This window comes from Arenibacter flavimaris (assembly GCF_030291335.1).
GTDB lineage: Bacteria > Bacteroidota > Bacteroidia > Flavobacteriales > Flavobacteriaceae > Arenibacter.
The window spans coordinates 173015-288357 of record NZ_JASWIM010000001.1 but is presented as its reverse complement, the minus strand read 5'-3'; the positions used below and the strand labels follow the sequence as shown (position 1 = coordinate 288357).

The following is a 115343-nucleotide window of genomic DNA, read 5'->3' as shown; positions in this document are numbered from 1 at the left end:
GATATTGGTTGTAAGAACACATTGTTTCAAATCCCCTTTGCCAACGATAGCCAATTTCGCAATCATTTTATGGAACTGGCCGCACTTGATCCGGAAATGATCATGTTACAGGATTGGGATGCTACTGGATATGGTCTATCGGATGAACTTATAGTTGATTTATTTGAAAAAGTGGCTGCATTCAAATGTTTAAAAATCGAAACCGTTCCGGCCGGCCCAAAATATTCACGTATTTTAAAGCTGACCCAAGGCAAATTGAACCTCAGTGGAGGTTGGGCCGTTACCCAAATGATGGAAGGGCTGCAAAGGGGCGTACACGCCTTTATGCCAACAGGGATGCATTTTATTTACACCACCATATATCGACTATTTGAAGAAGGGAGGATGGTTGAGGCAGAAGCCCTGTTCGAGAAAATAGTACCCGTATTGGCGTTTTCCAATCAACATTTAGACATCTCCATACATTTTTTTAAGCGATTATTGTATCGCCAAGGAATTTATAACACCCCCAAGGTCCGTAGGCCTATTATGCCCTTTGATGCCTTGCATCAAAAATTGGCAGACAGACACATAGACAGGATACTACAGCTTGAAAACGAATTAAAGGAGGAGAGGTCCAATGGAATCTGAGGTTGCAATGGTCAATATATTATCTATTTTAAATAATATAGTTGTGGTACGCCCTTGCCTTTTAAATTTACTTTGCCCTAACTAAAGAAAATATATGGCATTAGAATTAAAGGGGATTATCCCCCCAATGGTCACCCCTCTAACCGCAGACGGTGGTCTGGATGAAAAAGGATTGGAAAAACTGATTGAACATCTCATTATAGGTGGCGTACACGGAATTTTCCTTTTAGGCACCAATGGGGAAGCCCCAAGTCTTAGCTATGCATTGCGAAAGGAGCTTATTACAAAAGCTTGTAAGTTTATAAATGGAAGGGTTCCCGTACTAGTCGGGATAACCGATACCTCCTTTAACGGTTCATTGGACATGGCAGCCCATTCCAAAGAAGCCGGTGCAGATGCCGTAGTGGTTGCCCCTCCATATTATCTTCCAATTTCCCAAGAGGAAATGACAGACTATTTGGAGCGCTTAATTCCACAATTGCCCTTACCGGTAATGATGTACAATATGCCTAGCTGTACCAAACTACACCTTTCCCTGGAGACCGTAATAAAAGCCAAGGAATTAGGCGCCATAGGCATAAAGGACAGTTCAGGGGATATGTCCTATTTCTATTCGCTAATTGAAGCGTTTAAAGAGTCTCCGGAATTCTCCATTATTGTGGGAACCGAAATGTTTTTACCAGAGACCATGTTGTATGGTGGACATGGGGCAGTTGCCGGTGGAGCAAATTTCTTGCCAGAATTATTTGTTGATCTTTACAACGCCTCGGTGGCAAATAATATAGAAGATATTAAAATATTGCGTAGCAAGGTTGCCTTTGTAAACAATACAATTTATTGCGTTGGCAAAAATGCCTCCAGAATAACAAAGGGTATCAAATGTGCCTTATCCGTAATGGAAATTTGTGAGGACCATATGGCATTACCTTTGCGAAAATTTGAAAATACGGAACGGGAAAGGGTAAAACAATTTTTAGACCAGTTCGAAGGTTCAAAAGTCATTTAAATATAACCATGGATAAAAAACTAAATTGGGGTATTTTGGGCACTGCCCATATTGCTACGGAACATGTAATTCCAGCTATGCTCAACTGCCTACATGGTAATGTTAACGCTATTGCCTCAAGAAATTTGGACAAGGCAAAGAATATATCCCAGCAATTTAATATTCCGAAATTTTATGGTTCCTACGAGGAATTACTGGCCGATAAGGAAGTAGAAGCTGTCTATATACCGCTTCCCAACCATCTTCACGTAGCATGGGCCATAAAGGCCTTGGAAGCGGACAAACATGTTTTGGTTGAAAAACCGGTAGGACTATCCAGTAAGGAAGCCGAAAAGTTGTTGATGGCCTCCCAAAAATATCCCCATTTAAAAGTGATGGAAGCCTTTATGTACAGGCATCACCCTCAATGGATCAAGGCCAAGGAATTGGTAGACCAGAAAGTAATTGGAAATATCAAAACCATTCAATCTTCCTTCTCATTTTATGAAGATGATCCCAACAGTATTGTAAATAAAAAAGATTTTGGTGGTGGAAGTTTAATGGATATAGGCTGCTATCCTATTTCCCTCTCCCGGTTTTTATTCAATTCGGAACCTAAAAGTATTTCCGCTGTCATAGAATATCACCCAGATTTTAAAGTGGATATTTTGGCCTCAGGAATATTGGAGTTTGAAACCGGAACTTCGGTGTTCTTCAGCTCAACACAATTAGCGGACAATCAACAGGCACAAATTTTTGGGACCAAAGGAAACATAAAATTTGAATTGCCCTTCAACCCACCTATAGATAGACATGCAAAAATATGGGTCACTATAGACGATGAGTGCCAAACCTTAGAGTTTGATATCTGTAATCAATACACCATACAGGCAGATCTTTTTGCCATGGCCATAAAAAATAATACCCATGTACCTACACCTCTGGAGGATGCCGTAAAAAACATGATCGTTATTGAAAAATTGGAGGAAAGTAATTTAAAGGGACAACGTATACAACTGTAATTATCCTGTTATCCCTTTATATACTATTTCAATAATTCCTTTAAAGTCCAGTAGCTTTTCCTATCCGGGTTTTTAGCTCGGATATCCCTAACCTCATTTTCATGGACCATGGTAGTATCGTTCATGGATCGGATGTAAGTAGCCACATGACCAATCCATTCATCATCATTGGAGCCCATGGGCAACATAATACCATACTCCTTTCCGTCTATTGGTCCGGTAAGTCCATTTAGTAGGATTTTCACAAGCACTTCCTTATCGCCCATAACCCGTGGGGAACCAATTAATGAAGGTGCGATCAAGGAATTTTCTCCATTGGGAACCCCTTTTAAATCTGGGCCATGACAGGTAACACAGGTCTGTTTGTAAATATCATAACCGTCCAAAGCCCTCCATTTATGACCATTGCTTTTATTGGCCAGCCTATGCTTTAATTGTTGCAAATCTGAATCCTTTGCCTTTAAGCCCAGTTCAACGGAAGCTGCTACCAGATCATTGTCCCCATATTGTTCCGAGATGGAGGCTAAAAGGTCCGAGCTTTCTTCACTTTTGGAATAACGTAGACTCAGTACCAATTGATTTACCACATTAATATCAGTATCGTTTTGCAATTTCACCAAGGCCTGTATGATATCCTGATCTTCCTTCTTTAAAAATTCCTCACTTAACCTTATGGCTGTAATACGAACCCTGGGATCTTCATCATTTAGCTTTTCTTGAAGTAGTGATTTATCCACAACGCCTAGACCCTCCAAGGTCCAAAGGGCATGAACTCTTTCACGGGCATAATCCTTTTCCCCAAAGTTATCTGTCCAAAAAGACTCATTGTCGATGGCAATTTCCTTGAGTTTAGGAACAATTCCCATATCCCCTTTTAAGATGATCAGTTTTTGGACCGTATTCCTGTACCAACCGTTGGGGTGTCCCAAATAATCCACGAGTTCCTTGGCCGACTTATCCAAAAGGTTGGGTTTTCCTCCCGGTTTAATCTCTTCATGGACTATACGATATATCCTACCTCTACCAATATTCTTGTCCAAACCTTTACGGAGAATAACCGGTCTTAAATGACTTCCTTCCCTGGTCCAATTACCCTCCTGGATTATACCCCGGTACATATCCACGATATAAAGACTTCCATCTGGTCCTGTTTTTGCCTGCACAGGTCTAAAGTTCAAATCCGTGGACGCCAGAAACTCGGCCTCATCATAGGCATTGTACAGCACTTTTTTTCCATTCTCATTTTTTATTTTCGCCCTACGTATCAATCGGCCCACAGGTTCCGGAATAAAAAGGTCCCCATAGGTGGATGGGGGCAATTTATCGCCCCTAAATATCTCTTGTCCGGCTACCCCGGTAAATTTATTCAGGGTACCATCTGCCTTTAATCTTAATTCCGCACCTCCCTGCACATCAGGGGTACCAACTATAGGCCAGGGTTCCATAAAACCTTCCGAGATCTGTCCTTCCAGATCTACTTCCCCATATATTGCAGGAACTTGAAAACCATAGGCCGCGGTTTCCCCTCCGGCAGATGAATAATACATATTGCCTAAATCGTCCTGGGTTAGTCCCCATTGTCCGCTGGAACCATCTATCAGGGAATCTACTTGTATTCCATCCTTATTAAACCTAAACCGTAAAGGATTGTAGGTGGTATATACCCAATTATCCAAGTTCCAAATTAGACCACTCTGTTGGTGCTCCAGGTTACCACCCCTCCTTTTCGGATTTTCATAAATCCTAATCTTTTCATCGGCCACACCATCGTTATCGGTATCCCTATAACTCCATAGGTCGTAGGAATAGGTTTCATTCACAATAAGTCGGTCATCCAAGGGCAGAATCATCCTAGGAAGTAGAAGGCTATCAATAAACACGGTACTCTTGTCCATTTTTCCATCCCCATCCAAATCTACCAAGAGTTTAATCTGACTAAGAGGTTCGTCTTCCCCTACTGCATCCACATTTTGCATATAGGTCTCCATTTGCGCTACATACATCTTGCCATTGCCGTCCCATGCTATGGCAACCGGCTCGTTGACCATGGGTTCACTTGCAACCAATTCTATTTTGTATCCTTCGGGCAAATAAAACTTTTTAAGACTTTCTTCGGGAGAAAGAAAATCCGACGGTGCTTCCCTTACAATTTCCGGTTTTTCATAAATTTTATCCTTGTATTCCTTTTTTCCACAACTTGCAATGACCAGTAGAAGCAGGGCCATCTTTAATCTACTTATAATCAACATATTAATGTTTTGGTATTTCGGTTTGGTCAAATTTAACTTTTAATATGCATTAATTACCGTCTTTTGGAGGTCTTTTATGCCAATAAGAAGCGAGAATAGAACCCGTTATGTTCATCAAAGGTCCAAAAACGGCCGGTGCCAGACCCATAGTGGCTATCTTGCCCAATGAATTGGCTATCCCCGAGGCGAGGCCACCGTTCTGCATCCCGACCTCCAAGGCAATGGTACGGGCATCCTGTTCATTTAATCGCAATAAACGGGCATACCAATAGCCCAGCATGTATCCAAATAAGTTGTGGACAAGTACCAACAACATAAGTATTCCTCCAATATCCAATAGACTATCCCTTCCGGCTGCCGTTATAACAACAATTATTAGACCAATGCCCAACATAGAAATTACCGGCAACGCCTTGTCCATCCATTTTGCCCTATCTCCTCTCAAACGGTTAAAGAGCAGACCAACGCCCAGGGGTAAAATAATCATCTTTACAATACTCCACATCATATCCAATACATCAATCTCTATAAATTCCCCAGCCAAAAACTTCATAAGGATTGGTGTTACAAAGGGTGCAAGGATCGTGGAGATGGAAGTAATGGTAATGGAAAGTGCCAGATTGGCCTTCGCCAAATAAGCCATAACATTGGATGCCACCCCGCTCGGAGAACATCCTATCAGCACAATTCCTGCCGCAATCTCTGGCGGAAAATTGCTATACTTAGCCAGAACAAAGCCCATGATGGGCATTATGCCCAACTGTGCCGTGACCCCGACCACAACCCCTTTGGGCGACTTGATAACTTCCGCGAAATCGCCAAGTTTCATGGAAGTTCCCATGCCGAACATTATCAGTTGTATCAAGGGAATGATCAATGCGGTAAGTTTAAAATCGCCAATCTGTAAAAAGTACTGGGGGTAATATAGCGCCAAGGCTACCCCCGCAAATATGGAGGCTGTAAAAACATAACTGTTTAGGGACTTATAGCCACTGAATCCAAAAGCCAAAAGGGCAAAAAAGACCATTATCAGAAGTCCGGCCTGTTCAATATTCTTGGTAAAGATCATGCCCATAATTACCAACAGCAATATGGCGGCCACGCCAAGACAAATGGAGTAAACATTCAATTTTTTCAAAATAGTTTGGTTTAGGTTATTTTGGTTTTAGTTGGGCAATTTATAGGCCTGTCTGGCCAAAAGTCTGAGCTTGCCGTCCTTCCCTTTTTGGTATACCTGCATATTCCCGATACGTACGTCCACTGCTTCCCCGGCATTAGTGCCCTTGGCCAAAAAAATGTGTCTAACAATTGCTGTATTCCCTGAAATATGGATCGTTTGGTCATCAGCTTCCAAAGACAAAAAATTGAAGGGGCCGTTCACCAAATCATCTATAAACTCGTCTTTGTCCTGAACATGTCCGCTCGAATGTCCATAGGTAAGTTCCTCTGCACAAAGAGTTTCCATGAGTTCCGTGGTGGGATTTACCATAACATTATTGAAAGCTGCCACTACCTCTTGAACTTCATCGATTGTAGGTGGATCTTGCGCTACCAGGGTAGTATTTGTGGAAGTTTCAGACTGGCTATGATCTGTATTTTGCTTACACCCTATCAATATGAACAGGACTAACAAAACACTGACCCATCTGCTTTTTATTTTGAAATCATCTTTTTGATCCTTAATTTTCATTAGTTCCTGTTATTCAACTACCATGTTCTTTTGCTTAAAAGCGTATCCAAAGTCTCTTTGGACATCTTTATCAGTTCCGGATGCATGTCCAACCAAACCATAAATTCCTTTTTTAACGGTTCGGTCCACTGACTGTCTATTTCTCCCGTAGAATATTTCTTGGTCTTTACCATTTCAAAACCAAACTGATCCTTAAGCGCTACAAACTCTGCAGTGCCCACTACTTTTTCGGCCAAATGTGGAGGAATAAAAAGCACCCCTTCCCGTTTGGCAAGTACAAGATCTCCGGGTAACACCATTACTTGGCCTATCCGTATTGGGGTGTTGAGCCCCATTAGTACTTCTTCCTCCAGAAAGGACGGGTGAAAATCCCTTACAAAGGCATTAAATCCTTTTATCTTGCTTATACTTTCCAGATCCCTTGCACTGCCATTAAAAACTACCCCGTTCCCGGATTTACTGTAAATAGAAGTGGCCAGGGTGGCTCCCATGAGGGTGCCGGCATCGATCTTGCCGAAACTATCCGCCACATATACGTCCCCCGTAGTGAGCACCTCAATGGGCCAAGAATTGGTATTGCCCTTCCTGCCCTGCGAATTTATGCCCCTTGCTTTGATGTTGCTCTCCACATCAGGCCGACTGGGCATAAACAATGCCGTAAGAGCCCTCCCCACAACAGGAACGTCCTGATGTACCATTTTCCAATTGCCTTCAAATTGATTCTTATATCCTTCATTTTCAAGGACCGTCCAAGCATCATCGATGCCAATTTTTTTTGCACGTTCCAACAGATCGTCCGGAACTTTTGGTCGCCCATCATCAAACCTTTCCCCTTTCCATTCGGAAGTTAAAAAAATAAGTTCCTCCTTGGGAATCGTCTGTCCCAATACATTGAAAGTGGATAAAATTGAGAAAAGAAATAGTACGATTATATTAAACTTCATTGTGCAAAAGGGTTTATAAGATGTTGATCGGTTATCTAGTCCAAAGCGGCTATACAGTCCATTTCCACCAGCGAATTCCCGGGAACGCCCCCATAAGTAGCTACAGTAGTCCTTACGGGAGGGTTAGGACCAAAACGGCCCCTGAACACTTCGTTCATACCTTTGTAATCCGCCAAATCGGCCAAATAAACATTTACCTTGAGCACCTTTTCCATAGAGGAACCATGCCTTTTCAACTCCTTCTCCAGCTCTTGCAAAACAATTTCGGTATGTGCCTTGATCTCGTAAGGTTCCACATGAGCCCCCTTTCCTGCAATATAAAGGGTATTCCCATGTTTCACACCCCCTGAAAATAATGGAATATCCTGGTCCATGACAATGTCTCCTACAACTTCTTTTTTGGGTTTTGACCCACCGTCCATTGCCTTGGCAGCGGCACCTATACCAAACACGGCCGCCAACCCCATTCCTAGTTTCTTAAATGATGCCCTTCTTGTTGTTTTATTTTCCATACCCATTGAATTATGTTTAATTGTATTATGTAAAAAAATTGATTGGGCCCTAACACCCTAAAACCTATAAATCCCTGTCTTTGAACCTGCTATTGTTCACATTATGAATATATGAAATATTCTCCATCTTGAAATATTCTCCCGTATTATTGTTTTATGGGCTGTTTGGTTTTACAGTTGCCAAGTACTACTTAGAACACAACAATACATTGGTACCATATTCTTGGGGTTGGATATATACAACTACTATTTCATTACAAATTCCCTTCCAGGATGTTCCGTTTCAAAGGTTTCAAAATTACCGTTGTCCTGCAGCGTTACAAAGGCCTTAGTGCCATCATTACCTCCAAAGGCTATATTGGACGGGGTTTTTCCCTTTAAATCTATTTCCTTTAGCATTTTACCATCGGGCGAAACTATCACTACAGTACCCTTACCATGACGGGTGATATAAAGGTTTCCCTTAATATCGGTACGCATGCCGTCCATTCCAAAATCTTCAAATTTAATAAGCAGACGTTTATTGCTTATTTCCCCACTTGGGGAGAGGTCATATGCCCAAACATTACGCTGAACGGATTCGTTTACATAAAGTATTTTATTGTCCGGGCTAACCTCTATGCCATTGGTTGTTCCCATATCCCCTTCCAGCAGGGTCACAGTTCCATCGGGATCTATTTTCCATATTTGCCCCTTTGAATTTTTCCAGTCGGGATCACTAGCAAAAAGTATATCGTTGTCCATAATTGCAATATCATTGGGCTGGTTCATGGCATCATTATGGGCAAAAACAGTAATCTCTTTGGTCCCCATGTCCACCTTTAGGATATTGTGTTTGGTATAATCCGCGATAAACATTTGGCCCTTGCTGTTAAAACGAATTCCATTCCCAATACTGCCTTCGGGAAGCTCAACAAATAGAGAGGCTTTACCATTGGGATCTACCTGTCCTATGGTTCCCGTACTTTCAAAATTAACGGCATATAAGATTCCATTGGCATCCACTGCAGGGCCTTCTATTCCCGACGGAAATAGGGAGGGTTTGGTAAATTCGCTACTTTGGTACAATTTCCGTTTTTGCTCAACAGCAATATCCCCGGATACCTTTTTTACAGGGTTTTCCCGTTTTTCTTTACACCCTAAAAGGAACAATACCAAACAAAAGGCGACTAGTTGACATTTTATTAAAGAACTTAACTTATTATTCATTTTCATGTGGACAAAGGATGACTGTTATTAATTAATTATTCCCGGACACCAAATCCTCCTTCATATGGATATAGTGCTGATGTAGCGACAAACTTTGGTCATCCAACGACGGGAAAGCCAGGCCAACGATGACCATGGGAAATTTTACTTTTAAATATACATATTAAAGTAACAAAGCGAAAGTGGAATTTTTCATTGGGCAAAATCCATTCCGAAAAACCTAACATATAGATACTGCTTGCTTACCAAGCAGACCCTCTTTAAGAACAGGATCAGAATGCGAATCACAAAAAATCCGTTCAAAACTGGTATGCCAATAAAAAACGTTAAAAAATAGTCAATGACCTCAACCCAAAACTATGGACATCGGAAGGAAACCGCTTATAGCATTCAAATATTATAATGGGCAGTTTTTTGCCACTGCATAGACAATCCCCTATGCCTAAATAACAAAGGATCTGATTCATGTAAAATTTATTTTTCCGGGCTTAGTCGATATACAAAAAATCTTATGCCAACTTCCAAGTTATATCAATGTAAATTTTACGAAATTATAGGCTCTACAATAGTTTTAATAACACCTAGGGAAAGCATTGATCATAAGCATATGTATTATGCCCTGCATACCGTGCTAGGTTAGGGAACCTAGCCCCTAGAACGTATTTCCCTCCTCATAAAAACTACATATGAAAGCAGAAAACAAAGTAGCGTAAGCGCCAATAATCCCGTAAACTGTGGCCAAACCAACAAAATACTCTGCCCCAACGGCAGGGAACTGGGAATGGCCCCTTGCAACTGCTCCATGCTTAGTGGTCCCAAACTACGTACGGAGGGCACTAAAATGGCGGAGGTAATCCCATCAAAAAGCTCATTGGGCATAAGCTGTACCAAATAAAATTTCAATTTTTCATAAAAGTAAATAGCTCTGGGAGAAGCAAATTTTGATGGTTCATAGGCCTTTATGATTATGTTGGCGATCAGAGGATAAAAAATGGTAAAAAACAACCATACCGCTATGCCCAATAATGCGGAAGTGGCAGATTGTTTAAAACGGACCGAAAACAATATGGCAAGGTTCAACCAAAAGGAGACATAGACAATACTTAGAACGGTATACACCATTATCCGCATAAATTCTTCCGCAGTGGGCGGTATTCCTATGGCTATAAGCCCTGCACCCAAAACTAGAAAACTCAATGTAAAAAACATCACACTGATTACAATAATACCAGCAAGGAATTTAGCATTAAGTATACTATCCCTAGGGACAGGCTGGGCCATAACCCTGCTCAAGGTTCCCCTGTGCTGTTCCGAACTAATGGCATCGAAGCCCAAACTTATTCCGAACAAAGGACCAAGGAATCCCACAAATCCAAAAAAAGGCGGCAGGGTACCATTTGACTTTGTAAATAAGTTCAGGAAAAAAAAGTTATTTCCTGAGCTATCAACAGCAATGGCCTTCATACCATCGGCCAAAGTGGCAAATAATGTACCCATACAAGCCAATGAAATAATGACAAACAGAATTATAAAACGCCAGTTCCTAAAATGGTCGGAAATTTCCTTTTGCACCATCGCTTTAAAAGGTGCCCAAGGAAAGGTGCCCTTATCAGTTTTCGCGTCCTCCCCCGTAAAGACAAAGGAATGCAGCTGCCTGGCCCAATCGCGAAGTTTTAATTCCTTTAATTTTAATATCCCCGTTCTTAAAACTTTATTTTTCATGTGTTGTTGTCTTCTTGAAAATATTGATGATAAATATCGTCCAAACCATATTCCTTTTTGCTCAGAAAATTAAGGCCGTATCCCGATTGCACCACCATTCTGGACAATTCAGCGCTTACATCCTTATGTGATTCCACTACAAAGCGACTATCCTTCATTTCTACATGTACTACTTCCGGTATCGAGTTCATTTTTTGGACCAACTCCTTTAATGACAGTGTAGAATTGTCTTCCTGTCCTACAGTGGATACCACCCCCTCTAGGGTAAAGGCATTTTTGGAAAACAACTGTTGGGCCAAGGAACTTATCTTCCCCTCAGCCAACATTTTACCTTTAACGAATATCCCAACCCGATCACATACCTGTTGAATTTGATGCAAATGATGGGAAGAGAACAAAACCGTGATTCCTTTTTTTCTGCTAAGGCGGACAATAAGTTGAAGAAACTTTTTTACACCTTCCGGGTCCAAGCCCAGGGTTGGCTCGTCCAAAATAATAACTTCCGGATTTTTTATAAGTACATCTGCCAGGCCAAGGCGTTGACGCATTCCACGGGAATAACTGGCTACCTTATTATGCATATCATCGTCCAAGCCCACCTCTGCCAATATGTCCAAGGCAGCCTTCTTGGCCCCTTCTTCCGGGATGTCGTTTAAGCGAGCAATATACATAAGGTTCTGTAAGCCGGAATAATCATTGTAAAAACCAACATCTTCCGGTAAGTACCCTACCTTTTTCTTCACTTCAAGCGGATACCTGCTACTATCTATTCCACATACCTTTACACTCCCGGAATCTACCTCGGTCAGTCCAAGGATCATAAGAATTGTTGTTGATTTCCCCGCACCGTTGGGTCCCAATAGCCCAAAAATTTCACCCTTATCTATAGTCAGGTTTAAATTGTCCACCGCTATACGCCCACCGTACTTTTTGGTCAATCCCTTTATCTCTATACTCTTTTCCTCCATTACCTCCTGCCGTATTTTCTAAACAGATAATAAATTCCCCCTAAGGTTCCCAAGATGATAAGGATTCCAAGCCAACCCCACAATAAGGGCGTCTTTACCTGGATCCTAATGGAAGCTGTAGATGAGGCCTCTGGGGTCTTGGCCGTAATTTTGGGAAGGTAGTCGCCTGGAATAGCTTTATCGGCCGACTTAATAATGGCCTGCACCTTTGTACTGGCACCGGCCTCAATAACGGGAACCGTATCCGGTTCAATAGAAATCTCCCAATCTTTAGGTTTTGAAGAGCTAAAGTTGACATTTCTCAATTCGCTAGATCCGGTATTTCTCAGCAACAATTCCAATTTCTTTTCCCTTCCCGCGGTAATATTGGTACTCAATAGTCCTGTTGGCGTGGTGAGCTCCAAATCATAGGATCCTTTAATCACCACTTCCAATTCCAAGTCCGCTGTGCTATACTTGTTGGTAGCTTTTACCGGAATTTTAAAAGATCCGGATTTTACTTGTGGGGAAGGCTGAACATCAACAGTAATGTTGGTGGTTTTGCCCGCTTCGATCTCCACCGCTGTAGCCTGCCTGCCATTGGGCTTAAACGCTACGTTCCAACCCCGTGGAGGCAGTGCCAACAAAGAATACAACTGCTTTTCACCTGTATGATTCTTTAATTTTGTGGAAAAGTTGAAGTTGGATTTTGAATGCCCTTCCATATTGATCTGGTCCGAGCTAAATTCTGTCTTAAAACTTCCCTCTTCCGATACGTTTACCACAATGGGCAACACATCATAATTCTTGGCGACGAGCCTAATATTATATTTTCCCTTTTCAACCTTCAAGGGTACATTTAGGGTCAGGGATACTGTTTTTTTCTCTCCGGGCAGCACTGCTATCCTCTTAATGGAGTAACCCCCGGCCATTAAGGTAGAATTCCAACCGTCTGGTAGCCCGTCCACGTCAATTTCCACATCCTTCAATTGACCTCCATAATTCTTGACCTCAATGGAATAGTCAATGGATTCTCCCGGGGGTACGGTAATGTGGGTATAGGGGGTATACAGTATTATGCCATTGCTGGCCACGGCGCCCTGACTATAAAAGAATAACAAGGCAAACAAAAAGAATACGCTTTTTAAATAAGGGTTATTGGATTTCATAAAAAATGGTTTATAATTTATAAAAGGTTAAAAAGTTTAGACCATCCAATGGCCGGTACGTTAAATTATTCATCTTTATCGGGTTGAAAATATTCCCTGTCCACGAAAAGGCGTTTAAACAGTCCTACGGAATCGCTCTCCACAAAAACCTCTGGATGTTGGGAAGAATTAAGGACGAATTTATTTTCTTCCGGCTGGGCATAGGCCCTAAGTACTACCTCCTCCATAGATTGGCCCTTAATAGTGAGGGTATGTAGGGATTTATCCGTTGGGTTAAAACCATCCACAAACTGTGAACTCCTCTGACTCCCCAAAGAATTGAGATATTGGGATACTTTTGATGCATCGGGTTCAGAACCGGAAATAGACCAAAGGGAATCTACTTTTTTGAGCACAAAGCCTGGCCGATCTTCGTTTTCAAATTCCAATTCCATTACCTGATCCTTATCTACTTTGAGGAATTGTGGATTTCTCCAACTGTTGAAAGGGCTACTAAACGTATTGGGAAGTCCTATGTCCAATGCATAGGTTTGGGGATCTTCATTTACCCGGAAATAAGTAGACCCGGATGGTGCACCCCTACCATATGATGTGGTTGCAGCTAGACCATAGGATGTTTTACCAAAATACAGTACTGTTGTTGCTCCACTGCCTTTCTCCTCGATGACCACTTTTCTCGCCAAAGAATCCCCAAGTTCATAGGTTGCCCACTTGTCCTTGGTTTTGGCCACCAGGCGTTGGGCCTCCAAACCTAACAATTGCCCCAATGCCGATCGTAATTTGGAAGGGTCGGCCTTAGACACAATCCCGCCTTGTGCCGCTTCCCATTGACCAGAGGACCTGTCCAGAATAATGGGCTCTTGCTTTTCTTTGGCAGGAGGATATATCGTAATTTTCCCTATCCGGGAAGAATCCAATTTTACGATTTCGGGATCAAAACTAGTACTGCTGTTCTTTTTAAAATAATTGGTAGACAGGTATAATAGTACCAATATGACCAATACGGCGATCAAAAAAGTATTTTTCTTCATGGTTTATCGTTTATGGTGTGTTGCTATCATTCGTAATTTTCTTCCATTCTACGGATGCGCTTATTTTTATTTATCTGCATGCGCACCATACCGTAAACCAACACCAGAAGAATGGGCAATAGGAAGTTGGCGTATTTCAATGTTGTTTTGGTACCCTCCTCCAATTTGGCTATTGGTCTATAGTGTATTCCCTTGGTCCTAAGTTCTATCAAACCGGTATCATCGCTCAACCAATCAATGGCATTTACCATCAGGTTAACATTGTCGCCCTGTACAGGTTGTTGTCCGGCACTGATCGGGAAATCCCCATCGGCCACTACAAAAATTCTGGATCTGTTGCCGTTGGGGTGCCTTTGTTCCAAAACACCTGCAATAACCTGATGTGCCGAAGTAAAATCGCTTTCCGTCCACTCCTTCTGAATGTCGAAAAACTGCGGGGCCTGCTTACGGGCCGACGTTTCGGAAGAAAAAGCCAATGGGGTAAAAGTGGTCAAGGAATCTTTGGGCGTAAAATTTAGGGAACTGGCAAACTGCATCACTACGGCTTCTAAGCCTTTGGTTACCGGATGGTCCGCAAATTTACTTATGATTGGGGCATATGGAAAGGCCACATTGGAGGTGAAATTAAAAAACCCTTGACGCTGTTGTACGGAAATAGTGGCACATTGTGCATCGATTACGAAATCCTCCCGGATTTCCAACCCCTTTTTCCCCAACCATTTTTCCACCCCGGTAATTATGCCGCTACCGTAAGAGCTATTCAGGTCTCCCTCTACCCGGTTCAGGGCAACAAATAGGTTGCCACCATTTTCCAAGAAGCTGTCCAGTTGCCCTAGGGTGGCTTCCGCGATGGTATCGGTAGGACGCACCAAGGCCAAAGTCTTTATTCCTTCCGGAACGGGTAGGCTATCGTTGACTTGGGCCGCCCTAAAATTGTACAATACATCCAGCGCCGATTTCACCTGTGATAGCTCTGCAATGGATGGCTGTCCATGTCCTTGCATAAGGCCCACCTCTGGTTTATGGGTTACCGCCAACTTTTTTATGGAAGAGGACAATAGGTATTCCATAGGTGCTCCCGGTTGCATGAACGGTATAATTTCCTTCCGATCCTGTAGTTGGAAAACAGCCCCTAAAAATGCCTTTTGCTGTTTCATCTGATCCTTTTCGCGAACGTTGATCATCACCGGGTTGATCCCCGCTTCCATGGCTTCGCGTTCCAAGTCCTCACTTTCATTGGGATTGATAAAGGTATAGACCAAATTGTCATCGGAATGTCTGGCATACTCAATTAAATATTCTTCAAAATCGTTCTTGGTCTTTGCTATGTGCGGTGGAAGATTCTCGGAAAAATAGGCCTTCACCGTAATGGGATCCTCCAGGGATTCCATTATATTTTCGGTGGCCTCACTTAAGGTATATTGGTTGTCTTCGGTAAGGTCTAGCCGAAAAAAGTACTGTTCCGACACCAAATTGGCAAACACCAAAATTCCGACAATCAATAGAATGGTAATGTTCGTCTTTTTCATCTGATATACAAGCGTTTAAGATATATGTCTTTTGGATAGGAACCATTCTCCTAGGTATAGTCCCAAGACTGTTATGGATAGGAAATAAACCAGGTCCTTGGAGTCGATGACCCCCCTGGAAATGGATTCAAAATGCGATTGAAGGTCCAGGGCATCAAAGATGCGCCCCATATTACCCGTAAAGTTCTGGGCCAGTACCCCAAAAATTATCTGAAAAAACAACCCTATAAACAGGGCGGTCATGAATGCAACGATCTGGTTCGTTGTAATGCTACTGGCAAAAATGCCTATGGCCGTATAAGCAAGGCTTAGAAGTAAAAGGCCTAGATATCCACATAGGGTACCGCCATTGTCCAAATTACCAATATTGGCAACGGTAAGCACATAAGGCAAGGTGGCCAGCAGCGCAATGCAGACCAAAAGGATAGATCCCAAAAACTTGCCCAGTATAAGTTGGCGGTCCGAAACCGATTTGGTGAGCAGCAGTTCCAAAGTACCGGTCTTACGCTCCTCGGCCAACATTTTCATGGTAATGGCCGGAATAAAGAAAAAGAGGCTCCAAGAGGCAATATTAAAAAATACCCTAAGATTGGCTTGGCCCACCAAAAAGATATCGTTGCCATATAGCCAGGTAAAGAAACCACTGAATCCCAAAAAAAGGCCCAGAATTATATAAGCGATGAGCGAATCGAAAAAAGTGGCCAGTTCCCGCTTTGCAATAGTAAAAATTGTATGCATATTTAATTTACCGTTAAGTTTCTAAAAATGTCCTCTAGTTTGGTTTCCAAGGGGGTCAGTTCCGTCAACACCCATTTGTGCTCCACGCAAAGCTGAAAGATGTTTCGCTTGGAAGAGGTATTGGCCATACTTTGGACTTCAAAAAGGTTTGTGTCCTGCTGTATCAAATCTACCTCCCGCACCGTATCCAAGGCGTTCAAGGCTTTTAAAATAGTCTGTGCGTCCCCATCCTCGATGCGCAGCTTCAGCACTTCATTGCCCTGGGCTTGTTTTCTAAGGGTTTCTGGCGTTCCATTGGCTACAATACTGCCTCTATTGATGATAAGTATTCTATCGCAGGTGGCCTCCACCTCCGGTAGAATATGAGTGCTGAGAATAACCGTCTTTTCCTTCCCCAGGTCGCGGATCAGTTTTCTGATCTCTATAATCTGGTTGGGGTCGAGGCCTGTGGTAGGCTCGTCCAGCACCAATATCTCCGGGTCATGGATCATGGCCTGGGCCAAACCTACGCGCTGCCTGTACCCTTTGGACAATTCCCCTATCTTTTTATGCTTTTCCCGATTTAGGCCGCAAATCCCGATCATCTCCCTGATCCTGGAACCGATCTTGGCCTTCTCCACCCCCTGAAGCGAAGCACAGAACTCCAAGTAATCCATAACGGGCATATCCAAATACAGAGGATTGTTTTCCGGTAGATAACCAATGTGCTGCTTAAAAGCACCATCGGTATCCCTTACACTTTTACCACCTATTCTGATATCGCCTTTTTCAATGCCGATATACCCTGTAAGCATTTTCATGGTAGTGGATTTCCCGGCCCCGTTGGGCCCAAGAAATCCCAGTACCTCCCCGGTCTTAACATCAAAGCTGATGTTGTTTACCGCCGTTTGGGGGCCATACGTTTTGGTCAGTTTTTCAATTTGTATATCCATATACGATACATCACTATTTAATTTGGTTAAACAACAATTTAAAGTCGTACGGAGGCATGGGCCCTTTATATCCCAAGACGGCCCATAAACCCTTAATGCCGTATAGTTGAGGTTATTTGATTGGGCATTCTAGATGGTTCCAAATACCTGAAACCACGTCCTGTTACTTGCCGCTCACTAAGACGAATTTGCAGGGAACCGTTTTGAAAACGAACGGAATTTATATGCCTGTACTTTTTGTGGGGCAACCTAATCTGAAAATCCATATCCTTTTTATGGGCCTCATGGGACGTGGAACCGTTGGCATGCCCATACGGACCTGTGGATTGTTTTATTTTTAGATGTAGAATCCCATTTTGTATCCGTAAGTAATGGTTGCCCTTTTTCAGAAAACTTGCCGAAATCAGGATATTGACCCCAGTTTGGTCCATATTCATTCGGAATTTCTTGAATTTCAACGGAGGTAGGGAATTTAGTCTTTGTCGATAATTTTTTTTCTTAATTGTCTTTATTGCTTCCATAACTATTTTTTTAAATTATACTTTATTGTTAATAAGTACCCGTCTAAAGAAACAGAACGAAAAATGATTTTTTAAACTTTAAAAAGAATTCCCAATTAGCCTATATGGGCTAAAAGGTATTCGGAGCGGTCTCCATGGGAAACCAGGGCCACTATGCCCTCATCTGTAAAACTTGTATTCAAAAAGCCCATTCCCCAAAGGAAAAATAGGGAGTAGATATTGGAACAACATTCCCGATGGGAACGTTTCCAAAAGATGCCAACTTTTTGTGTAATTTGACAATAGATTTTTGGTTGTTCTTTCAATTGACCAAACAGAAAACGTAGGCGAAAAATCCTCATCTCGTTTAATAAATTGCATGATATTGCTATTTCAAATTTTGAATAAAAATAAAAATTCGAAGAAAATACTAAAAGTTAAAAAATGTGAAAATATAGATTTGCCACCATTTTCAATCCTTCCAGGGTATTCCAGAATAGAGGTTTCTTCGAATTCCTATACCGATATTCATTCTTCCAATTTCAGGAGATAACAACAAAAGGGAGCGGTTAAGGCTTACATTCATTTATCCCACCAAAAAGAACCCATCATAGAGAAATCCTACAGGTCAACTGCTTCTTTCAATTTTTTCCTAATTTCAAAAATCAGGCAATTTTTCTCTCTTTTGAAAAACTATTTTCCGCTGGAGTATATGGGAAGGGTTTCCTGAAAAGCCTCAAGTTTTTTCAATGGTTCCTATAGCTTCCCCGGATTTTCTACAGAGATATCGTTCTACTCCTCCCAATCCAAATCAATACTAAATGGTTCTGTCATTAATCAGTTTGCCCTTTTTCCGCTCATATCGATCAATATTGAAGGGAATTGGGTTTTCGCAGTATTCCGTTTGGATTAGACCTACGATTTGATCCAAATGGGCAGCTCCCAATTCTCTTTAACATAAGCCTGGGGTTTCCCGGCAGTTGTTCTTCCGGCCTCAATGATCTTTATTATTTTCTTGCTAAGTCTTTTCACCACATCGGGATGTTCAAAATAGAGGTTGGTGGTTTCACCCTCATCTTCCTCCATATTATAAAGTTCAAATACAGCCTCACCAACTTTGGGTTGAATAAATCTAGGTTCCAAGGATCCTCCTGAACCAAGTAGCATGTTCAATTTCCATTTTCCATCCCGAATGGCAAAGTCGCCCGTTACGGAATGATGGATTACTGGCCCTCTAACTTTTTCATTATACGTCTCCCCTTTTAAAATCGGCAACAGGCTATAACTATCCTCACCTGCATTCTCCGGCAGATTTACACCAATGATATCGGCAATAGTAGCCAAATAATCGGTCTGGCACACTGGCACACCTACCTTTATCCCTGCTTTGATTACATTGGGCCAACGCATTAGGAAAGGTACGCGATGACCACCTTCATAAATGTCGCGTTTTCCGCCCTTAAAATTTAGGCTACTAAAGTGGTCATAGTCATCCCGTTGAATAACGTAATTGGTTTCCGCGCCATTATCCGAAGAAAAGATAACCAAAGTATTGTCTTCAATACCATTGCTTTTTAAGGCTGACAATACTTGTCCAACCCTAAAATCCGTTTCCTCCATAAAATCTCCATAATTACCACAGTTACTACGACCTTGAAAATCGGGGTGGGTACTGTGTGGTAAATGTGGACTGGTCAATGGCAGATATAAAAAGAAAGGCTTCCCGTTTTTTGCCTCCTTGGAGGATTCGTCAATATACTCCACGGCCTTGTTGGCCAGAGTTTCAAGTACCAACTCATCATTGAAGGATGGTGCTACCTCTACCCAGCCCTTACCTCCCTCTTTTTCATAAGGGGGCGTCATTCTGTAGGCTGCCGGTTTTATCCGGTTCCCGTAAGACCTTGGCTTATCATCATCTTTCTTTTTAGTCCATAACACCGGGGGATCCAAAACCCTGTCATTTTCCAAATAGGTAAGAATACCGTAATTCATGGAAGCGGGAATCCCGAAAAAATAATCAAACCCCTTATCAATGGGTCCATCCGTGAAGGGTTCCGACCAATCACGATCCTTGCCCAAACTGCCTTGAAATTCCATCTGTAGATGCCACTTTCCTATCATAGCGGTCTTATATCCATTATCCCTTAATAAGGAGGCAATGGTCATCCTATCCTTTTCTATCAAACAAGGGCCGTCAGCACCAAGAACGCCTTTTTTTAGAGATGTCCTCCAACTGTATCGCCCTGTTAACAAGGAATATCTGGAGGGGGTACAGACCGCATCACTACTATGTCCGTCTGTAAAAACAATTCCCCCATTGGCCAATTTATCCATATTGGGAGTTCTAAATTTAGCATTAGGGTTAAGTGCCCCCACATCACCATAACCTTGGTCATCGGTGTAAATGATGATTATATTTGGATTCTGTAAATTTTGTGACCAAGTTGGTATTGAAAACAATAGCAATAAAACACTAAGGATCTGTTTGAATAAATGCATACTCTCTATTAAATTAAATTTTATAAAATCTATTTGTCACGAATACGCTGACGAATTTTTCGCAATAATAACCTCGACATTGGAGATACCGAACCGTCCTCATACGTTTCAAGATTTATGGAAAGGGGATATTGGTTTTTTTTGCGCAAAAAGCCACTCCAGCAATCCAGGAGTGGTATGCACCCTGTTCCAAATATCATGGCCCGCGGAATACTCGGTGTACTTGGGACTTCCCCCAGCAGCCCTAACAGCCTTGATCACGTCCCTTGTCAAGTGTACAGGAACAGTTTTGTCATTTTCACCATGAAATGCCCAAATAGGTACATTGACCATATTACCGGCCATATCCGCATCACCTCCCCCGCAGATGGGTATGGCCGCTGCAAACAGGTCTGGTCGGGAACCAATAAAATGCCAGGTACCATAACCTCCAAGGGAAACCCCCATAACGTAGCGGCGCTTTTCGTCTATATTATACTCCTCCTCCAAGGACTCCATAGCCTCAAAAATTAGCCCAGCAATGCCCTGATGCTCTGGAAGCACCCTAAAACTAGAGTTCTTGGGACATTGGGGCACTAAAATAAAAGCCGGATATTTTTCCCTGTTTTCAGGGGTCGATAATAGCTTGGACGGATCGGCTACGTCCAATTGAATTAGATTGTCGCTCCCCATTCCACCCCCATGATGCAGGTTTACCACTAAGGAGTACTCCTTATTACCATCGTAATCCTTGGGTACAAGTATAGGTGGAATTTTGAACTAGTAGCATTTCATTCCAATGAAATTTTAGGTAAATTCATAGTCGTTAAATTTGCTTGGACACATTCCTGTACGCTGGGTAAAAGAAGAAGTGAAATGTTGCAGCGAGGAGAAACCACAGGTATAAGCAATATTGGTAAGAGACATACCATTTGCCTCCGTAATAAGTTTAATGGCCTTCTCTATTTTCAGATTGATTATAAAGCTGTTTGGGGGATATCCGGTAAGGCGCTTAACCTTATAGGTAAATTTAGTTTTACCCATACCAAAATGATGGGCAAGGTCTTCAATTATCCACTTTTTGTTTAGATCATCCATTACCTTTTGTATCAGCTGTGATATAAAATTATCATCTTCCTCAATTTTCTGACTTCTTAGGGACAAATGACGATGCAGGTCAATTAGCAGGTTCTCAACAATATTTCCAACCATAATTGTATATCCTTCCTTTTGGGTGGAAAGCTCAGCGTTAAGGGCCTCGAAATATTTCCTAAAGTCCTTTGCCTTGTGAAGAACAACGTTGTGTTCGTCCGCTATCAACTTACCTAGGCTTTTCTGAAAACTCTTTGACAATTTTGTCCATGAGCCCAAATTCAATTGTTTGTCCGGACTAAACTCCAAAGGTTTTATGATAAGCCAATTGAAGTGTCCAATAACCATTTTTCCAGTAGGACTACCATTCCAATGCCAAGGTGCCGTAATCGATAAATCGTCAGGTAATAGTTCAATATTGTTTCTCTCTACTACCCAATCGTATTTTCCACTTGTTACATAATGTATTTCGATACCATCGTTCAAATGGGGTTTCATATTTTCATCCATTTGAACCTTGGTGAATCTCATGCTTCCAAATTGATTTATATATGGAATATTTTTTAATGGGCCAGGATTGGCCTTGTGCCACCAAACTCCAAAATTTCCAGTTTTACTTTTGGTATTCACTGTCCTTTGCAATTCTGTTTTTTCCATAATGAGTACGTTTGAAATCGCATGCCTTGAGTTACCAAACTCATTGCCAAAGCTAAAAATAGTCAAAAAAATGTTTATAGAATCGACCAATGTTTAAAAATACAACCTTTATTTTGCTGAGTTCGTAATTTTAGCCATATGTTTAAACCGTAACACTTACATCATGTAATTGTCTGCGGAAAGCCGTCACGAATCGGTAAAAAATAATAACCAATTAACCAAATAACAAACTAGATGAAAATGAAATTCCTTTACAGTCTTTTCATGGGCACAGTGCTTGCCATCCAATCGATTTCGGCCGCACACCCTAAATTCGATCTCAAAGAATCGGTTTTTGAACAAGGATTTACCGTTACTGGTACAATTGTGGACGAAACCGGAGTTCCCCTCCCTGGAGCAAGTATTATTGAAAAAGGTAGCACCAACGGAGTAACCTCCGATTTTAACGGCAACTTTTCTATTACCATTTTGGATAAAAATGCAATTTTAGCAATTTCCTATATTGGCTTCGACAGTAAGGAAGTGCCACTTAATGGGCAAAGTACCATAAACGTAGTACTTCAAGAAAATGCTACCGGATTGGACGAGGTAGTGCTCATTGGTTATGGCGGAGTTAAGGCAAGTGATGCAACTGGAGCGGTTTCCTCTATTAAGGCAGAAGACTTTAATGGGGGGGTAATTTCCTCCCCGGAACAATTAATTCAAGGTAAATCGGCCGGTGTGCAAATTACCAGTAGTAGTGGTGAACCCGGCAGCGGTATAAATATACGGGTAAGGGGTACAGGTTCTATAAGAAGTGGTAACCAACCTTTATTCGTTATAGATGGGGTTCCCATTTCAGGGGACAATATATCTGATGGAGGAAACGTACCAGGTACCGGGGGCACGGCTCCAAAAAACCCTTTGAATTTTATGAATCCGAATGATATTGCGAGTATCGATATTTTGAAAGATGCCTCGGCTACGGCCATATATGGATCTAGGGGTGCAAACGGAGTTGTAATAATAACCACGAAAAAGGGAAGTGGAAAAGGTAGTTTGAACTATGCCTATTCGATCGGAATGAGTGAAATTACCAAGAAATATGATGTGGGAAATGCACAAGAATTTTTAACCGGTTATTCATTGGTAGGTGGTTCGGATCCAAATATTGATCAAGGTGCCGAAACCGATTGGCAAGATGAAATCTTAAGAACGGCCATATCACAGAACCATGAATTGTCCTATGGTGGAGGCAACCAATCTGGCAACTATCGTTTTTCTTTTAGTCATTCGGATCAGCAAGGCATAATTAAAGAAAATGGCCTTGAAAGAATGACAGGAAGGTTTAATGGCAATAAAAAGATTTTGAACGATCGCTTGGAAATATCCACACAGCTGACTATTTCCAACATTCATGACGATAATGTGCCAATAACCGATAGTGCAGATCACCAAGGAGACTTATTGGCGGGTGCTTTGAAAACCAATCCGACCAGACCGGTTTATAATCCCGATGGCACCCTTTATCAACCTTCCCGGGACAATCCAAATCCTGTTGCTTTTCTTGAATTATCCAGAGATTTCTCCAATACTTTAAAGTTCTTGGGAAGTTTTAGTGCGGATGCAGAATTATTTGAGTGGCTTTCATTCAAAACCGTATATGGTATCGATAGGTCCATGTCCACAAGAAAGTCGGCCTTTTCAAGTGAATTGGTGGCTGCCGTTGTCAATGCGGAGGAAGATAATGGTAGAGCTGCGATAAATAGTATTGAAATAGACAACCTATTATGGGAAAACTACTTTACGGTAAAACATGATTTTAAAGATATAGGTCTTGACCTTAATGCAGTATTGGGATATTCCTATCAGAAGTTTCAATCATCCGGAAATTCAATGACCGCTGCAGATTTCAGGGTAACAGATCTAGATTTAATGCTTAACAATATGACAGCTGCAAATTTAACCGCGGTTTCCAACACTTTCAAAACGATTGACGAACTTCAATCCTATTTCACAAGAATTAATTTAACATATAAACAAAAATACTACCTTACTTCTACAGTAAGAATTGATGGGTCCACAAGATTTGGTAGCGATTATGCCTATGGTACTTTTCCTTCCCTAGCTTTTAAATGGAAACTTTCACAAGAGGATTTTATCCCGGATTTTTTCTCAAATCTGAGCCTAAGGGCAGGATGGGGAAATACTGGAAACCAAGATATTGCCCATGACCTTTACACAAGGCGACAAAGGTATGGTTCCCCTTCGTTTAATGTTCAAGACGGAGTAGTTATCCCTGGCGGCTTGGCCACAGTAACTTTTGAGAACCAAGGTCTTAAATGGGAGGAGACCCAACAAACAAGCATTGGTTTGGAATTTGGATTTCTGGACAACCGCCTGAGAGGGAGTATTGATTATTACAATAAGACCACAACGGATATGCTTGTCCAGTTGAGTGCTGCCGAACCGGCCCCTCAAGCATTTGTTTGGAGAAATCTCGACGCCGATGTTATAAATAAGGGAATTGAATTTGATTTGACCTATGACGCTATCCAGAATGATGATTTTGGTTGGACCATTGCCGGTAACGCCTCCTTTAACGAAAATACCGTTGAAAACTTTGATTTTGGATTTTTAGAGACCGGCAGCATTAAAGGTCAAGGTTTATCAGGGATAAATGTAGAAAGAATCCAGAACGGACATCCGCTCTATGCCTTTTACCTACCAAGTTTTGAAGGCTTCGACTCAGATGGCAATGCTATTTATGGAGATACCGGTTTCACGGGTGATAAACCCTTACCCACTGCCACGGCGGCCCTGACAAATACTTTGCGTTATAAAAACTTTGACCTTAACATCTTTTTTGCCGGACAATTTGGACATTCTATTTATAGCAATACAGCCAATAGTTTCTTTCATGCCCCGGCCGTATCAAGTGGTAGAAACGCCCCTCTGGAAGTACTTACTGGTGAAGAACGAAATACTAGTTCCGTAAATGTCTCTACAAGATACTTGGAAAAGGCCGATTTTGTCCGATTACAGGATGTTACCTTAGGTTATAAAGTTAATATCAATGAGAATTCTCCGTTCTCGGCCGTAAGATTATCGCTCACCGGACAGAATTTATTCGTAATTACCGGTTATAGCGGACAAGATCCTGAAGTAAATACAAACAGAAGCGATAACGGGGTGCCATCTGCGGGCATCGACTATACTTCTTATCCCAGAGCCAGGACCTTTCTTTTAGGTGTTAATGTAAGTTTCTAACCCAAACAAAAATTGTATGAAAATTCTAAATATAAAAACAGGATTATTTTTAAGCACATCTATAGTGGCCAGTATCTTTTTTATTGGCTGTACCAATCTAGAGATTGATAATGTTGATTCCATTATACCCGAAGAGGAAGGTGGCAATCCTACAGAAATATTAAATGCCCTATATAGGAGCTTTGCCGGAAACTACAATACCTATGAGCAATCTAGCGGTTTGCAGAATATGCCATCCGATTTGATGATTACTCCCATAAGAACCACTGGCGACTGGGCAAATGGCGGTAGGTTTATTCAAATTCACACACATGAATGGACTCCAAACCAAGAAGACCTAAATTCGGTTTGGTCACGCCTGAACCGAAATATTTTCAACGCCTCTGAAGTAATTTTTTATGGCGGTTCCAACCTTCAGGTAGCGGAAGCAAAATTTCTTAGGGCTTTCGCCATGTGGCAATTGTTAGACTTTTTTGGAGTGGTGCCCGTAAGACAGGTTGATGAACCCGTTACCATTGACCCAAAAGTTTATACAAGAAAAGAAGCCTTGCAATTCGTAATCCAAGACTTGAACGAAGCTGTTGCCGATTTGCCAAGTTTGGGACCATCAAATCACGACTTCGCAACTAAAGAAGCCGTATATGCGTTGCAGGCACGAATTGCTTTAAACAAAGCGGTCTATGAGTCTGAAGGACCTGGTACTTTTTCGTTCAATGTTGAAGATATGAACAACGTAATAGCCAATGCCGATAAAATTATAAACTCAGGTTATGCACTGGACGATGATTACTTTGTCAATTGGCGTGGAGAGGGTACGGAGAATATTTTCGTTTCAATAGATAATATGTCAAAATTGTGGCAACCCTATTTGTCATCTAACCAAGGTGGCTGGAACGGGTTTTCCATTACCCCTGAATTGTACGATTTATATGAGTCGGATGATGATAGATTGGGTAAAGGTCCTGGTACCAGTGGATATGTATTCAATGAGGCAGACTTTGACCCCGCGGATGAGTCGGTTCTAATTCCTCAGGGTATTTTAGTTGGAAAACAGTACAAAAAAAATGGAGAAGAACTATCAGGGATCGATTACCAGAAAAATGTAAAGTTGCTTGGAGCAGACCCCAACGAAGGCTTTAAAATGATGAAAAATTCCCCTGATGCGGACACCAAGTTTGTTTTTCTGCGTCTAGGCGATGTTGTCTTAATGAAAGCAGAAGCTATCTTAAGGGGAGGGTCCAGTAGCGATTCGGCTTTGGATATTATCAACGAATTAAGGGATAAGCGAAATGCCACGCCACTAGTATCGATAACTTTAGATGATATTTTAGCTGAAAGGGGACGTGAAATGCAATGGGATGCCATTAGAAGAACAGACCAAATACGTTTTGGTACGTTCCTAAGCGGGACTTGGACCGAGAAAAAAGCTGTGTCCGAAGACTATAGATGGGTGTATCCAATTCCAGCTTTGCAAGTTGCGCTTAATCCAAATTTAGAGCAAAACCCTGGATATCCGGATAATTAAACAGTCTATTTGGTTTTAGTTGGAGGGGATGCCCTAATAAAGTTGTATGCCCTCCTTTTACAAGAAAAGCGTAAAACACTAATGGATTATTAAAAATCCACACTTAGTTTTCCGCTTGTAACGACTAGTAAAATTGAATGATTGCTATGATAATTAGATCAAATAAAAATTTAGTTCTTTACCTTTTGGTGCCAAGCATATTATTAATCAATGCCTGCAGTGGCCCTAATCAAGGTGCAACCACTTTACTTGAACTGATTGATGCGAACGAAACGGGCATTTTCTTTTCAAACGATATAAAAGAAGGGTATAGCGATCACGATAATGTTCTTACTTATACTAATTTTTATAATGGTGGTGGAGTGGCAGTTGGTGATATTGATAACGATGGACTTATTGATATCTATTTAAGTTCGAATCAAAAATCTGGCAAATTATATTTAAATCAAGGGAATTTTAAATTTAAGGACATCACCAATGGCTCAGGATTGGATTCTATTCCAGGTTGGAAAACGGGTGTTACCATGGTTGATATAAATCAAGATGGATTTTTAGATATCTACCTATGCCGATCGGGAAGGTTGCAACCGCAACTTAGAACCAACCTTTTATATGTAAACAATGGTGACCATACATTTACAGAGAAAGCCAAGGAATATGGATTAAATGATAGTGCCAACTCCATTCAGTCCTCATTTTTTGATTACGATCAGGATGGTGACCTTGATATGTACTTGCTTAATCATGCAGTGGACCCCGTTAGGGAACTTTCCAAACCAATAGCTGCGTATGAAAACGATACTGACACTGCGGACAAGCTGTATAGAAATGATGATGGATATTATACAGAGATAGGAGCATCCCTAGGCATCGATCAGTCCGTGTTGGGAGATGGCCTTGGTATTGCTGTTGGTGATTTGAGCAATAATGGAATACCCGATATTTACGTATGCAACGATTTTTTGGGTCGCGATTTTTTATATCGAAATTTGGGCGACGGCAAGTTAAAAGAAGATGCATTACAAGCCATGAACCATATCTCCTCCTCTTCAATGGGCGTGGATATGGCTGATATAGACAATGACGGGTGGCAAGACCTTTTTGTGGTAGATATGAAATCTTCAACCAATTTTGGTAGCAAAACGAATATGGCCTCCATGAACCCAAAAGCCTTTGAAGTATTGACCAGGGTAGGAGGACATTATCAGTACATGCGCAATACACTTCAGCTCAACAATGGCAACGGAACCTTTTCGGATATTGCACCAATGGCAGGTTTGTCAAGTACCGATTGGAGTTGGGCACCCCTATTTGTTGATCTCGATAATGATGGATATAAGGACTTATTTGTAACCAACGGTATAAGAAAAAATACAAACAATAAGGATTACGACAACTATAGAAAGGAAAGGATTCAAACTGAAATGAATAAAATTCAGCCAGACATACCAACCTTGGTCAAGGAAATCCTTGGCTTCATACCACCGGAAATAGCGGTAAACCCAGTTTATAAAAATACCAATGGTCTTCATTTTGAAAAGATGAACGACCTGTGGGGCGTACAGTTACCCTCCTATTCCAATGGGGCCGCCTATGCCGATTTGGACAATGACGGCGATATGGATTTAATTGTCAATAATATTGACGAGGTGGCTCATATTTACAAAAATAATGCTTCTAAATTGACCGATAATCGATATTTAACGGTCCAATTGAAAGGCAAACACCAAAATTTAAATGCTATTGGTGCAAAAGTAATGCTACAATCGGCTGACGGTAAACAATTCTTGGAGCAACAGGTTACTCGTGGCTATCAATCGAGTATTGATCACAATCTACATTTTGGACTGGGCAAAAATGCCAAAATAGATCTTTTACAGGTGAATTGGCCAGATGGCAAAATATCAGAACTAAGGAACCTTGAATCAGACCAGTTGGTAGTTTTGGATTACCAAGATGCAATAATGCCCACTCCCAAACAAACAACAGATAACAATACTATCTTTTTTGATAGAACTGTGGAAAGCGGAATAGTACATGAGCATATGGAAAACGGATTTGATGATTTTGAAAGAGAAGTTCTTCTACCGCACAAAATGTCCACTTTTGGACCCGCCCTAGCCGTAGGTGATATTAATAATGATGGATTACAAGATTTCTTTATAGGCGGTGCCAAGGGTTATGAAGGGGCCATATATCTTCAAAACAACGATGAGACCTTTAGCAAGTTGTACCAAAAAGCAATGGTTGATGACAAATTTCAAGAGGATATAGATGCCCTTTTTTTTGATGCCGACAACGATGGCGACCAAGATCTCTATGTGGTAAGTGGTGGCAATGAAATGCCCATAGGCGATATGTATTACCAAGATCGGTTGTATCTCAATGACGGGAAGGGCCAGTTAAGTAGGTCAAAAACGGCATTGCCCATTATGACTTCCAGTGGAGGTGTCGTAAAAGCCAATGATTTTGATAAAGATGGCGATTTGGACCTATTTGTTGGAGGCCGTTTGCTACCAGGGCAATATCCACGGTCTGGCCGTAGTTACTTGCTCGAAAATGTAAATGGTAATTTTAAGGATATAACATCTACCCATGGACCTGAGCTGGAATATCCAGGTATGGTTACAGACGCTTTGTGGTCCGATCAGAATAATGACGGAACGCAGGATTTGATTCTCGTAGGAGAATGGATGCCTATTACTGTATTTCAGAACAAGGCGGGCAAACTTGTTAAAGTAGAAGGTGACCCAATTCTGGAAAAAAGTAATGGTTGGTGGTTTTCCATTTCAGAGGCCGATATAAACAATGATGGGGTATTGGACTATGTTTTGGGCAACCTAGGGGAAAATTATAAATACAAAGCAAAGCCAAGGGCTCCATTCAATCTATATTCCAGTGATTTCGATAACAATGGGGAGCTTGACATAGTGCTAAGTTTTTATCAAAATGATACACTTTTCCCTTTAAGGGGCAAGGAATGTTCTACCCAGCAAATACCTTCCTTAAAGAAAAAATTCAAAGATTACACTTCCTTTGCCACGGCGACCTTAGAAGACGTATACGATAGACAATCGTTGGAGAAAGCAACACATTACCTTGCCCATACATTTTCAAACAGTATTCTTATAAACAAAAGTGATGGTTTTGAACTTAAAAAAATGCCCTTGGAGGCTCAGGTGTCTTCAGTTTTTGGCTCCCTTTATGACGACTTTGATGGAGATGGATTAAATGACCTGGTTATAGCAGGAAACCTATTTAATTCCGAAGTGGAAACTCCGCGCAATGATGCAGGAACTGGCTTGTTTTTGAAAGGAGATGGATCTGGGAATTTCGAACCCATAAAGAATTATACTTCAGGATTACATATTCCCGGTGATGTAAAAAAAATGAAATCGATTATCATAGGAAAAAACAAAAACCCCAAGAAAGGCCTTTTGATAGCTGCTAACAATGATTTTGTTCGATTATTGGGCGTTGCTCAATAATCCCAATGCCTGCTGTAAATAAAAAAATAGGAATAGGAACATTTAAAATGTAAGAAATGAAAAACACTCTTTTATTGACTTTATTACTGATTTCCGTTGTTTTCACAGTGCGATCACAACAGGAAATACACGTAAATCCGTCAGTTACCGATAAGGGTGATGGTTCCCTTGAAAAACCTTTTAAAACACTGCAGCAAGGAGTTGATGCCGTGACCAAAATCAGTAAAAAGATGAAGTCTGATATAATAGTGTATCTACATAACGGTACCCATCGAATTTCGGATCCAATCCTTTTGACTGAAAAACATTCAGGGAAAAATGGATTCAACGTTATTTTCAGGGCTTATAAGAATACCACACCCCTATTAAGCGGGGGAACCAAGGTGACGGGCTGGGAAAAAGTAGATGGAAATTTATATAAAGCCCCTTTAGATCGCACAACCAAATTACGCTCCCTTTTTGTTAACGGAGTACGTATGCGAATGGCCGGAACAGAGGTTCCACTTCCTGGCTTAGGTGATTGGGGAACTTTTGGGATAACCGGAAATGAGGATTGGACCTTTGGTTCCGGATTGGGCATAGACGGTATAAAATTTGCTTCCTCCGCCGTGGGCAACTATAATAATCCCGATGACATTGAACTTGTACAATTTAATATATGGACAGAGAAAATACTCTGTGCAAGGGAAATAGAAAAATTTGGAGATACCACGGTAATCAAATTACAACAACCATATGGAGCCATTGCCACTAATATGGCCTGGGCCGGAAAAATCAACTATAAAAAGAATTTTATCATCAGAAATGCCATGGAGTTATTGGATAACCCTGGGGAATTTTACTTTGACAAGACTTCCAAAACACTATACTATTACAACTCTGGCGAAGACATGTCAAAAGTTGAGGTAATTGCACCGACATCGGAAGGGCTAATAAAAATAAAAGGGTCTTCTACAAAATCTAAAGCCAAAAATATTAGGTTCGAAGGAATTACCTTTTCGCATGACGACTGGCCATTGATGACGGTTGCAGGTTCCCATGGTTTTGCTGGAATCCAAAGTCTAGGGTTGGCCGTAAAATATGTTCCCGGAGGCAACTGGCATCCTACCGAATACAATAGCACCGACGTGCCCACTGGGGCCGTGGAAATTAAAAATGCCGAGCATATCGGATTCTTTCGAAATAGATTTGAAAATATTGGTTCTGCCATAGCCATTAACCTGGTCAACGATGTGAAAAACAGTGAAGTGATAGGGAACTACTTTAATAATATGTTGGGAAATGCTGTTAACATTGGTCATCCACAACATTATAAGATAGGGGATGGAGACCTCTATGGGCCAGGGATAGAGGGACTTTGTGAAAAGATTTCAGTTTCCAATAATTACATCAGAAACGTTAGTCTAGATTTTAGGCAGGTGGAGAGCATTACCTCATTTTTCGTTTCTAATGTGAACATTGAGCATAATGACATTGCCTTTACCCCATATGGCGCCATTACTTGTGGTTGGTGGTGGGGCAATGCAGAAATTCCTCCCTCTACCGTTGCCGGAAACAATCACATAAGGTTCAATAAAGCTGGAAACACGCATCAGGTATTGGACGATGGAGGCATTATTTATGTACTAGGGGAACAACCAAATTCGACCATTGAAGGCAATTACATTTTCAACGGGCCCCGCAGTATTTACCCTGATGATGGATCTGCCTATTGGACCATTACCCGAAACGTGGTGGGCAATCCTAGCTACAAATGGATGTGGTTGCATCTTTGGACAAAAAGGTGCCATGACATTATTGCCCGGCAGAACTATGTAAAAAATAATTTGCTAATGAATAATGGTACCAATAATATCATTGAAGCCACCCACTCCTTTAGAGAAGATGATTTCTCGGGAGAAGCATTGGAGATTATCAATAATTCAGGCATTGAGAAGGAATTTGCAGATATTATTCCAATTACGGAACCTGAAAGAATCTACATTCACCCTAAAGAATTTAAAGAGAGGGATATATTTCATTGATACAAAAATTATTCCCAATATTCAATCTTATACTCTGATTATAGAGATCGGAAATGACAAAATCGGTCACAGTACAAATATGCGCCAAAGCTAAAGTTTAAACTTATAAGAAAAAATTAGTATAACAGAAAAGAAAAGTACACAACTGTCTATTTTCTAGTTAATTACCAAAATCCCATATGAAAAAACATATTGTTAAAATAAAATTGCTTTTATCCGCCTATTTAATCATATGGTCAATGTCCCTTTTTGGTGCACATGAAAAAAACAAACCTTCCCAAATATATTTACAAAACACCGTGGGTTCCATATTTAAAGATCAGAACATTATAAACAATATACAGAAGAATGCCGCCAAATTTTCTGCTATCGAATTAATGGGTCGCTCCTTCGATATCGAAAAAATTCAATTTATTATAAATAAGACCGGTACCAATAAGGTAGAAGTTTACAAATGGAAAAAACATTGGGTAATATATGGCCAAATTAGTAATGTGGAAGATCTAAAAGCACAGTTGTTCCAGGCCTATCCAAAAGCTCGATTAAAAGTTTATGAAACTCCTTTCTACAGTTTCATGAAATCTAAAAACTGTCCGGACACTGTGTTGGCCACGGAATGGGAGCATATTCTACTCACTGCACAATTGGTGCAGGATCCTATATTACAAGAAGAATATATGAAGTACCACAGCACACAATTTGAAAAATGGCCAGAAGTAGCCAATGGTTTTTGTAATGCCGATTTTCAACAACTTCTGGTATTTAGAAATGGAAAACAATTGCTTTTGGCAATCAGTATTCCCAAGGGAAAAAACCTGGAAGAATTGAACCCCAAAACAAGTGAGAATAATCCAAGGATGGACGAATGGAATGCGTTGATGGCTAAATATCAGACAGGGATTAAAGGTACCAAACGTAACGAAACATGGGTGTTTTTCAATAAAATAACCGAAAAGCAAGAAGAGCGCTTATAAGAGCTAAACCCTTTCAAGATATATAATGCATCCGAATATTATGAATAGAACTGATTTTCATCTTTATGATTTCTTGGATTTCGATCCAACAAACGGGAGTTCCGATAATGCTCAAAGACTATGGAGGGCAGAGCGACCTGTACATATTGAACAATCAGGAACGGACATTGTCTTAACACTTCCATTTAGGCTTCAAAAGCCAATAATGGAAATGGAACCGGAAATGAACGTAAGCCTCAAAAACCACAAACTGATTCTCAGATGCTATAATAGCGGTATTTTAAGAATGGGGCTCGATTTTGGAGAAGGTGTATTTTTGAATTCCCCAATGCTGTATTTTGACGATTCAGTCACAGCTTCCTCTTTGAAATACGAAGTGTTAACAGATCGTTGGATAATACGCGATAGTCAAGATAGGGTTAGAGCTGTGATTTTGCTACAGGATCCCGAAATAGATCATTGGAGCGACCTACTTCCACCACCCCAAAATAGTTTTCAGATTCTTTTTTATCCAGATGGTGAAACGAAAATTGAACTTAGTGCCTTTGATCAGTTCTTTCCAGGTAGAATGGATGCGTTGGGTCTTGCTCTAATAGAGAAACAGGAACGTCCCGAAAAGGTAGTATTCTCTGTTCAGGCTGCGGCCGATGAAAAGTTTACCGGTACAGGGGAGCGCTTCCGGAAATTGGATCTTGCCGGACAAACCATTGAATTAAGAAATCGGGATGGACAAGGTGTGAACAATAGAAGAGCCTACAAAAATGTCCCCTTTTACCTTTCCAGTAAGGGTTACGGCTTATTCATGCACACCTCTTCCCATACTAAACTTTCGGTTGCCGACTTCTCCAGTAGATCGGTAATAGGTTGTATAAAGTCAGACACCTTAGATCTTTTCCTAATGGCCGACAAAAGTCCCGAACGAATTTTATATCAATATCGTTGTCTTACAGGCTTTCCTAGTCTGCCTCCGCTATGGAGCTTTGGTGTATGGATGAGCCGGATGACTTATTTTTCAGAGGAAGAGGTAACCAGTATAACAGATCGATTAAGGACCGAAGATTATCCCTGTGATGTAATACATCTAGATACGGGATGGTTCAAAACCGACTGGCTTTGCGAATGGAAATTCAATCAAGAACGTTTTCCAAATCCAAAAAGATTCGTTAAAAATCTTGCAGATAAGGGGTTCAAGTTAAGCCTGTGGCAAATGCCCTACATCGGTGCCGAAGCCGAACAGTTCAAGGAAGCCAAGGATAATCTATTTATGGCCGTCATGCCAAAGTCCGAGCGACAGAGTGGTTCCAATTTCAGCACATTGGATTATGCTGGCACTATCGATTTCACCAATCCCGAAGCAGTTGAATGGTACAAAAATCTATTGAGAGACCTCTTGAAATTAGGGGTTGCATGCATAAAGACTGATTTTGGGGAAGAAATCCACATGGAAGCAAAGTATAAGGGGCTGTCCTCAGAGAATTTGGTCAATCTTTACGCTCTTTTGTATCAAAGGGCTGCTTTTGAAGTAACAGAAGAAATGACAGGCGAGGCCCTAATTTGGGCCAGAGCAGGTTGGGCGGGTTGCCAGCGCTATCCTATACACTGGGGTGGTGATGCTGCAGCCTCATGGGACGGTATGGCCGGGTCTTTGAAGGGGGGGCTCCATCTTGGACTTTCAGGATTTGGTTTTTGGAGCCATGATGTGCCAGGTTTTCATGGGGTGCCCAACTTCATGAACTCTATAGTGCCGGACGACTTATATTTACGATGGACACAATTTGGTGTTTTTACCTCCCATATAAGATATCATGGCACCTCTAAACGCGAACCATACCACTACCCAAATATCGCGGGCGCCATTAAGAAATGGTGGAAATTGAGATATGCCTTAATACCCTATATATGGGAACAAAGCAAAAAAACAACCTCGACCGGATTTCCAGTTTTGCGGGCCCTGACCTTACACCATCCACAGGATAAAATGTGTTGGCATATAGATGACCAATACTATTTTGGAGACAGTTTCCTGGTCGCCCCGGTTATGGCATCCAGCAACCAGAGGGATATTTACTTACCCGATGGGGATTGGGTCAATTTTTTCACTGGTGAAAACAAAACAGGTCCGTGTTGGTTAAAAGATATCCAAATTCCCTTGGAAGAAATGCCGGTATGGGTCAAAAAGGGGACAGTACTACCATGGTATCCATTCTCCATAGCCCACACTGGGGAAATGGATATGGCCAAGTCCATTAAGATTACCATAAATGATGGTTTTAATGGGATATGGGACATTTGGAATCCTGAAATTCGGAAATAAGTAAAGTAGCATAAATTAAATAATCAAACATTAAATCAATTATTAAAATTCAAAAAAATGAAAACAATATTATCAGAGGAACAATTAAAAAATTACAAGGAAGATGGGTTCTGTATCTTAAAGAATATAATTCCTCAGGCACTAATTGAACGTTTGCGAAAAGATTGCCAAAAATTCATGCTCGAAAAAGATGAAGAAATGGGACGCAAGGGGGTTGAAATGGATGAGATAAACCACAAAGGTAGGCGATATTTCATCGCCCTTCGGTATAAGGAAAGTCAGGCCATGCAAGACCTCATATTTAGTGAGACATTAGAGGAAATTACAAGAAAAATATTAGGTGATAATGTATATCTCTTCTTGGAGCAATTTGTAGTTAAGGGTGCGGACAAGAGAACTAGATTCTCCTGGCACCAAGATTCAGGCTACCTTGATTTCGACCATTGTCAATACCTTTCCATTTGGTGTCCCTTAGACGATGTAACCGAAGAGAATGGTACGGTATACCTGTTACCATACAAAGACGCTGGAGTTAAAGACCGTATAGATCATAAACTCGATACGGAAACGAACGACAAAGTAGGTTACTTTGGGGATAATCCAGGGGTGCCGGCCATTCTAAATGCAGGAGATGTGGCACTATTTTCAAGCACTTGTTTTCATAAAAGCGGTCCAAACCGTACCAACAAGGCAAGACGGGTTTTGTTGCTACAATATTCTCCCGAACCTATTTTAAAGAAAGACGGATCACCCTTATATTGGGCAGAACCTTTTGTGGAAGATGGTGAAAGAAATAAGGAATTATCGGTTTAATTTATTGGCAGGGTACAATTTTTAAATCTTTCGTCCCCTACGGCTATTAAAAAATGCAAATTACATGGAGATTCACGAATTACTCAAGCCATTAGATTTTATGGTTGTAGGACTTTATCTATTTACTTTAATTGGTATTGGATATTGGGTAAGTTTTAGAAAAAAAAGGGCTGTTGATGAAAACTTGTTTTTAGCGGGTAATTCATTGGGTTGGCCCAGCATAGGATTTACAATGTGGGGAACCAATGTTGGCCCTTCCATGTTGATTGCCTCCGCCAGTATTGGTTATACAACAGGGATTGTGGCCGGCAATTTTGCATGGTATGCCTTTATCTTTATTTTCTTGTTGGCAGTGGTTTTTGCTCCAAGGTATATGGGGTCAAAGGTACAGACCTTACCTGAGTTCATGGGAAAGCGATTTGGTGACAGTACACAAAACATTCTGGCGTGGTACACTATAGTAACTATTCTAATAAGTTGGTTGTCCCTTACATTATTTGCAGGAGGTATATTGATCCAACAGATTTTGGATCTGCCCATGGTCTTCTCTGTAATTGTCCTCCTGATTATCGCAAGCTTTTTTACCATTGCTGGGGGGCTAAAAGCTATAGCTTATACCAATGTATTTCAAATGGTATTGCTAATTGCAGTATCACTTGCCCTAACTTTGGTAGGTCTTAACGCTGTTGGTGGAGTAGGAGTTTTAATAGACAAAACACCAGCCGGGTTTTGGAACCTATTGCTACCCGCTGATGATGCCAATTATCCTTGGATAGCCATTGTATTGGGATATCCCGTCATGGGCGTTTGGTTTTGGTGTACGGATCAATCAATGGTTCAATCCGTCTTGGGCGCAAAAAATATTAGTGAAGGCCAATTGGGAGCTAATTTCACGGGATGGTTAAAAATATTGGATGTCGTACTTTTCATTTTGCCCGGAATCATGTGCCTGATTCTTTTCCCTGATTTGACTGACCCCGATGAGGCCTATATGACCATGGTCACCAATTTGTTCCCTACCGGGATGATCGGTCTGGTCATGGCCATACTTATAGCCGCCTTGGTGAGTACTATAGATTCGGCCCTTAATGCACTGAGTACCGTATTTACTATGGATATTTATGTGAAAAAATTCAGGCCACAGGCCACACAAAAGAAGATTGTTTCAATTGGCCGACTAGCAACGATTTCAGGAGCCGTAATAGCTATTGGTATTACCATGGCAATCAACAGTATCAAGGGCCTCAACCTGTTCGATGTTTTTCAATCGGTCCTTGGGTTTATAGCCCCACCAATGTCCGTAGTATTCCTGTTTGGGGTATTATGGCCAAAGACGACCACCCGTGCAGCCAATGCCATATTATTGTTCGGAACAATATTAAGTCTAGGAATAGGTGGGTTGTACCTTTGGGTATTCCCCAACGAAGTGTACGGTTTTTGGCCACATTTCCTACTACTGTCTTTTTATATTTTTGTGTTCCTATCCATACTTATCGTAGTTATTTCCCTTCTTGATAAATCAAGTTCTTTAAAATCGAATACCTTGGATTATGGGGTTTTGCCCAAAATGAAGAGAAAAGTTAAAATTCTATGGATCATGTTGATTATCGTGATGGTTGCGATGTACATTATTTTCAATGGTCATTAGATTATTGAATAAAACAAAAATTTAGTTATAAAACAGCCTCTGAAAGAATGAGGAAATTAAAAACATGTCTTAAACATACTGGAAAATACCCCATATAAATGTGGCACCCAATGCATTATAAAATTTATATCATCCTTTTAATTTCATTGATCAGCTCTGGATTTTTGGGTTCTTACAATTTGGTTGCCCAAGAAAAAAAACATGAGGCTACTTGGATATGGTATCCTGGTGATTATGAAATATGGCTAAGCAATAAAATGCAGGCCAGACGTACCGAACGTGAAGCTGTACTCCCACCCCTATGGCAATATTACAGTCCATACCCCTTGGTCACCTTTCAAAAAGAATTGGAATTGCCAGAGGCCGATGAGGTAAGTGTTTATACAGAAGGTTCATTTATGCTATTGATAGATGATGTTCTAGTACAAGGCCAACCACAAAGGTTCACCCTTGCTGCAGGTAAACACAAAATTGTCTTTAGGGTATTTAATCAAGAAACGGTTCCGGCCATTTTTGTCAACGGTACTAATTTAAAATCGGACAACACTTGGATGGCCACCCACGAAGACAAACTATGGATCGACGAAAATGGAATGCCCCACCAATCGGGAACACCTTGGATTCCGGTAGGAATTTGGAACTTTAATGCTCCCCCTAACAAACCGTCGGAATTTAAACTTCCTACAGAACCTTGGTATGCCAAAAAATCGGAATCCGTAGGAACAGGACATTTGGTCGATTTTGGCAAGGAAACCTTTGGTTATATAAGATTTCATGGACTACAGGGAAAAGGAAAAGTAGCTTTGTATTATGGTGAATCCAAAGAAGAGGCCATAGATTCCTTAAAATGTGAAACGCTCGATTATCTAAAACTTGATGGTAGACAAACCTCCGAATACACCGTTGAGGGTTCAAAGGCCTTTCGCTATGTACAAGTACAGTCCGATGCCACCGTACGGTACGATTCCATTTCAATGCTTTACGAATATTTACCCGTTGACTATAGGGGAGAATTCAAATCATCGGACACACTGCTGAATAAAATATGGGAAGTTTCGGCATATACCCTGCATTTGAATACTCGTGAATTTTTTTTGGATGGCATTAAGCGTGACCGTTGGGTCTGGTCAGGGGACGCTCACCAAAGTTATCTTATGAACTATTATTTATTCTTCGATTCCCCAACTGTACGGAGAACTCTTTTGGCCCTTCGTGGGAAGGAACCCGTTACGGCCCACATTAATACCATTATGGATTATTCCCTTTATTGGTTTGTGGGAATCTACGATTATTACCTCTACACAGGTGATGAGGATTTTATTAAGAATTTTTATCCACGAATGCAAAGCCTCATGGATTTCTGCCTTGAACGCCGCAATGAAAATGGTATGCTGTCACCACTTCCCGGGGATTGGGTCTTTATTGATTGGGCCGATGGCCTGGGCAAAACTGGCGAGGTAAGTTTTGAGCAATTGCTCTTCGCCAGAAGTTTGGAAGCCATAGCCCTATGTGCAGGAATTGCAGGTGACCAAGCTGGTGAAAAAGAGTATACTGCCTTGGCCGAAGAATTACGAACGAAACTTTTTGATGTTTTTTGGTCGGACGAAAAAAAAGCCCTGATGCACCAAAGGGTAGCCGGCAAAGTTTTGGACAATGTTACACGCTACGCCAATATGTTCGGAATTTTCTTCGATTATTTTACGGAGGCCCAAAAAAAGGGTGTAAAGGAAGAGGTGTTGTTAAATGACGATATTCAGCAAATAACTACCCCATATATGCGGTTTTATGAACTGGAGGCTCTTTGTGCCATGGGCGAACATAAATTGGTGCTCGATGAGGTTCGTTCCTATTGGGGCGATATGCTTAAATTAGGGGCCACTTCATTTTGGGAAAAATATGATCCCTCGGAACAAGGTTCCGAACATCTGGCGATGTACGGCAGACCTTATGGTAAGAGCCTTTGTCATGCCTGGGGCGCAAGTCCCATCTATCTTTTTGGAAAATACTATCTCGGTGTGAAACCCACCGCTCCCGGATACAATAAGTATGTGATAGAACCACACTTGGGTGGTTTAAAGTGGATAGAGGGCAAGGTGCCAACTCCAAAAGGAGAAATTTCTGTAAGCTGTACCGAGCGGGAGATTAGGGTAAGCTCAGTTGAAGGTCGGGGAAATTTGATATTTCGCAGTAGGGTCACACCATCGACTAACCGCGGTAAAATAAAGTATTTGGATAAGTATAAATATCAAATAGATATAGATCCGGGTTATGATTATCAAATCAAGTATAAAGCATTTAAATAATATGCGTATTACCATTTACTTAACTATTATTTTAGTTTTTTTCAATTCAATTGTTTTCTGCCAAACCGCAGAAACAGAAAGAATATACCTATCTGGAAAAGGCTACCAGGACGAAAAGACCTGGCAGTTTCAAGTCTCCGAGGGAAGAAATAGTGGGGAATGGACTACAATACCTGTCCCTTCCAATTGGGAGCAATTTGGATTTGGTAGCTATAATTATGGTCATGCCAAGGACGAGGAAAGAGGTAAGGAAATTGGCTTTTACAAATATGAATTTAAAGTTCCTTCCTCATGGCAAAATCAAAAAGTAGAAATTGTCTTTGAAGGTTCCATGACCGATACCCAGGTTAAAATTAACAACAAACTCGCCGGTCCAATTCATCAAGGTGCTTTTTATAGGTTTTCATATGATATTTCGGATCAGGTGAATTTTGGGGAAGAATATAATTTACTGGAAGTTAAGGTAGCAAAGCATTCCGAAAATGAATCCGTTAACCGTGCAGAACGTTATGCTGACTTTTGGATTTTTGGAGGGATTTTCCGACCAGTTTATTTGCAAATGAAGCCGGTGACCAACATAAACAGAACCGCCATTAATGCAAAGGCAAATGGTAGTTTTACCGCGGAAATTTATTTAGACGGGCCAAAACCCCAACTAAGTGTTGAGGCACAAGTGTTTACGTTATCCAATAAGAAAATTGGGAAACCGTTTTCTGCAAAAATTAACAAAGGGAAAAACAAAGTACAGGTCCATTCAACCTTTACTGAAATCAAGCCTTGGAATCCAGAGCAACCGCAATTGTATAAAGTAAGATTTCAACTATTATCGAACAAAAAAGTAGTCCATGAAGTCTTCGAACGGTTCGGCTTCCGAACTGTTGAACTTCGTGAGCGCGACGGCATATATGTAAATGGGGTAAAAATTAAGTTCAAAGGGGTCAATAGACATACCTTTTGGCCTACGGCAGGCAGGACCTCGAGCAAAAAACGAAGTATTGAAGATGTAAAATTAATTAAAAGTATGAATATGAATGCGGTTCGAATGTCGCATTACCCTCCAGATACCCACTTTTTGGATGTTGCTGATTCCCTTGGCTTGTTTGTGCTAAATGAATTGGCCGGCTGGCACAATTCCTATGATACGGACATAGGACATAAATTGGTCAAGGCCATGGTCACTCGAGATGTAAACCATCCATCTATAATATTATGGAACAATGGTAACGAAGGCGGTCATAATTACGAGTTGGACACAATTTTTCCCAAATACGATATCCAAAAACGCAAGGTGGTGCACCCTTGGCAAACCTTCAACGGGATGTCCAATGAACACTACCGTCCTTATAATTATGGCGTGGGAACATACTGGCAAGGCCATGAAGTAGTTTTTCCCACAGAATTTCTACATGGAATGTACGATGGTGGAAGCGGAGCTGGATTACGTGATTTCTGGGATTTGATCTGGGAAAAACCACAGGCTTCAGGGGGATTTCTTTGGGTGTTTGCAGACGAAGGTGTTAAACGTACCGATACCGGGGAACTTGACACATACAAGGGTTCGGCTGCCGATGGAATTCTAGGACCGTTTCATGAGAAGGAAGGCAGTTATTTTGCCATAAAGGAGATTTGGGCACCTATTCAATTTCAGGATCTGGATATAACCGAAACTTTCAATGGAAGCTTTCAGGTTGAAAACCAATATTTTTATACCAACTTGAACGAATTAACTTTTTCCTGGAAACTAGTCCAATTACCCCTGCCCAATAAGAATACAGGCTTGAATACTATCACCGGAACGGCCGTTTCTCCAGATATAGAACCAGGGCGCATTGGAGAATTACAGCTGGAACTTCCTCCTAATTGGTTTCAAAACGACGCTTTGTATATCACGGCAAAAGATAAATTTGGCACAGAAGTTTATACTTGGAGTTGGCCAATTAAAATTCCGGAGGAAACCATTGCCGAATTGATGGCCAATCCTGGGAAGACCGGAACGATGGCCTTATCTGAAACTGAAGAAATTATCACTATCGAAGCCGGAGGTATTAAATATCAAATTGGAAAGAAAGACGGATTACTCAGGGAAGTAAGGAATACAATAGGGGAAATCCCTTTTAATAATGGACCTCATCTAAGTGCTGGAAAAGTGATTTTTAAGTCCTTGGAAACAATAAAACAAGATGGGAATATAAAATTGGTCGCTTCTTTTGAAAAAGCATCCAGAATGAAAGAATTTACATGGACCTTCTTTCCATCAGGTTGGGCAAAGCTTGAGCTATATTACAAACCTGAAGAATATGATGTTGATTTCGATTTCATGGGTGTTGATTTCGATTACCCTGAAAATCTAGTGACGGGTGTAGAGTGGGTAGGTAAAGGGCCCTATAGAGTTTGGAAAAACCGATTGCAGGGTGCATCTTTTGGCTGGCATCAAAAAGACTACAATAATACCATAACAGGAGTTTCGCCTCTAATCTATCCTGAGTTTAAAGGGTATCATTCAAATTTATATTGGGCAAAAATCAAAACTAAAGAACAGGACTTTTTAGTTGCCACATCCACAGAAGACGTTTTTCTACGTTTGTTTACACCCCAATACCCGCAAAGCGTATATGAAGCCCGTACATCACCTTCATTTCCAGAGGGAGATATTTCATTCATGCAGGCTATTCCGGCCATTGGCAGCAAAACAAACCAACCGGAACGCTTGGGCCCATCAGGCCAGAAAAACATTTTCTTTGACTATGGAACTTTTGATGACTGGCGCCTTCGTAGTAAACATATGGTGCTGTATTTTGATTTTTCGGTAAAGTAATGGCAAATTGAATTGTTGAAAAAAATAGAACATATACTTTTCATTTAGAAACAATGCACCATAGTTTATTAAGGAATTTAATCATAGTCCAAGCGACTAAAATTAATACAACAGATTAGTATTTATTTTAAATTTAAAACGAACCTATATATGATAATGAATACCAATGACGGTACTGCAAATGCTCCGGCCTTACGAATAGATATTAACTTTGGGAACTGTGATGGTCTCCCAGAATTTTCAACAGGACCTCGGGGTGGAGACCGGCAGAAACATGAAGCCATTGCCAAAGCTGGCTTCCAGGGCATTCAAGATGGTGTACCCGAACTTTGCCAAGAACTTGGCCTGGGTTTAACCGCCCACGCAAGGGTAAATGAAGTTGGGGATCTAGATCATTTAATACCACAATGGAAAAGTCAGGACTATAATTGTGCGACTATACATTTAGGTTGGGGATTGGAGTCGGACAAACAGACTGATTTATTGGTAGAGTATATTTTAAATAGTTCCCAAAAGTTCAATTTTCCTATTTATATTGAAACACATCGGGCAACAGTTACCCAAGATATGTTCAGAACTGTTGAGTTGGTAAAGCGTTTTCCCGAAATCAGGTTTAATGGCGATTTTTCACATTGGTATACCGGTCAAGAAATGGTTTATGGCAATTTCGAGGAGAAGCTATCATTTATATCACCTGTATTTGAACGCGTCAGATTTCTTCATGGTCGGATAGGAAATCCCGGTAGTATACAAGTAAATATTGATCCTTATAAAAACCAAAGTTTTGTAGCTCATTTTAAAGAAATGTGGATGCGTTCTTTTCAAGGTTTTCTAAAATCGGCTGGCCCGGGAGACTATTTATGTTTTGCCGTGGAATTACTTCGTTCCGATATTTTTTATGCCAGAACCGTTGAACACCATGGGAAATTAATAGAGGAAGGAGATCGTTGGCAACAGGCTTTGCTGTATAAGGAAATAGTACAGGAATGTTGGGAACGTGCAAAAAAATAGCCCTTTAAAACTAACTTGATGAGGTATTTAAGGGAAACCCAATTAAAATATAAGCTTGGAATGATAAATGAAAAAAATGGAGATTACAGAAAATGAATAAAAATATGAGATACCTTATTTTATCGGCGCTTTGTCTTTTAGCGTCCTGTTCAAACGAAAAGAGAATAACAGTGGTTAGCGAGTCAACCTCTCCTCGAATTGTTTGGGGAACCACCAAACTTGTAACATTCCTAAAGGCAAACGATTACATCGTTACCGAATCAAAGTCTATAACGGATGACGTAACCAACCAGGTCATTATTATCAAGGAGGAAAGAAATGGCAACAATCCACGGAACGAAGAAGCTCCAGAAAAAAAATCGATAAAGGAAGGTTTCAGGATAAGCTCAAAAGATAATAGAATTTATATTGAAGGTACTGATTCGTCTGGCGCCATGTACGGTATTCTAGAACTAATTTCCCGAATAGAAGAGGAAGAAACAATTCCCACTGGCATTGATTTTTCGGACAGGCCAGAAATGGTACTAAGGGGTACCTGTATAGGTCTTCAAAAACCCGAATACCTACCTGGTAGGACGGTCTACGAATATCCCTATACACCTGAAAATTTTCCTTGGTTTTATGACAAGGAATTATGGGTGGACTATTTGGATATGATGGTAGAAAACCGCCTAAATTCCCTTTATTTATGGAATGGACATCCATTTGCATCACTGGTAAAACTGGAAGATTATCCCTATGCCGTGGAAGTAAGTGACGAAACCTTTAAAAAGAACGAAGAGATATTTCGATTCCTGTCCGAAGAGGCTGACAAAAGGGGTATATGGGTCATTCAAATGTTTTATAATATTATTGTTTCCAAGCCCTTTGCGGAACATCATCAAATTAAGACACAAGATAGGCAACGGCCAATAATTCCAGTTATAGCCGATTATACCCGGAAATCTGTAGCAGCTTTTATTGAGAAATATCCAAATGTAGGTCTCTTGGTAGCTTTGGGAGAGGCAATGAGCGGTAAGGAAAACGACATAGAATGGTTCACCCAGACCATTATACCTGGAGTCAAAGACGGGTTAAAGGCTTCGGGAAGAACGGACGAACCCCCTATTATTTTACGTGCCCATGATACAGATGCCCCTTTGGTCATGGAGCATGCTCTTCCAATATATAAAAATCTATATACCACACATAAATACAATGGGGAATCGTTAACAACTTATGAACCAAGAGGCCCTTGGTCTGAAATACATAAAAATTTAAGTTCTTTGGGATCCATTCATATTTCAAATGTGCATATTTTGGCCAATTTGGAGCCTTTTAGATATGGTTCTCCCGATTTTATACAGAAAAGTGTTCAGGCCATGCACAACGTTCATGGTGCCAACGCTTTACACTTGTATCCTCAGGCATCATATTGGGACTGGCCTTATACGGCAGATAAAACAGGACCCCGACTTTTACAGATAGATCGGGATTGGATTTGGTACAAGGCTTGGGCACGGTACGCCTGGAAAGCCGATAGGGACAAACAAAAGGAGACCGAATATTGGGCCCAACAATTGGCATATAAATATGGAAGCGATTTGGATGCGGGGGGCCAGATAGTCACTGCCTACGAGGAATCGGGAGAGATAGCACCAAAAACCCTACGGCGATTCGGAATCACCGAGGGCAATAGACAAACCCTCTTATTGGGCATGTTCGAAAGTCAATTGGTAAATCCATATAAATGGAGGGTTTATCCTGGGTTTTATGAGTCCTGTGGACCTGTAGGGGAAATCCTCTTGCAGTATGCCGAAAAAGAATGGAAGGGTCTACCCCATGAAGGAGAAACTCCTCTACAAATAATCAACGAAATCACGAAGCATGGGGAAATTGCTGTCCAAGCCATCGAAAAGGCCTCATCCCATGTATCTTTGAACCTAAAGGAATTCGAGCGCTTAAAAAATGATATTTACGCCTACCGCGCATTTGCAAATTTCTTCTCGGAAAAAGTAAAAGCAGCTATTTCGGTGTTGCGCTATAGTTATTCAAATAAACTTACCGACCTGGACACTGCCTTACCCCATTTAATAAAAAGTATAGAACATTACGAAGAACTTGTAGAGTTGACAAAAGACCATTACCTATATGCGAACAGTATGCAGACCGCCCAGCGAAGGATCCCTATAGGAGGGGATAATGGCAAGAACAAAACGTGGGAAGAAATGTTGCCCCATTACCAGCGTGAGCTATCAAATTTTAAACGCAATTTAAATCGTCTGAAGGCCTCTGATAATGGACAGGTAAAAAAAGAAATCGTTACCCCGTGGCAGACTGCCACTGTTGAATTTTTGGGAACAAAACCCAAATCATTTAAGGTACAGTCTGGTAAAAGTGCCTATGTTGACGAAATTTCCCAAATACATAAATTGGCTCCTGAACTCAAGAATTTAACAGGTTTGGGGTTCATGGCCAAGGAACAGATCGAAAACGGAACACAACTCCGTTTCAAAACCACCAAGCCTGTCAAACTCGTGGTCGGCTATTTTAACACTGATCTGAAGCGATTTTTATTGCCCCCAAGCCTTGAAACCAATGCCGCGGGTAATATGCAGGGTGAAGCCGAAGTAGTATTGGCCAATGCCATGAAATTGACAAACTTACCAAGGGTCAATATCCATACCTACGAATTCGGTATTGGGGAGCATTTGTTCTCTTTGGAAAAAGGAAGGGTCTTACTATTGGGCTTTATCGATGCAGGACAAATTATTACCTCCCGCGATGTTGGATTTATTGAAGAAGGGGAAAAGGAGGCAGTGGATTGGCTTTTTTATTGAACCATCCTGTAGCTGAGGTAAAAGTTGGATCCTAAATCTGGGATATTTGTCCAAGAAGTAAATCAACACAGGTTTGACTATCTATAGGCTAATATAAAATTAAAGAGATTATAAGAATTATGCGTTTATCTTAATTTTATTTATACCTGTTTGTTAACCATTTATTCTAAACACTTTCACTAAGGGACATAAGTCCTCAATCCTTTTTTTGCGCAAAAAGCCACTCCAGCAATCCAGGAGTGGTATGCACCCTGTTCCAAATATCATGGCCAGCGGAATACTCAGTGTACTTGGGACTTCCCCCAGCAGCCCTAACAGCCTTGATCACGTCCCTTGTCAAGTGTACAGGAACAGTTTTGTCATTTTCACCATGAAATGCCCAAATAGGTACATTGACCATATTACCGGCCATATCCGCATCACCTCCCCCGCAGATGGGTATGGCCGCTGCAAACAGGTCTGGTCGGGAACCAATAAAATGCCAGGTACCATAACCTCCAAGGGAAACCCCCATAACGTAGCGGCGCTTTTCGTCTATATTATACTCCTCCTCCAAGGACTCCATAGCCTCAAAAATTAGCCCAGCAATGCCCTGATGCTCTGGAAGCACCCTAAAACTAGAGTTCTTGGGACATTGGGGCACTAAAATAAAAGCCGGATATTTTTCCCTGTTTTCAGGGGTCGATAATAGCTTGGACGGATCGGCTGCGTCCAATTGAATTAGATTGTCGCTCCCCATTCCACCCCCATGATGCAGGTTTACCACTAAGGGGTACTCTTTATTACCATCGTAATCCTTGGGCTTTAATAAACGGTATTTTAGTGTGTCATTTTGCTTGTTCACGTAAATTCCGGCCTCAAAAAGTTCTGCCATTTTCATAGATCTTGCCGTTTTCCCTTTTTGCCACGCATACCCTTTGATTCCTTGATTCAAAACCAGAAAAATAGCGATTGCCGAAATTACCCCAATCCCGTTACTTGTTACGGTCAATAGTTTGGAAGGACTAGGAATGTCCTTTGTTTCCATGGATTTAAGCTCAACTTTAAAATTCAGGCTATAGAAAAACAGTGATCCGCTTCCTACCACCGATATCCAAGGTAAGGCCATTTCAATGCCCCTTAGAATGGTAACATTCTTGGTGTTCATCGCCCAGAGATACATCCATATCAAAATACACTGCACTAAAAACCCACTGAGGCCTGCCCAATACAGCCAAGGTCTATGTTTCGTCTTGGAGGCGAAAAGACATATCGAATATATAGCACCTACGAAAAGCACCACAACATAAGCCCCGGTAACCATATTTTGCAAAAACCTATTGGTCAAAGCCAGATAAATAAAAAGGCTATACCCCAAAGTGGCCACAAGGGAAATCATAATGGCCAATAAGGCAAACTTGTAGTTTTTTATCCGGTAATACCAAATCAACACCAAATGAAGCGCCACTGCGCTTATCATGACCAAGATGAACCAAGGAACAAAATAATCGTTAAAATAGAAGATCGAGGGGCCCAAAAGGGAGCTTACGACAATATGGACTATGGAAAGGACAATATGAAGCCCAATAATAAAGATGGCAAAGTGATAAAAATTCCTATGGTCTAAATTGGTCTTCATATATGGTAAGTCTTTATATGTTTAAACGTAAGATGCCAATCTATGACCCTATGGATACACCCATCCCCATTGCTCCCCAAGGGATTATAAAATTCATTACACCTCTTATTTATTCTAAATCAATGACTTATTAAATATTTAAATATACGGAAATTGCCATCTACGCATACGTCTTTCCAATTCTTACATGATTTCCGGTAACGATTTTATTACCAACACCACTTTCAATGCCTTCATTAAGTACAAGGTACATTTCCCTATCGATTCCTTAATAAAGCTTTACACCCAAATTACAATTGCAGAACGGGTCCAACCATTTTGTGTTGGACCCGTTTACATACTACTCCATAATTATTTGTAAAAGGCAATAAGGTATATTCCTTTTTAAAAAAACTATATTCTAATCGATGCGCCAACAGTTAAATAGGCAACTCCATAGCCTAGCTCTGCAAAGACTGCAAGGTTTTTGGAAAAATACCACCGCCCTCCAGCGAATGCCGTTGCACCCAATCCGCCACCATAACTCCCCGCGCCACTATAGGACAGAAAATTATACGTAGCCATGAGACCGCCATATACATCAAGTTTGTCAACATTCAGTCCCGTATAATGGTAAGCCCCTCGAACCCCAATAATGGTATAGGACCATTTGTCATTTCCCCCCAAATAATTGTACTTGTAGGTTTTAGTACCTACATACCCCCCTAAACTCACGACGCCTGGCCCTGGAACATCCCAAATACCTCTTTCATAACTTATACTGAACCCAGGACTTTGGGATGAGGTCGTGTAATTTCCATATCTGCCTCCAAAACCGATACCCCCATTTATAACATTGGTACCAACATTAAATTCTTGGGCCATGACCATTGGACCAGCCAATAAAGCAATGGCGATATATATAATTGATTTTTTCATTGTGGTTGTTTTTTTGTTTAAAGCTTTCATTTGTTTTATTTTTTAAATTGTTTTTGTTATTGTACTTTAATCTGCATCATGGATGCCCCGTAGCTTTCCATTGAATTTAATTCCTTTGTATTTTCGACCTTTTCAGAAAAGTAATCGGAGTCGTAAACAATCCTTCCCGTATTGTTGCCTATAAACACCCCTCCTTCATTTTCCTTATTATCCAGCATTACAAATGCCATTTGGATATTTTCAATTCCGCCCTCCACTATTCTTCCCGATAGGGAAATAGCAGAATCGGCCGTATAGGAGCCAATGTCTGAGGTTGTTATTAGGAATACCGAAAATTTATCGTTCTCCCCGGATATAAATGAACCAAAGCCTTCATCTATTTCTACACCTTGATCTCCAAAATAATCAATGGTCAATTTTCCATTATCCTGATTGGAAAAAGTCACCTCGTAGTTATTAAATTGTGAGCCTACAATATCGCCCGGCACCGAGCTAGACTTAAGGAGCATAGGCTTTACATGATATGTCCCTTCTATTTTTGGTGGTTTATTGCCTAGGTTCATTTCAAAACCCAAAGAATCCAAAGCCCTTACCAATTCTGGTGTATAAAAATCTTCAATAGAGGTTAAGGATCCATCAAAACCCATATCTGCCGAATCCTCTTCCTTTGAGCAACTTGCAAAAGCAAGAATTGCAGTGAGGGCAACTATCCTTAAAAAATTCGTTTTCATTGTTCTCTTCTTTTAATTATTACAAATTGATTTAATCTTCACAATTGGCTATAATTACGTCTATGGCTTCTTGTATATCCCCATCTTCATCACCACAGGATTTCTTGAGACCCTGTAATGCCGACACCAATTCCGAACAGCTTAAATCATCTTCGTTTTCACTTAACTTGAGTAATTTGTTTAGACACTCCAAACTGTTAAAAGCCTCTGCTGAATCCCGTACCGTATCAGGTGTACAGCTTGTAAATACCATTGTGGCCACCAGGGCCATAAATACCATTGATTTTTTCATAATAAATGTTTTAAATGTTATTGATAATCCAATATTATGTCCGTTTTAAGGAAAGGGCGTTTATTACTGTATGAAACAGGCATTTTGTTATAGGAAAGGGTCACTCCCAAAAAAAGTAGGGCCCTTTTACACTTGTGCATTTTATAACAACACTACTTTTCAATAACATTCTTAAATAACAAAAGCCCAACACTATTGATTTGTAGTGTTGGGCCCATCCTATTCCCTTGTTTTTTTAGTTACCCATTGGCCAAACATAGCGGCCAAAGGTCATCCTCCGTTATTTGAAGAGAAATAATTTTTTTTACAAAAGTAATACGCTACTGGTTGTAGAAATATACCACTGCAAGGATAATTAAAATAACAAAGATCAGTTTATAGGTAATTCTTAAAATGAAGCCAGAAATTAAGGCTGTTACCCCTATAGCAATCCAATTTGTGGTATACTGATAGGCCGTAATTCCCCCAATAATAAATCCAAGCAGCATAAAAAAATCGTTCATGCTAAAATCATTCCCGGATGATTTGTTGGCGTTCGATGTCTTTGTGGAATTCGATTTTACCGGAACCTCCTTTGAAACCGATTTTTTGGCTACCTCCGGGTCTGGGCTATAGTCATATATGACCCCAGCTCCCGAGCATACAACACATGGCCTATTACCGTAGGTAAAGCTATTTTTGGTTGACTCAATCCGTGTGTTATAATCGGTTTCTATCCCTCTTCCTTGACAGTTTGTACATGTTCTAGTTTTCATAATTATCTAGGTTTTAATTGTGAAATAAAGGTAGCTAGGCAAGCCAAACTCAAAGAAAACCAATATATGAAAGCGCCGTTTTGATTCATAAAACCCTAATAAAGGTCTCTGGTCTGGTCAATTAAACTCCTGGAGCCTGACCGCTCTTTTATAGGCAGATTCCAATTTCAAACCACTCCGGGAATCATCACCAGGCTTTACAATATCACAGGAACCTTCCGGATCTCTCTCAAAAATTTGGCTCGTTGTGATTATTTCCTTTAGCCGTAGCAAGCCCAGTTCTTTCTTTTTTGCACTTACCAAAATGTTATTTAATGGATTATTAAAGGAATGTCCAAGCTTTATAATGAACTTATTGGCATCTTTGGCTATCCCTCCTTCAATAGTGTTGGTCAAATCCCTAAACCCTGCTATTTTACTACTCACTTCCATTAGTACTTCGGCCAGGTCTTTAAATCTTTTCTGATCCTCTTTAAGGAACAAGGCACTGGAAGGCAGCAAGGTGAAAAAATTATAGTATTGAATGCTCTCTACCATCACATCCCCCTGTTTTATAGTTTTCGGACCTGTGACCAATTTGGCTAATTCGTATGAAGCATTCACGCCATTCTGTAATGTTAATTGCAGTTCATTAGTCAAATTTCTTGTCTCCATTGAATAAGGTTGTATTTTTAAACTCTGCCTATAAATTTTTGCTAAAGTCTTCCCTAATTCCTTGTAGTTCCCAACGGGTTTATCCAAGCGATAAAAACTCTCGGTATTCATTAAATAAGTTAACTCCTTTTTTGAGTTACAAGAAAATAGGATCAATTGTTCATAAAATCTAAATTCCGATTCATGGCTGTTTTGGAAAATGGCCAGTTGCCTTTCTATTAGATTGCTTTGTTTATAGGCTCCAAAACCAATTATTAGCAAACAGGTTCCCATTAGTATTAAAAATGGAACCTTCAATAGTATATCTTTCATATTTACCATAATTTAAATGTCCCTGGCCTAGTTTATCATTTATAGGATATCCCCATCAAAAAATCATCCAGATCCTCCCTGGGCCCCTATTAATTTTCTCGTGTTACCTCGGGACTATCACTTTCTACCGGACAACTGTATACCATACGTCCGAATACCCTATACCATACCTGCTTAGTGAACGAATGATCCTTTTTTTAAAAAAGACTGGCATAAACAGGTGCCTCGTTAAAATTTGTTCGGCCAAGTTGCTGATAGACCTCCAAACCTACTTTGTCCTGTACCACGAAAAAGGGCAAGGCACCTTTAAGACTTTCCTTTTCTTGAAAAGAGGCCAATAGCTCGTCTTCAGGATCCAATAAGAAATGTGAGGTATTGGTCTTGAGGTGTTCTTTGTAAAAATCAAAGGCGAATTGTCTACTTTGATGCTTTTTGGCCTTGCCAATGGTCCAACTGTCTATAAATATCAACTGATATTTTTTATCCAATTCGCTAAGATGGGGTTTCATATTTGCAATCTGCTCCAAACAGGGACCACAATTTTGCGAGCTATAGAAAAGTATCATTTTTGGTTTCTCCGTGACTGATACCACCTTACCAAAAGTGGTTTCTTCAACACCGTCTACCAAAACCGTAGAATTAAAATAAGTACTCTTTGTTTTGTTCCCGGATATTGTTATTAATAGGATGCCGATAATGTAGATAAGTGATTTCATTTTGCCTGTATTTAGTGGTTTATGTTTTATTTCTGAGGTAAAAATACCTGGGATTTCCTATTTGGATTCCATTCACTGTATGAAACCTCGCTTTTGTTATATGAAGACCTGCAACCCGTATTGGAATTGCCGGGGATGATCGGAATAGCATCTTTCATTACAATGTTCATTATTTTAAAATCCAAATCATAAATCGCCGAGAATACCTGCCCTTCTATATTGACCAAGGCTTGTATTCTGGCCATATGCCCATCTTTGTAGATCACTCTTGGGACACTTACATTATTAGTTGAACAAGACGAGTTGAGATCTTCATTTGAGAATAGTACATGTATTGGATCGTTGTCCAATTCTGCCATATAGGTCAGCATAGCCCAATATTCCAGGAGACCCTTATCGGTGCTAAGGTCTGGTTGGTTTGTTAAAAGAAACCCAGCAATCTTTTTGGCATCTGTTAGCATTACCGATTGCATATTCGCATTAAGTACATATATCTTTTTTTGTGTTCCTCGGTCAAGAACGGTAAACTCATACAGCCACCCGTAGTCATAAAATTCCAGATGGTGACGTCTAAGGCCAGTTATTTCATAATCCTTGTGGACCTTTATGCCGTAATTGTTCTCTAATACCCTTTTAAATGAATTGGAATACCCATTCTCTACAATAGACCAACCGTTGGTGAAAAAGGATTCCGAATTGCTTTCCGAGCAGCCACAAGGCTTTGGACTTGCCCATATAATTTGGGCTATGAAAAAAATTGCTGTGGTGATGTTTTTAAAATACATGGTTTTGGTTTTTTTTAGATTTAAACCAAATGTATTTTGAACTGTCAGGAGAAAAAGTATTTAGTGTATGGAATAGGGGTTTTGATATATTAAATGGATTTCAAAATGGTACCAACGCCCCTTTGATAACGGTGGCGAACATTATGAACTTCCTTTAATCCGGGAATAGGAAACGACCAAAAAGCATCTTGAAAACAAATGCTTAACCTATCTTCCGTCCCAATTGTAGCCTTCCCTATTGACCCTTCAGATATTTTAAATAATTATCCAATAATCCCCTAATTTGCTCTGCAGCCACCGGATTTGCAGAGTGCACGTGATACCTTAACCCCCTTAAATCCAATCCAGATTCATATACCAACCATTTTGAGGCCGCATAACCATCCGGAGCTACACGACCTTCTTGGTCCAGCCCTAAATCATTATCAAAACTAATGAAGGGCGGTAAGCCGTTTCTTTTAATATATGCCACGAAATCTTGGTAGTTTCGAACAATGTCCCATTCCGATTCTAAGTCATTTGGGTAAACCATCGATAAAGTTCTTACATCATCAAGAAATAGTTTTTTCATTTTTGTGTTGTTGTAAGTTTAATGAAGGGCTTTCCATTTTGATTGATCAAATGAAAACACATGACCTATTCAGCATCAGTATATTAATAAAATACTTAAGTTCAACAGATTACGAAAATCAGCGAGATGTCCAATATTCTGAACCAAACTTAATTTCTTTTTTAAATAGAAAGGATTTAATTTCCTCAAAGGGGTCTTCCAATCGGTTTAAAAACAATTTCTTTAAACAAAGAATCATATTATCATTGATTTTATCATCTGTTAGATTTTCAGGAAACTTTAGTCCAAATCTTCTAGTTATAAAAACAAGAAAGTAGGTTTTTTTATTATTGATCCATGCCTCAAACAAAATATAAAAAAAATCTTGCTTTTCCTCCTTAGGCACCCTAAGAAGATATGTTCCCGCCAGTTCCTCATTGCAAATTAAAACTTGGCCCGATTCAAAAAATTGGACCGAAGTAGTTGTGGAAGAATCTGAATATAGAATAATTGATTTCATTTAAATACAGGTTGGGGTTTTAATAGAAAACAAGGAATTGAATCTTAAATATTTAATTGCTCTATTCTGGTTCTTGTAGCAACCATGTTCTTCTTCAAAGCAATCAACTTCCTCTCTTTGTCGCCAAGAGCATACTTGGTGTTCTTAATTAACGCATTTACTTTTCCAATCTCCTTCTTTATGTTTTTTACATGGCTATCTGCCTGAACCAAAACGTCGGCTACCTCTGAAACTTCGGAGTAGTTTAAAATGGCGTAAATGGCACTGATCGCCGTTACCGCACCTGCTACGTCCTTTACCTCTCTGGACAACTCACTTGTGGTATCAAAAGAAACAGTGGCACCACCCAAACCCCCAACTATACAGGCCACCGCCATTTTATGATCCATTAGGTAGGCCATAACCCTATTTTCGTAATCCGCTAACTTGGATTCCAATTGAAATTTAGAGCGACTATGGTCTGTTAATTTTGCCTGTTGATTGATCAACTCCGAATCCAATAAATTGCGATAAGATTGGTAATCCATAAGTTTGGATTGCAATATTCCTATTTCATAATTCTTTTGCCTGGCCAATTCTTTCTGCTTCTTGTTGTCACAGCTAACGAATAGGATCGTAAATACTAATAAAAGGGCCAATGGGTTTTTAAAATTTTTCATGGTTTCAAGTTTTGGAATGTTGTTAATATTATTTGATGGCTCAAATATATTTTCAGTTGGCGCCTCCATACTTTTTTGTTGTATAAAACCAAGTATTTAGTATAGGAAACAAAAAAGAGCCCATAAATGTGGACTCTTTCTTTAAGGTATTCGATTAAGGTTGGGCAATTGTTCTACTGTAAAAAAGCACCCTTTTGCGCTTCTTATAGAATGTATATGGCAATCTAAATAGTGTTATTCTTTATTTTTAAGAGTATTGCTTCTTTTTTCTCCCCCTCCAGTTGTAGTTCATAGCTTTTCGCTAAAATTATTCCAAATTCTTTGGATGGTCTTAACCCAAGCACGATCAAATCTTTTCCTTGGACCAAAGGTGCGATTTCCTCTTCACCAAATTTCTGAAACAATTGGAAACACATCTCAGAAGTTTCATGCTTATCACTTAATACGTTCCTACCTGTTCTTCCGGCAGAATCTGCCTTACTCTGCCACCCCAAAACATCAAGTCTACATTTATTATGTAATCTTTTCCAAGCTGGTTCTTTAGCACCTGAATTGAATAATTGCCCAGGCCTCATATGAAGCCCAACAATAGTGATTACTTTTTTTATTAAACTTTTATTATTGGTCATGCGCTTCATAAAAGCCTCAGCAATTGGAACTCCTGCAGCATCGTGCCCGTATGCCCTTAAATCTGGAGTAGTTGTAGATGGTTTTCCCACATCGTGCAACAATGCCCCGAACATAAAAGCGAGACGCCAATCACTATTGGGCAATTGGTCCCTTAGTTTAGCTGCTTGGTCAATTACCATACAAGTATGTACCCATACATCTCCCTCCGGGTGCCAAATTGGATTTTGAGGGCATCCTATTAAATCATTGAGCTCCGGAAAGTGTTTTAACCAACCACAATCTCTCAAAAATTGCAATCCCATTGAAGGTTTATCCGCTTTCAACAATAATTTTTCCCACTCCGAAAATACGCGTTCTGCAGGAAGTTCATAAAATTCATCAGTCATTTTCTGGCACAACGCAATGGTCTCCTTTTCAACGCTAGTGCCTTTTCTGGGCAACAATTGCATTATTCGCAATACCCGCAATGGATCTTCTACAAACGTTTTATAATCTGTTGCCCTAAGGATTCCGTTCTGCAGGTCATCCAAGCCATTAAATGGGTCTACCAATTCTCCATTATGCATGTTTATGTACATACTATTTATAGTGAGATCCCTACGTCTACCTGCTTCTAGTGGGGTCATAGCCATATCCAATTCTACCTCAAAACCCTTATGCCCTATACCTACCTTATTTTCACGTCTGGGCACGGACAAATCTATTTCTATATCTTGAATCACTGTTTTTAAAACGCCAAAAGCCTTACCAACTATATTTGAAGATAAATTTAGCTGTGCCAGCAGCTTGTGGATTTCTTCGTACTGCAGGCCGTAAACCTCAATATCTACATCCTTAATTTCAATTTTATTAATACCATCTATTACAGCTCCACCTATGAGCATTGCCGTTCCATTATTTTGTTTTATAAGATCCAACAGAGGAATAAATGCTTCGTAATGTGCGATTATGTGTTTTAATTCTATTTTCACTAGTTCTATTTTAATTTAATTCCTGAAGTTTTTTTATTACAATAGCCGACTCCCTATGGCCTTTTTGTTCCGCCATGGCAAGATATTTATAACCAAGAGCCAGATCTTGTTCTATTCCCTGACCTTTGCACAACATTATCCCGGTATTATATAATGCTTCTATATGACCTTGCTCGGCAGCCTTTTTAAATAATATAAAGGCACTTTTATAATCTGGCCGTCCTTTTTTAGGGTTATAGTTCTTTAGTCCCATATTATAATTCCATTCCGGAATATCATTTAGGTTTTTCCTGTCCGTAGTATCGTCCCCCAAGTTTTTAAAAAAGAGCAACAATCTCCAAAAAAGTAACGGTAAAATTAACCAGCCCGAATAGCCAAAAGCATATTCCTTCCAAGGAATATCATACGCCGGCATTGGATTTGGCAATTGCCCTGCTTCTTGAAGTTGCGCAATACGTGTGGTATCCAGTGGATAATATGAATTATACTGGCCCCTTATACCAAGAACATAACCATGATCTTTAAAATAAAGACCTGCTATAAAAAACCTGCTAGAAGTTCTGTAAGCCAAATAAAGGTCTTCTCCCTTTGGGCCAGACACATCCAATTCCTGAATTTCCTCAATGGATTCCATTTTCCCAAAAACACCTTTTCTTGCCCAAATACTGTTCATGGCAATCATTGTTATCACCATGGTGATCAATACTGTTCTCATCATTTTTAAGTTTTATTTAATTGATTGTTCATTAAAACTAAATCCACACAATCAATTAGCTTTTTAATTATATTTCAAATGGTTATTTTAGTATATATAAACATTCACAAACCCTTATTGTAATACAGAAGCATGAAGAACCTTCCTATTGAACTTTTAATTATCGTTGGTGCACTTATAGTCATTTTAGTGTATACCATGAAAAGAATATTGCATAAAAAAGGATATCTTGTATATTGGTACAGAGGTAACCATTTAAAGGATTTTTCCAATTTTTCCAAACTACTTTCCCAAGAAGAAATCCAATCGAAAAAAATCAAATTTCAACTACTGTTTTTTACGCTAATTTTGCTAATACTAGCCTATATAAGCACTCTAGTTTATTTATTTACAAAGTCCTAAGCTACCGATGGGCCTGTCTGGCGGACAGGTAGTGCGAAGGCGGGAGACTTCACACTGCGCTTTACTGACTTTAATTAGTTTATAAAACCTAACTTTTGGTGTCAAAAAAAAAGAACCAAAAAGGTTCTTTTTTTTAAAATTGAGATAACCTATCAATTACAATCTACTCCAATACCCAGATCACAAAGCTGTTCCTTATCGTCTTTTTGGGCCACCTCCCTTTGTGCCTTTTTAAGTACCGTTTCTTTTCGTTTCTCTAATTTAACTTCGGCATCTTGGTTCTTCTCAGAATTTTCACTGTTTTTATTCGTTTCAATTCCTTTCATTAGGCTTTGCGCTTCGGAATAGCAGCTTGAATTTTGACTTATTTGTGCCAATAATCCTCTGGCATAATCCAACTCATTTTTACCAATGGCAGTCTTGGCCTCCGTTATCAATGATTTACATTTAAAGTTACTATAAGCTATATAAGCCTCAACAAGCTTAGACTGTATCCTATCATAGCATTCACCTGATAGGCTGTTGGGAACGGTCAATAATAAATTAATGGCATCTGCAACCAAACCATTGTTCAGCTTAGCATTGGCCTCATTATATATTCTATTACAATTGGACTGGTAGTAATCCATAATTTTTTGTTTTATAACATCCATAAATTTTTCAATATCCTGTCCACTAGTTTTAATACGGCCTATACTTTTTGTAATGGCATCATCCCTACTTCTTCTAGATTCTCCCTTAAGTTTTATTGGAAAAGCTGCTGCCAATAAGCTCTTTGTTTTTGCATCGACCACCAAAAGGGTCAGTTCTGCCTCCATGGAATGGATATCCCCGTACGTTCCGGGAATGATATCCTGGGCATAAATTTCAAACTTGGGATAAATTACAAAGTCGTTAATATAGTCGGTCCCGGACATCCCATAATTGGAGACCATACTTTGAATCTTGGTCCGAATTTTGGAAACATGACTTAAGGTTAAGTCCTCCAGTAGAAAGTCAGGGGTTACGACAGCCAGTTTAATTTGGCCCAAATCGTCATTTTGGGCGTATATTGTTGGCCCCAATAAGCATAATGCCAAAACGATAAATTTCTTCATATCCATTTATTTAGTACAGTTCCACATAAAGTGTGGCCCTACTTGTTTTTACCTTAAAATCCAATTCCAATTCATCCAAAAATCTGGAAAGTTTTCTTTCTATCTTACTTGTTCTTGAATTACACTCATAGCGGTATTCCTCTACAATTAGTTGGTTTTCACTTTGGCTCTTAATCTTGTAGTACCCATCCTTGGATGTTTCCTCTATCCAATCTTCCAAGACGTACTTTAACCTAGTATTGTCGGCCTGCGGTAATTTGCAGTCCATATTGCAATCCGAATCTCCACTTATAGTAAATCTGATATCGGCAATAGCCCCGTTCTCACTGCACTTTTCCAAATAATCCACTATTTCCTGCATAAAATGTTCTATATACGAAACATCATTCCCCTTCTTATCTTCATAAGCTATTTGATTAATGGCCGACTTTGTCAGGGCTGTAATATCGGTCGTGTTAAAATAATTTGACTCACATACTTCACTGGCCCAGGATGTTGCAGAAGAGAAGTGAATTGCTTCCACGATCACTGTTACTTTATTTCCGTGTGCTGTTGTTACGTATTCAAACTCCAATTCTACCAATACATCAGCAACCGCATCTTCAAATAACATTTCTGTTAGGTCGCACTGACTGCAATCGTCCAACTTGCCATCTCGCATGAGTTTGTTGAATGCCGCTTCAAAATCCCTAGTGTCAAAACCGAAATTTTTAAAAGCATCATTAACGGTAGCCATTCCTGCCTTTAAATTAAATGGTATTTTATTATCTATAATATTCTTATAGGCCTTCTCCCCAGGCATAATCATAATACTTGGCAGAACCAATCGCTCATTGGATTTTTGTGCTTGTACAACAAGAACAACTAATAATGCTATAATGGTAAATTTGTTCTTCATTATATTTTGAATTTATTAAAACATATTTTGCATTCTATTTCTTCACAACTAAGCTCCACATTTGGATCATTAATCAATTGATCCAACTCATCTACCATATTCTTTTTGATGCCACCAACTGAAATACCCCCCTGGACTTCGTCTATGGAAAACTTAATGATTTCTTGTTTACGGGTAAGCCCAGCAATACTGGAAACCTTATAAATTGCAAACCTGTTTCCTTTTTCAACACCTTCATCCACCCCTACGTTAATAAGAATATTGGCCCCTTTCTTCGTTTTTTCCAATTGAATTATCTCTACTGAAAAGGGCGTGTTGGCAATAATGAAGTTCCCTATTTTATTTCTTAACAGGTTTATTTGAGTCGACATAGCGCTAATTTCGTCAATACCATCTGCTGAAATTGATATAGGTCCCGGAGTAAATGTTTCTGAAGCCATTAACTCGCCTGTCTCCACACTGGATATATTTATACTAAAACTAAGTTTACAATCGATACCGTTTTTCATATCCGCATATTCAACAGCCGTTAATTTACCCCCAATTAAGTACTTTGCTCCCTTTTGAAGTCCTTGTTTGGCTACTACCCCATTTATAAAACTAACATTCTTTTGTACCTCTATTTCCTTATACTTGGCCGTTTCGGCATAGGTGGTCCTATCCAATGGGATGTACCTTTTGGATTCTACAAAAAGCTCCTTGACCGTTTCTGTCAGCAATTCCGCTTCCCTGTAATTTTTTTCGTCCAAGGCCTCAAAAGTTGTAAGGCCAATGGTTGTTTTCTTATTTTTGGAATTTTGGGATATCCCTGACGAAATACTCAATATGACAATAAGAAAAAGTATGGTGTTCTTCATTTTTAAAGTTTGTGTTTTCATTTTCATTTGGTGTTTTAATTTATAATGCAATAATTTTTTCAATTCAATTAACGAGTTCAAAATCTTCTACTCGGTCATAACTTTGTTCTATGATTTGCTTATTGTTTTTATCTATATAAATCCATTTGGAGTTTAATTTTACCGGTGCAATCCCATTAATAAAATTCCCTGTATTTTCATATTTAAAATCGATTTTCAATTTTCCGTTTTTGTCAATAAACCCCCATTTATTACCTTTTTTTACCGCTGCCCAACCCTCAGAGAATATTTCCACTTGGTCAAAAAAATCATCAAAGGCTACATTTTCAAACTTGTCCATAAATTGCCATTTATTCTCACCAATTAATACCCCAAACAATCCTTCAGAATAATTTTCTACTCCTAAGTAATTAAAATTAATCACTTGTTCTCCAGTTATATCGATAAAGCCCCATTTTCCCTGTTTTTTAACCCCTGCCAAACCATTCGAAAAAGAATTTACATCGTCATATATACCAGAAAAAGCAATGTTTCCATCTTTATCTATAAAACTCCATCCTTCACTTGTTCTAATGGGAGCAAGACCGTCGCCAAATAACTTAGCACCTTTATAAAATTGATTAAAGGCATTTTCACCGTCTTTATTTATAAAGAACCACCCTTCGTTATTTTTCACCAAAGCAAAACCATCGGAGAACGGAGTAGCCAGATCAAAATCGCCTTTTATCGTCAAATTTCCGTCAATGTCAATATAATTCCATCCAATTTCGGTATTAACAGGGGCCACACCTTCCTTAAAATTTAACCCACCTTTGTAAGTTGGCTCCAAAATTGAGTTTCCTTGGGAATCAATATAACCTGTCTTACCCTCCAATTGTACCATTGCAGAAAATTTAGGTACATGACTACCCCCTAAAAACCTGAAAATTAGGAATGCCGATAAGCCAATACAAACTAAAGCAATAGCAGCAATAACTATTGGTTTATTGGTCTTGGATCTAGTTTTCCCAATGGGCTTTGGACTTTCCTGTATGGGTTTATCTGATACTTCTTGATTATTGAGGTTAACTACCGTTGGCTTATCATCAATCGCCACCTCATTTTTTAAAATCGTGGTAACCTCATTGCAATCGCCCATATGGCCATATAATTCCTGCCTACTGGATTTTAATGCGCTTTCTGCCCTTAGAAAGGAATCTTCCTCTAGCTTATAGAATTCTTTCGGCAATTTTTTCAACAGTTCCCTACCCGTAGAGGGTCTTTTTTCTGGATCCCTTTCCAAACAAATTCTGGCAATTGGTTGCCAATCTTGCGGAAGCAATTTTATATCTTCAAGTAAGTCTTTCTTAAATATTTGCTGCATAATTTCACCCTGCTTCCCTGCACTGCCAGCACCATATCCGTCTACATCAAAAAGAGTTCTGCCAGTAAAAACTTCGAATATGATAATGCCAAAACTCCATAAATCCGTATTGAATTTTAGGGAAAGTCCCTTAAGTTGCTCAGGGGAGCTATACTCCACAGTACCTCCTGCAAAACTATTTTGAAATTGTGAATAATCATTCTGGATTTCCGCTAACTTGCTCAGTCCAAAATCAGTTATTTTGGGAATTATTCCTACCCCGGGCCGGTTCACTACCAAAATATTCCCAGGTTTAATATCCCTATGTACCACTCTATTATGATGTAGGTAGGCTATACCTTGTAAAATCTGAACCAAAATTTTATTCCTTTCCCCATTGCCAATAGTATTGTTTTTCAGATAAGATGAAAGGTTCCCCAAGGGATAAAACTGCATAATGGCATAATCATAAAGGCCCGGACCGTCCGCATACCTATATACACTTTCATAATTGGCAATATTTGGATGATCTTCCAATGCCTTTATAGCGTCGTACTCCAACTGAAGGGAAAACTCTTTGCCCTCAATTTCCTGTATCTCCTGTACCTTTATGGCCACCTCCCTATCCAAAGTGCAATCATACGCCTTATACACCGTACCAAAAGCGCCGCCACCAATTTTATGGTCTTTGTTATTGTATTTATATCTATTATGAAACTCTTGTCTGGTCACTTAACTGGTTATTAGTTGGTTATTCTTAGTTTGGAAGGAAAAGTTGCGCTAATCCAATGGTTTCTTATAAGAATCCCTTACCGCTTTACTTTTACCTCCTCCAATTCAATTAAAAAGACATTTGGATTTTTTATACGTTTCTTGTACGATAATTTAAACGATTTATCTGCGTTCATCACAACTGTTTTGGCCACACTTTCCCCCAAAATCGTAGATTTTTTACCATCCTTGGAAACTTTCGAATAGGTAACAACCACAATTTTGTGTGCTCCTGGAGTTAATTTCACCTTATTATTGTACTTGACATTTTTTTTGTTCATGCCATATCTATAAACTTTTTTACCGCTATCTATAAATAAGCCAAGGATTTGATAATCTTGGATTGATCCCAACACACTTGATATATTTAATGTATACTTATCAGCTTCCGTAAATTGTGGCAACTGATAACTATCATCCAACCGTGTAACATCTACCCATGAAAAACGTTTAAGGTCCTGTTTACCATATTTTACCCAGCCATAGCCCTCTTGCCCCCATTTTATTCCCCAAGAGTTTTTTATGAGCCAAGCTTGTTTGGTATCGTCCCAGCCCGCCAGGACCACGGCATGACTCACCTTTCCTGTATTTTTATCCTGTAATATTCCGGATTTACTATTGTAAGACTGAAAAGCGGTACTACTGGCGTTCAAAGCAGCTATGACGGCGCCGTGTTTTACAATAGCCCTCTTAATTTCAGTTATGGAGGCATTATCATCCAATTGTCCCCAATTGGAAACTTTTACAGGTGAATTTTGGGCAATGGCACAATACCCTTTTTTATTTTGGTAAGGTATTTCCTTTTCACTTACTACTCCCTTATCACTTTTTAGTAGCTCTTGTAATGCCATTTCAGGGTAACCTCCATTACAACCTTTGCTTTGTCCTATACAATTGACCAATTGCTGTTCACTTAGATCTATTTGTTTTTGATTAATTAGCAGGTTGCTCGATTCCATCGCTGCCAAGGTGGAAAAAGCCCAGCAAGACCCACATTCGAATTGATCCTTAACTTCGGATATTCCGTTTACCGAACGCAAGTCAAAACGTTCTTGATTCTCATCCCCGTAGGAACTTGATAATTTGTCGTATAACAAATCCCCTGCTCCAATAAATTCACTGTGGACCTCCTGGATTTTTAACATTTCCTCAGGGGTTAAGGGAATTAAGCCAGTACCTTTGTTTTGGGATACTATAATCTGAAAGAACATTAAACAAAGTAAACCAATAATTACTTTTTTCATTTTATCTATTTCTTAATGTTGACTGTTATTTCTTTTAAGTGACCCTCTAAAATTAAATCGGGATCAAAACTTCTTATTTTTTTAAACTGTAAAATATATGAACCCGATTTAAGACTTTTTAGAACAAAAACTTTGGAGTATTCAGAAAGGCCATTTTCCTTTTCCTTGTCTATTTTTAAAGAATCGGTTAATACGATTTCCGGATTTTCCACAAATTGCCAAGAAAATCCACCATCACCTTCACCCTCCAAAACAATTTTAAATTCTTCCCCAACGGTTAATTTCTTTGTTGATGTACATGAAACGCAGACCGTAAGCATTAAAAGAAATAAGGGAAACAATCTTTTCCAATCCATTGCTCTATGTAATATCTTCTCCATAATTATCTTCTTCCGTGTACGCTTCCCCATCATTTAAGCCCTCTATAATTTCTTCATCCGAACCAATTTCCTCCAAGGTTACTTCTTCGATTTCACTGCTTTCATTTCCCTCATCGCCTTCCTGTTCTTTTTCCTGGTTCCTGTTGGGATCCGGTTCACTCCCCCCGTGATCTGGTACTATAGTATCTTCATGGGTGTTATCCTTTCCGTTTTCAAAATCAGTATTCTCCTGGAACATTTTGAAAAATTCCTTTTTATCCTCCTCAGAAAATGAATCCCATTCCTCTTTATTATAGGTATTATAATGTTGCCCTCTCCATGTAAAAAAACCTCCTTGTCCCAATTCTTCCCTTGCCGTTTGAAAAGCTTGATTAAAGGACATTTCATCTGTTACACTTTCCGAAAACTCAACAGAGGTGGGCACTTCATATTCGCATAGGTCATTGGAATCTTCTTCAATATCGGCATCCTCAATATCATCACTACCTGACGAATCATCCCTTTCCGCAAATCTATCATTGGCATATTCAACACCCTTAACACCTCCTATTCCTCCTAACAATCCTGCCAATGCCGTCAAAGGCATTTGACCATTTTTCAATAACTGGGCTCCTTCCGGCGTAACTCTAAAAGTGAGTTTTTTGCGTTGGTTGGGGTTCACCTTTAATTTTATATTTTCTTTGCTCATTGACTTATTTTGATTTAAAACTAGTATCACAAATGCTATAGCCATTCTTTTCTTACATGAAATCGGCTTTTTGATATATCAAAGACTAAAAGTCGCTCTTTGAAAAACCAATTAAAGTATTCTGCCCTATTTTTATGGTATCCGATATATCCACAAAAACCTGTTCCTGAGCCTCCACGGTTTGGGATTTTCCATCCCTCAACAAATGGGTTTTATGCAGGCTATTTAAATCTTTGATCACAATTTTTGACCTACCGTTTATGGATCTGAATTTTAGTTCAAAATGTACTCGGGAAACTGCTGGATCAAATTCGGTAGGTATTATGATAGGCTCAGCGCTTTGGTCCATCAGATTTATTTTTTGTACGCTTCTGCCTACAATATAGGTTTTGTGGGTATCGATTTCCAATATGGCAAGGGTTTTATTTGTATTCCTATCGGTAATGGAGAGGCGGTATCTTGTGTTTGTTTCGTTTTGTGGGGCTATAATAACGGTGCCTTTTGGGGTTTTACCCTTAGCCGTCGAAGCATTTTTTTTATCGACGAATTCTTTTATTTTGAGATTGACCCGATTACCGCATACCTGACATTTTATTCTTTGATCCAGCCCTATTAGAATCCACTCCTCCGGAATTTTAACCCTAGTCCCACAAGATTTACACGTATGCTGCATATTTAAAATTCTAGGTCCTCATTATCGTCCTCGTAGTTGTCATCGTCATTATCGTCCGTTCCTGTTGCATTCCCCTCGTCTATTTCATCATCATAAAGAGAATCTTCAACTTCAGCATCCATGTCAACCTCCTCTTCAATCTCTTCATCCAAATAACTATAGTCCAATTCAATGAAATTGTTTTCACTTACATGAAGCTCCTCAATAATAGAAGGTTCATCAACTTCTATTTCATAGATAAGATCTTTCATAATTATGATTTAATTTGCCAAGTGGCATTACACTGTTTATTTCTACAGGCTTTTTTTTCTTTCCAGAAAATACCCTCCTTGCCCGATAACTCGGAACCGCATTTAGGGCATACAAAACTTAGCTGAAACTCAGTTTTCAGTTTGTCCAAAAGTTCTTCTTTTTTTCTTTCTGAAATGCCCAAGGTTGAAATTGTACTTCCTAAAAAAGTTGCCCCAATCATCAGTGGATACCTTAGTTCCGATTTTATATTGGGAAAAAAGTAAATTACCACCACCACCAAAACCGTTATGATCAGTCTTGGCAACATGGCAATGAGCTTATAATTCTTATTAAGGCTCCTTCGTTTGGCTTTATAGGCAGTTTCAATTTTAAGGAGCTGGCCAAACTCAGGGGAAAAGTCTGTTCTTTGGGATTTTATATATTTTGATAGATGATCGAATAAGTTCTCTTGGTCTGCCCTTTGACTTCCAAACTGAATTACATCCTTTGCCGTAATCTTTTTTGATACAATTTCTATTTCGTTTACATAGGTGCCATTTGTTGATTCAAGATCCACCAGGGTAAAGTTTTTAAAATCATCGGAAACAAGAATTTCAGCATGATTACCACTTACAGTATCGTGGTCAACTATATAATTGTTATCCCCATTTCTTCCTATAGTAAATTTCATATCAGTACCAGTAAACAAATTTTCGGATTCTTTTTATATACTCCGGCCCTAGACTTACTATTCGTGAAGGACAACCATGGTTTGCCGTAAACCACACTTTTTCTGCATCGACCTTTAAAATTCTATTTCTATTGATCATATAGGATCTACCCACTTTTTGAATACATGAAACATTGCGCAATCTTTTTTCAATAAACGCAATGGCCTTGCTTTCCAATCTTTTTTTTCCATTGGCCAAATGAATCTCCGTATAATTTTGTGAAGCCACACAATAACAGATATCAGAAATGAATTCCAGATCAAAACTTCCTTTTGATTTGATTTTCATTTTCTCTATAGGCGCATTTTTATCAAAAGGATAGTACATTAACCTATTTACCAATTTTTTCATTACATCACTAGGATCATTGTCCAAATTGTAACAAAATGAAATATCTTCCTCCCATCCATAAAAATTATAAAAAAGAGAAGCCTCCCTAACCGTAACAACTATTCTGGCATGATTATTTAAATTTTTTTGTTTGTTAAGCTCCCTTTCGTTATTTCTGTAATAGCTTAAAAAACCCCTAAGTTTAATCCTATCTTCCAACCTGTTGTCCTCAAGATAAAAAAAGACTAGTTTTTCGCCATTATCCACAAAAGCATTTTTATTTAACGCCCATTGTCTTTTTATACTTTCTTCAGATTCTAAATCGGGAAAGTTCTCAAATTCTAATAAGGTACCCTTGCTAACCACTCCTTGTTTTTATTTTGCTCGACAAAATAAAAAAAAATGGTTTTAAAACTTAACTTGTGACTATATAATCTATTAAAGACCAATTTGTTGGATAATGGGAGAAAAAAATTATGTCCTTTTGTTCAAATACAGCAATTATAGCCGAATGATTATCCCTACTCTCCTTTTTGCACCTTTCCTTTATGTGTTCCAGTTTTTCTTTCAAATCCAAATTATCTTCACTTAGCAAACTTAAAAGCTCATAGTCCGAAAATGCTTCCAGTACCCCATCCGAACATATAAAACATATGTCGCCCTCCTCTAAATCCGATAAAAGATGTATCTCCGGTTCAATGGTACTATTTTTCAAGTTAGCTATGAATGCCTTATTAATTTGATTATTTAGCGGATGCTTCCTTGCCTGTTCCCGTGTTATCTCACCTGATCTAACCAAGGATGATACCAAGGAATGATCCCAGGTTTGCCAAAATTTTTTCTTCCTAGGTTTTACAAAAAACACTCGACTATCACCGGCATGCATAGTAAAAAGTCCTGTTTTTGTCAAAAAAATTGCCGCTATGGTTGTCGCCATACCATCCAAACCAGCTTCGTTACATGCCAAGTTATTCAATTGATTTTGAGCTTTCCGGGCCAATTCTATTAAGCTCGGTTCATTTAACGGCTCATTGTCAAAGTTTTGAAGAATATAATTCGAAACTTCTTTACTTGCCAATTCTCCTTTTACACCCCCTCCAACACCATCACATATCAGCAGGCACCTTTCATTAAATTGAAGTGCATCCTCATTGTTCTTTTTTTTGCCAATATGGCTATAACTAAATACGATCACTATTCTATTTTTAAATAATTTAAGGAATACTATTGAATCCCATAACACAAAAAAAGAACTAAATAAAACCTAAACCTTCTCTTTTTGTACCAAATCATGGTTTTAATATACAAAGGACTAGGATATAATTAACTCCTGTCAATCCACATATTACCCACAATAACGAAATTCCCTGGGAAAACCATTGGTATTCCCCATTCCAATAAAGGAGGGTTTAATCCGGCTACAAATGGAAAACATAAACCCATCAAGCCTACAAGAGGAAATTAAAGGATTTTATAATTTGTGTGAATATATAAACATTTTGGCAGTTAGGTAGTCAGTCAAAGTTTTGCCAACTGCTTAAAGCAAAAAGGAAGGGCTATCGACCTTACCAGGCATCTTATGGGATATCAAAATTGGCCATAGATATGGACTTGATTAAAAGAGTTGGATAGGGCTGTCTTGAATGTGGTGCGTGTATTATTGGCTTGAAAATTTTCGGGTTACAAATTATATACTAGCCATTGGTTAAGGAGTTTAGACCTCCTTTTTTAAATCCATTCCAAAAAGAAGTAGGAAAACGCCTTTCATTTTACCATCCAAGCTTTTACGTAAAATAGAAAATGCTTTTGTAATATGTCCTTCAACGGACTTCTTGGAAATATTCAAATACTCAGCAATTTCAATATTGGTAAGTCCGTCCTGCTTGCTCAACAAAAATGCTTGCTTACACTTGGGAGGTAGGTTCTCGATTTCCATTTTCACCTGAACAAGTAATCTCTCCAAAGAATTTTCCGAATCATCTTGGACAAACACCCTAAGGGAATCGATATGTACTTTTTCCAATGAAAAAACAGGTCTTATCTTTCTGTATTGGTCAACAAACCCATTATATACGGATTTATATAAATAATTTATTAGGTCAACGTCGTCCTTTAACTTTTTTCGCTGTTTCCAGATTTTTATAAAGACATTCTGAACGATATCTTCCGAAATATCATAATCCCCAATAAGTCCAAATGCATAGGTACATAGTCTTTGGTGATATGTTTCAACCAAATAGGTATAAGCTTTGGAGTCACCTTTTTTTAATCCCTGAACTAAGATAACTTCGTTGATAAAATCCATTTTCATAATATAGGAATTGCAATAATAATTGTAAATATTTGACAAGTAAGAAAAATAATTCGTAAAAAAGCAAGGGTTGTAGAAAATTATTGCGTTTTAATTATGTAGTTCAATTTCTGTTGTCAATAATGATCCAAAATCTAATCGCAAAATACTTTACAAGACAAGCTTCCCTTTCTGAATTGGATCAGCTTTCCAAATGGATTGAAGACCCTTCCAATAAGGAGGAGTTTATAAAGTACGTGAAAATCAACCATGTAATAGATTTGAATGTGAAAAAATTTGGCACGGATGATTCTAAGATACAGTTGCTACAATTTATCGAGCGGGAAAAAAGAGCGGCTAAAATGCGTAAATTCAGGAATTTTGTAAAATACGCTGCCGTAATACTTATGGTTCTGGGCATTGGATATCTTTTCAAAAATGAAATAATCAATAGTGGATCGGATACTTTAGACCCTAAAACAAAGACAGCGGTAGAGGTTGTAAATATTATCCAAACAGGAACGGACAAGGCCATCCTTACTTTAGAAGATGGTACAAGTATTGATTTGGAAAAAGGAAAAACAATACAAACTGAAAATATAAAAAGCAATGGGGAGGAATTGGTATATGACTCCTCCAATAAAATAACCACTGAGATAGCATACAATTACCTAACCATTCCACGAGGGGGGCAATTTCACATAAAATTGGCAGATGGAACATTGGTCTGGCTTAACTCCGATAGTCAGTTAAAGTATCCCGTTGCCTTTGCAGAGGGAACCACTAGAATTGTAGAATTAATCTATGGTGAAGCCTATTTTGAGGTATCTCCAAGTACGGAGCATAAAGGAGCATCATTTAAGGTTTTAAACGCATCCCAAGAGATAGAGGTACTGGGCACCGAGTTTAATGTCAAAGCCTATAAAGACGAAACCAATATATATACCACCCTGGTAGAGGGCATGGTATCTGTAAGTACTGCTACAACTACTCAGGTACTAAAACCCAATCAGCAATCCAATTTAGACCTCAAGAATAATACTATAATAATCAACCCCACAAATGTAGGCCAAGAGATTGCATGGAGAAGGGGGCTTTTTAGTTTTAAAAGCAAGTCGTTACAAGAAATTGCCATGGTCCTATCACGCTGGTATGACGTAGATATAGAGTTTTCAACACCTGAGCTTAAATACGTGAAATTTAATGGCGTATTGAAGAAAGAAGAAGCTATCGAAGAAATATTAAACAGTATCTTAACTACTAATTCCGTAAATGCCTATGAAATAAAGAACAAAAAGATTACTATTAAATAAAGAAAGGGAACAAAGTTTATACCTGGACAGTACTGTGCTTTTGTCCCCTCTTTGCATCAATTGATTAATAATATTAACCAACTAATACTCAAATTTATGAAAATTAAATTTACTAACACTATTTTCCGTCAGCGGAAAGAGCTACTAAAGTTCATTATGAGAACATTCATATTTTTGCTTTGTTCCACTGCCTTTGGATTTACTTCGAGTGATATTTTCTCACAGAATACTAAAATTAATATTGACAAGGATCAGGTAGTATCCATTGATGCGGTATTCGACTTATTAAGAAATCAAACAGAATACACGTTCATATATGAAGAAAACCTATTTAAGGATACGCCTAAAGTACAACTTAAAAAAGGCATAATCCGTGCCAATAAATTATTGGAAACCTGTTTTTCCGGTAAAGATTTCGAGTTAAATATTAAGGGCAATAAAATCGTAATTATTGCTACCGAGTCCACCAGTGAGGAAATACAGACTTTCACTGTGTCAGGATCTGTTTTGGATGATGATGGACAACCTTTACCAGGTGCCAATATTATCGAAAAGGGGACGACCAATGGTACACTCACCGATTTCGACGGTAATTTTTCCATGTCAGTAGCCAATGAAAATGCCGTTTTAGTGGTGTCCTATCTTGGATTTGCAACCAAAGAAGTTAATCTTGGCGGGCAATCCACCATTACCATAAATTTAGTAGAAACTACCTCAGGCTTGGAGGAGGTGGTCGTTACCGCCTTAGGGATAAGGAGACAGAAAAAGTCACTAACTTATACCACGCAAAGTGTTGAATCTTCTGAATTAACCGGTGTTAGGGATCCAAATAATCTCATAAACTCTTTTCAGGGCAAGATTGCCAACGCACAAATTACACAAAGTGCAGGGGGTGTAGGTAGTGATTCCGAAATTATACTCCGAGGTTCCCGTTCCCTTGCAGGTAGCAACTCCGCGTTGATAGTGGTCGATGGGGTTCCAAACATCGACAACAATTCAACTTCCAACATTAATCCAGATGATATTGAGTCGGTAAGTGTCCTTCCCGGAGCTTCCGCAGGTGTTTTGTATGGTAGTCAAGCTGGAAATGGAGCTATAATAATAACCACAAAGAAAGGGACAAGGGGGGGCGATGTGTCCGTAAATGTAAATTCGAGCGTTGTTGTTGAATCACCTTTTGCATTACCCATGGTTCAAAATATTTATGGCCAAGGAAGTGCCGGTCTCTTAAATCCGGCTTCCGGAGAAAGTTGGGGAGCTAAAATGGAAGGTCAGGAATACGTAAACTATTTGGGTGAATCAAGACAATATTCGGCTCAACCCAATAATATAGAAGACTTCTTTAATAATGGAATTAGTTCCACGAATTCCATAAGCGTTTCTGGTGGCTTGGAAAAAGCACAAACATTTTTGTCATACACCAAAAAAGATGTCCAGGGTATTATTCCATCCAATAATTTGACGAGTCATAATTTTAATTTCAGGATATCAAATAAAATTGGAAATAAAATTACGCTAGATTCAAAAGTAAGTTATCTAACCCAGATCATTGACAATAAAACCAGAGCAGGTGAGGCGAATAATACGCCTGTTATGAATATTTATCAAATACCTAGAAATGTTAGTGATGCTGATGCCAGAAACTATCAGGCATTGGATAATGTTGGTGTTTACATGCCTACTCCCTGGCCATCAACATTGGCCTCTAACTATCAAAATCCATATTGGATCGTAAATAGGGATATCCTTGAAGGGAAGAAAGATCAACTATCGGGATTTATATCTGCTAAATTGGATGTAACCGATTGGTTAAGTGTAACAGGAAGAGCCAATTTGGCAAAGTCCTTTGAGGAAGAAAAACAAATGACCAATGTTGGAACAGTTTTATTCGCCAGAAATAAGGGCGGGTATTATCGAGAATCAGGTATTTCCGGTATTCAAAAATGGTTCGATTTAATCTTACAAGGGAATAATAAATTAAGCAAAAATTTTAGTGTTGATTATTCTGTTGGGGCCATATATCAAGACAGACAATTTGGTGTAAAAAATGATATAGCCGATGGTTTAAATGTAGCCAATAAATTCAGTTTAAATTTTGCTACCAATCCTCAGTTTAATTCCACATTAACCCAAATACAAACTCAGTCTGTTTTTGGAGATCTCAATTTATCATTTAAAGATAATGCCATAACTCTAAATGGCAGTTTTAGAAACGATTGGGATTCACGTCTTCCGGCTCCACACTCATTCCAATATTATTCTACAGGACTTTCAGGGGTCTTATCCGACTTGATAGAACTACCTGAATCCATATCATTCCTAAAAACTTATGTTACCTATGCCGAGGTTGGTAATGGTGGGCAGTTTGGACTGCTTTCTTCCTCCTATAATTACAGTCAAGGAGCAGGTAATGGGTACTTGAGTAGAAGCAATGTTCTTCCTTTTCCAGATTTAAAACCTGAGATTGTAAAAAACTGGGAAGCTGGATTACAGTCGAGATTCTTTAATAGCAGGGCTGGAATTTCTCTTGCCTACTATAAGAGCAACGCGATCAATCAACTCATTAGGATTTCACTTCCTGTTGCTACAGGCTATTCCCAAAGATATATTAATGCGGGGGATATTCAGAATGAAGGTTTGGAAATGGTACTAAACGGCTTTCCAATATTTTCTGAAGATTTCAGTTGGGAAGTTGATCTGAATTTTTCATTCAACGGGAGCAAGGTAATCAGTTTAACAGATGATCTTGATACTATTTACTTGGGAAGCTTTGGTAATTTTGGAGCTGTTCCTCAAGCAAAAATTGGTGGTAGCTATAATGATTTAATAGCGGATCAATGGCAAAGGGATGATAATGGCAACTATATCGTTACCGATGACGGACTCCCTTTTATTACCAGTCAATCCGGTCTCGATCCAGAAGTAATAGGAAACGCAAATCCAGATAAAATATTTGGGATAACCAACACATTCAAATACAAGGATTTTTCTTTGAGGATGTTGGTTGACGGTAAGTTTGGAGGGGTAATGGTTTCAAATACCGAACAGAACCTGTCTTTCAGCGGTATAACCGAAGCAACTGCAAAATACAGAGAGGGAGGATGGAATCTAGGAGGTGTTGATTTGGATGGGAATCCCGTTTCAACAACCATTTATTCCCAGCAATTTTGGCAAACTGTATCCGGTAAACGCTCAGGGGTTGGAGAATTTTTTGCTTATGATGCCTCTAACGTTAGACTAAGGGAAGTATCATTAGGGTATGACATACCGTTGCCATCTAATTTATTTATAAAAAAAGCAAGATTTTCACTTATAGCTCGTAATTTATTTTGGATATATCGAGGCAGCTCTATATTGGATATTCCAGGATTAGGGAAACGCAAGATGTGGTTTGACCCTGACATGGGTAAATATGCGGATGGAACCGAATATGGTGCGATTCCATCAACACAGAGTTTTGGTTTTAATCTTAATCTAATATTTTAAAAGAATAATCATGAAAGAGATAACAATAAAATTAAGAATGTGCCTTTTGGTTACGGTTAGTATTATAATACATACCGCTTGCACCGATGATTATACTGAAATTAATACGGACGTAAACTCAATTGCCACAGTAGGCCCATCCGAGTTGCCTTTTCTATTCTCAAAAGCGCTTACTGGGGTGCCTATTGGAGGACAAACTCCTGAAAACTTATTTTCAGCTCAGTACGCACAATATTTTTCCAACGTAACTTCCTATTTCCCAACGGATAGGTTGGTAATAAGGATGGATTGGCTTAGGAATGCATTTAACCCAATATATGTGGATGTTATGCCACAGTTACAGACTATTTTGGATAATTCCGAAGAAAACTCAGCTGAACATGCACTTGCTGAAATATGGTGGGTTTATTCGTTTCATAGGGTTACTGACTACTGGGGGCCTATACCCTATTCAAAAGCTGGTGAGGCAAGTACCTCAATTCCATATGACAGCCAAGAAAGTATTTATAATGACTTTTTTGAAAGACTGGATAGGGCTGAAGGGGCGTTAAAGGCTTTGCCAAGCGACCTGAAACCCTTTGGATCCTATGACTTAATGTATGAAGGGGATATTAATAAGTGGATTAAGTTTGCCAATACCTTGAGACTGAGACTGGCAATAAGAATCTCCAAAACCAATCCAGAATTGGCAAAAGTTCAGGGGGAGGAAGCCTTTTCCAACACTGTTCTTGAAAGTAGTCCAGAGGATGATGCACTAATTCAGCAAAATACCATTGACATAAATCCGATTTCACAAATGTCTGAATGGAATGAATTCAGAATGAGTGCTGCAATGGAATCTGCTTTGGTAGGATATGATGACCCAAGAACTCCTGAGTATTTTTTACCATCGGTTAATACCGGTGAATATGAAGGCCTAAGAAATGGATTAAGTGTGGAACAATTGTCGGATGAAATGAATAGTGCCCACTCAAATTCACATGTTGGCCCTCGTTGGACATCTCCGGCTTCAGGAGGCATAGATGATTTTTATTCTACACCATTGAATGTAATGTCTTCTGCCGAAGCTTACTTTCTAAGGGCTGAAGGTGCTTTGCTTGGATGGGAAATGGGAGGATCCCCCGAAGAATTGTATGAAAAAGGAATCGAAAATTCATTAATGCAATGGGGTGTTACGGACGCTTCGGTCATAGAATCATATATTAACAGCAACGCTACTCCTGCAGCTCCAAACGATTTTCTACAATCACCTCCTATAGGTGATATACCGGTTAAGTTCGATACTACCGATGAGGACATTCAGTTCCAGCAAATATTTATGCAAAAATGGATTGCTCTATTTCCCGATGGTGTAGAGGCATGGGCTGAATACAGACGTAGCCGGGGACTGCCTTTATATCCTGTAGCTAATTCTGATAATATTGAAATTACCGATCCAACCACCCAATGGATTAGAAGGGTTCCTTTTCTCTTATACGAAAAGCAGTCGAACGGCGAAGCTGTCGATGAGGCTATCAATTTGTTAGGTGGCCCAGATTTAATAACCACGCCTCTGTGGTGGGATAAGAATTAAAAAATATAAATATAATAATCCGATGTACACTCTTCTTAGTACATGGACAATTTTTCAAGTGAGTGGAACAATTGTGTTAGGTTTCGCAAGAAATTGTACATCGGATTTTAAACTTTTAGGATTTAAATCCCTTGGCAATAAGACCTATTGAAGGTTGTTTTATTGCACCCAAATATGCCAGGATTAAAACCTTTTTAATGTTTTTTTTGGCTAATTATCCCAATGGGATGCAGCAGGGCTATGTTTGTTAAGATAGAGCAAGAAAAGTCTCTCACCAATTTTCGGAACACAATATAAATAATGGAACCAACCAAGCTTGTCCATTATCCTTATTGTTTCAATCGAACAGGGGCTACTAACGGAAACATCAGAAAAAAAGGCCATGGAGACCCTGTGGTTATAGCTAATTTAACGAAGGCATCAATGGGGCATATAATCTATATGGATTAAAAATTTGTCAATGACAAGGTATAAATCATAGGCTAGAAAATAGTTTGGCAGCTATAAGGAAAGCCTTGGTTTTTAACTTATAAATAACGGCATGCAAGAAAGACTTGAAACGTAGAAATAAATTGATTTTTTGTTTAAAAAAATGGAAATGACGAAAAAAAGAAAAAAAGGATTATTGTTTGTTTATTTTGAATACACAAGCATCTACCAGAAAGTAATATTTTTATTTCTCTTGCTTGTAGTTGCTTTTGATGCCTATGGACAAAAACGATCAACTCAAATAAAAAACAATCCTGAGTTTATCAGTTACCCTGAATTTCCAGAAGCCCACTCAACATGGGGAGATATTGGTTACAATCCCGTATATAACAAAGTGTACATAGGTGTAACCAATCATTTGAATAAAGTTGGCCTCTATGAATATGATATTGCCCGCAACGAAATGAAATTGAACGGGTTTATTGCAGATATGGCCAATTTAAGGCCGTTTCAATGGCAGGGAAAAATTCATTCAAAAATAGTATTTGATAAAGAAGGCACTGTTTATTTCTCTACAGATGGAGGGGATTATAGGCATTTGTATTTTATGGATGGTCCCCTTGGCTATGTAGGCGGCTATTTTATGAAATGGAATCCAGCCGATAATAAACTGACCAATTTGGGTATGGGCTTGCAATATGAAAGTACCAAAGACCTGGATATTGATATGGAAACAGGGAATTTGTACGGTACCACTTTTCCGCAAGTTCATTTTCTCATCTATGACGCAAATAAGAACGATTTAAAGGATTTGGGCAGATTGGGGTCGGGACATGTCCCTAGGGTATTGTTTACCGATACTTGGGGCAATTGTTACTATGTAGATTGGAGGCAACGGCTTGTGAAATATGAGAAGAGCGAGGAAAAGCTCATTTTTGCGAAGGAAAGCCTGCCTTCCTTTCCCGGAACACCCGGCTATTCCATAATAACGGGGATTACTGCCTATGCAAAGGATACTGCCAACAACATTGTTTATTTAATAACCTATGGCGGAAAAATATTAGCCTATCACCCCCAAAAAACCGGGTTCGGTAAAGTGGAGGATTTAGGTGGGGTCTACGATGCTAAAGGAAAGGAAAAATGGAACTATTATGTTCCAAACCTAGCGATGGGCAAAAACGGAAAGCTCTATTATTTTGTAGGTGGCCATGGCATTGAAGCTGTTAAAAATAGTACGCTGTTTATTGAATTTGACCCTAAGACACGGGAACGGAAAGTATTGATCCAGTACCCTACTTCGGTAGTACATGAAGCCACTGGTGCCGATGTGATCGATGAAGATGGCAATATATACTTTGCCGGCAGAAAGGGCGATAACCATAACTCTACTCCCTTTATGATCAAATTTAATCCTGCAAGGGATCTTAAATACTAAATACGTTATTAAATGAAAAATAAAATAAGAGTATCATTATTGGCATTGGCCCTCTTTTGTTTCTTACATATACGCTCACAAGTAAACAAAAGACCGGATGGCTTTGCCATAGAGCTTTCCTTAGAAAATACCGACTTAAAAAGACTGCCTATTTATAGAAATTCCATTACATCCCTTCATGTATACGGAGATTATATAATTGGAGGTACAACCGCCAATGAAGGACTTTCCCCCTTCCTATTTTCTGCATCGTTAAGTCAAAGGGAACCTGTAGATTTTAAGGATCTGGGTAGCTTGATACCGGGCCAGGAAAGTATTCAATCGGGTTTTGGTATAGGCAAGGATGGATTACTGTATTGCGGAAGTATGTCCAATTCAAAGGAAAATAATACAAACGGGGGCCATCTATTCCAAATCTCAATTAATTCAAACGGCGCATTAAAAATAATAGACCTTGGTGTTCCCGTAAAGGGTGAAGGCATATTTACCTTGGTCGGTGATACGGCTGGAACACAAATTTATGGAATCAGTTATCCAAAGGGGCATTTCTTTGTGTATGATACCGAAAGTGGTAAGACCAAAATATTTGAGGGCATTATTCCTTCTGAATCTGATCTTACCGAATACAAAACGTATGACCTACGCCCTCAAGACTATCTGTCCAGAAGCTTAATACAAGGCAATGACGGGAAAATTTATGGCAGCGCCCCCATGAACAAACTATTCTCCTTCGATCCAAGTACCGAAACTTTAAGGATACTTGATGATACGTTGCCAGTGGTATGGAAAAGAAACATACTTGGGAGGGTTGATTCTTGGGCAAAAGACAAAGAGGGTATTCTTTATGGAGGCAATTCCGGCGATGGACAATTGTTTACGTTGAATCCTGTTACAGGTGTGGTAAAAAATCTAGGTAAGCCAATTACCTTGAATCGCTTAAAGGGCCTAAGTTTTGGAAGAAATGGCAAATTATATGGCGTTGCTGGTGGCACACCGGGTTACGCCCATTTATTCAGGTACGATTCAGATTTTGGGTTTTATGATTTTGGAAACCCCAAATTTACAATGGTAGCACCAGGCATTGAACAGGGAATTAGTTGGAGGTCCTTTAATATAGAGACTGTTACATCTTCGGAAGACGGTAGGTATATTGTGATGGGCGAAGGCGAATCCCTAAGTCAAATTATGGTATTGGAGGTTCCTCAAAAATAAACCGCTTTAAAATATGGTATTGTATTATAAAGCATAAAAAATGACCATTACGTTCGAATATACAGAGGGGGGACACTGGTGGAGTAGGGAGTTGATTTTCCAATTCCACAACAGAAAATAGTGGCCAATGTGCAGTCTTAAAATAAGGAATAGTTTAGTATTGTTTGTTATAGTTAGTTGTTTGTTGAATATAGGTTGGCTATTCATATAACCAACCTTTATTCTCATAGGTAAATCCGTTGTTATTGAATAGACCTAATGCACATTTTAGTTTGAACGTTAGTTTTTATGATCAACAAAAACATTGGCCATTTCAACAACAAATAGAAATTGGCCGTCTAACGCAATTTATTTAGAGGGCGAATTAAAATAAGATAAAAATAGAAATATGAGATTTATTCATAAAATAGCATGTATTTTTTTATTACAATCAGTATTCATATCATGCATAGATTCTACTGTTGATAAAAATAAAACCATAAGAAATGAGACTTCTGAAAACTGGACCCATATGGGACCCGGCGGTGGAGGTTCAACTTTTATGCCTACATTTTCATATTCGAGTACGGACGATTTTCTTATACGATGTGATATGACAGGCTCTTATTTAACCAAGGATGGGGGAGAATCTTATTCACAAATAAATTATCCAAATGGTTCTTCTTCATTTGCCTATGATCCATTGGATGAGAACACGGTCTATATCGGGGCATCCTCTTTAAATAGGTCAGAAAATGGAGGACAAACATGGGAAATGATATTCCCAAAGAAAGAGGATATTATTGAGGAAATTTTTGTTGGGGATCATGCCAATTATTCAATAAAAGCAAAAGAAAATTCCTTATACGCCAATAGTGGAAAAGGAATACGAATAAAAAATATCAAAGCAGACCCCAAAGATGCTGGCCATATTTATTTCAGTATTAACAAGGCTTTTTACTATTCAACGGATAAAGGTGAAAACTGGACTAGGATAGCACTGGATGATGACATTAAATTCATATACACAAATGCGCAATATCTGAAGGATACGGTATATGTTTTTACAACAAATAGCGTCATTAAAATAGATAAAGGTACTTGGAAACATACCACCTATCCAATCCCAAATGAAATGAAACCGGCCTTTTCCTATACTGGAGGCAACATAAAAAACAGTGGAGATTTTATTTTCTATGCTTTACAAAACAATGCAGGTAGTGACAGTAGACCAGATGCAGTAGCCAAGACTTCTTTATGGACAAGCAATGACCTAGGCCTTACTTGGGAACTAAACCAAGATCCAACCTTTAACAATTCACAATCTATAGCCCCAACTTATAAAAGTATATCCGCTTCCGAAAACGACGCCGAAAATGTCTATGCGGTTACTTTGTCCTATAAGGAGAAGAAACAAGACAATGGATTATCCCACTGGTATGGCACTTTAAAGTCTGAAGATAAAGGTAAATCATGGAATTGGGTATGGAAAGGAGGTGGCGGTATTGGACAATACGGTGTAAGGGACGGAAAAGATGCACCTAACTTAAGTGATGCATGGGTTCAAGAAGCTTTCGGGGGAGAATTCATTCTTTTAATAGATGTAGGCGTTTCCCCTATCAATTCCGATGTAGCTGTAATTACAGATTGGTATCGCACCATGAAAACCGTGGATGGAGGTAAAACTTGGACCGAAATATATAGCAATAAGCAAAAAGAAGGAAGCTTTACAAGTCGAGGTATTAATGTTACAACAAGTTATGGCGTCCATTTCGATCCATTTGATCAGGATCATATAGCAATAAGCTTTACGGATATAGGATTCCACCATTCATACGATGGGGGAAAAAGTTGGTATAGATCCACCAAGGGCATCCCTATTGAATGGCAGAACACTTGTTATTGGATGGCTTTTGACCCGGAAGTAAAGGATAAAGTTTGGTCTGTGTGGTCTGGATTACACGATTTTCCGAGAGGAAAAATGACAAGAAGCCCAAAATGGAAAGAAAAATATTATAAAGGAGGGGTAGCAGTTTCAGTTGATGGGGGTAAAACTTGGAAACCCACTATAGAAGGTCTTGGCCCTAACACGCCAACAACTTCCATTGTATTGGACAAAAATTCTCCTGCAAACAATAGAACACTTTATATAGCGGCCTATGGCAAAGGGGTCTATAAATCTATTGATGATGGAAAAACTTGGAAGCTACATAACAACGGTATAGAGGGCAGTTTGGCTGCCTTTGAACTCACAATACAAGACGATGGAACTTTGTTTTTAATTACCTCACCCATACCCCAACATAAGAACGAAAAAGCGGGCAGGGAGGTATTTATGGGGAATCTGTACAAATCTATAGATGGCGGAAATTCCTGGAAAGCCCTAGACCTTGGTGATAAGGTTCAGTTTCCCAACGGACTCACTTTTGATCCCCAAAACCCAAATAGGCTTTATGTAGGCTCTTGGTCAGATATTCATTTAAGTGATCTAATTGGGGGGTCACTTGCCAATGCCACTGGTGGAAATGAATTAATGGATTTGGACGGAGGTATCTTGGTATCCGAAGACGGTGGGGGTACTTGGAAGCAAATTTTTGATGAACATCAATATGTCTATGACGTAACCGTTGATCCTTATCATCCGGGGCGGATTTATTGCAACACCTTTAATCAAGGTGCGTATAGGAGCAATGATTATGGAAAAACATGGAATAAGCTCAAAGATTACGATTTTCATTGGGGCCACCGTGTAATTATTGATGAAAATAATACGGAAAAGGTATACTTAACTACATTTGGATCCAGTGTTTGGCACGGGTCGCCAAAAATAGAGTAAACAAGTATAGTATGGGAACAGGTCACCCCCTAGACCTCCTGCCCATTGTTTGTAGTTCACCTAACACTTTCAACTATTGAACCATCTTTTAATGCAATTAAAGTTACGGACCATGAAATACGCTATCAAATTCTTATTTCTTTTCTGCTTTCTAACACAACAGCTAAGTGCGCAAGAAGATGTAAGCTTTTTTGAGTACTGGAAATCGTATTCGGATATTGAAAATTCCCTATACAAACACTTTAGCGCTATTGCGTATGATCAGCTAGAACAGACCAAAAGTGAAACCAACAACCTAAAGACAGCCGAAGACTGGCTAGAAAGGCAAACTACCGTAAAAAACAAACTGTTGGAGGCCGCTGGGCCATTTCCAGAAAAAACACCCTTAAATGTCCAGATAACCGATGTTTTAAAAAAAGATGGATTTAGAATTGAAAAAATCATCTACGAATCGGTTCCAAATAACTTTATCACAGGTGCCCTGTACATCCCAGATGGCATTAAAAAAAATGCTCCGACCATTTTTTATGCTTGCGGACATTCACGGGAAGGGTTCAGGGTAGAAATATACCAGCATATTATTATCAATTTGGTTAAAAAAGGGTTCGTGGTATTTACAATTGACCCCATGGGACAAGGCGAACGCTACGAATATTGGGATGAACAAATTAACCAATCCATTTTACCAATTCCTGACCATGAGCACTCATATGCCGGCGCACAATGTATAATTTCCGGGTATTCTACTGCAAGTTATTTTATTTGGGACGTTATTAGAGGCATCGATTACCTCCTCACTAGAAAAGAAGTAGATCCCAATAGACTGGGAATGACCGGAAGGTCTGGTGGAGGCAACCTAACGGCCTATATAGGCGCTTTGGATGATAGGGTCCTTGCCACTGCGCCTGAATGTTATATTACAAGCTATGAATACCTATACCGATCAAGAGGCCCGCAATGTGCCGAGCAAAATTTATATCAAATGGTCGGCAAAGGACTTGACCATGCAGATTTCATTCAAGCAAGGGCCCCAAAACCAACCTTTATCATTAGTACCACCCGCGATTTCTTCAGCATACAGGGAACACGAGAAACCTTTCAAGAGGTCAAAACTATGTATGACGCTTTAGGGAAACCGCAAAACCTTTCTATGATTGAAGATGATGCAATACATCAATCAACAAAAAAGAACAGGGAAGCCATGTATGCCTTTTTTCAGAAAGAGTTGGATAACCCAGGGTCGAATGTAGATATGGAAGTTGAGGTTCCCACAGTAAAAGAACTTCAAATAAGCAAAACCGGTCAGCTAAATACATCTTTTAATAAAGAAACCATATTTTCACTAAATAAAGCCAAGGTTGCTAAACAAGAAGCGTCCCTATTAAAGAAACGGAGCGATTACAGTGCACACCTCAACAAAATTGTAACGGATGCGAAACAAATCTCCGGGTTTAAAGCACCTAGCAATTTAAAAAAGGTCATCTTTTCTGGAAGATACCTAAGCAACCGTATACTGGAAAAATATTTGGTATCCGGTAGCGGGGAATACATGCTTCCTGTAGTCCTATTGAAACCACTACAAAATATAAGAAATGAAGTGGTACTGTATTTTGACACAAAAGGAATAGAACACGCGGTTCAACAAGACAGCATCGTTTCCGGGATATTAGACAAAGGGTACACCGTTTTGGTAACAGATTTACCCGGAATTGGAGAGCTTGGTCCTGGCTATTTAAAAGGGGATTCCTATATTAAAGAAGTCTCTTACAACCAATGGTTTGCTGCCAATCTAACAGCTAATTCTTTTGTAGGACTTAGATCGGAAGATATTTTAAGAATCCTACATTTTGCCGAAAAAGAATTAAACGCCACCAACATTGCCGCCATTTCCAATGGCGCTCTAGGTAGCGAACTACTTCATGCTGCTGCTTTCACTAACAACATCGATAAAATCGCACTGATCAACCCTTTTCTTAGTTATATAGACATAGCTACCACAAAGCTGTATGCCCCATCTTATATTCCGCACACCGTTTCGGGCGCTATAGAAAAATATGACTTGCCCGATTTAATGGCTTCGTTGTATCCGCGTAAGGTCCTGGTAGTTGATCCTATGTCCGGTGACGGACATCCGGCAAGTATGTTGAACATTGAAAATAGTCTTAAGTTTCCTTTAGAAGTTTACAAGAAAAAAGGAGGTGAAAAAAATATGGTCATAAGTACTAATGTGAATGAAAGCCAACTCACAATATCCAAATTACTTACATGGTTAAAATGAAATTCTATAATTAAAAGGGTAGCAATTTTTTTAGGCAGTTACGAAAAATATGGCACTAAAACACAACAAACTTAAATTACAGGGAACATGGGAAATTTTATAAGGCCAATACCCACAAAAAGGCAAAGATGTAACTAATAGAAAACAGACATGGAAAGAAGAGAAGCATTGGTTAATATATCATGGTTGTTAAAATCGGCTTTTTTAGCACCAACACTTTTGACAGCCTTGCAAAGCTGTCAGGAGGAAGTTTCGGAAACCAACAAGTTATTGGTGTTGAATGATTATCAAAATGATTTGATAAAAACAATTTCAGATACAATAATACCTAGAACAACAACTCCAAGTGCATCGGATGTAAAGGTTAATTATTTTATAGATCTATTGCTCAAGGATGTATTTGAAAAAGACGTTCAACAAAAGTTTTTAAAAGGATTGATACAATTTGATGAAACATGTAAATCAAATACAGGGAAAAGTTTTTTAAATCTTACCGAAAAGGAACAGCATGATTATTTAAAACAAGTTGATGAAGATATTATGAGCAAGGAATATGGAGATTTGGTGCCTTTTTATTATTCATTTAAGGTGTTGACCATAAAGACTTACTTTTCTACGAAAGAGGGGGCGTTGAACAATCTTAATTATAATCCGGTACCAGGTCCCTATCAAGGGGAAATAGAACTTAAAAAGGAGGATAAAATAACTATAGGAAACAGGATGTAACAGCTATGAAAGAGAAAAATACATATGATGCTTTGGTTGTTGGCTCAGGAATGACTGGAGGATGGGCCGCCAAAGAGTTTACAGAGAAAGGATTTGAAACTCTTGTTCTTGAAAGGGGACGGGATGTGAAACATATTGAAGATTATTCAACAACCTATAAGGCTCCTTGGGAATACAAGTATCATGGCCATGATTCGCTTAAGGATAAAGAGCAGTATCCCATACAAAGTAAAAAGTACAATTTTGATTCATCGAGCAAACATTTTTTTGTCAATGACAAAGAACACCCTTACTTGAATCCGCCGGATAAGCCCTTTAGGTGGTTTAGAGGTTATCAGACAGGTGGGAGAAGTTTAATTTGGGGTAGGGGCACATTTCGAATGAGTGATCTTGAATTTGGAGCAAACCTTAAGGATGGGCATGGAGTAGACTGGCCGATCCGATATAAAGATATAAAGCCATGGTATGATTATGTTCAAAGATTTATAGGGATCTGCGGTACTAAAGAAAATATACCCCATTACCCAGATGGGGATTTTCTTCCTGCCTTTGAAATGAATACCGCTGAAAAGGTAATTAAAGAACGCCTAGAATCGCATTATCCGGATAGAAGGTTGACACCAACTAGAATGGCGCATTTAACCAAAATAAAGCCAGGGCAATTTAAAGGTAGGTCCCAATGCCAATCAAGGGATATGTGCCATACAGGTTGCCCCTTTGGAGCTTATTTTAGTAGTAATAGTTCTACCCTGCCTGCTGCTTATGAAACAGGTAAACTCACCTTTAAATCAAATGCCATAGTAGCGTCTGTTATATATGATGCCGAAAAAAATAAGGCCATCGGATTAAAGGTGATAGATGCAAATACAGGAGAAACCAATGAGTACTATGCCAGAGTCATTTTTCTCTGTGCCTCAACTTTAGCTTCAACAGGAATTCTACTTAACTCCAAATCGGCTCGTTTTCCAAACGGGCTTGCCAACTCCAGCGGAGTACTTGGACATTATTTAATGGGACACCATAAAAATATTGGGGGAGAAGGAATTCTGGAAGGGTATGAAGATAAAATATATAAAGGACATCGACCATCCAATTTAGCGATTCCCACCTTTCGAAATGTAGTGAAGCAGGAAATGGATTTCCTAAGAAGTTACGGCGTTTCTGCCATGGCAGCTAGACAGGGAGTGAACCCTGCACAAATAGGTATTGGGGATGAATTCAAAGAAAAATTAACAAAGCCAGGTCCTTGGGAAGTGAAGCTTAGTGCGTATGGAGAGTGCTTGCCCTATTTTGAAAATAAGGTAGAATTGGATGCTACTAAAAAAGATAAATGGGGAATTCCTTTATTGAATATTTCAGCTGAATTTAAGGAAAATGAAATGAAAATGAGAAAAGACATGAAATCCCAAATTGCTGAAATGTTGGAGGTTATGGGAGCGAAGAATATAAAGGTGTATGAAGGTTCGCATATTGTTGGCGATGCAACACATGAGATGGGAACGGCGAGAATGGGGAATGATCCAAAAACATCTGTGCTCAATAAGTACAATCAATGTCATGATGTTCCCAACCTTTTTGTAACCGATGGTTCGTGTATGCCTTCTTCAGGGTATATGAGTCCTTCGTTTACGTATATGGCACTCACGGCAAGAGCATGTGATTATGCATTTAAACAAATGAAAAAAGGAATGTTTTAAGTCTTTTTTCATTGGGTTGATTTAAAATAAACAATATACCCATAGCGTGGTAATAGTCAAACCAAACACAGTGTCAGAACAATAAATATGAGGCTAACATCATTAGATTTTTTTAGAGGAGTAACAGTTGCTGCAATGATCTTGGTAAATGATCCGGGGAGTTGGCAAATAAAGTATTACCAATTATCGCATGCTAAATGGGAAGGGTGTACCATTACCGATTTAATATTTCCTTTCTTTTTGTTTATTGTTGGAGTATCTATTACACTTGCCTTTGGAAAGGCTTTAACCAAGGGGGCAACCAAAAAACTCCTACTAAAGAAAACTATAAAAAGAGCATGTATTATATTTTCCCTTGGATTGTTTCTTAACTTATTGCCTAATTTTAATTTTAACGAAATTAGAATTCCTGGTGTGCTTCAGCGAATAGCATTGGTATACCTATTTTGTTCGATTCTATTTTTATATGCTAGTAAAAAAAGCCAAATAATTTGGTTTGGAGGAATTCTTATAGGGTATTATATTGTAATGATGTATGTTCCTGTTCCCGGTATTGGACCGTCAAACTTGGATCCCATCAATAATTTTTCGGCTTGGTTTGATAGACTAATATTGGAAGGATATATAGGTAGCCATGGACAGGGGCAATATGATTCTACAGGCATTTTCACTACGATTCCTGCAATAGCTTCTGGATTATTTGGTGTTCTCAATAGCCATTTGCTTGTAAGGAAAGATATTGCAACTGAAGTAAAGCTAATTTGGATGTTTATAATTGGATGTACATTTCTAATGCTAGGCTGGGCATTTAGCTATGAATTTCCAATGATTAAAAGATTGTGGACATCATCCTATGTGTTATTTACATCCGGCATAGCTGTTATTTGTTTCGCCACATCCTTTTGGTTTTTGGATGTTCAAAAATTTCAAAAAGGGATTAAGCCTTTTATCGCTTTTGGCACCAATGCTTTGACTGCTTATTTTGTAGCAGGAATTTTTGGTCAGTTAGTAACCAGAAATCAATTTATTACATTTAATGGGAGTAAAATCAGCCCTAAGGAGTGGATGTTTAATGAGGTTCTTACTTCAGTATTCAACCCTTATAATGCATCTTTTGCATATTCCATAATAAATACACTATTGATTTTTATTCTTATTTGGTATATGTACAAGAGGAATATAATAATTAAGGTTTAATTGAACCGAAGAATTAAATTATAAAAAAACCATATGTCCAAGTGTTTTTTAAATGTTAGTTATAGTTAGTTTGCCAGATTGTAGTTCTAATCATGCCCTTAAATCATCTTGCCATAGTTTCTTATAATCCTTGGTTTACTAAAATTGTAGCCTTTCCCAATCGTATTATTTTGTGATCTTTAACAGGGACTCCTTAAGACAGTATACCAAGGTTTCATTGGAAAGGTTTGGGGTAGCACCTTAGACTGTATAAACTACTCGCCCAGGTTTTATCTTAAAACCAAACAAAGGATTCTTTTGGAAAATCCCGCCTAAATGGAAGCTATTGGAAATTGATTAAAAACCATTTTTACACTATTTAATAAGGCATAATGGGATCAAAAAAAGAGAAAACAGAGATGATAAGAAAATTGGCCGATACCTAAAAAATACTAACTTTAGCGTTTAAATCCCCTAAAATTCATTGCTCTGTCTAGAGTCCCGATAATACTACTTCTACTTATATGCTTTCCTTTAAAAGGGAATTGCCAGGGACTTTTATTTAATTCAAATGACAGTTTAATAGCCAAAAGAACGGAATACAATGTATTCGCCAACATCCAGCCTAATTTTAACAAATCCTTTGAGGTTAATTTTGATCTATCCATATTGGACAGTGATAGTTTTGGATATATTCTTTCTATAGGCGATAAAAATCAGTTAACCTCGTACTCCCTCACCTACTTAAACAGTTCAGAAGAATCGTTTCAACTAAGTTTTAACTTGGACGGGGTTAAAAATCTTTTAAAGATACCATTGCAGGAGAGCTCCCTTGGGAATAAAAAATGGATGAATATTTCCCTAACGTTCAATGTCTCGTCAAAAAAAATTATCCTAACCGTTGACCATAAAACCTTTAGCACTGACCGGTATGAATTTAAAACCAATATCACCCCAAATTTATTTTTTGGAAAACACGGTAGTATAATAGATGTTCCTTTAATGGCCATTAAAAACCTATCCATCACCGAAGGTTCCAACACATATCAATTTAACTTTCATGAAAGTGAAGGGAATACCGTCTATGATGCCCATGGCAAAGGATACGGTACCGTACTGCATCCTAATTGGCTCATTAATGATTCCTATCATTGGAAACATAGATTCACCACCCGTTCCAAATCAATCACATCCTTGGCTTTTGATGAAACCAACCAAAGGTTTATCTATATCAATTCAGATTCCATTGGCTATTATGAATATGGAAAGGATCTAAACAGGAAACGTCCATTAAATGACATATTTCCAGTTCCCATGAACCTAGGTACCAGTTTTGTAAATTCGGGAACGAACGAATTGATCGTATATGAAGTAAACGACCTTCCCAATGATAGTGCTACAATTGCGAGTATTGACCTAGACAATCTAAATACCAAAATACTAAGCCGCCACCAACTCACGCAGCAAAGACACCACCACAATTTAATTTGGGATCATAACAATAACCGTTTTATCATATTCGGTGGTTTTGGAAACCAAAGGCTAAACAATACTTTTAATACATTTGACCTTTCTACCAACAAATGGGATACTCTAACTTTAAAGGGAGCTACCATTTCCCCTCGTTTTTTCTCTGGAATGGTTCAAACCGGTCCTGAGGAAGTCTTAATATTTGGAGGGGTAGGCAATGAGTCCGGTGACCAAAGTATAGGCAAGACTTATTATTATGATTGTTACGAGGTAGATTTTGAAAAAGGAAATATAAAAAAACTATGGGAAATAAATCGGGACCAAAACTTGGCTTCCGTCAGAAATATGGTTCTTTCCTCCGATTCCACCGCCTTTTACACCTTAAATTATTCCGAATACATTCCAGATTCCTTCCTACAAATGAATCGTTATGACCTTAACACCGGTAATTTTGAAATACTTGGTGACTCCGTGCCTATTGTTTCCGAAAGAATAAAGACGAATGCCAATCTCTATTTTAATAATGAAACAAACGAATTTTATTGTACGGTTCAGGAGTTTTCTATTGATGGTTCCAATACCATCAATATCTTTTCCTTGAACAACCCCCCGGTTTCCAAAAAAATGATTGCCAAATATACCTCCGAAAAGACCCCTACCCAATATATATGGGCTTACATTTTATCGGGTATTTTCCTTATGCTCATTTTCTCTTGGTACATCATAAAAAGATGGAACAAAAATAAAAGGGAAAAAGAAAAACAAATAAGGACTATCATTGCTGTAGATCAATCCACCCAATATACCGGCATTGCCAACAATTCCATCTCCCTCTTTGGTCCATTTACAGTATTTGATCCCGATGGAAAAAACATTAGTTATTTGTTTAGCAATAAAATAAGACAGCTGTTTGTGCTCATCCTATTGCATAGTTGGGAAAAAGTTCCTTTGGGAATTGTTTCCGAAGAAATCAACAATATCCTGTGGCCAGAAAAGGAGCCTAAGAAAGTAAAGAATACGAAGAATGTAGCTATAAACCAGTTGCGAAAGACCCTGCTGGATATGAAAGGTTTGGAGGTGGTATTCACCCAAGGTTTGTTTTCTATTTCATTTGACAAGGACTTTCATTGCGATTATTTTGATTTTATCAAAAGCTTAAAAGCCTTAAACCAAAATGCAGGTAACGATAAGGCTATGGAAAGGCTTGTGTACATATCCAAAAAAGGGACCTTTCTAAAATCCTTTAACCATCCGTACTTTGATCAAATAAAGACCGACTTTGAACACGAGGTCCTAAAGGTTATCCCTGATCAAATTAAACATTTCCACAAGGAAAATGATTATGCCAAAGTGGTTCAGTTGACCGAAATACTTAGTAATATAGAGCAATTGAACGAGTTGTCCCTTTATTATAAAATTCATGCCTATATTAAATTAGGCCTTGTAGACAGGGCAAAGAAATACTACAATAATTTTGTCATCGAGTACAAAAAAGTACTCGATGACGATTTCCCTTATACCTTTAATGAAGTTACCGAGAACATCCCTGATGATTTAAAGTAAGGACAGCCAATCGGCATTCCCAATTATATACTTAGGCAAAGTCCTTAATTACCATTTTAATTGTCTTTGGATAGGGAATAGGGTTTTGAACTCTCTTCCGTTCCCCTTTTTAAGTTGGGTTCCGATTTCATAATTAGTTCAAATTTACTGCCCTTCATGATATCGTCATAGGTGATATAAGTTTTGTTGTACATTTTTTTATTCCTCTGAATAACATCAATATATATGTTCTCCTTGGAGTTCTCCCTGGCATTTATTTCAAAGGTTTCTCCATTTCTCAAATGCATTTTCACATTTTTAAACAACGGACTACCAAGGGCGTATTGCCCGGTACCTGGAGTTACGGGATAAAACCCTGCTGCTGAGAACACATACCAGGCAGAGGTTTGCCCGTTGTCCTCATCCCCACAAAGGCCATCAGGTGCCGAAGAGTACAATTTATCCATAACATTTCGCACATGTTTTTGTGTTTTCCAAGGTTGCCCTAACCAATTATACAAGTAAATTGCATGTTGTATAGGCTGATTTCCATGTGCGTATTGTCCCATATCCGCCACTAACATTTCTGTTATTTCATGGATTTGTTGCCCGTAATACGATTCATTAAATGTTGGGGGAGTAGTAAATACACTATCCAAGCGCGAACGCATTTTCTCTTGGCCTCCAAATTCTTGGGCTAAGCCTAAGGGATCGTGAAACACGCACCATGTCCAATGCCAGGCAGCGCCTTCAGTAAAGGCATCACCCCATTTATCCGGCGTATAGCTAGTAGCCCAAGATCCATCTTTGTTTTTGCCCCGCATAAATCCAATTTCTGGATCGAATACATTTTTATAATTTAAAGAACGTTGCCTGAACAATTCTACCTCCTTCTTCGGCTTTCTTAAAGCTTCTCCCAATTTTGCAATGCTCCAATCGGCAAAGGCATATTCCAGAGTTCTGGCGGCATTTTCATTTACACCAACATCATAAGGTACATAGCCCAACTCATTGTAAAATTCTGCACCAAACCTACCTACGGAATTTAAAGGACCTTTACTATTCGAATTCTTCACTACCGCCTCATACAACGTTTCTATATCATAACCCCTAATCCCCCTTAGATAGGCATCGGCAATATTTATGGCCGAATTGGATCCTATCATACAATCCCTATGTCCTGGACTTGCCCATTCCGGTAACCAGCCACTTTCATTGTAGGCATTTACCAAACCCTTCATAACGTTACTTAAATAATCGGGGTACATAATGGTGAAGAAGGGAAATACTGCCCTAAAGGTGTCCCAAAAACCATTATCGGTGAACATATAACCAGGCAATACCTTTCCATTATAAGGGCTATAATGAACTATTTCATTATTGGCATTAAATTCATAAAATTTTCTTGGGAACAATAGCACTCGATATAGGGCCGTATAAAAAGTCCTATACTGTTCTAGGGTTCCCCCCGCCACTTCCATTCTACCCAGTTCTTTGTTCCAGGAAGCTTCGGCCTTGGCCTTTGTTAGGTCAAAAGAATCTTCCCCTATTTCACGATCTAGGTTTATTTGGGCCTGTGCGGGACTAATAAATGACGATGCCACCTTAGCGGTTACCTTCTCACCATCCCTGGTCTTGAACGTAATGACAGCACCCACATGGTAACCCTCCGCTTTTTGATCTTCGGACACTTTTGGTGAACTATCTTTTCCTTCTTCTTTTTCCCATGTAATCAACTCTTCGAAATCCTTATCAAAAACAATAACAAAATAATTGTGGAAATTTTCTGGGACCCCTCCACTATTGTTCCTGCAATAACCGATTATTTTACGCTCACTTGGAATAACCTTGACCATAGACCCTTTAAAAAATCCATCGACCAAAATGTGAGATCTTTTGGATTCCGGGAAAGTAAACCTGAACTGTGCACCCCTTGTTGTAGGCGTAATTTCGGTAGTAACATCATAATCGGCTAAATAAGCCCTGTAATAATGCGGTTGGCTAATTTCCGTCTTATGGGAATACCACGATGCCCTATCGTCCTCATTAATCTTTAATTCCCCTGTCTCCGGAAAAAGTGAAAACGCGGCATAATCATTGATCCACGGACTGGGCTGATGGGTCTGTTTAAAACCTCTAATTTTAAGTGCATCATAGGTATACCCCCAACCATCACCCATTTTTCCGGTCTGTGGAGTCCAAAAATTCATTCCCCAAGGGGTAGCAATTGCAGGGTAGGTATTTCCATTGGAAAGGGCGAACTCAGAATCCGACCCTACTAAAGGATTTACATATTCTACATAAGATACCGGGGTATCTTTTTTTTTAGGCTGGGCCATGGCCGTACATGAACATATAAGCCCCAATATCATAGTCAATCTTCTTAACTTCATAATTTTCTGTTTAATTGTCCTCTTTTAAGGACTGGTACGAATCAAAACGTAACGTACGATGATACTTAAAAAAGGGCAAAGAATTCACTATTCTTTGCCCCTCCACTCATAACCAACTCAACTCTATAAGTTTATTGTGCCTCATCTACAAAAAAATTCCATCTATTTCAAAGAATAGTGTACTATGGTAAAATGGATTCCTATTTGCAAAACTGGGTACAAATTTTAAAATACTTCCTTTAACCATTTGGTAGTTTGTTCAGGACGGTAATGCATTCTTATCCGCCATATCAATTCCTCCACATTCACTACCTTAAAGTTCCCATCCAGCTTATCCGCATTTAGTTTGGCCACCCCTGGACCTACCACATTGCCCCCGGCATTTTCGGCCAGTTCGTCATTGGAGTTCCCAATGTCCGTAAACTTACTCCACGCGTGAACAGACACCAGGCTAAATGGGTTATCAGATGTTTCCGAATTTAATTTATTGGCTATATAGGTAGGAGTTCCTTCCCGATCATTGTTGTGGTCTCCAAAATTCCATAAGGAATATTTAACGGTAACTACGGGAATGTCATACCCTTTGCTATTGGTCACCCAAATAATATCACCTTCCCCCCCGGCATATGGTGAATATTGTACGGCTATAATACCTTCCAATTGATCGTTGGCATCCACATAGGCCTGATAGGCCTCCTTCGACTGTGTAGACCGAACGTCTTTTGCAATCAAGGCCAATACTTTAACCCTATGTTGTCGCATATGGGAAGCCATAGCTTCGGATATGTATTTTAGGTCCTGGACCCTATTAGCCGTTTCACCAAGGTTGTCGGCATAGGTATATCCGCCCCCAAAAGTTTGCACCACGGATGTTTTTGATGCTTGTCCTTCAAAAAGGGATTGCATCATTGAAGGTGCCATCATAGACAAATTATCTACTGGCAGACCAAACGACATTTTCATTTCATTTGCCTCAGGGTGGGTGTAATAATCAGATCCATCAAATCCGTTCATCATCCACTGAATGTTGTCGCCATCGGACAAATAATAGGAAACATATTTCTTTCCTTCCTCCTCAAAATCTATAAATTGTGGATTCAGAACCTTTGCCAACCCGGCTTGACGTTCCTTATAAAGAATTGAGGTTAAACTCGTATTGTACGACCAGTCCGAGGGGACCATGATATTGCCACTTTGGGATACCTTGTCTACAAACTGATCCTCTCCCACACCCTGTTCCCAACCATATACCGGTGAATTGGGCTCCAGCCAATTCAATACTTCTTCGAACAATGCCACATTTTGGCCTGCGGACGGGTTATTGAATTCTTTATTTAAGTTGATTACGAACAGATTGTTCTTTATGGCAAACTCCCGCAACTCCCCCGTTTGTACAGGCATAACGACCAAGGCCTTATTATTACATTTATCCTTAAATTCATTCCATGCATCTTGGGTAGTTTTAGTGGTAGCATCATAGGTCATTTCATATCCTGCTTCTTCATAATACTCCTTGTCCCTTACATCCACAATAATGGAATTATGGACATGGGAAGCTATGGAGGCTACAATATTACTTTCGGGATTATTTTCCACATCGGTGAGTACGTAGCCGTCGAACAAATCTTTTAGCTGTAGGGCTACTCCATTATCTGGACCATAATTGTTACGGGCCAATTCAAGACCACTTTGCATCCCTTGCTCTTTGATTCCCATATTTTCCAAAGCCTGCTTGGAAACCTTATAGGATTCCTTTCCGCTATGGTCATGTAACCACACCCCCACCTCGCTTTTTCCTTGCTCTACGGCCCTATTGGTCAAGCCTGCCAAGGATTGACATAATAGATGGTATTGCAAACCCCTTATTTTTTCCGTCTGTCCCAGTTCATTTCTACTTCCCACTGGGATTACTTCTACGCAATTCCAATATTTTTTGGGTTTAACAGTCATTTCTGGGTGCCAGTATTGCCCCTCATCTTTAAAGGGGTCATATTGTTCCAGATAAAGGCTAGCCTCCTCCTCTTCGTTCTGAAAGTCCAAGGGGTTTGGTGATTCATAATTATCGCAACCCGTAAAGGACAAGGTTGACATGAATAAGAATATCAATATATTGTTCATGGTATTTTTCATTTTTTATGTCTTAAATCAATTAGTAACCTGTATTTTGAGTAAGTCCATCTACTTTATTAATCTCATCCTGAGGAATAGGGCGAACTAGGTGATTATTCCCGATATTGTTATATTTTTCAACAAAAATATTGTACTCTTTGGCCCTATCGATCAATTTACCGGTACGCTTTAAATCGAACCAACGATCGTGTTCTCCCATCAATTCCCTAGCCCGTTCGTCCAAAATAAAATCTATATCTACCGATGATACCTCCATGTTGTCCCTTTCCGAGGGTGTTACCGCAGCACGTCTTCTTAAAGTATTGATCCTGTTTAAGGTCTTATCAAGGTTCCCAGCCCCCAAATTGGCTTCGGAACTTAACAAATAGGTATCGGACAATCTAAAGATCACATCTTCCCTGGAACCAGGACCACCCCAATCAATTTGGGTATCCTTAAACTTTTTTATGATCGGCATCCTATCCACAGCCGTTGTAAGAATCGGTAATGCTGTGGACTGAGGGTACCATTTGTAATCACCATCTTCTTTGAAAGCATAATAGTTTATAGCCTCATTGGTGTTTCCGGAATCATCATTCCATCGAGGAAAATAAATACCTAATTTGCCATAATCATCACTATTTGGATTATTCACGTAAAACTCTCTTTGGAAGGTTGCATCATAACGGGAGTCAACATAAGGATTCTCAAATAATTCATGTACCCTAGGGTTTATCCAATAGCCACGACTCATGGAGCTATAATCGGATTGTACCCTATCAAATAAATCCGGCTCCAGTGCTACAATATTAAATCCAAACAGTGACTGTTGTGGGTTGCCCCCACCAATATAATTTCTATCCTTCCCATATTGTATGGCCCAGATCACCTCAGCATTGTTCTGGTTGTTTTCGTCATAGACACTGGCATAGGAATCCAACAACTCATATGGGGAATCCGGATCCTCAATAATTCGATCCAAATGCTCGGCAGCCAGTTCAAAATCCAAGGGATTGGCAAAAGTCTTGTAGGCACGGGTCAAGTATACTTTCCCCAATAACTGTAAGGCCGCAGCTTTTCCAAGCCTTCCAGGTTCCTCTACCTCCCATGGGAGCAGATCTACCACCTCGGAAAGCTCATTCACCATAAAACTATATACTTCAGCTTCGGAATTCCTTTCCACCTCCGTAATTACAGTGTTCTGTTCCGTGGTATAGAGCGGCACCGGTCCAAAAGTCTCCACCAAATAATAATAGGCCAAAGCTCTTAAAATCCTAGCTTGTCCCGTTATTTCATTAAATTCTTCCATGGTCATTCCCTCCGTATCCAAACTGGCTCGGGAAAGTAAAATGTTCCCCTCCTGAACAATCTTATATAAATTGTTCCAATATGGCCCCACAACTCCTGCAGTAGAGTTAAAGGAGGGATCGTATCCATTGAACATTCTTTCATTGGGACTTTCCGTGATGGCCATGTAAAGATCAGTGCCATAGTATTGAAGTTCACCTGTATTGAATACAGAGCGATACTTGGAATACATATCTACCAAAAGCTTTTCTTGGCCCGATTTGGTGTTGTAGAAATCATCTGTTATGGCCGAAGGATTATCAATATCCAAATTATCGGAACAATTGACCAAGAAAAAAACCGATACTGTGAGAAAAACGAGTTGACTTATATTTTTTATCATATCTGAATTCGATTAAAAGTTGAGGTTAACACCTAGGGTAAAAGTCATTGGGAACAATGAAAGCTGGGTATTTAAATCTTCCCCTATAATTTCTGGATCAGAACCGATGTAGTCCGAAAAGGTGAAAGGGTTTTGTACAGATCCATAAATCCTTGCATTATTAAGCCCTAAAAATTTATTCATTTTATCATTTAAGGAATATCCCAAGGTGATGTTCTGAATCTTTACAAATGTTCCTGAAACTTGACCCAGCACTTGTGTATTATAAGATTGGGCTCCCACCTCTTGATAATCGTTGCTTTGATTAACAGGGGTCCAATAATTTACATCGGCCTTGTTCCAATGCTCGTTATCCCAGGCCGTGAAGGTATAGGCAAAACTATCATTATAAAGCCCCCCGATCCTTGCGTATATATCAAAAGAAAGATCAATATTCTTATAGGAAAACGTATTTACCATTCCGGCCATCCAATCCGGGTTGGGTGATCCCACGATTTGATAATCCTGTTGGTCCAAGTTGTAGTCCCCATTAACGTCTTCAACCTTTATATGCCCAACGCTCTGACCATACAAAGCGGCTTCATCCGATTCGGATTCCTGCCATATCCCGATCTGCTTTAAATCGTAGATTACGTTTATAGGCTGGCCTATAAACCAACGGTTACCCAAATCATCCTTTTTGTCCCCGTACAGATCCTTTATTTTATTCCGGTTCAAGGAAAATGATAATTTACTTTTCCAATAAAAATCCTTAGTGGAGATATTAACGGTATTTAGCCCTATCTCGAGTCCCTTATTGGTAGTGGTCCCAATATTTTCATATATAGAATTAAACCCGTTTACGGAACCAACCGCCTTATTAAAAATTAGGTCCTTCGTAGTACGGCTGTAAGCATCGATACTCCCTGAAATACGATTATTAAAAAATCCGAAATCCAAGCCGACATTATGTTCGGATGTCATTTCCCACTTCAGATCGTCATTGCCTTTGGCCCCTCCAAGTCCAAATCCGTTAATGCCGCTATCCCCGAAAGTATATCGGGAAAGATCCAATTTGGTCCACGTTATATCATGCCCAATGTTATTGTTGCCGGTCCTTCCATAACTGACACGTAGTTTTAAGGAATTAATAGCGTCAACATTCTTCAAAAAATTCTCATTTTTCATTTGCCAACCAAATGCCAGGGAGGGCATAAAACCCCACTGGTTTCCCTTTTTGAGTCTCGAGGTTCCATCGTAACGGCCCGTAAAGGTCAATATATACTTATCCCACATGGAGTAATTGGCTCGAAGCATATATGAATTAAGTGCCGATTCCCAATAATAACTACTCACATCACGGATCTCGTCCGCAGTTTGGATGGCGTGCCAATCAGATGCATAGGGCAGCCCATCGCCTCTCATTTCGGATCCCTGATGCGTGTCTTTTTGAATACTGAACAATCCAATAACATCTAACCTATGGTCATTGAAAAATTCCTTTTTGTAGGTAAGGATATTATCCCATACCAAATTTCTATTTCTGCCTTCCCTACGATACGCCTCGCTTTCATTTACACCACTTTTTTGCTGGGTGAAAGTGCCAATCCATTCCCCAAAAAGATCCGTATCAAACTGGTAAGCCAACTGGGATTTTAGGGAAAGCCCTTTCATAGGTTTAATTTCCAGAAATCCGGAAAAATTGGCAAAAAAAGCCTCCGTTTCCCGGATGTTGTTCTCGTTCTGAATAAAGGGATTTATTTTACTGGATGTGGGTTGAACAATAAAGGCATATTCCCCGTTCTCATCGTATGGACTCACGATGGGTGGAATAAAATAGGCATTTATTAAGGTTTCCGCTGCCCCATGATTGGTATTATTATTGGAAATATAAGCGGTTAATCCTGTTGTAATCTTATCCGAAAATCGGTGTTCCAATCCAATATTTGCTGTAATACGTTCAAAGCCTTCTTTTCCTACCATACCTTCATCCTTTAAATATCCAAGACCAAAGGAATAGGAAGTTTTTTCGTTGCCGCCACTAGAATATATGCTGTGGTTGGTAACCATACTATTATCAGAAACCTCGCGCAGCCAATCATAATATTCGCCATTGCGTATACGCCGTTTTTCGTCTTCGGTTAAAAAGTCGGACCTGGAAAGGGAGGCATCCCCATATTTCTTTTTCCACAATGCAATCCTATAATCCACGTACTCCAGTCCGTTGCCTTTATTCCCCAACATATCCGGGATACGCGTAGGGGTTTTCACCCCCATCGAACCACTGTACTCCAATGAGAAGCCCTTCTTTTTATTGGCCCCTTTGGTAGTCACTATAACAACGCCATTGGCCCCTCTAGAACCATAAATGGCCGTTGAGGATGCGTCCTTTAATACATCAATGGATTGAATGTCATTGGGGCTTAGGTATTTCAGACCGGAATAGGAAGGAATCCCATCCACTACATATAAGGGTTCGTTGGAGGAGTTGATAGAGTTCATCCCCCTTATTTGCATGCTCATATTGGCACCGGGCCTATTAGAGGATTTGGTTACCAAGACACCACTTACTTTACCATTCAAGGTCTCCGTAACATTGGTATTGTTTACTCTTACCAGATCATTGGAAGATATGGTTTCTATAGAACCTGTCAGATCCTTTTTTTCTACGGAGCCATATCCTATAACCACTACATTTTCCAATACCTCCTCATCATTTTGCATTATAATGGACAAGAAGGTCTCTTCTGTAATGACCCTCTTTTGGGGTACCATCCCAATAAACGTAATAGCCAGTTCACTTCCCTTTGGGACACTAATACTAAATTTTCCATCAAAATCCGTAACCACCCCTTTTCGCATATTCTCAATAACAACATTTGCCCCTGGAATGGGAAAGCCCTCCTGGTCCTTCACCAAGCCAGTAACTTGGACCTCGGTATTCTGATCTTGAGACCTAAGTTGCCCTGTGGATAGGAATAAAAAAGCTAAGGTCACCACCAACATCAACTGTGTTGTGTATTTTTTGTTTTTTTTCATAATTAAATTCACGTTTAATATTCGTAAGGGTTAGTCATTAAGTGGCATCCATTTATAGCTACCCACAATCTTTGCAGTGTGATTCCCTGTTTTATCCACTATATTTTGATCATCTTCCGGCACTTGGGTAAAATCCCACGCACACTCCAAGTCGGTTTCAGCACCTGATACGTCCGAATTCATAAGAACTTTTATATCTTCCAATGATTTGGCCGTATTCCAAAAACGGAACTTTTTAATATAACCGGTCATGGTCCTTCCTCTGTCGGTAGGTTCCTGAAAGGCCCACATATTAAAGTTCTTGGTATTTGGTTGATACGATTGTAGTTCCCCCGCACCATTAAAAATGTCGTTGGTTTTGCTAAAGAAAAGCTCCCCATTTATATACATCTTTAGCTGGCCTTCAGCCAAACTGGCATCGTAAACCATCACAAGGTGGTTCCACTCCCCATAATTTTGAGGATACTTACTTCCAAATTCCAATACCCTTGATTCCTGAGGACCCATTCCTATAGTGGCACGTAAATTATCGCCCAAAAAATTGATCATCCAACCTTCTATGGGCTGAGTACTCCCATCAAACGTTGCTATAAAATCTCCAATTCCGCTTTCAAAAAATCCTTTATCATATTTCAGCCAGGCCTCTACCGAAAAAGCATCGTCACCTCCAAATGCGGGGTCGGCACCAAACTCAACACGTCCTTTTCCATCTATACCAAATACTATCAGTTCTGCAGGTTCGCCAGGAGGTAATGTAAATTGAAGTGAATTCTGGAATTCCGCAATTGCCTTCTCGGCCTGAATACAATAATTGTCGGCTTCAAATTGTAAGGTAAATTGGCCAGCCAGTCCTTTTGAATAACCAAACTGAAGCTTTTCAATTTCCTCTTGAAGCGCATAGGCATTTTCTTCCGGGTAGCTTCCGTCCTCATCACCTATAGTCGCGTTTTCCAAAAGGGACTCCATTGTTTCCAAATGGGTGTCAAGACAACCCATACTTATTTCCCTTGGTGCTGTATTAACCTCATCCTCGCAGGAATGAAAAACAACCGAGCAACAATACAAGGCAAATAATAAATTTAATTTTCTTTTCATATTTTTCATTTAAACATTAGGGTTAGGCAATCGTTGTAATTTTTGTAAAACAACATCGTATTTTCAAAAATTTAATTTTCCGTAAATATATCCGGGCAAGGTTAGTTTGTGGGTTAATTTTGGATTAGCCCTGGATTAGTTGTGGATTAATTTTGTTAATCCAATGATTTTTTACTCGAAAAATGAGAATATATTATTTTTGTAGGGGCGATTTTGCTATTATAAACTATGGGTCAGAAACCATTATTGGCCAATAATATCAGTGTAATTTCAGGTTTCAACTGAATTCGACATAATTCCTGAAATCAGCGTAATTGTAAAGTTGATCTCCTTAGATCTCCCAACTAAACTGCGCCAATAGTAATAATATGTTTTAATAGATTTAAGGTTAAGCCCTTATGAAAACACATATTGTTCCTATTGATAGTTCACTATCTATTGCCTTCACACATAGAACTGAACTCCATATAAATTTTTAACTCTTTGAATTTATCCCAATCGATTAATACTGTAGAAAGATTGAAGCCTGAATATTAAAGTAGAAGATGGATTGGATCAAGTATAGAAAGATTTTAATGAGGTTATCATATAAATCCTTATTCAACATTCAAAATCGAAAAATGAATTGTTTTAAACATGTTGTACCCATCTGAAAACAAAAAAGCCCTCCCGTCTGGGAAGGCTTGATTTTACTAGTGGTCCCACCTAGGTTAGCTCGCAGTGCACGTGGACCAGTAATGCCCACTTTTGCAAATAGAAAACCACACTTCGCTGACGCGAACCGTTTTTTTCATTCCCTTTAGAAACCTCGGACAGGCCCAGCTTTCTTCCAAGAAATGAAAAACCCACGCTATGGGCGTGGGTTTTCTGCTTGATGTGGTCCCACCTGGGCTCGAACCAGGGACCACCTGATTATGAGTCAGGTGCTCTAACCAACTGAGCTATAGGACCATTTCCTTTTTTGCTTCCAGCTTCAAATACGCTTATTTGAAAAAGCAATCGGGATCCGCAAATTGCGGACCTGCCAACCGCAGGCGGGTGCAATATTACTACTTATTTTTCAACGCTGCAAACAAAATTACAAGCTTAATTGGGCTTTACTATACACTAGCTCCACAAGTATCATTACTCACCTCTTTGATGAAGGATCTTCCTGACATAGCTCTATCAGGACCCCATTGGTACTCTTGGGATGTAAAAAAACCACCAATTTATTGTCCGCCCCCTTTTTGGGAACTGTATTTAAAACCGTAAATCCCTCTAAGATCAAACGCTCAATTTCCGCTTCTATATCCTCCACCGCAAAGGCAATGTGGTGTACCCCCTCCCCACGCTTCTCCAAAAACTTGGCAATAGGGCTATTGTCATCTATTGCTTGTAACAGTTCTATCTTATTGGGGCCTGCTTTAAAAAAGGACGTCTTTACTCCCTCAGAAGCTACCTCTTCAATTTTATAGTGTGGCACCCCCAATATTTTCTCAAATAAGGTGTTGGACGCTTCCAAATCATGTACCGCAATTCCCAAATGTTCAATTTTGTTCATTTTTACCATATTTAGCCCATACCAATATACTGGACTCCCATTTATTTATATTGCCCGTCCATTCATTGATAAAATTCAATAAAAGGTATTAAACCTCAGGGCAGGCCTGTCTGCCGACAAAGGCAGGCCCTGAACCCAATAATAGGAATCGACCCTAGGGTCGAGGTATTGAACCTAGATCCCGCCGAAAATGGCGGGATTAGTTCAACTTACAATTTTAAGTGCGTCTTACCGACTTCCCAAAATTGAGTTTCACTAATAAAGCGCTTCCCTTTCTCCCAAAAATACTACATTCCCCTTAATCTAAAGCTAATCCCTTCACAATCATAGAATCTATATAAATATATCGTATTTTTGCCCTATGGAAACACAACGACAGAAGAAAATAGGCGGGGTAATACAAAAAGATATCGCGGATATTTTACAACGTGCGGCAACCGATGGTGGACTAAAAGGCACACTTATTTCGGTCTCCAAAGTGTCGGTCACCTCAGACCTTTCCATCGCCAAAATATATGTGAGCATTTTTCCGGCCACCAAGGGCAAGGAATTATTGGAAGGAATAAAATCCAATCAGCCAATGATTAAACACGAACTGGCTCAACGTACCAGGCATCAGTTAAGAAGGGTGCCCGAACTGTTATTCTTTTTGGATGATTCCCTGGAATATATAGATGGCATTGAAAAATCGCTTAAGGGCGAAGAAAATCCTGTTAAAAATCCCGATCTGTTGGAGAAAAGGAAAAAATCATAAGGTTGAACTTCCCTTTATACATAGCAAAGCGGTACTTACGTTCCAAGAGTAGCCAAAATGCCGTAAACATTATCAATTTTATTACGTTTCTGGTCATCGTTATCGGATCGGCCGCATTATTTATTGTGCTTTCCGGTTTTGCGGGATTAAAAACCTTTAGCCTTTCCTATACCAACATGGTAGACCCGGATCTAAAGGCCCTACCTATAACAGGCAAATTCTTTGGCGTTTCCGAATCCCAGGACCAAGCACTTCAACAACTGCAAGACGTAATAGCCTATTCCAAGGAAATTGAGGAAAAGGTATACCTCACCCACGACCAAAAGGCCCATATTGCCTATATAAAGGGAATAGATTCTACCTTTTTAAAAACTACCCCCATAGATAGTAGCCTGTACTTTTACGGAGATTGGGCCATCAACAGATTGCAAGGGGTTGTAGGACAGGGAGTCGTTAATCTTTTGGGATTGAGCATCAACAACTTTAGGAGTCCCTTGGTTATTCGAGTTCCGAAACCTGGAAAGGGTTTATTAGGACAACGATTGTTAAAGGACAGCTATAATGAGACCAACTTGGTCATCAGTGGAATCTACCAAATTGAAGAGGAATTGGATCGTAAATATGTTTTTGCAGATCTGCCATTGGTACAGGCCCTACTGGAAAAAGATAGCACCCAAATATCGGGTATCAACTTTAAGTTAAAGGAAAATGCGAATACCCCGGAACTTAGAAGACAAATTGAAGCTATTTTTCCAGGTCAAGTAGTTCTAAAGAACCGTAGGGAATTGAACAGCACCCTGTACAGAATGTTAAATACAGAAAATCTGGCCACTTACCTCATTTTTACCCTTGTACTTATAATTGCCCTTTTTAATGTAGTGGGTGCCATCATCATGATGATTCTGGACAAGCAGCAGAACTCCAAGACCTTATATAATTTGGGTACTACCATAAAGGCACTTCGAAAAATATACTTTGTACAGGGTATATTGGTAACAGGATTGGGAGGCCTTATAGGTGTTTTTTTGGGTTCCTTGTTAATATGGTCCCAATTGGCCTTCGGATGGTTAAAGATTACCCCTAGCCTGTCCTATCCAGTGGAATATAGCTTGATCAATGTATTTATTGTAATGGCAACCATTCTTGTACTGGGCATAATTGCCTCCCTGATTGCCAGCAGTAGGATCAACAAAAAATTAATTGCGCATTAACCTACAAATTCGAAGTCGCCGAATTTTTCCATCACCTCATCAAAAGCTTCAAACACATCTACAGAATGATCACTGGTGACCATCTTCATTCGGTACTCCTTAAAATTGGGTATCCCCTTGAAATAATTGGTATAGTGCCTCCGGGTTTCAAAAACGCCCAGCTGCTCCCCTTTCCAATCTATGGCCATTTGTAAATGACGCCGGGCAGCATTAACCCGCTCCTCCATGGTAGGTGGTGCGGCATGGGTCCCTGTTTTAAAATAGTGCTTTACTTCCTTAAAGAACCAGGGATATCCTATACTGGCCCTACCTATCATGGCCCCGTCCAATCCGTATTCATCCCGCATTTTCATAGCCATTTCCGGAGTATCCACGTCACCATTTCCAAAAACCGGAATATGCATGCGCTGGTTGTTCTTTACCTCCGCAATAGGTCTCCAATCGGCTTCCCCTTTGTACATTTGTACCCTTGTTCTACCGTGAATGGATATGGCCTTGCAACCTACATCCTGTAATCGCTCCGCAACCTCAACTATTTTAATGGAATCGGAATCCCATCCCAAACGCGTTTTTACGGTAATGGGCAACTTGGTATGCGCTACCATAGCCTTGGTCAGGGATACCATTAAATCTATATCTTTCAGGATACCGGCCCCGGCACCTTTACTAACCACCTTTTTTACAGGACACCCAAAATTGATGTCGATAATATCCGGCCCGGATTTTTCCACTATCTCCACAGATTGTAACATGGAGTCCAAGTTGGCTCCGAAAATCTGGATCCCCACCGGACGTTCCTTTTCATATATATCCAACTTCATGACGCTTTTGGCAGCATCCCGGATAAGGCCTTCAGAGGAAATAAATTCTGTGTACACCACATCGGCTCCTTGCTCCTTGCACAAAGCACGAAAAGGGGGGTCACTAACATCTTCCATTGGTGCAAGCAACAATGGGAAATCCGGTAATTGAATGTCTCCTATTTTAGGCACAGTATTTATCCTTTAAATTTTGGGACTGCAAAATTACTGAAAAATTCTATAATCCTAAATTTCAAGGGATAAGAATAAATTAAATGCTGAACAGCACCACAAAATACGGTTTAACTTTTGATACATTTTGATCGTTATATCGAAGGAAAATTTAATTATGAAGTAAATTAGCCCTCATGTTACCAATTGTTTCCTTGCCATTCGAGCCAATTTTGTTTGGCATAAAGATCAATATACACCTAGTGTTGGAGTATTTGGCTTTTTTTGTTGGCTTCCGATATTATCTATATATAAGAAAGCGAACAACGGATACCATCTCCAACAATAACCGGTTGTCCATTATCATCGGCGCCGTATTCGGGGCCCTTTTTTTTTCAAGGCTTATGGCCTTTTTGGAAAATCCGCCCCTTCACTACTCCCAGGGCATAATTTCCCTCCTTAACAACAAAACTATCATGGGCGGACTCTTTGGTGGGTTGTTGGGTGTGGAGTTCGTAAAAAAATTAATTGGAGAAAAACAGTCTTCCGGGGACCTGTTCACTTTGCCCATAATCCTGGGGATCGCTATTGGTCGGTTGGGTTGCCTTTTGGCAGGAACCAAAGAATTTACCTTTGGGAAAGAAACTGGTTTTTATTTTGGTATGGATTTGGGGGACGGACTTTACAGACATCCCATTGCGTTATATGAGATAGTTTTTTTACTTGGTTTGTTCTTTCTGATCAGGCAACTGCAGCAATCCCCACAACCCATGAAAAATGGAAGCTATTTCAAAATTTTCATGATCGGCTATTTTTCTTTTAGGTTTATGTTGGAGTTTTTAAAGCCCAATAGCTATTTCCTATTTGGCTTGAGCAGCATTCAATATTTATGCTTATTTTGTTTGTTGTATTATTATAAATCCATTGGAGAAGCCATTAACTATGCCCGCAAGAAACTATACCTACTATGATTTTACCCTAAGCCTTTGCCCCGAATGTTTAAGGCGGGTAGATGCCAAGATCATTTTTGAGGATGAAAAGGTATATATGCTCAAAAATTGTAGGGAGCATGGAAAATCAAAAGTGATCATTGCCGATGATATTGACTATTACAAAAATATACGCAACTACAACAAGGCTTCGGAATACCCAAAGACTTTCAATACCAAAACCCATTATGGTTGCCCTTATGATTGCGGACTGTGTCCAGATCATGAGCAACACTCCTGTCTTACGGTCGTTGAAGTTACGGACCGCTGCAACCTCAGCTGCCCTACCTGCTACGCTTCCTCTTCGCCACACTATGGAAGGCATAGGACACTGGAGGAAATAAAAAAAATGTTGGATGTTATAGTAATAAACGAAGGCGAGCCCGATGTAGTGCAGATCAGTGGCGGGGAACCTAGCATACACCCACAGTTTTTTGAAATATTGGATTATGCCAAGTCCTTACCTATTAGACATTTAATGGTAAATACCAACGGCATTGAAATCGCCAAGGATTTTGCCTTTGCGGAAAGGTTGGCTACCTACGCCCCCGATTTTGAAATTTATCTACAGTTCGATTCCCTGGATGAACAGGTTTTAAGGACGTTGCGTGGTGCCGATTTAAAACAAACCCGCTTAAAGGCCTTACAACATCTAAATGCCCTGAACCTTTCCACTACCTTGGTGGTTACCCTGCAGAAAGGTTTAAACGACCACGAAATGGGAGCAACCATAGATTTTGCGCTTAAGCAAAAATGCGTTCGGGGAGTAACCTTTCAGCCTACCCAAATTGCGGGAAGGCTGGAGAATTTTCAAGTTGATGAAAATAGGATTACCCTGACCGAGGTTAGACGCAAAATTTTGGAGCAATCCCCAATTTTTGAACCGGACGACCTAATTCCCGTTCCCTGTAACCCCGATGCCCTGGTCATGGGGTATGCCCTAAAGATTGGGGAAGAGGTTACTCCCTTAACGAGGTATATAAATCCGGACGACCTGCTAAATAGTGGGAAGAATACTATTATCTATGAACAGGACGAACAGTTACATGAAAAAATGATTCAACTTTTCAGTACCGGGAACTCGGTTGAAAAAGCTTCGGAAAATTTAAAGTCCATCATGTGCTGCCTACCTGAAATAGATGCCCCCAATATGGGGTACGACAATTTATTCAGAATTATCATCATGCAATTTATAGATGCCTATAATTTTGACGTTAGGGCCATTAAGAAGTCTTGTGTGCATATCGTTAACAAAGATTATAAAATTATCCCCTTCGAAACTATGAACCTTTTCTACCGGGACGATAAAATAAAACGTCTCAACGAACTTAAAGAAGAAGTGGAGCACAGGCCATAAGCCAATATCAAAATATTCGACCATTAAAAAAATCCTATGGTCGTAAGCTAGGATAAAATCAATTGTGCCATACATATTGATCTTGAAAAAATAATCCCACCCCTTTTTTCTTCAGGGTCCAATACAATTTTATGCTATATTTAATCTTCAATTACAGTTATGATTATATTATCCCTTCTTTTTGAAGTAGGTAACCTAGGCGGGCTAGTGGCAATCCTTTTTTTGATTATGTTCGGTCCTGCCGTTCTATTATTGGTAATAGGCCTTATATTATGGTCCAAGAAGAAGAAGAAAACCAGTAAGATATTATTTATATTGGCCGGAGTGTATTTGTTGGTCAGTTTAGGGATTTGTGGAGCCTTAGTAGGTGGTTTTTAAAGCCTGTTCCTTTCATCCGTGTCTTTGGATTTATGGTTGTCCCTGATCTTCACATTACCAAAATTATATCTAAATCCCAGTGAAAACACCCTCCCGTCCGGTTTATAAATGGATGTATTGTCCTGGTTACCGTACTTCCGGGTATTTTTTAGTTTAAACTGTTTAAGTACATCGGTAAGGCCCATTGTTATGGTTCCTTTTTTTTCCCAAATATTCTTTTTCAAGGATATGCCCCATTCATTGTAGTATTCCTGTCTGGAATTCCCAATAACGATAGGGGAAACATAGCTGTAATTGAGGCTAGCCGTTAAAGACCTATCTTCCAACAGGGTAAAGTTGTTATTTAATTGTATTAAAAGCGTCCATTGTCCCTGGTCCAAGCTTTGTTGAGTTTGAATATCGGTAAATCGCTCTGCCCCATAGTAGTAAGAAGAAAGAAAATAGGTGTCCCAGGAATTTGATATCTCGTTCCTATAAATAAAATCCACCCCATAGGCCAACTCCCTATCTACATTATCCGTAATAAATCTTAAGAGATTGCTTTCATTGTCCTGAAAGGTCAATAAACGCATAATATTCCTGTGATATCTATAAAAAAGCTCCAGGGTGTAATCCCTGTCATACGTATAGGAGAGTATCACCGAATTCTTGAAGGACGGCTGTAGGTTTACATTGCCCTCCACCACGGAATTATTACTTTGAAATACTTGAAAAGGATTAATCTTATTGTAGCTGGGCCTAATGATGCTTCTTTTGTAACTACCCCCGAACCTGTGTTTTACATGAGGATTAAATTGTAAAAATACGGTAGGGAACAATTCCAAATAATGATTTTTAATCTTATCGGTACTCAGGCTGAAATCGCCTTTAGTATCCGTGTATTCAGCTCTCAATCCAGATTTGAAAGTCCAATTATTCCATTTTGCATCAAAACTGGCGTAGCCGGCAAGAATTTCCTCATCGTAAAAAAATGTACCCTCCTCAGTGGACTCTATACCTTCCTGGTCCCGGTCAAAACCCTCTTGGGCAATATAACTTTCAGAATCTATTAGGGCATACTTTATGCCCGATTCAAAATTGGCAGTCTCCCCAATAGGAGCATTAAAATCTGCCTGTGCACTGTATAGATCGGTATGCTGATGGTTAAAGGTGTTAAAATCGTTCTCCCCCACTATTGCCATATTACCATCGTAAAAATCGCTTTCCAATTCCTGGTTTTTATCATAATCATAATGGGTGTAATGTAAATTCACCGCCAGGTTGGAGCCTTGGTCGTTCAAATTATGTTTATAATCCAAATAGAATGCCGCGTTGATCGATTCATATTTGCCATTATTAACAGTGTAAAAACCTGAAGAACTGCCATCATTGGCGTCCCGTATTTTGGTGTCGGATAAATCCCTAGTCAAATAGGAGGGGGTAAAGGTGGCAACGGTAGAAAAACTGACGGTATTATTGTCGTTAATGAGATAATCCAAAAAAGCACTGGTATTGTGTTTCTTACTTCTATAAATAACCTCCAAATCTGAAGTCCAAGTATCCCTAATTTGCCCATCCTCCATAAAGTTGGTGATATCCGTAAAATTTGTCAAAATCTTATTTTGTGTATAACTATAGTTAAAGGAGGCTTCCAATTGCTTACTCTTAAAAAAATGGCTGGTTCCGAGCATTTGCCTTGGAAATACCCCTTGACTATATTTATTATATACGGCTCCGTTGTAGCCAGCAATTAAATTCCTTTTCATTTTAATATTGATCAAGGTACCTCCTTCCGCATCATATTTTGCCGGTGGCGTGGTTATCACCTCTATGGACTGGACCCCTTTTGCCGAGGTACCACTTAACAGATTAAGGATATCCTCCGGTGGAAGGTTCACTTTCTTATCGTTGATCATTATTTGAACCCCGCTTTCCCCTTTCACCTTAATCTCATTGTTCATAACAAATACGGTAGGTGTACTCTTTAGAACATCCCATAAGTCCGAATCTGAAAGCGCAGTGTTCTCAATATTAAAGATCAAACGATCTACCTTTTGTTCCAAGGATGGTTTTTGGGAGATTAGGACCACTTCATCCAATTCCTGACCTTTTTCATCTATATAAAGTGGACCTATATCCAAATCGGAATTTACCTCTATCAATTTATAATTGGAATGGCTCCCTATATAACTGGCACGAATCAAATATTGACCGTGGATTATATTATCCAACGAAAAAAAACCTTTTTCATCAGATGCGGCACCTTTGTAAAAACTGGTATCAGATACTTTAAAAAGCAGTATGTTTGCAAAAGCGACCTCGGCACCATCTGTTTGCTCAACATGGCCTGAAACCTTGTATTCTTGACCCATCACAGGGACGCAAAATAAGAGAAAGAAGAGGGTTGAAAACTTCAACATTGTCACAAACAGTGGCATATACGTTATAAAAATTTTTAAAGTTAACTTTTTATTAACCACCCACAATAGTTTCTCCAAAATTTGTAGTAAAAATCTACCAATTCAAAATTTGGCATTGGAAATTCCCTTTTATCAACTACCAGATTAAAACCCCATTGAAGCACAAAATCCGCATTGGAGATTTTTGCATTAAAAATCATGGATAAAGCCTATCTTTGCAGTTGCTTTGGTTTGTAGGTTGCTTTATTGGAGTATCGATCAAAGAGAATGGAGCTTGAATTGCCTAATGCAATTATTATTTTTGACCAGGTAATTTAAGACCGAGTAAATTCAGCATAAATGAAAAACATACGGAATTTCTGCATTATTGCACATATTGATCACGGCAAGAGTACTTTGGCCGATAGATTGTTGGACTTTACTGGTTCGGTAACGGAACGGGAAAAGCAAGACCAGCTATTGGACAGTATGGATCTTGAAAGGGAGCGTGGGATCACCATTAAGAGTCATGCCATTCAAATGGATTATGAGCATGAAGGCGAAAAATATATCCTCAACCTTATAGATACTCCGGGACACGTGGATTTTTCCTATGAAGTATCGCGTTCCATAGCGGCTTGTGAGGGTGCCCTATTGGTAGTAGATGCAGCGCAGAGCATCCAAGCACAGACCATTTCCAATCTTTATTTGGCCTTGGAAAACGATCTGGAGATTATTCCCGTATTGAATAAAGTAGACCTGCCCAGTGCCAACCCGGAAGAAGTTACAGACGATATAGTGGATTTATTGGGTTGTAAACCTGAAGATGTTATCCCTGCCAGTGCTAAATCCGGTTTGGGTATCCAAGAAATTTTGACCGCGATTATAGAACGTATTCCTCCTCCCAAAGGCAATCCGGATGAATCCCTTCAGGCCTTGGTATTCGATTCCGTATACAATCCTTTCAGGGGAGTGGAAACCTATTTCAGGGTGATTAACGGGGAAATAAAAAAAGGGCAAAAAATAAAGTTTGTAGCTACAGATAAAAATTATTTTGCCGATGAAGTGGGTACCTTAAAATTGGTACAACACCCCAAACAAAGCATAAAAGCAGGGGATGTTGGTTATCTTATTACAGGCATCAAAGATGCAAGGGAAGTAAAAGTAGGGGATACCATTACAGACGCCGCGAGCCCTACAAAGAACCCTATAGGGGGGTTTGAAGATGTAAAGCCCATGGTCTTTGCCGGTATTTATCCGGTTGATACGGAAGACTATGAGGAACTCCGTTCCTCCATGGAAAAATTGCAATTAAATGATGCTTCTTTGGTATTTACCCCAGAAAGCAGTGCGGCCCTTGGGTTTGGATTTCGTTGCGGCTTCTTGGGAATGTTGCACATGGAAATCATCCAAGAACGTTTGGAGCGGGAGTTTGACATGACGGTAATCACCACCGTGCCCAACGTTAGCTACCATGCGTTTACCAGAAAAAATCCCGAAGTTCCCATTATAGTCAATAATCCTTCGGATCTACCTGATCCATCAACTTTAGATCATGTAGAGGAACCATACATTAAGGCGACGATTATTACCAAAGCCGATTTTGTAGGGAATGTTATGTCCCTATGTATAGATAAAAGAGGGCAGATCACGAACCAAACCTATTTGACCACAGAAAGGGTAGAATTAAATTTTGATATGCCCCTGGCCGAGATTGTGTTCGACTTTTACGATAGGCTAAAAACAGTTTCCAAAGGATATGCCTCCTTTGACTATACTCCAATTGGAATGAGAACCTCCAAGTTGGTAAGGGTAGATATCCTGCTCAACGCCCAACCTGTGGATGCCTTGTCGGCTTTAATACATGCCGACAACGCCGCCAATATTGGTAAAAAAATGTGCGAAAAATTGCGGGAATTGATTCCAAGACAACAATTTGATATTCCTATCCAAGCCGCCATCGGAGCCAAAATAATTTCTAGGGAAACCATTAAGGCTTTGAGAAAGGATGTAACCGCCAAGTGTTATGGAGGTGATATCTCCCGAAAGAGAAAATTATTGGAAAAACAAAAGAAGGGTAAAAAACGTATGCGTCAGGTTGGAAACGTGGAAATACCCCAGCAGGCATTTATGGCCGTACTCAAGCTGAACGATTAAAAAGTGAAGCTCAGGGCAAGCTGGTCCGTGACAAAGACAGGTCCATAAAGCATCGCAAAGAAACTACTTATAATATGGAACGCAGGTCTGAACGAAAGTGATAGGCAGTCCTGTCTACCGATAGGCAGGCAAGTGTTGCTGCATTCCAATCCCACTTAGTTAGTTAACTATCCCCGATTGGAAAATAAGGGTATGGCTTCTTTGGAACATCGACCCAGATTGTGATTCTCTTAAATATTCCTGCTTCTTGCCTATTTAGATCAAACGGTTTCCCCCTTGCGTTTTACCAATAATAAACCTAAAACGGTTAGTCCGGCATTGACAGCTATATTGATAAATCCAAAGTCGAAATTAAAGGTCTTGGCAAAGAAGACACTCAATACATAAGTAAGCACCGGAGCCAACACACAGATAAGGGGTACCCATTTATCCTTAACGGAAACCTTGGTAAACATTCCCAACATATACAGGCCCAGCAACGGGCCATAGGTATACCCGGCCACTTTGAATATAAGTGATACCACATCTCCCCTACTGTTTGCAAAAAGCATAATTATTAAAAACAGAACCACTGAAAAACCCAGTAGGACCCAATTCTTAAGTCTTTTTTTATCAGCACTGGATTTATGTGAGATATCTAGAAAATCATAGGTAAATGAAGTGGTTAGGGCCGTCAGGGACGAATCCACACTGGAAAATGATGCCGCAATGATTCCCAACAAAAAACTAACCCCCGCAAAAACACCGAGATGGTTCAGGGCCAGATCGGGAAACAGGTTGTCGGTATCCAAAAGTGCACCGTTCTCGCCCGTGGCCAAACTAATACCATTATTCTCTGCATAAATATATAATAGGACGCCCAATCCCAAAAACAAGAATTGGGTTATGGCCAAAATTAAACTATAGGTCAAAGTGTTCTTCTGTGCGTCCCACTGATTCTTACAGGTCAACGTTTTTTGCATCATATTCTGATCCAATCCTATCATGGCGATGGCTACAAGTATACCGGCAATAAACTGTTTGAAAAAATTATTGCTCGATTTATTTTCCCAATTAAATACTTCAAAATACCGGTGTTCAGTAACCTGCTGAACAGCCCCTGAAAACGACAGGTTTAAAGAATTGGTTATGGTATAGATCGTAATTACGGCTCCCATAACCAGAAAGGTCGTCTGCAAGGTATCGGTCCAAACAATGGTCTTTATTCCCGACTTATTGGTATACAACCAAACCAAAAATAAGATGATGATTACCGTTATGGGGAAGGGGATATTCAGTTTATCAAATAATGCAAATTGTAGAATTTTGGAGGCCAATAACAACCTAAGGGCCGCTCCAAAGGATTGGGAGACCAAAAAGAACAACGACCCTGTCTTATACGTTTTTACACCATATCTCTGATCCAGGTAGCCATAAATGGATACCAACTTTAATCTGTAGTACAATGGAATCAGGACAAAAGTAATGAAAAGATAACCCACAACGTTGCCTAGGATAAATTGGTAGAAATAGAAATTGTTATTGCCTACCATGCCCGGAAGGGATACAAAGGTAACTCCCGAAAGTCCGGCACCCACCATTCCAAAGGCCACCAAAAACCAAGGCGATTGTCGGTCGCCCGTAAAATAAGACTCATCACTTCTATTTCTTGAGGTGAAGTAAGAAATGGTCATTAACAAAATAAAATAAATGGAAATAATGGCTAAAACTACAAGTGGATTCAATTCAGATGGATTAGATTATAACGTATAAGTATTCTTTCTATTGATACTAATTGACTAATATTCAAGGATAGGCCATTTTGGCAATACTCCATTGGATTATCCCCAGCCACTTAATTTTTCTGTTTCTTATCGGACTTATCTGCCTCCAACAACTTTCCAAGGTACACCAACTTACAGCCTTCTTCAATATCTTCAAAATTTTTGCTAAACGAAGAAATAATTTTTAGGTCCCCATCCAAGGTCTTGATAAAAATTGGAACAATATCCTTATCTGCCTTGGTAATTTCTATGAGGCCCTCATAATGTTCCTTCCCCTTTAATTCCATTTCATGGATTACCGGATTACTTCTAGCAGCTTCGGTCAAGGTAATAAAGTCATCCGTATGAGAAAAAAGACCTTCTATTGGATTGTTTTCAGGATCGTTCATTTCATCCGAATTCACCAATCTAAAGGAACCATGCTCCCCAAATTCCTTCTTGAAAGTATCTATGGCGTATTCGTTGATGTCCGAGTTACCCGTCAATGCCATTAAGTATCCCACATCGTTCAATTCTATGTTGTCCGTCAGGGTATCGGAATAAATGTTCGCTACAAAAGCCTCTAGACCAAGGTTTTTAGCCTTTTCGATATTGTTTTGGTTATTA

85 protein-coding genes and 1 tRNA gene (2 of these 86 running past the window's edge) are annotated in these 115343 nt (G+C 39.5%); 32 read left to right on the top strand and 54 right to left on the bottom strand.

Annotated features, from left to right (window positions below):
* From QSE00_RS01095 to QSE00_RS01085, 3 genes are all read left to right on the top strand, one after another.
* Positions 1–630 carry the 3' portion of a dihydrodipicolinate synthase family protein gene (locus QSE00_RS01095; RefSeq protein WP_286104569.1) on the top strand. It extends 303 nt beyond the left edge of the window, so the window shows 630 of its 933 coding nt (coding positions 304–933); its start codon lies off the left edge, out of view; its stop codon occupies positions 628–630.
* A gap of 94 nt (positions 631–724) precedes the next feature.
* Positions 725–1636: a dihydrodipicolinate synthase family protein gene (locus QSE00_RS01090; RefSeq protein ID WP_286104568.1), complete on the top strand. Its 912-nt coding sequence runs from the start codon at positions 725–727 to the stop codon at positions 1634–1636.
* 8 nt (positions 1637–1644) lie between these two features.
* The gene (locus QSE00_RS01085) at positions 1645–2637 is read left to right on the top strand and encodes a Gfo/Idh/MocA family protein (RefSeq protein ID WP_286104567.1); all 993 of its coding nucleotides are present in this window, start codon (positions 1645–1647) and stop codon (positions 2635–2637) included.
* Positions 2638–2660: 23 nt separating this feature from the next.
* Here the strand turns inward: QSE00_RS01085 and QSE00_RS01080 are convergent, their stop codons facing one another.
* From QSE00_RS01080 to QSE00_RS01000, 17 genes are all read right to left on the bottom strand, one after another.
* Positions 2661–4886, bottom strand: a complete 2226-nt coding sequence (locus QSE00_RS01080; RefSeq protein WP_286104566.1) for a DUF7133 domain-containing protein — start codon at positions 4884–4886, stop codon at positions 2661–2663.
* Positions 4887–4935: 49 nt separating this feature from the next.
* On the bottom strand, positions 4936–6024 hold the full coding sequence (locus tag QSE00_RS01075; RefSeq protein WP_286104565.1) for a bile acid:sodium symporter family protein: 1089 nt from the start codon (positions 6022–6024) through the stop codon (positions 4936–4938).
* Positions 6025–6051: 27 nt separating this feature from the next.
* Entirely contained in the window at positions 6052–6576 is a 525-nt protein-coding gene (locus QSE00_RS01070; RefSeq protein WP_286104563.1) for a nuclear transport factor 2 family protein, read from the bottom strand.
* A gap of 17 nt (positions 6577–6593) precedes the next feature.
* A complete protein-coding gene (locus tag QSE00_RS01065) occupies positions 6594–7520 on the bottom strand; it encodes an RraA family protein (protein WP_286104562.1) in 927 nt (308 codons plus the stop codon).
* 35 nt (positions 7521–7555) lie between these two features.
* Positions 7556–8032 carry a RidA family protein gene (locus QSE00_RS01060; RefSeq protein ID WP_110354764.1) on the bottom strand — a complete coding sequence of 159 codons (477 nt, stop codon included), beginning with the start codon at positions 8030–8032 and terminating at the stop codon, positions 7556–7558.
* Between the two features lie 246 nt (positions 8033–8278).
* Positions 8279–9241, bottom strand: coding sequence for an SMP-30/gluconolactonase/LRE family protein (locus tag QSE00_RS01055; protein ID WP_286104561.1), 963 nt, complete (start codon positions 9239–9241; stop codon positions 8279–8281).
* 645 nt (positions 9242–9886) lie between these two features.
* Entirely contained in the window at positions 9887–10963 is a 1077-nt protein-coding gene (locus tag QSE00_RS01050; RefSeq protein ID WP_286104560.1) for an ABC transporter permease, read from the bottom strand.
* Positions 10960–11931 (bottom strand): ABC transporter ATP-binding protein, encoded by a 972-nt coding sequence (locus QSE00_RS01045; RefSeq protein ID WP_286104559.1) that lies wholly within the window; start codon positions 11929–11931, stop codon positions 10960–10962. Before QSE00_RS01045 ends, QSE00_RS01050 begins: the two co-directional genes overlap by 4 nt.
* Positions 11931–13079, bottom strand: coding sequence for an NEW3 domain-containing protein (locus tag QSE00_RS01040; protein WP_286104558.1), 1149 nt, complete (start codon positions 13077–13079; stop codon positions 11931–11933). The genes QSE00_RS01045 and QSE00_RS01040 overlap by 1 nt, the downstream gene beginning before the upstream one ends.
* Positions 13080–13144: 65 nt before the next feature.
* Positions 13145–14110 carry a DUF4340 domain-containing protein gene (locus tag QSE00_RS01035; RefSeq protein ID WP_286104557.1) on the bottom strand — a complete coding sequence of 322 codons (966 nt, stop codon included), beginning with the start codon at positions 14108–14110 and terminating at the stop codon, positions 13145–13147.
* A 26-nt stretch (positions 14111–14136) separates the two neighbouring features.
* Complete coding sequence (locus QSE00_RS01030) at positions 14137–15639, bottom strand: GldG family protein (RefSeq protein WP_286104556.1); 1503 nt, start codon at positions 15637–15639, stop codon at positions 14137–14139.
* Positions 15640–15654: 15 nt separating this feature from the next.
* On the bottom strand, positions 15655–16377 hold the full coding sequence (locus tag QSE00_RS01025; RefSeq protein ID WP_110354238.1) for an ABC transporter permease subunit: 723 nt from the start codon (positions 16375–16377) through the stop codon (positions 15655–15657).
* A gap of 2 nt (positions 16378–16379) precedes the next feature.
* Complete coding sequence (locus QSE00_RS01020) at positions 16380–17309, bottom strand: ATP-binding cassette domain-containing protein (RefSeq protein WP_110354237.1); 930 nt, start codon at positions 17307–17309, stop codon at positions 16380–16382.
* Between the two features lie 92 nt (positions 17310–17401).
* Entirely contained in the window at positions 17402–17830 is a 429-nt protein-coding gene (locus QSE00_RS01015) for a hypothetical protein (RefSeq protein ID WP_286104555.1), read from the bottom strand.
* Positions 17831–18724: 894 nt separating this feature from the next.
* Complete coding sequence (locus QSE00_RS01010; protein ID WP_286104554.1) at positions 18725–20308, bottom strand: sulfatase family protein; 1584 nt, start codon at positions 20306–20308, stop codon at positions 18725–18727.
* A gap of 108 nt (positions 20309–20416) precedes the next feature.
* Positions 20417–21007 carry a carboxylesterase family protein gene (locus QSE00_RS01005; RefSeq protein WP_286104553.1) on the bottom strand — a complete coding sequence of 197 codons (591 nt, stop codon included), beginning with the start codon at positions 21005–21007 and terminating at the stop codon, positions 20417–20419.
* Positions 21008–21094: 87 nt separating this feature from the next.
* Positions 21095–22036, bottom strand: coding sequence for an AraC family transcriptional regulator (locus QSE00_RS01000; RefSeq protein ID WP_286104552.1), 942 nt, complete (start codon positions 22034–22036; stop codon positions 21095–21097).
* Between the two features lie 234 nt (positions 22037–22270).
* On the opposite strand from QSE00_RS01000, the gene QSE00_RS00995 reads away from it, so the two are divergent.
* The 12 genes from QSE00_RS00995 (at position 22271) to QSE00_RS00940 (ending at position 47019) form a co-directional block, all read left to right on the top strand.
* Positions 22271–25285: a SusC/RagA family TonB-linked outer membrane protein gene (locus tag QSE00_RS00995; protein WP_286104551.1), complete on the top strand. Its 3015-nt coding sequence runs from the start codon at positions 22271–22273 to the stop codon at positions 25283–25285.
* A gap of 16 nt (positions 25286–25301) precedes the next feature.
* A complete protein-coding gene (locus tag QSE00_RS00990; protein WP_110354230.1) occupies positions 25302–26810 on the top strand; it encodes a RagB/SusD family nutrient uptake outer membrane protein in 1509 nt (502 codons plus the stop codon).
* 146 nt (positions 26811–26956) lie between these two features.
* Positions 26957–30298, top strand: a complete 3342-nt coding sequence (locus QSE00_RS00985; protein WP_286104549.1) for a VCBS repeat-containing protein — start codon at positions 26957–26959, stop codon at positions 30296–30298.
* A 56-nt stretch (positions 30299–30354) separates the two neighbouring features.
* Positions 30355–32322: a hypothetical protein gene (locus tag QSE00_RS00980; RefSeq protein ID WP_286104548.1), complete on the top strand. Its 1968-nt coding sequence runs from the start codon at positions 30355–30357 to the stop codon at positions 32320–32322.
* A 179-nt stretch (positions 32323–32501) separates the two neighbouring features.
* Positions 32502–33296, top strand: coding sequence for an L-rhamnose mutarotase (locus QSE00_RS00975; RefSeq protein WP_286104547.1), 795 nt, complete (start codon positions 32502–32504; stop codon positions 33294–33296).
* A 40-nt stretch (positions 33297–33336) separates the two neighbouring features.
* Entirely contained in the window at positions 33337–35610 is a 2274-nt protein-coding gene (locus QSE00_RS00970) for a glycoside hydrolase family 31 protein (protein ID WP_286104546.1), read from the top strand.
* Between the two features lie 57 nt (positions 35611–35667).
* Positions 35668–36423, top strand: a complete 756-nt coding sequence (locus tag QSE00_RS00965) for a phytanoyl-CoA dioxygenase family protein (protein WP_110354226.1) — start codon at positions 35668–35670, stop codon at positions 36421–36423.
* Positions 36424–36487: 64 nt separating this feature from the next.
* The gene (locus QSE00_RS00960) at positions 36488–38071 is read left to right on the top strand and encodes a sodium:solute symporter (protein ID WP_110354225.1); all 1584 of its coding nucleotides are present in this window, start codon (positions 36488–36490) and stop codon (positions 38069–38071) included.
* Between the two features lie 110 nt (positions 38072–38181).
* On the top strand, positions 38182–40374 hold the full coding sequence (locus tag QSE00_RS00955; RefSeq protein ID WP_286104545.1) for an alpha-L-rhamnosidase-related protein: 2193 nt from the start codon (positions 38182–38184) through the stop codon (positions 40372–40374).
* The gene (locus QSE00_RS00950) at positions 40340–43189 is read left to right on the top strand and encodes a glycoside hydrolase family 2 TIM barrel-domain containing protein (RefSeq protein ID WP_286104544.1); all 2850 of its coding nucleotides are present in this window, start codon (positions 40340–40342) and stop codon (positions 43187–43189) included. Before QSE00_RS00955 ends, QSE00_RS00950 begins: the two co-directional genes overlap by 35 nt.
* Before the next feature lie 150 nt (positions 43190–43339).
* Positions 43340–44200, top strand: coding sequence for a hypothetical protein (locus tag QSE00_RS00945; protein ID WP_286104543.1), 861 nt, complete (start codon positions 43340–43342; stop codon positions 44198–44200).
* 104 nt (positions 44201–44304) lie between these two features.
* Entirely contained in the window at positions 44305–47019 is a 2715-nt protein-coding gene (locus QSE00_RS00940; protein WP_286104542.1) for an alpha-d-galacturonidase, read from the top strand.
* A 196-nt stretch (positions 47020–47215) separates the two neighbouring features.
* On the opposite strand, the gene QSE00_RS00935 is transcribed toward QSE00_RS00940, so the two are convergent.
* The 26 genes from QSE00_RS00935 to QSE00_RS00810 all read right to left on the bottom strand — a co-directional run bounded on the left by QSE00_RS00935 (position 47216) and on the right by QSE00_RS00810 (position 69800).
* On the bottom strand, positions 47216–48637 hold the full coding sequence (locus QSE00_RS00935; protein WP_286104541.1) for a carboxylesterase family protein: 1422 nt from the start codon (positions 48635–48637) through the stop codon (positions 47216–47218).
* Between the two features lie 393 nt (positions 48638–49030).
* Positions 49031–49555, bottom strand: a complete 525-nt coding sequence (locus QSE00_RS00930; protein WP_146216251.1) for a hypothetical protein — start codon at positions 49553–49555, stop codon at positions 49031–49033.
* A 56-nt stretch (positions 49556–49611) separates the two neighbouring features.
* The gene (locus QSE00_RS00925) at positions 49612–50286 is read right to left on the bottom strand and encodes a hypothetical protein (RefSeq protein ID WP_286104540.1); all 675 of its coding nucleotides are present in this window, start codon (positions 50284–50286) and stop codon (positions 49612–49614) included.
* 31 nt (positions 50287–50317) lie between these two features.
* Positions 50318–50578, bottom strand: a complete 261-nt coding sequence (locus QSE00_RS00920) for a hypothetical protein (RefSeq protein WP_286104539.1) — start codon at positions 50576–50578, stop codon at positions 50318–50320.
* Between the two features lie 320 nt (positions 50579–50898).
* Complete coding sequence (locus QSE00_RS00915) at positions 50899–51333, bottom strand: DnaJ-like cysteine-rich domain-containing protein (RefSeq protein WP_286104538.1); 435 nt, start codon at positions 51331–51333, stop codon at positions 50899–50901.
* Between the two features lie 117 nt (positions 51334–51450).
* Entirely contained in the window at positions 51451–52299 is an 849-nt protein-coding gene (locus QSE00_RS00910; RefSeq protein WP_286104537.1) for a hypothetical protein, read from the bottom strand.
* Between the two features lie 197 nt (positions 52300–52496).
* The gene (locus tag QSE00_RS00905; protein ID WP_286104536.1) at positions 52497–53015 is read right to left on the bottom strand and encodes a TlpA family protein disulfide reductase; all 519 of its coding nucleotides are present in this window, start codon (positions 53013–53015) and stop codon (positions 52497–52499) included.
* A 26-nt stretch (positions 53016–53041) separates the two neighbouring features.
* Positions 53042–53800 carry a hypothetical protein gene (locus QSE00_RS00900; protein ID WP_286104535.1) on the bottom strand — a complete coding sequence of 253 codons (759 nt, stop codon included), beginning with the start codon at positions 53798–53800 and terminating at the stop codon, positions 53042–53044.
* Between the two features lie 235 nt (positions 53801–54035).
* Positions 54036–54371, bottom strand: a complete 336-nt coding sequence (locus tag QSE00_RS00895; RefSeq protein ID WP_286104534.1) for a cyclic-phosphate processing receiver domain-containing protein — start codon at positions 54369–54371, stop codon at positions 54036–54038.
* Between the two features lie 118 nt (positions 54372–54489).
* On the bottom strand, positions 54490–54870 hold the full coding sequence (locus tag QSE00_RS00890) for a hypothetical protein (protein WP_286104533.1): 381 nt from the start codon (positions 54868–54870) through the stop codon (positions 54490–54492).
* 44 nt (positions 54871–54914) lie between these two features.
* Positions 54915–55529, bottom strand: coding sequence for a hypothetical protein (locus tag QSE00_RS00885; protein ID WP_286104532.1), 615 nt, complete (start codon positions 55527–55529; stop codon positions 54915–54917).
* 224 nt (positions 55530–55753) lie between these two features.
* Positions 55754–57130, bottom strand: coding sequence for a CCA tRNA nucleotidyltransferase (locus QSE00_RS00880; RefSeq protein ID WP_286104531.1), 1377 nt, complete (start codon positions 57128–57130; stop codon positions 55754–55756).
* 10 nt (positions 57131–57140) lie between these two features.
* Entirely contained in the window at positions 57141–57848 is a 708-nt protein-coding gene (locus QSE00_RS00875) for a tetratricopeptide repeat protein (protein WP_286104530.1), read from the bottom strand.
* A gap of 551 nt (positions 57849–58399) precedes the next feature.
* A complete protein-coding gene (locus tag QSE00_RS00870) occupies positions 58400–59344 on the bottom strand; it encodes a hypothetical protein (RefSeq protein ID WP_286104529.1) in 945 nt (314 codons plus the stop codon).
* A gap of 10 nt (positions 59345–59354) precedes the next feature.
* Positions 59355–60242: a DUF6175 family protein gene (locus QSE00_RS00865; RefSeq protein WP_110354207.1), complete on the bottom strand. Its 888-nt coding sequence runs from the start codon at positions 60240–60242 to the stop codon at positions 59355–59357.
* Positions 60242–61120 (bottom strand): hypothetical protein, encoded by an 879-nt coding sequence (locus QSE00_RS00860; RefSeq protein WP_286104527.1) that lies wholly within the window; start codon positions 61118–61120, stop codon positions 60242–60244. Before QSE00_RS00860 ends, QSE00_RS00865 begins: the two co-directional genes overlap by 1 nt.
* 43 nt (positions 61121–61163) lie before the next feature.
* Entirely contained in the window at positions 61164–63173 is a 2010-nt protein-coding gene (locus QSE00_RS00855) for a WG repeat-containing protein (RefSeq protein ID WP_286104526.1), read from the bottom strand.
* 77 nt (positions 63174–63250) lie between these two features.
* Complete coding sequence (locus tag QSE00_RS00850; RefSeq protein WP_110354204.1) at positions 63251–64456, bottom strand: C1 family peptidase; 1206 nt, start codon at positions 64454–64456, stop codon at positions 63251–63253.
* A 5-nt stretch (positions 64457–64461) separates the two neighbouring features.
* Positions 64462–64836, bottom strand: a complete 375-nt coding sequence (locus QSE00_RS00845; RefSeq protein WP_286104525.1) for a protease inhibitor I42 family protein — start codon at positions 64834–64836, stop codon at positions 64462–64464.
* Positions 64817–65524 carry a hypothetical protein gene (locus tag QSE00_RS00840; RefSeq protein WP_286104524.1) on the bottom strand — a complete coding sequence of 236 codons (708 nt, stop codon included), beginning with the start codon at positions 65522–65524 and terminating at the stop codon, positions 64817–64819. The genes QSE00_RS00845 and QSE00_RS00840 overlap by 20 nt, the downstream gene beginning before the upstream one ends.
* Positions 65525–65609: 85 nt before the next feature.
* The gene (locus QSE00_RS00835; protein WP_286104523.1) at positions 65610–66197 is read right to left on the bottom strand and encodes an FHA domain-containing protein; all 588 of its coding nucleotides are present in this window, start codon (positions 66195–66197) and stop codon (positions 65610–65612) included.
* Positions 66198–66199: 2 nt separating this feature from the next.
* Positions 66200–66448: a hypothetical protein gene (locus QSE00_RS00830; protein WP_110354200.1), complete on the bottom strand. Its 249-nt coding sequence runs from the start codon at positions 66446–66448 to the stop codon at positions 66200–66202.
* A gap of 2 nt (positions 66449–66450) precedes the next feature.
* Positions 66451–67119 carry an FHA domain-containing protein gene (locus QSE00_RS00825; RefSeq protein WP_110354199.1) on the bottom strand — a complete coding sequence of 223 codons (669 nt, stop codon included), beginning with the start codon at positions 67117–67119 and terminating at the stop codon, positions 66451–66453.
* Between the two features lies 1 nt (position 67120).
* Positions 67121–67855, bottom strand: coding sequence for a LytTR family transcriptional regulator DNA-binding domain-containing protein (locus QSE00_RS00820; RefSeq protein ID WP_286104522.1), 735 nt, complete (start codon positions 67853–67855; stop codon positions 67121–67123).
* Positions 67856–67904: 49 nt separating this feature from the next.
* Positions 67905–68684 carry a PP2C family protein-serine/threonine phosphatase gene (locus tag QSE00_RS00815; RefSeq protein WP_286104521.1) on the bottom strand — a complete coding sequence of 260 codons (780 nt, stop codon included), beginning with the start codon at positions 68682–68684 and terminating at the stop codon, positions 67905–67907.
* A gap of 519 nt (positions 68685–69203) precedes the next feature.
* Positions 69204–69800 (bottom strand): RNA polymerase sigma factor, encoded by a 597-nt coding sequence (locus tag QSE00_RS00810; protein WP_286104520.1) that lies wholly within the window; start codon positions 69798–69800, stop codon positions 69204–69206.
* Positions 69801–69922: 122 nt separating this feature from the next.
* Here QSE00_RS00810 and QSE00_RS00805 point away from each other — a divergent pair, with 122 nt between their 5' ends.
* From QSE00_RS00805 to QSE00_RS00755, 11 genes are all read left to right on the top strand, one after another.
* Positions 69923–71092 (top strand): FecR family protein, encoded by a 1170-nt coding sequence (locus QSE00_RS00805; protein ID WP_286104519.1) that lies wholly within the window; start codon positions 69923–69925, stop codon positions 71090–71092.
* A gap of 156 nt (positions 71093–71248) precedes the next feature.
* Positions 71249–74578 carry a SusC/RagA family TonB-linked outer membrane protein gene (locus QSE00_RS00800; protein WP_286104518.1) on the top strand — a complete coding sequence of 1110 codons (3330 nt, stop codon included), beginning with the start codon at positions 71249–71251 and terminating at the stop codon, positions 74576–74578.
* Between the two features lie 10 nt (positions 74579–74588).
* Positions 74589–76151: a SusD/RagB family nutrient-binding outer membrane lipoprotein gene (locus QSE00_RS00795; protein ID WP_110354194.1), complete on the top strand. Its 1563-nt coding sequence runs from the start codon at positions 74589–74591 to the stop codon at positions 76149–76151.
* A gap of 598 nt (positions 76152–76749) precedes the next feature.
* Entirely contained in the window at positions 76750–78015 is a 1266-nt protein-coding gene (locus QSE00_RS00790) for a hypothetical protein (RefSeq protein WP_286104517.1), read from the top strand.
* A 12-nt stretch (positions 78016–78027) separates the two neighbouring features.
* Positions 78028–79227 carry an NHL repeat-containing protein gene (locus tag QSE00_RS00785; protein WP_286104516.1) on the top strand — a complete coding sequence of 400 codons (1200 nt, stop codon included), beginning with the start codon at positions 78028–78030 and terminating at the stop codon, positions 79225–79227.
* 388 nt (positions 79228–79615) lie between these two features.
* A complete protein-coding gene (locus QSE00_RS00780; protein ID WP_110354192.1) occupies positions 79616–82042 on the top strand; it encodes a hypothetical protein in 2427 nt (808 codons plus the stop codon).
* A 112-nt stretch (positions 82043–82154) separates the two neighbouring features.
* A complete protein-coding gene (locus tag QSE00_RS00775; protein WP_286104515.1) occupies positions 82155–84320 on the top strand; it encodes an alpha/beta hydrolase in 2166 nt (721 codons plus the stop codon).
* Between the two features lie 150 nt (positions 84321–84470).
* Complete coding sequence (locus tag QSE00_RS00770) at positions 84471–85046, top strand: gluconate 2-dehydrogenase subunit 3 family protein (protein ID WP_110354190.1); 576 nt, start codon at positions 84471–84473, stop codon at positions 85044–85046.
* Between the two features lie 5 nt (positions 85047–85051).
* Positions 85052–86743, top strand: a complete 1692-nt coding sequence (locus QSE00_RS00765; RefSeq protein WP_286104514.1) for a GMC oxidoreductase — start codon at positions 85052–85054, stop codon at positions 86741–86743.
* A gap of 87 nt (positions 86744–86830) precedes the next feature.
* Positions 86831–87940: an acyltransferase family protein gene (locus QSE00_RS00760; RefSeq protein ID WP_286104513.1), complete on the top strand. Its 1110-nt coding sequence runs from the start codon at positions 86831–86833 to the stop codon at positions 87938–87940.
* 648 nt (positions 87941–88588) lie between these two features.
* The gene (locus QSE00_RS00755) at positions 88589–90952 is read left to right on the top strand and encodes a Kelch repeat-containing protein (RefSeq protein ID WP_286104512.1); all 2364 of its coding nucleotides are present in this window, start codon (positions 88589–88591) and stop codon (positions 90950–90952) included.
* A 56-nt stretch (positions 90953–91008) separates the two neighbouring features.
* Here QSE00_RS00755 and QSE00_RS00750 read toward each other — a convergent pair whose 3' ends face one another.
* The 7 genes from QSE00_RS00750 to mce form a co-directional block, all read right to left on the bottom strand.
* Entirely contained in the window at positions 91009–93324 is a 2316-nt protein-coding gene (locus tag QSE00_RS00750) for a GH92 family glycosyl hydrolase (RefSeq protein ID WP_286104511.1), read from the bottom strand.
* 225 nt (positions 93325–93549) lie between these two features.
* Positions 93550–95454, bottom strand: a complete 1905-nt coding sequence (locus tag QSE00_RS00745; RefSeq protein ID WP_286104510.1) for a GxGYxYP domain-containing protein — start codon at positions 95452–95454, stop codon at positions 93550–93552.
* A 19-nt stretch (positions 95455–95473) separates the two neighbouring features.
* Positions 95474–97123, bottom strand: a complete 1650-nt coding sequence (locus tag QSE00_RS00740) for a RagB/SusD family nutrient uptake outer membrane protein (protein ID WP_286104509.1) — start codon at positions 97121–97123, stop codon at positions 95474–95476.
* A 12-nt stretch (positions 97124–97135) separates the two neighbouring features.
* Positions 97136–100141: a SusC/RagA family TonB-linked outer membrane protein gene (locus QSE00_RS00735; RefSeq protein WP_286104508.1), complete on the bottom strand. Its 3006-nt coding sequence runs from the start codon at positions 100139–100141 to the stop codon at positions 97136–97138.
* Between the two features lie 30 nt (positions 100142–100171).
* Positions 100172–101236: a LamG-like jellyroll fold domain-containing protein gene (locus QSE00_RS00730; protein WP_286104506.1), complete on the bottom strand. Its 1065-nt coding sequence runs from the start codon at positions 101234–101236 to the stop codon at positions 100172–100174.
* An 877-nt stretch (positions 101237–102113) separates the two neighbouring features.
* Positions 102114–102187: transfer RNA gene (locus QSE00_RS00725), tRNA-Ile, on the bottom strand.
* A 178-nt stretch (positions 102188–102365) separates the two neighbouring features.
* Positions 102366–102779: a methylmalonyl-CoA epimerase gene (gene mce / locus QSE00_RS00720; RefSeq protein ID WP_110356293.1), complete on the bottom strand. Its 414-nt coding sequence runs from the start codon at positions 102777–102779 to the stop codon at positions 102366–102368.
* Between the two features lie 361 nt (positions 102780–103140).
* Between mce and rbfA the strand changes: the two genes are divergently transcribed.
* Complete coding sequence (gene rbfA / locus QSE00_RS00715) at positions 103141–103533, top strand: 30S ribosome-binding factor RbfA (RefSeq protein WP_110356292.1); 393 nt, start codon at positions 103141–103143, stop codon at positions 103531–103533.
* A gap of 2 nt (positions 103534–103535) precedes the next feature.
* Positions 103536–104744: an ABC transporter permease gene (locus tag QSE00_RS00710; RefSeq protein ID WP_286104505.1), complete on the top strand. Its 1209-nt coding sequence runs from the start codon at positions 103536–103538 to the stop codon at positions 104742–104744.
* Here QSE00_RS00710 and dusB read toward each other — a convergent pair.
* Complete coding sequence (dusB, locus tag QSE00_RS00705; RefSeq protein ID WP_110356290.1) at positions 104741–105736, bottom strand: tRNA dihydrouridine synthase DusB; 996 nt, start codon at positions 105734–105736, stop codon at positions 104741–104743. The genes QSE00_RS00710 and dusB overlap by 4 nt on opposite strands.
* A 176-nt stretch (positions 105737–105912) precedes the next feature.
* Between dusB and QSE00_RS00700 the strand changes: the two genes are divergently transcribed.
* The 3 genes from QSE00_RS00700 to QSE00_RS00690 all read left to right on the top strand — a co-directional run bounded on the left by QSE00_RS00700 (position 105913) and on the right by QSE00_RS00690 (position 108439).
* Positions 105913–106686, top strand: a complete 774-nt coding sequence (locus QSE00_RS00700; RefSeq protein WP_286104504.1) for a prolipoprotein diacylglyceryl transferase — start codon at positions 105913–105915, stop codon at positions 106684–106686.
* Entirely contained in the window at positions 106658–108061 is a 1404-nt protein-coding gene (locus QSE00_RS00695) for a radical SAM protein (protein WP_286104503.1), read from the top strand. Before QSE00_RS00700 ends, QSE00_RS00695 begins: the two co-directional genes overlap by 29 nt.
* A 159-nt stretch (positions 108062–108220) precedes the next feature.
* Entirely contained in the window at positions 108221–108439 is a 219-nt protein-coding gene (locus tag QSE00_RS00690; protein ID WP_110356287.1) for a hypothetical protein, read from the top strand.
* Here the strand turns inward: QSE00_RS00690 and QSE00_RS00685 are convergent.
* Positions 108436–110790: an outer membrane beta-barrel family protein gene (locus tag QSE00_RS00685; protein ID WP_286104708.1), complete on the bottom strand. Its 2355-nt coding sequence runs from the start codon at positions 110788–110790 to the stop codon at positions 108436–108438. The genes QSE00_RS00690 and QSE00_RS00685 overlap by 4 nt on opposite strands.
* A 387-nt stretch (positions 110791–111177) precedes the next feature.
* On the opposite strand from QSE00_RS00685, the gene lepA reads away from it, so the two are divergent.
* Positions 111178–112974, top strand: a complete 1797-nt coding sequence (lepA, locus tag QSE00_RS00680; RefSeq protein WP_110356285.1) for a translation elongation factor 4 — start codon at positions 111178–111180, stop codon at positions 112972–112974.
* Positions 112975–113234: 260 nt separating this feature from the next.
* Here lepA and QSE00_RS00675 read toward each other — a convergent pair whose 3' ends face one another.
* Both QSE00_RS00675 and QSE00_RS00670 read right to left on the bottom strand, forming a co-directional pair.
* Complete coding sequence (locus QSE00_RS00675) at positions 113235–114698, bottom strand: sodium:solute symporter (protein WP_286104502.1); 1464 nt, start codon at positions 114696–114698, stop codon at positions 113235–113237.
* A 110-nt stretch (positions 114699–114808) separates the two neighbouring features.
* A protein-coding gene (locus tag QSE00_RS00670) for a cation:proton antiporter (RefSeq protein ID WP_110356316.1) crosses the window boundary here: on the bottom strand, positions 114809–115343 show its final stretch. Its footprint extends 1316 nt past the window's final position; only the last 535 of its 1851 coding nucleotides appear in the window; its start codon lies off the right edge, out of view; its stop codon occupies positions 114809–114811.

What these genes read in the sequence shown, in the direction of transcription:
- QSE00_RS01090 (WP_286104568.1), top strand. Translation starts at nt 725, where the DNA reads ATGGCATTAGAATTAAAGGGGATTATCCCCCCAATGGTCACCCCTCTA.
- QSE00_RS01085 (WP_286104567.1), top strand. Translation starts at nt 1,645, where the DNA reads ATGGATAAAAAACTAAATTGGGGTATTTTGGGCACTGCCCATATTGCT.
- QSE00_RS01080 (WP_286104566.1), bottom strand. Translation starts at nt 4,886, where the DNA reads ATGTTGATTATAAGTAGATTAAAGATGGCCCTGCTTCTACTGGTCATT.
- QSE00_RS01070 (WP_286104563.1), bottom strand. Translation starts at nt 6,576, where the DNA reads ATGAAAATTAAGGATCAAAAAGATGATTTCAAAATAAAAAGCAGATGG.
- QSE00_RS01065 (WP_286104562.1), bottom strand. Translation starts at nt 7,520, where the DNA reads ATGAAGTTTAATATAATCGTACTATTTCTTTTCTCAATTTTATCCACT.
- QSE00_RS01060 (WP_110354764.1), bottom strand. Translation starts at nt 8,032, where the DNA reads ATGGAAAATAAAACAACAAGAAGGGCATCATTTAAGAAACTAGGAATG.
- QSE00_RS01055 (WP_286104561.1), bottom strand. Translation starts at nt 9,241, where the DNA reads ATGAATAATAAGTTAAGTTCTTTAATAAAATGTCAACTAGTCGCCTTT.
- QSE00_RS01050 (WP_286104560.1), bottom strand. Translation starts at nt 10,963, where the DNA reads ATGAAAAATAAAGTTTTAAGAACGGGGATATTAAAATTAAAGGAATTA.
- QSE00_RS01045 (WP_286104559.1), bottom strand. Translation starts at nt 11,931, where the DNA reads ATGGAGGAAAAGAGTATAGAGATAAAGGGATTGACCAAAAAGTACGGT.
- QSE00_RS01040 (WP_286104558.1), bottom strand. Translation starts at nt 13,079, where the DNA reads ATGAAATCCAATAACCCTTATTTAAAAAGCGTATTCTTTTTGTTTGCC.
- QSE00_RS01035 (WP_286104557.1), bottom strand. Translation starts at nt 14,110, where the DNA reads ATGAAGAAAAATACTTTTTTGATCGCCGTATTGGTCATATTGGTACTA.
- QSE00_RS01030 (WP_286104556.1), bottom strand. Translation starts at nt 15,639, where the DNA reads ATGAAAAAGACGAACATTACCATTCTATTGATTGTCGGAATTTTGGTG.
- QSE00_RS01025 (WP_110354238.1), bottom strand. Translation starts at nt 16,377, where the DNA reads ATGCATACAATTTTTACTATTGCAAAGCGGGAACTGGCCACTTTTTTC.
- QSE00_RS01020 (WP_110354237.1), bottom strand. Translation starts at nt 17,309, where the DNA reads ATGGATATACAAATTGAAAAACTGACCAAAACGTATGGCCCCCAAACG.
- QSE00_RS01015 (WP_286104555.1), bottom strand. Translation starts at nt 17,830, where the DNA reads ATGGAAGCAATAAAGACAATTAAGAAAAAAAATTATCGACAAAGACTA.
- QSE00_RS01010 (WP_286104554.1), bottom strand. Translation starts at nt 20,308, where the DNA reads ATGCATTTATTCAAACAGATCCTTAGTGTTTTATTGCTATTGTTTTCA.
- QSE00_RS01000 (WP_286104552.1), bottom strand. Translation starts at nt 22,036, where the DNA reads ATGGAAAAAACAGAATTGCAAAGGACAGTGAATACCAAAAGTAAAACT.
- QSE00_RS00995 (WP_286104551.1), top strand. Translation starts at nt 22,271, where the DNA reads ATGAAAATGAAATTCCTTTACAGTCTTTTCATGGGCACAGTGCTTGCC.
- QSE00_RS00990 (WP_110354230.1), top strand. Translation starts at nt 25,302, where the DNA reads ATGAAAATTCTAAATATAAAAACAGGATTATTTTTAAGCACATCTATA.
- QSE00_RS00985 (WP_286104549.1), top strand. Translation starts at nt 26,957, where the DNA reads ATGATAATTAGATCAAATAAAAATTTAGTTCTTTACCTTTTGGTGCCA.
- QSE00_RS00980 (WP_286104548.1), top strand. Translation starts at nt 30,355, where the DNA reads ATGAAAAACACTCTTTTATTGACTTTATTACTGATTTCCGTTGTTTTC.
- QSE00_RS00975 (WP_286104547.1), top strand. Translation starts at nt 32,502, where the DNA reads ATGAAAAAACATATTGTTAAAATAAAATTGCTTTTATCCGCCTATTTA.
- QSE00_RS00970 (WP_286104546.1), top strand. Translation starts at nt 33,337, where the DNA reads ATGAATAGAACTGATTTTCATCTTTATGATTTCTTGGATTTCGATCCA.
- QSE00_RS00965 (WP_110354226.1), top strand. Translation starts at nt 35,668, where the DNA reads ATGAAAACAATATTATCAGAGGAACAATTAAAAAATTACAAGGAAGAT.
- QSE00_RS00960 (WP_110354225.1), top strand. Translation starts at nt 36,488, where the DNA reads ATGGAGATTCACGAATTACTCAAGCCATTAGATTTTATGGTTGTAGGA.
- QSE00_RS00955 (WP_286104545.1), top strand. Translation starts at nt 38,182, where the DNA reads ATGCATTATAAAATTTATATCATCCTTTTAATTTCATTGATCAGCTCT.
- QSE00_RS00950 (WP_286104544.1), top strand. Translation starts at nt 40,340, where the DNA reads ATGATTATCAAATCAAGTATAAAGCATTTAAATAATATGCGTATTACC.
- QSE00_RS00945 (WP_286104543.1), top strand. Translation starts at nt 43,340, where the DNA reads ATGATAATGAATACCAATGACGGTACTGCAAATGCTCCGGCCTTACGA.
- QSE00_RS00940 (WP_286104542.1), top strand. Translation starts at nt 44,305, where the DNA reads ATGAGATACCTTATTTTATCGGCGCTTTGTCTTTTAGCGTCCTGTTCA.
- QSE00_RS00935 (WP_286104541.1), bottom strand. Translation starts at nt 48,637, where the DNA reads ATGAAGACCAATTTAGACCATAGGAATTTTTATCACTTTGCCATCTTT.
- QSE00_RS00930 (WP_146216251.1), bottom strand. Translation starts at nt 49,555, where the DNA reads ATGAAAAAATCAATTATATATATCGCCATTGCTTTATTGGCTGGTCCA.
- QSE00_RS00925 (WP_286104540.1), bottom strand. Translation starts at nt 50,286, where the DNA reads ATGAAAACGAATTTTTTAAGGATAGTTGCCCTCACTGCAATTCTTGCT.
- QSE00_RS00920 (WP_286104539.1), bottom strand. Translation starts at nt 50,578, where the DNA reads ATGAAAAAATCAATGGTATTTATGGCCCTGGTGGCCACAATGGTATTT.
- QSE00_RS00915 (WP_286104538.1), bottom strand. Translation starts at nt 51,333, where the DNA reads ATGAAAACTAGAACATGTACAAACTGTCAAGGAAGAGGGATAGAAACC.
- QSE00_RS00910 (WP_286104537.1), bottom strand. Translation starts at nt 52,299, where the DNA reads ATGAAAGATATACTATTGAAGGTTCCATTTTTAATACTAATGGGAACC.
- QSE00_RS00905 (WP_286104536.1), bottom strand. Translation starts at nt 53,015, where the DNA reads ATGAAATCACTTATCTACATTATCGGCATCCTATTAATAACAATATCC.
- QSE00_RS00900 (WP_286104535.1), bottom strand. Translation starts at nt 53,800, where the DNA reads ATGTATTTTAAAAACATCACCACAGCAATTTTTTTCATAGCCCAAATT.
- QSE00_RS00895 (WP_286104534.1), bottom strand. Translation starts at nt 54,371, where the DNA reads ATGAAAAAACTATTTCTTGATGATGTAAGAACTTTATCGATGGTTTAC.
- QSE00_RS00890 (WP_286104533.1), bottom strand. Translation starts at nt 54,870, where the DNA reads ATGAAATCAATTATTCTATATTCAGATTCTTCCACAACTACTTCGGTC.
- QSE00_RS00885 (WP_286104532.1), bottom strand. Translation starts at nt 55,529, where the DNA reads ATGAAAAATTTTAAAAACCCATTGGCCCTTTTATTAGTATTTACGATC.
- QSE00_RS00875 (WP_286104530.1), bottom strand. Translation starts at nt 57,848, where the DNA reads ATGATGAGAACAGTATTGATCACCATGGTGATAACAATGATTGCCATG.
- QSE00_RS00870 (WP_286104529.1), bottom strand. Translation starts at nt 59,344, where the DNA reads ATGAAGAAATTTATCGTTTTGGCATTATGCTTATTGGGGCCAACAATA.
- QSE00_RS00865 (WP_110354207.1), bottom strand. Translation starts at nt 60,242, where the DNA reads ATGAAGAACAAATTTACCATTATAGCATTATTAGTTGTTCTTGTTGTA.
- QSE00_RS00860 (WP_286104527.1), bottom strand. Translation starts at nt 61,120, where the DNA reads ATGAAAACACAAACTTTAAAAATGAAGAACACCATACTTTTTCTTATT.
- QSE00_RS00850 (WP_110354204.1), bottom strand. Translation starts at nt 64,456, where the DNA reads ATGAAAAAAGTAATTATTGGTTTACTTTGTTTAATGTTCTTTCAGATT.
- QSE00_RS00845 (WP_286104525.1), bottom strand. Translation starts at nt 64,836, where the DNA reads ATGGAGAAGATATTACATAGAGCAATGGATTGGAAAAGATTGTTTCCC.
- QSE00_RS00840 (WP_286104524.1), bottom strand. Translation starts at nt 65,524, where the DNA reads ATGAGCAAAGAAAATATAAAATTAAAGGTGAACCCCAACCAACGCAAA.
- QSE00_RS00835 (WP_286104523.1), bottom strand. Translation starts at nt 66,197, where the DNA reads ATGCAGCATACGTGTAAATCTTGTGGGACTAGGGTTAAAATTCCGGAG.
- QSE00_RS00830 (WP_110354200.1), bottom strand. Translation starts at nt 66,448, where the DNA reads ATGAAAGATCTTATCTATGAAATAGAAGTTGATGAACCTTCTATTATT.
- QSE00_RS00825 (WP_110354199.1), bottom strand. Translation starts at nt 67,119, where the DNA reads ATGAAATTTACTATAGGAAGAAATGGGGATAACAATTATATAGTTGAC.
- QSE00_RS00810 (WP_286104520.1), bottom strand. Translation starts at nt 69,800, where the DNA reads ATGAAAATGGATTTTATCAACGAAGTTATCTTAGTTCAGGGATTAAAA.
- QSE00_RS00805 (WP_286104519.1), top strand. Translation starts at nt 69,923, where the DNA reads ATGATCCAAAATCTAATCGCAAAATACTTTACAAGACAAGCTTCCCTT.
- QSE00_RS00800 (WP_286104518.1), top strand. Translation starts at nt 71,249, where the DNA reads ATGAGAACATTCATATTTTTGCTTTGTTCCACTGCCTTTGGATTTACT.
- QSE00_RS00795 (WP_110354194.1), top strand. Translation starts at nt 74,589, where the DNA reads ATGAAAGAGATAACAATAAAATTAAGAATGTGCCTTTTGGTTACGGTT.
- QSE00_RS00790 (WP_286104517.1), top strand. Translation starts at nt 76,750, where the DNA reads ATGACGAAAAAAAGAAAAAAAGGATTATTGTTTGTTTATTTTGAATAC.
- QSE00_RS00785 (WP_286104516.1), top strand. Translation starts at nt 78,028, where the DNA reads ATGAAAAATAAAATAAGAGTATCATTATTGGCATTGGCCCTCTTTTGT.
- QSE00_RS00780 (WP_110354192.1), top strand. Translation starts at nt 79,616, where the DNA reads ATGAGATTTATTCATAAAATAGCATGTATTTTTTTATTACAATCAGTA.
- QSE00_RS00775 (WP_286104515.1), top strand. Translation starts at nt 82,155, where the DNA reads ATGAAATACGCTATCAAATTCTTATTTCTTTTCTGCTTTCTAACACAA.
- QSE00_RS00770 (WP_110354190.1), top strand. Translation starts at nt 84,471, where the DNA reads ATGGAAAGAAGAGAAGCATTGGTTAATATATCATGGTTGTTAAAATCG.
- QSE00_RS00765 (WP_286104514.1), top strand. Translation starts at nt 85,052, where the DNA reads ATGAAAGAGAAAAATACATATGATGCTTTGGTTGTTGGCTCAGGAATG.
- QSE00_RS00760 (WP_286104513.1), top strand. Translation starts at nt 86,831, where the DNA reads ATGAGGCTAACATCATTAGATTTTTTTAGAGGAGTAACAGTTGCTGCA.
- QSE00_RS00750 (WP_286104511.1), bottom strand. Translation starts at nt 93,324, where the DNA reads ATGAAGTTAAGAAGATTGACTATGATATTGGGGCTTATATGTTCATGT.
- QSE00_RS00745 (WP_286104510.1), bottom strand. Translation starts at nt 95,454, where the DNA reads ATGAAAAATACCATGAACAATATATTGATATTCTTATTCATGTCAACC.
- QSE00_RS00740 (WP_286104509.1), bottom strand. Translation starts at nt 97,123, where the DNA reads ATGATAAAAAATATAAGTCAACTCGTTTTTCTCACAGTATCGGTTTTT.
- QSE00_RS00735 (WP_286104508.1), bottom strand. Translation starts at nt 100,141, where the DNA reads ATGAAAAAAAACAAAAAATACACAACACAGTTGATGTTGGTGGTGACC.
- QSE00_RS00730 (WP_286104506.1), bottom strand. Translation starts at nt 101,236, where the DNA reads ATGAAAAGAAAATTAAATTTATTATTTGCCTTGTATTGTTGCTCGGTT.
- mce (WP_110356293.1), bottom strand. Translation starts at nt 102,779, where the DNA reads ATGAACAAAATTGAACATTTGGGAATTGCGGTACATGATTTGGAAGCG.
- rbfA (WP_110356292.1), top strand. Translation starts at nt 103,141, where the DNA reads ATGGAAACACAACGACAGAAGAAAATAGGCGGGGTAATACAAAAAGAT.
- QSE00_RS00700 (WP_286104504.1), top strand. Translation starts at nt 105,913, where the DNA reads ATGTTACCAATTGTTTCCTTGCCATTCGAGCCAATTTTGTTTGGCATA.
- QSE00_RS00695 (WP_286104503.1), top strand. Translation starts at nt 106,658, where the DNA reads ATGCCCGCAAGAAACTATACCTACTATGATTTTACCCTAAGCCTTTGC.
- QSE00_RS00690 (WP_110356287.1), top strand. Translation starts at nt 108,221, where the DNA reads ATGATTATATTATCCCTTCTTTTTGAAGTAGGTAACCTAGGCGGGCTA.
- QSE00_RS00685 (WP_286104708.1), bottom strand. Translation starts at nt 110,790, where the DNA reads ATGGGTCAAGAATACAAGGTTTCAGGCCATGTTGAGCAAACAGATGGT.
- lepA (WP_110356285.1), top strand. Translation starts at nt 111,178, where the DNA reads ATGAAAAACATACGGAATTTCTGCATTATTGCACATATTGATCACGGC.